Origin of the sequence: Pusillimonas caeni (assembly GCF_003545815.1) — a bacterium.
GTDB lineage: Bacteria > Pseudomonadota > Gammaproteobacteria > Burkholderiales > Burkholderiaceae_B > Pusillimonas > Pusillimonas caeni.
Genome location: NZ_PDUW01000003.1, coordinates 56449 through 171791, shown reverse-complemented (window position 1 = coordinate 171791; position 115343 = coordinate 56449). Strand labels below are relative to the sequence as shown.

108 protein-coding genes, 1 tRNA gene and 1 other RNA gene (2 of these 110 only partly in view) are annotated in these 115343 nt (G+C 58.7%); 51 read left to right on the top strand and 59 right to left on the bottom strand.

Features of this window, described 5'->3' with window-relative positions; genetic code table 11:
- The 5 genes from CSC67_RS07975 to CSC67_RS07955 all read right to left on the bottom strand — a co-directional run.
- Positions 1-973 carry the 5' portion of an FAD-dependent monooxygenase gene (locus CSC67_RS07975; protein WP_167752802.1) on the bottom strand. It extends 227 nt beyond the left edge of the window, so 973 of the gene's 1200 nt are visible here — the first part of the coding sequence; the start codon lies at positions 971-973; its stop codon lies off the left edge, out of view.
- A gap of 290 nt (positions 974-1263) precedes the next feature.
- Positions 1264-2034 (bottom strand): ABC transporter permease, encoded by a 771-nt coding sequence (locus CSC67_RS07970; RefSeq protein ID WP_118993990.1) that lies wholly within the window; start codon positions 2032-2034, stop codon positions 1264-1266.
- Positions 2035-2820, bottom strand: coding sequence for an ABC transporter ATP-binding protein (locus tag CSC67_RS07965; protein WP_118993989.1), 786 nt, complete (start codon positions 2818-2820; stop codon positions 2035-2037). It abuts the gene before it with no gap.
- Positions 2821-2842: 22 nt separating this feature from the next.
- Complete coding sequence (locus CSC67_RS07960; protein WP_118993988.1) at positions 2843-3850, bottom strand: ABC transporter substrate-binding protein; 1008 nt, start codon at positions 3848-3850, stop codon at positions 2843-2845.
- 182 nt (positions 3851-4032) lie between these two features.
- Positions 4033-5775 (bottom strand): amidohydrolase, encoded by a 1743-nt coding sequence (locus tag CSC67_RS07955; RefSeq protein ID WP_245220171.1) that lies wholly within the window; start codon positions 5773-5775, stop codon positions 4033-4035.
- Between the two features lie 347 nt (positions 5776-6122).
- Between CSC67_RS07955 and CSC67_RS07950 the strand changes: the two genes are divergently transcribed.
- From CSC67_RS07950 to CSC67_RS07790, 32 genes are all read left to right on the top strand, one after another.
- Positions 6123-6551: a hypothetical protein gene (locus CSC67_RS07950; RefSeq protein WP_245220170.1), complete on the top strand. Its 429-nt coding sequence runs from the start codon at positions 6123-6125 to the stop codon at positions 6549-6551.
- Positions 6552-6772: 221 nt separating this feature from the next.
- Positions 6773-7618, top strand: a complete 846-nt coding sequence (locus CSC67_RS07945) for a toxin co-regulated pilus biosynthesis Q family protein (RefSeq protein WP_209304296.1) — start codon at positions 6773-6775, stop codon at positions 7616-7618.
- Positions 7619-7623: 5 nt separating this feature from the next.
- Entirely contained in the window at positions 7624-9411 is a 1788-nt protein-coding gene (gene pilN / locus CSC67_RS07940; protein WP_118993986.1) for a PilN family type IVB pilus formation outer membrane protein, read from the top strand.
- Between the two features lies 1 nt (position 9412).
- Complete coding sequence (pilM, locus tag CSC67_RS21750) at positions 9413-9850, top strand: type IV pilus biogenesis protein PilM (RefSeq protein ID WP_118993985.1); 438 nt, start codon at positions 9413-9415, stop codon at positions 9848-9850.
- 112 nt (positions 9851-9962) lie between these two features.
- On the top strand, positions 9963-11228 hold the full coding sequence (pilO2, locus tag CSC67_RS07930) for a type 4b pilus protein PilO2 (RefSeq protein WP_167752801.1): 1266 nt from the start codon (positions 9963-9965) through the stop codon (positions 11226-11228).
- Positions 11209-11745, top strand: coding sequence for a hypothetical protein (locus CSC67_RS07925; RefSeq protein WP_135227446.1), 537 nt, complete (start codon positions 11209-11211; stop codon positions 11743-11745). The genes pilO2 and CSC67_RS07925 overlap by 20 nt, the downstream gene beginning before the upstream one ends.
- A 6-nt stretch (positions 11746-11751) precedes the next feature.
- Positions 11752-13404, top strand: coding sequence for a GspE/PulE family protein (locus CSC67_RS07920; protein ID WP_118993982.1), 1653 nt, complete (start codon positions 11752-11754; stop codon positions 13402-13404).
- A gap of 5 nt (positions 13405-13409) precedes the next feature.
- A complete protein-coding gene (locus CSC67_RS07915) occupies positions 13410-14522 on the top strand; it encodes a type II secretion system F family protein (protein ID WP_118993981.1) in 1113 nt (370 codons plus the stop codon).
- Positions 14523-14530: 8 nt separating this feature from the next.
- A complete protein-coding gene (locus CSC67_RS07910; protein WP_118993980.1) occupies positions 14531-15049 on the top strand; it encodes a type 4 pilus major pilin in 519 nt (172 codons plus the stop codon).
- A complete protein-coding gene (locus CSC67_RS07905) occupies positions 15049-16029 on the top strand; it encodes an ATPase, T2SS/T4P/T4SS family (protein ID WP_118993979.1) in 981 nt (326 codons plus the stop codon). The genes CSC67_RS07910 and CSC67_RS07905 overlap by 1 nt, the downstream gene beginning before the upstream one ends.
- Positions 16030-16051: 22 nt before the next feature.
- Entirely contained in the window at positions 16052-17542 is a 1491-nt protein-coding gene (gene pilV / locus CSC67_RS21745; RefSeq protein ID WP_118993978.1) for a shufflon system plasmid conjugative transfer pilus tip adhesin PilV, read from the top strand.
- A gap of 126 nt (positions 17543-17668) precedes the next feature.
- The gene (locus CSC67_RS21740) at positions 17669-18298 is read left to right on the top strand and encodes a TrbM/KikA/MpfK family conjugal transfer protein (RefSeq protein ID WP_118993977.1); all 630 of its coding nucleotides are present in this window, start codon (positions 17669-17671) and stop codon (positions 18296-18298) included.
- Positions 18299-18309: 11 nt separating this feature from the next.
- Positions 18310-19008 carry a lytic transglycosylase domain-containing protein gene (locus CSC67_RS07890; RefSeq protein WP_209304295.1) on the top strand — a complete coding sequence of 233 codons (699 nt, stop codon included), beginning with the start codon at positions 18310-18312 and terminating at the stop codon, positions 19006-19008.
- A 113-nt stretch (positions 19009-19121) separates the two neighbouring features.
- Positions 19122-19460, top strand: coding sequence for a hypothetical protein (locus CSC67_RS07885; protein ID WP_118993976.1), 339 nt, complete (start codon positions 19122-19124; stop codon positions 19458-19460).
- Positions 19457-19837 carry a VirB3 family type IV secretion system protein gene (locus CSC67_RS07880; RefSeq protein ID WP_118993975.1) on the top strand — a complete coding sequence of 127 codons (381 nt, stop codon included), beginning with the start codon at positions 19457-19459 and terminating at the stop codon, positions 19835-19837. The genes CSC67_RS07885 and CSC67_RS07880 overlap by 4 nt, the downstream gene beginning before the upstream one ends.
- A gap of 5 nt (positions 19838-19842) precedes the next feature.
- Positions 19843-22263: a VirB4 family type IV secretion/conjugal transfer ATPase gene (locus tag CSC67_RS07875; protein WP_118993974.1), complete on the top strand. Its 2421-nt coding sequence runs from the start codon at positions 19843-19845 to the stop codon at positions 22261-22263.
- A 15-nt stretch (positions 22264-22278) separates the two neighbouring features.
- Positions 22279-22992 (top strand): P-type DNA transfer protein VirB5, encoded by a 714-nt coding sequence (gene virB5 / locus CSC67_RS07870; protein WP_118993973.1) that lies wholly within the window; start codon positions 22279-22281, stop codon positions 22990-22992.
- Between the two features lie 512 nt (positions 22993-23504).
- Entirely contained in the window at positions 23505-24356 is an 852-nt protein-coding gene (locus CSC67_RS07860; protein WP_167752800.1) for a TrbL/VirB6 family protein, read from the top strand.
- Positions 24357-24483: 127 nt separating this feature from the next.
- Positions 24484-24807: a hypothetical protein gene (locus CSC67_RS07855; protein WP_118993970.1), complete on the top strand. Its 324-nt coding sequence runs from the start codon at positions 24484-24486 to the stop codon at positions 24805-24807.
- A gap of 385 nt (positions 24808-25192) precedes the next feature.
- Complete coding sequence (locus tag CSC67_RS07850; protein ID WP_118993969.1) at positions 25193-25879, top strand: VirB8 family type IV secretion system protein; 687 nt, start codon at positions 25193-25195, stop codon at positions 25877-25879.
- Positions 25876-26133 (top strand): hypothetical protein, encoded by a 258-nt coding sequence (locus CSC67_RS07845; RefSeq protein WP_118993968.1) that lies wholly within the window; start codon positions 25876-25878, stop codon positions 26131-26133. Before CSC67_RS07850 ends, CSC67_RS07845 begins: the two co-directional genes overlap by 4 nt.
- A 5-nt stretch (positions 26134-26138) precedes the next feature.
- Positions 26139-26717, top strand: a complete 579-nt coding sequence (locus tag CSC67_RS07840) for a hypothetical protein (RefSeq protein WP_245220169.1) — start codon at positions 26139-26141, stop codon at positions 26715-26717.
- Positions 26714-27523: a TrbG/VirB9 family P-type conjugative transfer protein gene (locus CSC67_RS07835; protein ID WP_118993967.1), complete on the top strand. Its 810-nt coding sequence runs from the start codon at positions 26714-26716 to the stop codon at positions 27521-27523. Before CSC67_RS07840 ends, CSC67_RS07835 begins: the two co-directional genes overlap by 4 nt.
- Positions 27523-28713, top strand: a complete 1191-nt coding sequence (gene virB10 / locus CSC67_RS07830) for a type IV secretion system protein VirB10 (protein WP_118993966.1) — start codon at positions 27523-27525, stop codon at positions 28711-28713. The genes CSC67_RS07835 and virB10 overlap by 1 nt, the downstream gene beginning before the upstream one ends.
- A gap of 189 nt (positions 28714-28902) precedes the next feature.
- Positions 28903-29988, top strand: a complete 1086-nt coding sequence (gene virB11 / locus CSC67_RS07825; protein WP_245220168.1) for a P-type DNA transfer ATPase VirB11 — start codon at positions 28903-28905, stop codon at positions 29986-29988.
- Between the two features lie 17 nt (positions 29989-30005).
- Positions 30006-30269, top strand: coding sequence for a hypothetical protein (locus tag CSC67_RS07820; protein ID WP_118993965.1), 264 nt, complete (start codon positions 30006-30008; stop codon positions 30267-30269).
- A gap of 234 nt (positions 30270-30503) precedes the next feature.
- The gene (locus CSC67_RS07815) at positions 30504-31484 is read left to right on the top strand and encodes a replication initiator protein A (RefSeq protein ID WP_209304294.1); all 981 of its coding nucleotides are present in this window, start codon (positions 30504-30506) and stop codon (positions 31482-31484) included.
- A gap of 1136 nt (positions 31485-32620) precedes the next feature.
- The gene (gene stbB / locus CSC67_RS07810) at positions 32621-33328 is read left to right on the top strand and encodes a StbB family protein (protein ID WP_118993963.1); all 708 of its coding nucleotides are present in this window, start codon (positions 32621-32623) and stop codon (positions 33326-33328) included.
- 7 nt (positions 33329-33335) lie between these two features.
- The gene (locus CSC67_RS07805; RefSeq protein ID WP_135227445.1) at positions 33336-33734 is read left to right on the top strand and encodes a hypothetical protein; all 399 of its coding nucleotides are present in this window, start codon (positions 33336-33338) and stop codon (positions 33732-33734) included.
- Between the two features lie 57 nt (positions 33735-33791).
- The gene (locus CSC67_RS07800) at positions 33792-35477 is read left to right on the top strand and encodes a type IV secretion system DNA-binding domain-containing protein (RefSeq protein ID WP_118993961.1); all 1686 of its coding nucleotides are present in this window, start codon (positions 33792-33794) and stop codon (positions 35475-35477) included.
- Positions 35446-38433, top strand: coding sequence for a MobF family relaxase (mobF, locus tag CSC67_RS07795; RefSeq protein WP_118993960.1), 2988 nt, complete (start codon positions 35446-35448; stop codon positions 38431-38433). The genes CSC67_RS07800 and mobF overlap by 32 nt, the downstream gene beginning before the upstream one ends.
- Complete coding sequence (locus CSC67_RS07790; RefSeq protein WP_118993959.1) at positions 38433-38726, top strand: hypothetical protein; 294 nt, start codon at positions 38433-38435, stop codon at positions 38724-38726. The genes mobF and CSC67_RS07790 overlap by 1 nt, the downstream gene beginning before the upstream one ends.
- Positions 38727-38870: 144 nt before the next feature.
- Here CSC67_RS07790 and CSC67_RS07785 read toward each other — a convergent pair whose 3' ends face one another.
- The 11 genes from CSC67_RS07785 to CSC67_RS07745 form a co-directional block, all read right to left on the bottom strand.
- Complete coding sequence (locus CSC67_RS07785; protein ID WP_118993958.1) at positions 38871-39299, bottom strand: hypothetical protein; 429 nt, start codon at positions 39297-39299, stop codon at positions 38871-38873.
- A 713-nt stretch (positions 39300-40012) separates the two neighbouring features.
- Positions 40013-40648: a DNA methyltransferase gene (locus CSC67_RS07780; RefSeq protein ID WP_118993957.1), complete on the bottom strand. Its 636-nt coding sequence runs from the start codon at positions 40646-40648 to the stop codon at positions 40013-40015.
- Between the two features lie 343 nt (positions 40649-40991).
- Positions 40992-41417, bottom strand: a complete 426-nt coding sequence (locus CSC67_RS07775; RefSeq protein ID WP_118993956.1) for a type II toxin-antitoxin system VapC family toxin — start codon at positions 41415-41417, stop codon at positions 40992-40994.
- Positions 41414-41671: a FitA-like ribbon-helix-helix domain-containing protein gene (locus CSC67_RS07770; RefSeq protein ID WP_118993955.1), complete on the bottom strand. Its 258-nt coding sequence runs from the start codon at positions 41669-41671 to the stop codon at positions 41414-41416. Before CSC67_RS07770 ends, CSC67_RS07775 begins: the two co-directional genes overlap by 4 nt.
- An 88-nt stretch (positions 41672-41759) precedes the next feature.
- Positions 41760-42032: a stable inheritance protein KleA gene (gene kleA, locus CSC67_RS07765; RefSeq protein ID WP_118993954.1), complete on the bottom strand. Its 273-nt coding sequence runs from the start codon at positions 42030-42032 to the stop codon at positions 41760-41762.
- Between the two features lie 53 nt (positions 42033-42085).
- A complete protein-coding gene (locus CSC67_RS07760) occupies positions 42086-44026 on the bottom strand; it encodes a ParB/RepB/Spo0J family partition protein (RefSeq protein WP_118993953.1) in 1941 nt (646 codons plus the stop codon).
- A 16-nt stretch (positions 44027-44042) separates the two neighbouring features.
- A complete protein-coding gene (locus tag CSC67_RS21335; protein ID WP_167752799.1) occupies positions 44043-44198 on the bottom strand; it encodes a hypothetical protein in 156 nt (51 codons plus the stop codon).
- Positions 44199-44271: 73 nt separating this feature from the next.
- Complete coding sequence (locus tag CSC67_RS07755; RefSeq protein ID WP_135227444.1) at positions 44272-44631, bottom strand: hypothetical protein; 360 nt, start codon at positions 44629-44631, stop codon at positions 44272-44274.
- Positions 44632-44699: 68 nt separating this feature from the next.
- Entirely contained in the window at positions 44700-45164 is a 465-nt protein-coding gene (gene ssb, locus CSC67_RS07750; protein WP_118993951.1) for a single-stranded DNA-binding protein, read from the bottom strand.
- Between the two features lie 82 nt (positions 45165-45246).
- Positions 45247-45408: a hypothetical protein gene (locus tag CSC67_RS21330; protein WP_167752798.1), complete on the bottom strand. Its 162-nt coding sequence runs from the start codon at positions 45406-45408 to the stop codon at positions 45247-45249.
- A 27-nt stretch (positions 45409-45435) separates the two neighbouring features.
- Positions 45436-45621, bottom strand: a complete 186-nt coding sequence (locus CSC67_RS07745) for a hypothetical protein (RefSeq protein ID WP_118993950.1) — start codon at positions 45619-45621, stop codon at positions 45436-45438.
- A 442-nt stretch (positions 45622-46063) separates the two neighbouring features.
- Here CSC67_RS07745 and CSC67_RS07740 point away from each other — a divergent pair, with 442 nt between their 5' ends.
- Both CSC67_RS07740 and chrA read left to right on the top strand, forming a co-directional pair.
- Positions 46064-46492, top strand: a complete 429-nt coding sequence (locus CSC67_RS07740; RefSeq protein ID WP_245220167.1) for a PadR family transcriptional regulator — start codon at positions 46064-46066, stop codon at positions 46490-46492.
- Entirely contained in the window at positions 46489-47718 is a 1230-nt protein-coding gene (chrA, locus tag CSC67_RS07735) for a chromate efflux transporter (RefSeq protein ID WP_118993949.1), read from the top strand. The genes CSC67_RS07740 and chrA overlap by 4 nt, the downstream gene beginning before the upstream one ends.
- Positions 47719-47760: 42 nt before the next feature.
- On the opposite strand, the gene CSC67_RS07730 is transcribed toward chrA, so the two are convergent.
- Complete coding sequence (locus CSC67_RS07730) at positions 47761-48720, bottom strand: IS110 family transposase (protein ID WP_118993948.1); 960 nt, start codon at positions 48718-48720, stop codon at positions 47761-47763.
- Positions 48721-49137: 417 nt separating this feature from the next.
- Between CSC67_RS07730 and CSC67_RS21215 the strand changes: the two genes are divergently transcribed.
- The 3 genes from CSC67_RS21215 to CSC67_RS21210 all read left to right on the top strand — a co-directional run bounded on the left by CSC67_RS21215 (position 49138) and on the right by CSC67_RS21210 (position 50645).
- Positions 49138-49404 (top strand): hypothetical protein, encoded by a 267-nt coding sequence (locus CSC67_RS21215; RefSeq protein ID WP_135227443.1) that lies wholly within the window; start codon positions 49138-49140, stop codon positions 49402-49404.
- Between the two features lie 24 nt (positions 49405-49428).
- A complete protein-coding gene (locus tag CSC67_RS07725) occupies positions 49429-50022 on the top strand; it encodes a hypothetical protein (protein ID WP_118993947.1) in 594 nt (197 codons plus the stop codon).
- Positions 50023-50312: 290 nt separating this feature from the next.
- The gene (locus CSC67_RS21210; RefSeq protein ID WP_135227442.1) at positions 50313-50645 is read left to right on the top strand and encodes a hypothetical protein; all 333 of its coding nucleotides are present in this window, start codon (positions 50313-50315) and stop codon (positions 50643-50645) included.
- 91 nt (positions 50646-50736) lie between these two features.
- Here CSC67_RS21210 and CSC67_RS07715 read toward each other — a convergent pair whose 3' ends face one another.
- From CSC67_RS07715 to CSC67_RS07695, 5 genes are all read right to left on the bottom strand, one after another.
- A complete protein-coding gene (locus tag CSC67_RS07715) occupies positions 50737-51570 on the bottom strand; it encodes an N-6 DNA methylase (RefSeq protein ID WP_118993945.1) in 834 nt (277 codons plus the stop codon).
- Positions 51571-51876: 306 nt separating this feature from the next.
- Positions 51877-52293 (bottom strand): antirestriction protein, encoded by a 417-nt coding sequence (locus CSC67_RS07710; protein ID WP_118993944.1) that lies wholly within the window; start codon positions 52291-52293, stop codon positions 51877-51879.
- A gap of 267 nt (positions 52294-52560) precedes the next feature.
- Positions 52561-53082, bottom strand: coding sequence for a JAB domain-containing protein (locus CSC67_RS07705; RefSeq protein WP_118993943.1), 522 nt, complete (start codon positions 53080-53082; stop codon positions 52561-52563).
- A 793-nt stretch (positions 53083-53875) separates the two neighbouring features.
- Positions 53876-55270, bottom strand: coding sequence for an ATP-binding protein (locus CSC67_RS07700; RefSeq protein WP_118993942.1), 1395 nt, complete (start codon positions 55268-55270; stop codon positions 53876-53878).
- Complete coding sequence (locus CSC67_RS07695; protein ID WP_118993941.1) at positions 55267-55923, bottom strand: response regulator transcription factor; 657 nt, start codon at positions 55921-55923, stop codon at positions 55267-55269. Before CSC67_RS07695 ends, CSC67_RS07700 begins: the two co-directional genes overlap by 4 nt.
- Positions 55924-56178: 255 nt before the next feature.
- On the opposite strand from CSC67_RS07695, the gene CSC67_RS07690 reads away from it, so the two are divergent.
- A complete protein-coding gene (locus tag CSC67_RS07690) occupies positions 56179-57189 on the top strand; it encodes a glycosyltransferase family 2 protein (RefSeq protein ID WP_118993940.1) in 1011 nt (336 codons plus the stop codon).
- A gap of 105 nt (positions 57190-57294) precedes the next feature.
- On the opposite strand, the gene CSC67_RS07685 is transcribed toward CSC67_RS07690, so the two are convergent.
- The 16 genes from CSC67_RS07685 to CSC67_RS07615 all read right to left on the bottom strand — a co-directional run bounded on the left by CSC67_RS07685 (position 57295) and on the right by CSC67_RS07615 (position 74694).
- Entirely contained in the window at positions 57295-58008 is a 714-nt protein-coding gene (locus CSC67_RS07685) for a transmembrane anchor protein (RefSeq protein ID WP_118993939.1), read from the bottom strand.
- Between the two features lie 11 nt (positions 58009-58019).
- A complete protein-coding gene (locus tag CSC67_RS07680; RefSeq protein ID WP_209304293.1) occupies positions 58020-58751 on the bottom strand; it encodes a HupE/UreJ family protein in 732 nt (243 codons plus the stop codon).
- A gap of 539 nt (positions 58752-59290) precedes the next feature.
- Positions 59291-60601 carry an MFS transporter gene (locus CSC67_RS07675; RefSeq protein ID WP_118993938.1) on the bottom strand — a complete coding sequence of 437 codons (1311 nt, stop codon included), beginning with the start codon at positions 60599-60601 and terminating at the stop codon, positions 59291-59293.
- A gap of 267 nt (positions 60602-60868) precedes the next feature.
- Positions 60869-61138, bottom strand: a complete 270-nt coding sequence (locus CSC67_RS07670) for a metal-sensing transcriptional repressor (RefSeq protein ID WP_118993937.1) — start codon at positions 61136-61138, stop codon at positions 60869-60871.
- 160 nt (positions 61139-61298) lie between these two features.
- A complete protein-coding gene (locus CSC67_RS07665; protein WP_118993936.1) occupies positions 61299-62432 on the bottom strand; it encodes a glycosyltransferase in 1134 nt (377 codons plus the stop codon).
- 960 nt (positions 62433-63392) lie between these two features.
- Positions 63393-66533 (bottom strand): efflux RND transporter permease subunit, encoded by a 3141-nt coding sequence (locus tag CSC67_RS07660; RefSeq protein WP_118993935.1) that lies wholly within the window; start codon positions 66531-66533, stop codon positions 63393-63395.
- 10 nt (positions 66534-66543) lie between these two features.
- Positions 66544-67776: an efflux RND transporter periplasmic adaptor subunit gene (locus CSC67_RS07655; RefSeq protein WP_118993934.1), complete on the bottom strand. Its 1233-nt coding sequence runs from the start codon at positions 67774-67776 to the stop codon at positions 66544-66546.
- On the bottom strand, positions 67773-69020 hold the full coding sequence (locus CSC67_RS07650) for a TolC family protein (protein WP_118994335.1): 1248 nt from the start codon (positions 69018-69020) through the stop codon (positions 67773-67775). The genes CSC67_RS07655 and CSC67_RS07650 overlap by 4 nt, the downstream gene beginning before the upstream one ends.
- Before the next feature lie 138 nt (positions 69021-69158).
- Positions 69159-70154, bottom strand: coding sequence for a M56 family metallopeptidase (locus CSC67_RS07645; protein WP_118993933.1), 996 nt, complete (start codon positions 70152-70154; stop codon positions 69159-69161).
- Positions 70154-70552 (bottom strand): BlaI/MecI/CopY family transcriptional regulator, encoded by a 399-nt coding sequence (locus tag CSC67_RS07640; protein WP_118993932.1) that lies wholly within the window; start codon positions 70550-70552, stop codon positions 70154-70156. The genes CSC67_RS07645 and CSC67_RS07640 overlap by 1 nt, the downstream gene beginning before the upstream one ends.
- Positions 70553-70675: 123 nt before the next feature.
- Positions 70676-70843, bottom strand: a complete 168-nt coding sequence (locus tag CSC67_RS21325) for a hypothetical protein (protein ID WP_167752797.1) — start codon at positions 70841-70843, stop codon at positions 70676-70678.
- 184 nt (positions 70844-71027) lie between these two features.
- A complete protein-coding gene (locus CSC67_RS07635; RefSeq protein ID WP_118993931.1) occupies positions 71028-71765 on the bottom strand; it encodes a hypothetical protein in 738 nt (245 codons plus the stop codon).
- Between the two features lie 19 nt (positions 71766-71784).
- The gene (locus CSC67_RS07630; protein WP_118993930.1) at positions 71785-72243 is read right to left on the bottom strand and encodes a prepilin peptidase; all 459 of its coding nucleotides are present in this window, start codon (positions 72241-72243) and stop codon (positions 71785-71787) included.
- A gap of 453 nt (positions 72244-72696) precedes the next feature.
- The gene (locus CSC67_RS07625) at positions 72697-73611 is read right to left on the bottom strand and encodes a ParB/RepB/Spo0J family partition protein (protein ID WP_118993929.1); all 915 of its coding nucleotides are present in this window, start codon (positions 73609-73611) and stop codon (positions 72697-72699) included.
- Positions 73608-74372, bottom strand: coding sequence for a ParA family protein (locus CSC67_RS07620; RefSeq protein ID WP_118994334.1), 765 nt, complete (start codon positions 74370-74372; stop codon positions 73608-73610). Before CSC67_RS07620 ends, CSC67_RS07625 begins: the two co-directional genes overlap by 4 nt.
- 19 nt (positions 74373-74391) lie before the next feature.
- Positions 74392-74694 carry a transcriptional regulator gene (locus tag CSC67_RS07615; protein WP_118993928.1) on the bottom strand — a complete coding sequence of 101 codons (303 nt, stop codon included), beginning with the start codon at positions 74692-74694 and terminating at the stop codon, positions 74392-74394.
- A 49-nt stretch (positions 74695-74743) separates the two neighbouring features.
- Here CSC67_RS07615 and CSC67_RS07610 point away from each other — a divergent pair, with 49 nt between their 5' ends.
- The 10 genes from CSC67_RS07610 to CSC67_RS07570 all read left to right on the top strand — a co-directional run bounded on the left by CSC67_RS07610 (position 74744) and on the right by CSC67_RS07570 (position 83664).
- Positions 74744-75214: a hypothetical protein gene (locus CSC67_RS07610; protein WP_118993927.1), complete on the top strand. Its 471-nt coding sequence runs from the start codon at positions 74744-74746 to the stop codon at positions 75212-75214.
- A 678-nt stretch (positions 75215-75892) separates the two neighbouring features.
- A complete protein-coding gene (locus CSC67_RS21320; RefSeq protein ID WP_167752796.1) occupies positions 75893-76033 on the top strand; it encodes a hypothetical protein in 141 nt (46 codons plus the stop codon).
- Between the two features lie 62 nt (positions 76034-76095).
- On the top strand, positions 76096-76350 hold the full coding sequence (locus tag CSC67_RS07605) for a hypothetical protein (RefSeq protein WP_209304292.1): 255 nt from the start codon (positions 76096-76098) through the stop codon (positions 76348-76350).
- A gap of 60 nt (positions 76351-76410) precedes the next feature.
- Positions 76411-76635 carry an antitoxin VbhA family protein gene (locus tag CSC67_RS07600; protein WP_118993926.1) on the top strand — a complete coding sequence of 75 codons (225 nt, stop codon included), beginning with the start codon at positions 76411-76413 and terminating at the stop codon, positions 76633-76635.
- A gap of 31 nt (positions 76636-76666) precedes the next feature.
- Positions 76667-77572 carry a Fic/DOC family protein gene (locus CSC67_RS07595; protein WP_118993925.1) on the top strand — a complete coding sequence of 302 codons (906 nt, stop codon included), beginning with the start codon at positions 76667-76669 and terminating at the stop codon, positions 77570-77572.
- Positions 77573-77843: 271 nt separating this feature from the next.
- A complete protein-coding gene (locus CSC67_RS07590; protein ID WP_118993924.1) occupies positions 77844-78758 on the top strand; it encodes a KfrB domain-containing protein in 915 nt (304 codons plus the stop codon).
- A 562-nt stretch (positions 78759-79320) separates the two neighbouring features.
- Complete coding sequence (gene flhD / locus CSC67_RS07585; RefSeq protein WP_118994333.1) at positions 79321-79686, top strand: flagellar transcriptional regulator FlhD; 366 nt, start codon at positions 79321-79323, stop codon at positions 79684-79686.
- A gap of 14 nt (positions 79687-79700) precedes the next feature.
- Positions 79701-80231, top strand: coding sequence for a hypothetical protein (locus CSC67_RS07580; protein ID WP_135227441.1), 531 nt, complete (start codon positions 79701-79703; stop codon positions 80229-80231).
- A gap of 226 nt (positions 80232-80457) precedes the next feature.
- The gene (locus CSC67_RS07575) at positions 80458-81723 is read left to right on the top strand and encodes a DUF1173 family protein (RefSeq protein ID WP_118993922.1); all 1266 of its coding nucleotides are present in this window, start codon (positions 80458-80460) and stop codon (positions 81721-81723) included.
- Between the two features lie 732 nt (positions 81724-82455).
- Positions 82456-83664, top strand: a complete 1209-nt coding sequence (locus CSC67_RS07570) for a tyrosine-type recombinase/integrase (RefSeq protein ID WP_118993921.1) — start codon at positions 82456-82458, stop codon at positions 83662-83664.
- 4 nt (positions 83665-83668) lie between these two features.
- Here CSC67_RS07570 and CSC67_RS07565 read toward each other — a convergent pair.
- The 6 genes from CSC67_RS07565 to ppk1 form a co-directional block, all read right to left on the bottom strand.
- Positions 83669-83745 (bottom strand) — tRNA-Pro (locus CSC67_RS07565).
- A 64-nt stretch (positions 83746-83809) separates the two neighbouring features.
- Positions 83810-84586, bottom strand: coding sequence for a phosphate ABC transporter ATP-binding protein PstB (gene pstB / locus CSC67_RS07560; protein ID WP_118993920.1), 777 nt, complete (start codon positions 84584-84586; stop codon positions 83810-83812).
- A gap of 42 nt (positions 84587-84628) precedes the next feature.
- Entirely contained in the window at positions 84629-85489 is an 861-nt protein-coding gene (gene pstA, locus CSC67_RS07555; protein WP_118993919.1) for a phosphate ABC transporter permease PstA, read from the bottom strand.
- Positions 85490-85496: 7 nt separating this feature from the next.
- On the bottom strand, positions 85497-86435 hold the full coding sequence (gene pstC / locus CSC67_RS07550; RefSeq protein ID WP_118993918.1) for a phosphate ABC transporter permease subunit PstC: 939 nt from the start codon (positions 86433-86435) through the stop codon (positions 85497-85499).
- A 159-nt stretch (positions 86436-86594) separates the two neighbouring features.
- Positions 86595-87638: a phosphate ABC transporter substrate-binding protein PstS gene (gene pstS / locus CSC67_RS07545; protein WP_118993917.1), complete on the bottom strand. Its 1044-nt coding sequence runs from the start codon at positions 87636-87638 to the stop codon at positions 86595-86597.
- Between the two features lie 121 nt (positions 87639-87759).
- The gene (gene ppk1, locus CSC67_RS07540) at positions 87760-89826 is read right to left on the bottom strand and encodes a polyphosphate kinase 1 (RefSeq protein WP_118993916.1); all 2067 of its coding nucleotides are present in this window, start codon (positions 89824-89826) and stop codon (positions 87760-87762) included.
- Between the two features lie 163 nt (positions 89827-89989).
- Between ppk1 and CSC67_RS07535 the strand changes: the two genes are divergently transcribed.
- A complete protein-coding gene (locus tag CSC67_RS07535; protein WP_118993915.1) occupies positions 89990-91471 on the top strand; it encodes a Ppx/GppA phosphatase family protein in 1482 nt (493 codons plus the stop codon).
- A 115-nt stretch (positions 91472-91586) separates the two neighbouring features.
- On the opposite strand, the gene CSC67_RS07530 is transcribed toward CSC67_RS07535, so the two are convergent.
- From CSC67_RS07530 to CSC67_RS07510, 5 genes are all read right to left on the bottom strand, one after another.
- The gene (locus CSC67_RS07530; protein ID WP_118993914.1) at positions 91587-92369 is read right to left on the bottom strand and encodes a GNAT family N-acetyltransferase; all 783 of its coding nucleotides are present in this window, start codon (positions 92367-92369) and stop codon (positions 91587-91589) included.
- Positions 92370-92434: 65 nt separating this feature from the next.
- Positions 92435-93784 carry a phosphoglucosamine mutase gene (gene glmM / locus CSC67_RS07525; protein ID WP_118993913.1) on the bottom strand — a complete coding sequence of 450 codons (1350 nt, stop codon included), beginning with the start codon at positions 93782-93784 and terminating at the stop codon, positions 92435-92437.
- Positions 93781-94620, bottom strand: coding sequence for a dihydropteroate synthase (gene folP, locus CSC67_RS07520; protein ID WP_118993912.1), 840 nt, complete (start codon positions 94618-94620; stop codon positions 93781-93783). Before folP ends, glmM begins: the two co-directional genes overlap by 4 nt.
- A gap of 23 nt (positions 94621-94643) precedes the next feature.
- Complete coding sequence (ftsH, locus tag CSC67_RS07515) at positions 94644-96539, bottom strand: ATP-dependent zinc metalloprotease FtsH (RefSeq protein ID WP_118993911.1); 1896 nt, start codon at positions 96537-96539, stop codon at positions 94644-94646.
- A gap of 74 nt (positions 96540-96613) precedes the next feature.
- The gene (locus CSC67_RS07510; RefSeq protein WP_118993910.1) at positions 96614-97288 is read right to left on the bottom strand and encodes an RlmE family RNA methyltransferase; all 675 of its coding nucleotides are present in this window, start codon (positions 97286-97288) and stop codon (positions 96614-96616) included.
- A gap of 17 nt (positions 97289-97305) precedes the next feature.
- Here CSC67_RS07510 and CSC67_RS07505 point away from each other — a divergent pair, with 17 nt between their 5' ends.
- Positions 97306-97854: a YhbY family RNA-binding protein gene (locus tag CSC67_RS07505; protein ID WP_118993909.1), complete on the top strand. Its 549-nt coding sequence runs from the start codon at positions 97306-97308 to the stop codon at positions 97852-97854.
- A gap of 206 nt (positions 97855-98060) precedes the next feature.
- Here CSC67_RS07505 and greA read toward each other — a convergent pair whose 3' ends face one another.
- The 4 genes from greA to carA form a co-directional block, all read right to left on the bottom strand.
- Positions 98061-98537: a transcription elongation factor GreA gene (gene greA, locus CSC67_RS07500; RefSeq protein WP_118993908.1), complete on the bottom strand. Its 477-nt coding sequence runs from the start codon at positions 98535-98537 to the stop codon at positions 98061-98063.
- Positions 98538-98790: 253 nt separating this feature from the next.
- The gene (locus CSC67_RS07495; protein WP_118993907.1) at positions 98791-100110 is read right to left on the bottom strand and encodes a solute carrier family 23 protein; all 1320 of its coding nucleotides are present in this window, start codon (positions 100108-100110) and stop codon (positions 98791-98793) included.
- Positions 100111-100343: 233 nt separating this feature from the next.
- Positions 100344-103580 carry a carbamoyl-phosphate synthase large subunit gene (gene carB, locus CSC67_RS07490; RefSeq protein WP_118993906.1) on the bottom strand — a complete coding sequence of 1079 codons (3237 nt, stop codon included), beginning with the start codon at positions 103578-103580 and terminating at the stop codon, positions 100344-100346.
- 9 nt (positions 103581-103589) lie between these two features.
- On the bottom strand, positions 103590-104744 hold the full coding sequence (carA, locus tag CSC67_RS07485; RefSeq protein WP_167752795.1) for a glutamine-hydrolyzing carbamoyl-phosphate synthase small subunit: 1155 nt from the start codon (positions 104742-104744) through the stop codon (positions 103590-103592).
- Positions 104745-104892: 148 nt separating this feature from the next.
- Here carA and tal point away from each other — a divergent pair, with 148 nt between their 5' ends.
- On the top strand, positions 104893-105870 hold the full coding sequence (tal, locus tag CSC67_RS07480) for a transaldolase (protein WP_118993904.1): 978 nt from the start codon (positions 104893-104895) through the stop codon (positions 105868-105870).
- A gap of 81 nt (positions 105871-105951) precedes the next feature.
- Here the strand turns inward: tal and recR are convergent, their stop codons facing one another.
- From recR to CSC67_RS07450, 6 genes are all read right to left on the bottom strand, one after another.
- Positions 105952-106560 carry a recombination mediator RecR gene (recR, locus tag CSC67_RS07475; protein ID WP_118993903.1) on the bottom strand — a complete coding sequence of 203 codons (609 nt, stop codon included), beginning with the start codon at positions 106558-106560 and terminating at the stop codon, positions 105952-105954.
- A gap of 3 nt (positions 106561-106563) precedes the next feature.
- Entirely contained in the window at positions 106564-106890 is a 327-nt protein-coding gene (locus CSC67_RS07470) for a YbaB/EbfC family nucleoid-associated protein (RefSeq protein WP_118993902.1), read from the bottom strand.
- A gap of 43 nt (positions 106891-106933) precedes the next feature.
- On the bottom strand, positions 106934-109180 hold the full coding sequence (locus tag CSC67_RS07465) for a DNA polymerase III subunit gamma/tau (RefSeq protein ID WP_118993901.1): 2247 nt from the start codon (positions 109178-109180) through the stop codon (positions 106934-106936).
- Between the two features lie 97 nt (positions 109181-109277).
- An RNA gene (gene ffs, locus CSC67_RS07460) (signal recognition particle sRNA small type) lies at positions 109278-109375 on the bottom strand.
- A gap of 32 nt (positions 109376-109407) precedes the next feature.
- Positions 109408-112713 (bottom strand): UvrD-helicase domain-containing protein, encoded by a 3306-nt coding sequence (locus CSC67_RS07455; RefSeq protein WP_118993900.1) that lies wholly within the window; start codon positions 112711-112713, stop codon positions 109408-109410.
- Positions 112703-115343: the 3' portion of a PD-(D/E)XK nuclease family protein gene (locus CSC67_RS07450; RefSeq protein WP_118993899.1), read on the bottom strand. Its footprint extends 17 nt past the window's final position; the window shows 2641 of its 2658 coding nt (coding positions 18-2658); its start codon lies off the right edge, out of view — the gene reads right to left on this strand; its stop codon occupies positions 112703-112705. The genes CSC67_RS07455 and CSC67_RS07450 overlap by 11 nt, the downstream gene beginning before the upstream one ends.

Genomic DNA, 115343 nt, shown 5'->3' with positions numbered 1-115343 from the left:
ATTGGCCCGGCAGGCCGTCCAGGGCCTTGGCCAGCACGTAGGCGTCCTCGATGGCCATGGCCGCGCCCTGCGACAGGAAAGGCAGCATCGGATGCGCGGCGTCGCCCATGAGCGTGATGCGGCCCTTGGTCCAGGTCTGCATCGGATCGCGGTCGAACAGGCCCCAGCGGTAGACTTCGGTCACGCGTTCGAACAGCTGCTGAATATAGCTGTGCCAGCCCGGGAAGTCGCCGAGCAGGGCTTCGCGGGAGCTAAGGGTGTTCCAGGATTCTTCCACCCATTTTTCGGTCTCGTGCACCGCCACGATGTTGACCGCCTTGCCGCCGTTGACATAGTAGGTGACGACATGGCTTTTGGGCCCAAGCCAGAAGGCCGCCTCCGGCGGCACGAAGTCGGGGCGCTCGTCGAACGGCACGACGGCGCGATAGCACATGTGTCCGGTGAATTGCGGGTCGTCCGCGCCGAACAGATCATGGCGCACGACCGAGCGCACGCCGTCGGCGCCCACAATGAGATCGCCCTCGAAGCGCGAACCGTCGGCGAAGTGCGCCACGGCGCCCTGCTCGTTCTGTTCGACGCCCGTGCATTGCGCCCCGAACGTCACTTTCGTATCGCCGATCATGCCCGCCAGCAATTCGTGCAGGTCGGCGCGATGCACGTGATAAAAATTGGCGCCATACAGGCGCGGGCAGTCCGCCTTCAGCGGAATGCGGAATTTTTCCTCGGCGGTGTCCCAGTCGCGGCCCACCAGGGCCTCGGGCAGGAAGCCGACTTTGTCCAACTCGCTTTCGCCTCCCAGCGCCTTGATGACCTTGACGGCATTGGGTGTCATTTGTATGCCCGCGCCCACTTCGCCGAATTCGGCCGCGCGTTCGAACAGATGCGCCTGGATGCCGCGCTGGTTCAGCGCGGCGGCCAATGCCACTCCCCCGATGCCGCCGCCGATAATGCCGATTTTCAATGATTTCGCCATGAATGTTCCCCTGTATTCGTCCTGTACTCGCGGCTCGTTTTCCATAGCCAGTGACTGTATTATATATTAATTAATCAATTATATAATAATAGAAAGAGAAAAATTTCCAGCCTGCTTCGATCCATTTCCACTCCTTCTTTGCCGGACCGGCAGGTCTGGCGAATCCAGAGCACGCAGTCGAGAAACCGCAGGGATCTCCGGGCGCCGCCCTGCACCTTCCCAGAGGCGGCAAGGCGCTGGGCGGCGCTTTCAGCGGCCAAGCGGCTATGAATATCGAGCGGCTGCGCAGGTCAGCGATTCTGGCCCCGGAAGGCCCAGCCCGTAAAGCGCTTCTCGACCAGGGCGGTGGCGGCATACAAGACAATGCCCAGGAAAGCGAGCACCAGCAGGCCGGCAAAGACGATCTGCACCTGAAAGGCCGCCTGAGCGTCCAGCATGAGCTTGCCGATGCCCTTGTTCGCGCCCACCGTCTCTGACACCACCGCCCCGACGAAGGCCAGGGTGATGGCCACCTTCAGGGAGCCGAAAAAGTAAGGCAGCGAACCCGGTATGCTGACCTTGCGCATGATGTCGAGCTTGGATGCGCCCAAGGCGCGCAAAACATCTTCGAGCTCGGGACTGGTGGTGGCCAGGCCCGTCGCCACGTTGACCACGATGGGGAAGAAAGAGATGAGAAAGGCCGTGATGATGGCGGGGATTTCGCCCAGGCCGAACCACAGGATGAGAATGGGCACCACGGCGACCTTGGGAACGGAGTTGAAGCCGACCAGCACCGGATACAAGGCCGTATAGAGGCTTCTGTGCCAGCCGACCGCAATGCCCAGCAGCAGCCCGCCCACCGTGGCCATCAGAAAGCCGACCAATGTCGTCCACAGCGTGACCCACGAGTTGTCGATGATGGGCGCGCGATACTGCCACAGGGCTGCGAAGATGTCCGAGGGCGCGGGCAGAATGGTCAAGGGTATGGAAAAAGCCCTGCAGACGATTTCCCACAAGACAAAGAGCACGACGGTGAAGAGCAGCGGAGGAATGATGTTGACGAACAGATCGGCTCGACGCATTTAGTGTTTTCCTCCGATCATGGATCGCAGTTCGTAGACGATGTCCTGGAATTCCTGGCTGTAGGTCACCTCGAGTTCACGCGGGCGCGGCAGATCGACCGGACACTTCTTGACCACCCTGCCCGGCCGATTGGACATGACGTAGACCGTGTCGGCCAGAAAGACCGCCTCGCGCAGATCGTGGGTGACCAGCATTACCGTGACCTGGCGCTCTTGCTGTATGTCGCGCAGCGCGCACCAGAGCTCTTCGCGGGTGAAGGCGTCGAGCGCCCCGAAGGGCTCGTCCAGCATCAGGATTTCGGGCTCGTGGATGAGCGCCCGGCAGATCGACGCGCGCTGCTGCATGCCGCCCGAAAGCTCCCAGGGAAATTTTTCGGTAAAGCCGGTCAGCCCGACCGAATTCAGCAGCCGCACCGCCTTCTCTTTATATTGCGCGCGCTGGGACGAGATGTTTTTTCGATAGGGCTGGACGATTTCCAGAGGCAGCAGGATGTTGTCGACGCAATTGCGCCAGGGCAGCAGATTGCTGGCCTGAAAAGCCATGCCCACCGATTTGAGCGGCCCCTTCACCGGCTTGCCTTCGACCGTAAGGCTGCCGGAAAGCGGCGGGTGCAGGCCCGATATGAGCTTCATCAGCGAGCTTTTGCCGCAGCCCGAGGGACCTACGACGGCGATGAACTCGCCCTTGCGGATGGACAGCGTCACATCCTCGATGGCGCGCACGGCGGTGTCGCCGTCGCCGTACGCCATCGAAATGTTTTCGAGCTCGACCAAGGCTTCGGCCATGCGCCCCCCTTCGATAATGGATTCAGTCGACCAGGCGTTCTTCGCGCGCGGGCAGGAATTCGGCCGTGAATATGTCGCCCGCCTTGGGCTTGTTGGTGTAGTCGAAGGTCAGGCCGATCTGCTCTATGGATTTTTCCAGACGCTGCATGTCGACATCGCCCAGGCCGTTTTTCTTGACGTCGTCGGTGACGAAATTGCGCTCGAGCGACATTTTCAGGCGCTGCAGTTCGACGTCGCGATTGGCGATGGCATTGCGCTTCATGAGGGAGTCGATGGCCGACTCGGGGTCCTTGATGGTGTCTTGTATGCCCTTGATGGTGGCGCGCACGAAGCCCTTGACCGCCTCGGGATGGTTCTGCATGAATTCCGGGTTGGCAAGTATGGCGTTGCCGTACAGGTCGACACCGTAATCGCGCAGCAGCAGGACGACGATGTCTTCGTCCTTGACGCCGTTGGCCTTGAGGTTCATGAAGGACGAGAACCAGAAACCGGTGATGGCGTCCACCCTGCCCTGCGCCAGCATGGGCTCGCGCACGGGGAAACCGATGTTCTCGATGCGCACCTTGGAGGCGTCGATGCCGTTGGCGTCGACAAAAATGGGCCATTGGGCGTAAGCGCCATCGGGAGCAGGCGCGCCCAGAACCTTGCCTTCGAGATCCTTCGGTTTGGTAATGCCCTTGTCCTTCAGGGTGACGATGGAGAATGCGGGGGTGTCGTAGACCATCATCACCGCCCGTACCGGCGGGTTCTTGGGGTTGTCGCGATACTTGATGAGCGAGTTGATGTCGGCGAAGCCCATCTGGTAGGTGGCCGTGGCCACGCGGTTGATGGGCTCGACCGAGCTTGCGCCCGCGTCGATGGTGACGTCCAGCCCTTCGTCCTTGTAATAGCCCTTGTCGATGGCGACGAAATAAGGCGCCGCGGGCCCCTCGAAACGCCAGTCGAGCGCAAACCTGATTGCGGTGTCGGCCAAGGCGCTGCTGGAACAACATACGATCAATGCAGAAAGCAGAAGGCGGTGAATGCGCATGGGCTGTCTCCGTGGGGGGTTGTCTGGGCGGGATAGCCTGCGAACACCCCCGCCCTGCTTTTTTCTGTGCTTTGCTTCTTGTGCAACGAACCTTCGGATGAGCTCAATAGTATTTAAAACTTGGAAGCAAAGCTTCTAGGTAGTTACCCCAATTCACGTGTGTGCGCCCTAATGCATGCCCGCTAGGGCGCATATACCTCTGAACCGGCAAAGAAAGTGGACAGCACCCGGGTATCGGCGATTTCGTCCGCTTCGATAGAGAACACGTCGCGATCCAAAATGATGAAGTCAGCGCTCTTGCCGATTTCAAGCGTACCGGTCACGGCCTCCAGCCCCGCTGCCCTTGCGGCATTACGCGTGTATGCATAAAACAATTGTTCGCGCGGCATGCGTTCCGCTTCGTTGAGCACGCCCAGGGGTCCCGCACGGCTGATGGCTTGATGAATCGCCTCCCAGGGATTGGGAGGCGAGATGGGCCAATCGCTTGCCCCCGCGATCTCGGCCCCCGCCTGCAGCAGCGAGCGCGCCGGATATTGATATCGGTAGGCGTCCGGATCGATATAGGGCTGTATCAGGTCCACCGTGTAATGATCGGCCGTGGCCCACAGCAATTGCATCACCGCCGCCACGTTCAACTCTTTGAAGCGCTTGAAGTCGGCCGGGTTGGCCACGTGAATATGCGTGATCGAATGGGGCACCCGACTCTGTCTGTCGCTTCGGGCCTTGGCGATGCCGTTCAAGGACTCTCTGACGGCCCGATCTCCGATAGCATGGATGTGCACTATCCACCCGCGCTCGTCCGCCGCGCTGACCAGATCACCGAAAGAGCGCGGATCGATCAGCAGATGCCCGGCGTCTTCCTTACCGTGATAGGCATGGAGCATGGCCGCGCTCTGGGCAGGATACTCCAGTACCCCATCGGCGAAGATCTTGATGCCCGGAAAGCTCAGGTTGGCCACACCGGCAAACTGCTTTTGCACCGCCGCCAAAGCATCCAGGTCTTGAGGCGTCCCTTTCGGAGGCGCCACCAGCAGCGCGGCGACGTGCGCGGTCAGTTCGCCCCGCTCGGCCAAGGCTTTATAGGCTGGCAGCACGCCCACTTTGTCGCTTTCGGCCGCGATGGCAAACAGCCCCTCGCCCGGCGCGGCATTGGCCGCCGGATCCATCCAGGCGGTAATGCCCAGGCTGTTCAAATGCCTGACGGCCTGCACGGCGGCGGTCTCCAGCACTTCGCCGGGCAGCTTGGGCATCGCCCGGCTCACCCGGTCCCAGCCTGCATCGATGACCAGGCCGTTGGGCATGCCGTCCACGCCCACACCTATCGTATGCTTCTGGTCGGATGCCAGGCTTTCGACATAATGCGCATCGATGCCTGCGCGCCGGCGCATCGGTTGATTAATCCAGGCCGTGTGGAAATCGCTGCCCAAGAATACAATGGGACGCTGCGTCCACCGGCCGGAATTGAAGACGCGATTCAATTCGGCAATCTGCGACCAGTAGCTGGAATGCATGCCCTGCACGAATATGATGTCTCCCTGTAGGGCATCGCCCTGGTCGAGCAGTTCGACCACGTAGAATTCAAGCTCTTTGACAGGCAGTTCTTCATCTTCCAAAGAGGTGGATATCAATTGGAGGCCGCCGAACACCACATGGGCATGCGCATCAACCAAGCCCGGCATCACTCTTTTGCCCGCAAGGTCTATCCGCATGGTGCGCTCGCCCCCCATGGCTTCCATCTGTTCATTTCCACCCACCGCCAGGATCTTGCCGTCCTTGATGGCCAGGGCGGAAACCTGCGGTTCATCGGCGTTGGCGGTGAATACCTTGCCGTTCAATAGGATCAGGTCGGCGGAGGCGTAGGCTCCGGCCTGCATAAAAAGGGCGGAAGATACCGCGAAAAGCAATTTGGAAATATGGCTGGCCAAGACGAGCTCCTCCTGAAACGACAAGTAATTTTTATTGAATTCAGCCGTAGTGTCGCGGCACGTCCCCGTGCCGAGATCAGGTCACGAGCCGGGCAAGGCCCGTGATCCAGATAACCCCAAAACAAAAGCGGCTTTGCAGTGTAAACCCGCAAAGCCGCTTGAATATTGGTCGGGGCGACATGATTCGAACATGCGACCCTCTGGTCCCAAACCAGACAGGCAAATACAGGTGATTGATTTTTAATACTTTTTTGCACTGACTCACTACCCTTTTAGTACTGTTCTGCACTGTTATGTTGGGACCATCCACCGCAAACTCCCCGCAGTAATTGTTCGGCCTAGCAGATTTGCCAAGTACATTTCCACAAGAAATGATCAATATAAGCGAACTGCTCTCCGATCCGCTGCGCCATTACTCCGTGATCGTAATGCGAACATTGTTGAACGAACGGCTATCCATTCGGGTGTCCGAAGTTGAGCGACAGGAATATGTCCGCGCAGCCGCAGCGTTGGGCGTGTCGCCATCAGAGTACTTACGTCTTCGACTGGCTAGCACCAGTGATGAGTACGTCGCCGACCAAATAGCTCAACTGAGATTGACGCTTTTGGACAACCTGTCGCCGGCTGGCCCAGATGCGGGACTTTTACCGATCCTGCTGGAGATTTTGCTTTTATTAAGGCAAGCCTGCAGCCCTGGGCAACTGCGTAGTGCTCAGACGGAACTGCAACGGCTGGGCCACTCCCCTTGGAGTGCCGCTGCCAACGATTCCCCATAGCCGTCTCAGGCCTATCGTCGAAATAGCCCGCTATGACGGCGGCGCCTCGGAGTAAGTTCATGCGTTTCCACATAGCGGCCCCCGCACTAGCGGCGGCCTGTCTTATCGCGGGCTGCGGTTTCACGCCAAAGCAGCCCCCAAAACCCGATGAGGGGCACCGAGTCCCCGTGAATCGGGCGCCGCCTTTTCCTCATGCCTGGCCACGGCAAGATTCGATCCGGATGCCTCTATCCGAACTGGATAATCACCCTACACAACTCGTTGAGGATACCGTAGCGGCCCCCATTGCTGTGGAGGAGGAGAAAACCACCTCCAGAGTCTTGGCAAGAAAACAGCCCACGAATTCGGATAGATCAACGGTACAAACAGGGAACGAGCAGGCGGCCACCTTCTTCTGGCCGATCACGCTGCCATATCAGATGGGTACGTCGATAGCCATAACCTCCGACAAATACCGATGGCATTTCCATTGGCCTCCCATCGATGAGGCGGATGCAATTCAGCACAAAATCACCTCTGCCGATGAAGCATTCGCGGTTTTGCCTGGTAGTGAAGAAGCACTGACCTTCGCCGTCCCCGATTCTTTCGTGCAAATGGGAGACGAATTTGATGTGACAGCGCCCCTACTGTCCGCTGCTGACATGATGGCGCCATCACAATCGGAACCGAAGGCATCGAACGAACCGTCGCCGGTGGCACCAAATGATACTCCGAGCCCTAACTCAACACTCGGTACCCTGCAGCCGGCTCAAGGGCCCGGTCGAGAGTCGACGGTTGAAGTCGCGTTGCACTCCGAGGAAATGACTGAGGCCACACTCAGAACGTGGGCGGCGACCAAAGGTAGCGCGCTCAGCGATTTACTGCGTGAGTGGGCAGCGCGTGAAGATTGGACGATTCGATGGGATGCCAAACTTGACTTCGTAATCGAGGCGCCATTCTCCATAGAGGCCAGCGACTTCCTTGCGGCGGCCGAACGAATTCTGACCGCCTATCGCCGAGCAGGTTACGAATTCTATGCAGTTGCCTATTCCAACAAGGTGCTGCTGATCAAAAATACAAAGGATTGAACTTCATGAGAATTAACCCGACATGGCTGAGTGTCAGGCTGCCTAGTCACCTCGCATTGCTCTGCCTCACGCTACTTACCGGCTGCGCAGCCTATGAGCGAATCGACCAAGCCCCCGAAGTAGCAGAGGAAGCATTTCGAATCGCTGTCGATCAAGCTCAGGCGCAACGTGAAGGCCGCAGCCCCATCCAAGTAGCGAATGAGCCTTGGATATCAACCAAGAAGATCGAGACGGTCAAACCGAAGAGCATCAAGCTTCCAAGTTCGCACGATTGCAGCATCAAACTTATTGCTGATACGCCCCTCGCCTTGTCGGACTTCGCTCAGATTATTACAGCTGATTGCCGACTCCCTGTGACCATCAGTCAGGACGCCTGGGCGGCGATGGCGGGAGGCGCGGTGAATGCACCCCAAGTGGCAGGCGGTACGCCTGCCATGGTGCCAGCTATTCCGACTGTGCCTCCTCAACCGAGCGTGCCGCCGTCTGCCCGCAATTTCGCGTACTCCACCAGCGGCGAAAAAAAGATTCAGCCCATTCGCTGGCTTGGCAAGCCGCTGTCCGGCCTGCTGGACGTGGTGACGTCTCAACTTGGCTTGTCATGGTCCTATAGATCTGGCGCCGTTGTCATCCACTATTTGGATACCCGCACATATCCGATCGCTTTGTCCTCCGAGCTGGATTACCAAAGCAACGTAACCAGCGGAGCCACTCTTTCGACCGGTTCATCGGGCGGCTCCGGTTCAGGGTCTAGCGCGAATGAGACAACCAGCGAGTCGGCGCAGAAGACGGTACTCAGTATCAAATCTCGATTCGCCAATGACGTACAACGGGCAGTGGAGGCGATGCTCACGCCAGGAATCGGCCAAATGGCTTTGTCCACATCAATTGGCACACTCACCGTAACCGACACACCAGACGTGCTAGACCGGATCGGACAATACATAGAAGAGATCAACTCACGCATGAGCCGTCAGGCAATGCTGTATGTGACGGTCGCATCAGTTGTTCTGACGAACTCCGACAGCCTGGGTATCAACTGGAATCTAGTGTGGCAGTCGGTATCGGGCAATTACGGTATTGGTTTCATGAACGCCATTCCTTCAGTGGAAGGCGCAGCCAGTGCTGGATTTGGGATTCTTGATACAGCCACGGGCCGCGCCGGCCAGTTCGCAGGCACCCAAGCTATTCTCAATGCGCTATCCAAGCAAGGTTCAGTGTCGATCATGCGCCAGCGCGGCGTCATTACTCAGCACCTACAACCGACGCCGATTCACTTGACCAATGAACGTCAATACGTATGTGGCCGTAGCCAAACGAATACGGCTCAAGTCGGCGCCACCGAGGCGAGCGAAATGTGCAGCGTCATGACCGGCTTCGCAATGGATATCCTTCCATACATTCATGAACAGGAACTCACTTTGCAGTTCGCCTTGAACATGAGTCCGCCGGCGTTAATCGAACAGGTGCCGGGCGACGAAGATCGGCCAGTGTTCGCGGCGTCCGTAGACAGGCAGGTGTTCCTGCAGCGAGTAGGCATGCGCAGCGGCCAATCGCTGGTCATTAGCGACTTCCAGGAAGCCAGCGAAACGGCAGCCAAGCAGGGCGTCGGCGATGTTTCTGCCTGGATACCGACTGGTTCCGGAATGCGCGCGAAGGAGCGGCGGGTCATAGTGATCATTATTTCCCCACAGATCATGAGGAGAAGCGGTGATCACGGAATGGTGCGTACCGAAGGCTTCAAACAGTTCCTGGCCCGCCTTCTGGAGGGCCAAGGCGATCTCGAGGTAGCGTGATATGCCGTTGATGTTGTTGGTTTTGACGTTCTCTGTATTGCTCGTCGAGCCGGCCTTTGACACAAGCCGCCAAATCCGGCATGACATCACGGTGTCGAGCGCTAGGGCAATGGGCAGCGACATGTTAGCAGTGCGTAACGCGCTGGCAGCCTATTTGAAGGCCACGCCTGGGGCGAGCGGACAAATTGCCTTGGCGAGTTTGGGATTGCCATCCTGGCTAAAACCCGATCGCAGAATACGCGCCCTGGCTCAGTCCGGCCGTGGGTACGTCTATTTCGTACCCGATCAACCCTTGGCAGACCTGTCCACGTTATTGGGACGAGGCGTGCCAGCCTTGGCAGGAATCGCACGAAATGGCAGGCTAGTTTCGCCAGGGTCCACATCTACCATGACGCTTCCGGCGTCCATTCCAGATCAGGCAGTCGTTCTGATCGTCTAGGCTTGGTCCATCAAGGGCCATAAGGACAGGTCCACCGATGGCTACAACCGTCTTAATATTCAAAACCGTTAAAGGGGTAACCCCTATCAAAGTAGGGCGCCGGCGCACGTTCGTGAGCGGCTTAGACTGGCAGGTTCTTCCGAGCGGCCACAACTACAAAGATGAAGCCCGCAAGATAGCCCGTAACGAACTTGAGCGCACTGGCGTGGCGCTGGATGTCGTGCATTTGCGCCGACATGAAAACGTGGTGCAGGCAGCTTTCATCCGTCGAGGTGGCCGCGCCCGAAAGGGTACCGTCTCCCTGGCGGCCGTCGCGGCGGACATGTTGGGCGCCAACTTTGTCGCCGCATTCGAGTTACCCGACGGCCGGTATGCCTTAACGTCTTGCGTCGACGAGGTTATCGTGCCGGGCATGGATCGTGTCTGCGAGCCTCAAGAGGCCATTGACAAGATTCAGGAATTGTCGAATTCACGATCATCGCAGGGCGAACTTCAGGTGTATGCGCCGGACACTCTGTGGCCTGGCGGTGAGCCGATCGACCTGGAAGACCTGCTAGCCGGTGTTAAACGGCGCCATCGGCTTAGGCAGCGACCCACTTTCTCCCAATCTAGCGTCAGGACTTGGGCCGTATGGGCGGTGCTTGCGGCGCTAGTGATATCCGCGTGGCTGCTGTGGGATAGGCATCAGCGAAAACTTGCCAGCGAGCTGGCCGCAAAACAGGCTAAGGAGCTTGAGCATTTACGTCAGCAGTCCGGACAGAATTTGCACGACCTTTCGCTCCTACGCCCCTGGACGAGTCAGCCGAGTTTGGAGACCTTCTCCCAGGTATGTACTCGATCCATAAGCAAAGTGCCCGTCACATTGGACGGTTGGGTCCTACTTAATGCACAGTGCAGCGCCTACTCCACGAGCGCAACTTACGCACGAACAGAGGGACGAACTGTCTTGGGCTTCGCCAGCACGGCTCGTGCGTGGCGAGAGGCCCTAAATGTTCAGTTCTCCAGCGACGGCGACCTAGGAACCATTGAATGGCCGGTGGTCATGTCTCCAGGCGGTGATGAAGGCCTTGACCAGATGGACAACCGTACCCGCCATTTTATGAGCTGGTGGCAATCGCAACTGGTGCCATTCGAGGTGACCTCGACCAATTCGGCATTCGCGCCAGGGTATCAACCACCTCCTGTTTCCTCTGGACAACAGGAACTGCGACCAGACTGGAAAACGGCGCGATGGACGATCGATGGCGTGCCAAGAAACCCCACACAACTACTGGAAGGAATCAATCCTGACGGCCTGCGCTTACAAGAAATTGAGCTCGACTTCGACGCTCAAGGGCAACTCAAATGGAGTCTAAAAGGTGAAATATACGGTCAATAGAGGGCTACACCTCTTGATGCTGGCCTGCGCAGTCGGACTGACGATGCAGGCACATGCCGATGATGGAACAGACATCGATGTCCCGATTCAAGGCCCCCTCACGGTCGGGCACCTGGATGCCATCATGCAAGAAGAAATTTTGTACAAGGCCCAGGTCGCCAGAGCTAAGCAGCACGCAGAGCTGGCTAAGTTCGAAAGCGCGTCTTCGAAGACGCGCGCAATCGACTCCTTTGCGCTGCCGAATGTCGCTTGGCGCCGTGCTACTGCCAGCGGCTGGCTTGCGAAGTTTGTCTTTCAAGATGGCACGTCAATGATTGCTGGACGAGGTGAACCGTTGCCAGGAGGGTTAGAAGTCGCCCATATCACGGAGGGAGGCATACAACTCAAGCACAACGGGCGCTTGATAGACCTCTCCCCTACAACTCCCTCTGCAAGGCCAAAGGAATTGCCGGTGCCCGACTCCGCCGTTACATCCCACCCCGACGTCCTTACGGCGGGCCACTCAGCTCCAATGTGAGATGACATGAGCGCACTGCCTCAAGATCCACAAATCCAATCAAGACACGAGCCGTCAATAACTGACCTACCCTCACAACCCTCTGTTGTACCCATAGAGCTTTCCGAGCCGGCCGCGGTTGAAGCAAGAACGAGGATAGTCACAGGCATCAAAGGGCATGATTTCGAAGGATCGCCCGCGGTCCAGTCAAAAGCTGCCCTGACCGAAGATGGCATCCTCTTCCTGGCTGAAGGTGCGCGGGCCGATGTCCTCGTTCGCAGCTACATCGCAGCATTGGATCGACGCGCCGAGCTGTCCGAGGGAAGGATCATTCCTTATAAGGAGATACGCTCCGTCCCCTACACTGAAATTCAGCGACTCTACACAGAATCGGCCGAAGTTGGGTCCGTCTCGCTTAGCGCCGGCAGCCGGACCAATGAAGAGTCTCAAGCTGTAGCGATGATCGTAGAGGCGGTGAAGGAGCGTGCGAGCGATATCTTCATTGAAGTCTACGAAGAGTCGGCAGAGGTTCAGTACCGAATTGTTGGCGACATTGAAAGACGGTTTTCGATAAAGCCGGAACGCGCTAAACAATTGATCCGCACGGTCTATGACTCGATGTGCGAAGCGACTTCGGACCCCGCGTACGACTACAACCGAGATCAGGGCGGTCGGATCGCACGTAAGCACATCGAGGGCCTGGGATTACACCGGATTCGTGTCTCAACTGGACCAACCGATGAAGAGCGGCCTTTCATGACGATGCGCCTTCATTACGACTTTGGAGAGCCTCGATCACTGGTGAACTTAGGATATAGAGCCGAGCACGAAGCCCAGTTTCTTGAATTCACGAACTTCTCCTATGGCATTGCGCTCATATCCGGCCCCACGGGCTCAGGAAAATCAACTTCTTTAGCCAATTTCATTGGCTATCTACAGGAGCGAGACAACTGTGCACGGAAGGTCATTACGCTCGAAGACCCTCCGGAAATCCGCATTCCTGGGACGGTGCAAAAGGCAGTGCTCCGCAAAGGTCTGGATCGCAAAGCAGAAGGTGAAGCATGGATTGCAGGGTTTGACACGCTAATGCGTTGGAACCCTGACTGGATAGTTGCCGGAGAACTTAGATTGCGCGAAACCATGGACGCAGCACTCAAGTCAGCGCTGACGAACCATTTGACGTGGGGAATGCTCCATGCCAGCACGGCCACGTTAGTACCCACTCGTCTTCAAGAGGCGGGCATCGAGATGGGTTACCTGAGCGATCCTGAGATCTTTCGGCTCTTTGCCAACCAGAGCCTCGTTCCGCAGGTATGTCCGCATTGCTCGATTCCATATCCGAAGGGTCGAAGCTCACTCTCTAACGGCTTACGCGAACGGATCGAGACACACTGCACGCCGGACACAGTGCGCCTGCGCGGGCCTGGCTGCGATCATTGTTATCGTGGCGCGCTCAGAGAGCGCACCATTTGCGCAGAAGTCCTGACCACCGATCGGGCACTACTTACTGAGTACCGAAATCATGGTGAGGGCTCTATGCGCCGTCTTTGGGTACGAGAACGTGGCGGGCTGACGAAGGCGACACACATGATCGAAAAGATCAACGCAGGACAGATCTCGCCAACAGATGCTGAGCGCATGGTTCTGCCTCTAAACGCAGACTCGCACCTTCTGGAGTAATCATTATGGACAGTACGATTCGCCTGTTCAAATGGCGCACCAAAAGAAGCTCTTTCAAACGGCATCACCGAATGGATTTTTACCGAGCGATGTACCTCTATCATCGCGCCGGTGCCCGTAAGCTCGACGCACTGCAGAAGCTGTATGACACATATCAAGGTTACCAGTCGATATGGCATCGACTGGGCAACCGGATCTATGCGCTGCTTGGCGGAAAGTCAAAGCCCTTTCAGCCGGTTATAGCCGCGGTAGCGCAGAGCGGGATGCAAGGGCGGAACTTGTCATTGGCAGACGCGCTACACGAATGGCTTCCGCCGGCCGAACGCGCCATTCTGCTAGCGGGAGAAACTTCCGGAAAACCGGATGAAGCTTTCATGATGCTGGGCCGATTCACTCGCCAGCAAAGTGGGATGTGGACAAAGGCCATGATGGCTTCTGCTTACCCTGTATTCATGACGTTCGTCGTTTTTGGGATGCTTCATTTCATCGGCAGTTCGTTCCTACCTGGCATGGACATCTGGACCCTATCCCAGTTCTCGACGCGTACTCAGATTCTTGTCTGGTTGGCTATGGCGGTGGCGAACTATTGGTATCTCGGCGCTGCAATGCTGGTAATCGCGGTCTTGACGATCCTTTATTCGCTAAGCCAATGGAAAGGAACGTGGAGGATCAAGGCCGATCGATACCCACCTTGGTCCTTATACAGACGAATCCATGGCGCCCTCTTTCTCTATACGTTCGCAGTGCTTCAAAGAAGTGGTGTGCCTATTCAGACTGCGCTCAGTACTCTGGCAAGGAACGCTAACCCGTGGCTACGGACTCGGATATCAGCAGCGATGCTGGGGATTCGCCAAGGGTACGGACTGGGCCGATCCCTTCGCAATGCCGGACACAACTTCCCCGATTGGGAGGCGCTACCTGTCATTGAGAGCATCGACTCGCTTTCTGGCGCGCCGGAAGCGCTAATCGAGTACTCCCAGAACTGGCTGGACGACACTGCCACGCAGATTGACAAGTATGCCAAACGGGCGACTGGAATAGGTCTTATCTGGGTAGCTCTTTGGGTGCTCTGGCTTGCTCTGAGCATCATCGAACTAATTTTCAATTCAATCAAATAGGTAAAAGCATGAACCAACTTCAGTCTATTGAACGTAAGCTTCTTTGCCACTTTCTCGGACCCACCCGTGGCGGCAAGCAGCGTGAACGGGGAATGTCCGTTTCCTCTGTGATGTTCGGACTTATCATCGTTGCCGCGATCTCGCTCGCGCTCTGGGGATATTTCAAGTACATGAAATCGGGGACTTCCGTTCAGATCGAAACCAACAATCTAATGATGATTGCTTCCGCCTCCAAATCTCTCAAGTCAGGAGGCTCCTATGCCAGTGTCAACAATGCCGCTTTGCAAAGGATGCAAGCGTTCGGATCTATGACTGGTGCAGATCCCGGCGGCACTGTGCGCAACGGTTGGAACGGCACCGTCGTTGTGACGGGAACGGCAAGTGAGCTGCAGATCGCTTACAACGGCGTCCCGACCTCGGCATGCGACCGATTTGTTACGGCGGCGATGGCGACCGGAGAGTTCGCCGAACCGGTACCTTCCTGCAGTAACGCAGGTGCCAGTGACCTAAGTTTCGTGGCCTACTAATGAACATGGGGCGTCTTTCACAACGGGAGTTCGTAGACATTGTGTTGGGGCCCGACTTCTGCGACATCAAGGTTGAAGGGCCGGAACAGACTTGCCTCTATGACGTGGAAACAGACTGTCCGGCCGATGTGCAGAGGCTGCGTGCCATGTGTCGCGACGCCTCGGCCGCTGATGCCGAGTTCACGCTCGTTCACGAAGGGATGCGCTTCCGGGTCACCGCCATGCAACAAGACGTTGGACCCGTCTGGTTTTTGTCGCGTATCGATGCCCAGGTACGCCCCATACAGAAGCTTCCCGTGCCAGGTCAGTTCGTGGCCTTCTGCCTGCGCCCAAAGCTGCATGGGTTGATCCTTATCACAGGCGGCTTTGGCACAGGCAAGACCACGACTGCATCAAGCCTCTTTGCTCATCGGGTCTCGGAACGAGGAGGTACAGGGGTCGCCATGGAAGATCCGACGGCGGAAGTCCAGATGGCCGGCCGCGCCGGGTCGGGCCGCATTGTTTCGATCCCGATCTCGCGCAGACTCGGTGGGTATCAGGCAGCACTGCAACTTGTACGTCGATCACGGGCGGATCTCATCCTCGTAGGTGAGATTCGAAATGCAGACACAGCAGTTGAAGCCCTTGATGTCGCCAATACCGATATGCCCGTCTTGGTCACCATGCACGCTTCGTCAGTCCCCGAAGCACTCGACAAATATCACTCTTACCTCCGTGCGCGAGGGGCAAGCGGCACAGAAGCTAGCTCCAGGCTAGCGATGTCAATCGCTGGCATCGTCCACCTTACCAAAACTTACGTGACCGACTCCAGCGACCGCCATATCCCCCGCTTTAGCTCGGACTGCTTGGTTTTGGATCGAGACGATCAATCCTGTCTGGGCGCCATAGGGAAGATCCGCGAAGGCAACTTCGCTGCCCTTCAGGATGATATTCAGATGCAGAAGGCAAGGTACTGGCGTTCGACCCTTTCGTCGAGGTAGCCCACTTTAAGCGGTGCAGAACATGCGACTATCAACTAGATTGACGGAAATATTCTTTTCTGCCGACAAATCGCGCCGGTGCGAATCTGGATTTGGCTTGCCGTCCATGCTGGCGGCCCTGGCCATTATCGTCCTACTTCACCAGGGGCTCGGGCCGGCGCTAAGGCAATACCGGGCAACTCCTCAGGTCAATGAGACCGCTTCGCACATGGATAAGGTTGCATTGGCCGCCGCCCAGTATGTGAAGGACAATTATGCAACGCTCACCTCGTCATTACCCCTTAATGGCGCAGCTACGTCCATACCCTTGTCGACGTTGATCAGCACAGGATACTTGAGCCCTCAGCTCACACAACGGAATCCTTACGGTCAGTCCTATTCGGTACGCGTGCGTTACGTGCGTCAAGGCTCTGGCGCTAATGTACGCAACGTCCTGGAACCTATGGTGGTCACGGAAGGAGGGCGGGCGATCGACGACGGTGAACTGCTTCGAATCGCCGGAAGGATTCCATCAGGCGGTTCAATTCGTTCAAGCTCGCCGAGCGTGGCCATTGGGAACGCCGGTGGCTGGGAAGCTCCGCTCGCCGGTTTTGGAGGATCTCCCGGAGCCGGGCATCTCGCCGTCGGTCTCTTCTACAGCGAAGCAGGCACGGTAGACGATTATTTACATCGAGGCGCTGTAGCCGGACGCCCTGAAGTCAATCGGATGGCAACCGCGATTGATATGAATAACAACGCTGTGAATAACGCTTCTGTAGTTCAAACAGGTGAAACACGCCTAACCCGAGTAGTAAGCCAGGGCACTGCCTGTTCTCCGGCCGGAACCGTAGCCCGCGATAGCGCAGGGAATCCTATGTCTTGCCAAGGTGGCGTCTGGACCCAAAGCGCAGCGATGTTTTGGGTAGCGGGGCAAGGCCAAAGGATGCAGTTCACAGGCGCGAACGGGCAGGCCATGTGGCTACAGAATATCAATGGCAAATTCCGCTGGGTTAATAATGGATTCTCCTCCGAAGTAGCCAGCATAGATCAAACGGGAACCTTCCGTGCTTCAGGCAGCATAGTGGCAAACGGCAATATCAGCACGTCAAGCAGCGTTAGCGCGTCGGGCCACATTACTGCCTCAGGCAATATGAGCGCGGGCGGAACAATCACTGCCACCGGCAATATGACCGGGAACCGCCTGACGGCCAGAGAGCACCTGCAATTGAACGGCGTTGTCACCGAGGGTGCAGCCTGTAGTCCCAACGGGCTTGTTGCACGCACAAGTGTTGGACTCTTAGTCTCTTGTCAATCAGGCCGGTGGTCAAAACCAGGGGGTAGCTCCAGGCTGGTTGATATGGCCTCCTGCCCCGCACGCTCCGCCCCTTACAAGAGCTGCCCCGCTTCCCCTTCAGGAACGGTCTGTGAAGTCAGGGAACAATTGTATGGATACAACCTCGTTTGTATCGGGGCAACTTGGGTTGCAGTCGACACTATTACCCGCTGCCCACCTTCCGACTACTGTCGATGGTAGCTCTCATCGAACGCTGAGGAGAGCTCAAGCACTCTACAGGTGTAACGCGATACCGCTCAACTATCGTTAAATCCGACCGAGCTTTCCGTTCAAGCGCGTCCTGCTTCTCTTTCCAAGGAATCAAACATGTTGATTCATTCACGCGGACGATCGCTGTGGGCGATCGGCCTAATTCTGGCTGCTCTTAGCAGTACAGCGCCAACTACAGCTCAAGCACAAGAGGCGGACTCCACTCTGTTCACTGGAACCGTACGACTCGCATGCGAAGCCCTTCTTTGCCTGTCCTCGAGCGCTGGCCCCGCCACGGCGGCCTGCAATCCTGCACTGTCTTACTACTATGGAATAAGCGAAAGATATCTTTCTGACACCATCGCTGCACGCTTTGATTTCTTACGTCAATGCCCTACCGCCTCGCAGACGCCTCAAATGGCTTCATTGGCCGATGCGATATCAAAGGGCGCAGGAAGGTGCGATGCCGCATCTTTGAATCGAGTACTGGGCAATTGGTACACGGATGGATATGGACGGGGCTGGGTGCGTACGAGCAACAAGAAGCCCTCGTACTGCGGGGCATACGTACAACATGAGTACACGGATCTCGTTGACACGGCCCCCGTCTACTTAGGCACATATGAGGACGGTGGTTACTGGGTAACGCCAGAGGACTACGAAGCAGAGCGAGTGAAGTACGAAGCCGAGCTTGAACGGCGACAGCTTGAGGCCGAGCGATATGGATACAACCACTCCAGCTGGTAGGTGAGCGGACCATGATTGACTTCATTGAACTAGCCAAAGTATGTGCCCCCGAGGTACACACCACGACCATGGTGGCGATCGTACGCCATGAGTCCGCCTTTAACCCCCTGGCTATCGGTGTGAACGAAAAGCCCCATCGCAGCATCAAGTCAAAGACGCGGGAAGAAGCGGTTCAAACCGTCAAAAAGCTGCTCGAGCAGGGTAAAAACTTTGATGCCGGCTACGGACAGATCAACAGTGCCAACTGGGAGTGGCTTGGAATTACGCCCGAGAACGTCTTTGACCCTTGTACCAACTTGCAGGCCGCACAAAGAGTGCTTGTCAACTGTTACAACGGCGCCAGCAAGAAGCTCGCGGCAGAGAAAGCCCTCTATGCCGCGCTCAGTTGCTACAACACCGGCAACTACCAGAATGGCTTCACCAACGGCTATGTGGACAAGGTAGTGGCGGGAGTCGGCTCAGCCCCGAAAGTTACTGTTCCGGCGCTTGCCAAGCCCAGCCGGGGACATAGAGGCAAGGTCACGGAACAATCTGACGACACTCCACGCAAACTGGACAACGCGGAAGAGCCCACACCGGCCCAAAGCTCACAAAGCGCCTTTAACCGCACCCAGCGTAGTGCCTTCAAGGCGCAAGGCGTAGGTCAGTTCACTGACCCCTTTCAGGCGCGCGCGCAGGTCGGTTCCATCGTCTATCGCGGCCGTCCTTAGCACCACGCAATCCTGTCGGGCGAACTCTCTCACCTGGCCCTTTTTCTTCCTTTTATCTAAATCTCGTCGGTACCGGTTGCGATCGGTGGCCGGCGTTCGCCTATGAGGTTCTCATGCTCAAACAGTTCGACTCTCCTCCGAGAGCATACCGTCATCACTTGAAAGTCCTTCACATTTGTGCCGTGTTGCTGTGCGCGTGTGCGCTGCTTATGACACCCGCAGTTGGCCTGGCTCAGTCCTTGGGCGGCCTCGAGCAGGGAACAAGCGTACTCGAGCGGTTCAGGGAATGGCTTTGGCTGATCATCCCAATTCTCTGCACAATCGCTGGGCTCGTCATGGGAGCCTTCTACTCAGCCGATGTAATCCGAAAAGACACGCTGATTCAGTGGGGCGGCGGCGTCTTCTTTGCCGGCGTGTTGGTGGGTGCGATCATTAAGCTCTTCTTCACATGAAAAGGGCCGCCACTCCACAAGGCCAGCCGACTCCGCCGGCCAAAGAACGGACGATTGACCCAAACCATGTGCCCCTTTTCAAGGGTGCCACTCGTGTAGCCACGGTCAAAGGCGGAGTCCCTGTCAGGGCTTTCATCTTCATGGTTGTGGGTGTCGGATGGTTGGCCATGTTCAATTTCTATTGGCTTGGCCTGGTCGCCGTCCTGTACCCCATTATGGCCATCATCAGCCGCAACGATGACCGTGCATTCTGGGTTCTAGAGCTTTGGGTTCGCACGAAGCTATTCGCACGCAACAAGCACTACTGGAACGCCATCTCTTTCACGCCAACGCCCTATCAGCGGCGCCGGGCGTGGTGTCGTAATGAGGACTCATAAATCGCATGAACCATCCAGCTGAACTGCGGCGGCCCGTCTGGGAGCCCAGCGTGTCCAAGCATATTCCCTACTCCCAACATGTAACGCCGACGATTATTAGTACGAAAGCCCTGGAATACTTATCCGCCTGGCGCATCGGCGGCCGTACTTTCGAGGGGATATCCGAATCTGAACTGGCCCGCTGGAGGGATGAGCTCAACAACCTTCTTCGCGGCCTGCCCAGTGGCTTTGGTATCTACAGTCACCTGGTTCGGCGTCGTGCTCGGGAGTATCCCGAGAGCCAGTATCCAGATTGGTTCTCGGCACAACACGACAAGGCTTACCGCCAAGTATTTCAAGGTGAGCCGCCCATGGTCAATGAGCTCTATCTCACGGCCAGCGTGCGGATGATGGTTGACTCATCCATGAAGCTCTTCAGTCGCATGGAAAGGCGTACCCGGGACGACGTTCTGATGTGGCAGCGCCACGCCATTGACCAGTTGAACGATATCAACCGGAAACTCGCAACGACCCTGCGCCGTTATGATGCCGAGCTATTGTCCATTGTCGAACGCAAAGGAACGCGATTCTCCGAAGCCGCCGAGTTTCTGGCCTTCCTCGTCAACGGCTCGGTGTCGCCTGTTCCGGTTTTGCCTGCTCGACTGTGTGACTATCTGCCGCGCAGCCGGCCCTTCTTTGCAACGCACGGCCCGCAGGGTGAGTTGCGGGGCACGACGCAATCACGCCGATTTGCGACGGTCGAGATACGCGAGTACACCAATGAGCTCGCTCCGGGTCATTTGAATTCCCTGCTTACATTGCCGTTCGAGTTCATTCTGACCCACTCGTTCTCTGCGATGTCTCGGGCCGATGGTCGCGCTGCCCTCGCCAAACAACGCAAATGGCTCGTGGACGCCGCGGACGACTCCCGAAGTCAGATCGCAGAACTTGACGTTGCGTTGGACCAACTCGCTGCGGGCAAGTTTGTCATGGGCGAGCATCACTGCACGATGATGGTCTTTGGCGATGACGGTGATCAAACAATGCGGCATTGCGCAGATGCCATCGGCGTTTTAAGTGACGCCGGCATCATTGGCCAAGTTGTCGATCGGGCATCAATTGCCGCGTGGCGCGCGCAGCTTCCCTGCAACTGGCACTGGCGACCCAGGCCGGCCGCAATCACGTCTGAGTGCTTTCTTAGTTTCTCGGGATTTCACAACTACCTGTTTGGCAAGCCCGCCGGCAACCCATGGGGGCCAGCGGTCACCATGCTCAAGACAAATAGTGGAACGCCCTACTTCATGAACTTCCACAGTTCATTGGACGAAGTAGACGAAACAGGCAAGCGCCGGCTTGGTAACACGATGATCGTCGGCGCCTCGGGTACGGGTAAGACAGTACTGCTCGGACACTGCCTTACCCAGGCCCGCAAGTTGGGCTATACCGGTGCGGTCTTTGACAAAGACCGCGGATTGCAAGTCACCGTTGAAGCCATGGACGGCAAATATTTTGTGTTGGAGCTTGGCGTACCGACCGGCTGGAACTATCTGCAATTGGAGCCGAACGAGCGCAATCTTGCGTTCATGCGGCGCCAAACGACTCAATTGGCGCGTGAAGGCGACACAGAGACGTCCTTGCGCGACCAACGCACCATCGCCCAAGCCATCGATCAGCTGACGCAGTTCGTCGATCGGGCCGATCGCCGGCTTTCTGCGCTGCTCGGATTTCTTCCCAACGTCCCCGGCCAGGATGGTGACTTGAGCCTACGTGAACGCCTACAGCGCTGGTGTCAGGGCCATGAAAATGGGTGGTTGTTTGACAATCCGACCGATGAGCTGGACCTTACCAGGCACGACTTGTTCGGGTTTGATCTGACCGAGTTCCTCGAGGAAGGTCCTGTTCGCGATGCTGCGCTCACGTACCTGATCTACCGTACAGAAGGCATGATTGACGGTAGGCGATTCGCCTATGTGTTCGATGAAGTCCAGCACCCGCTCAAAGTCCCATACTTTCAGGATCTTGCTCAAAACAAGTCTCGTACCATTCGTAAGCAGAACGGCATTTTCATCTTCGCAACCCAAGAGCCCGAAGCCATTCTTGCAAATCCTGTGGGCAAATCCCTGGTGCAGCAGTCAGCGACCACGATCTACCTGCCTAATCCGAAGGCCAGCAAGGACGAATACGTCGAGGGGTTCAAGCTATCACCAGCTGAATTCGAACTGATCAGGGGCCTTGGCGAATTCAGCCGAAAGTTTGTGATTAAGCAAGGTCATAGTCTCGTGACCGCCTCCCTGGACCTGTCCACGTGTCCCGACTCGCTGCTCGTGTTCTCTGGCTCAGAGGACGTCTCGGCGCTTGCCGAGGCCGCCCGCAAGGAGGTTGGCCCCAATCCTCAAGATTGGGTTCCTGTCTATTGTCAAAAAGTCGCCCAGCTAGGCAAATCCTAGCCAAAGGAGCATCCCATGACCATCACCCTTCAGTCGCCTCGCCGATTGGCGGCCGCTACCCTGCTGGCGCTCGCCTGGCCAGCTTATGGACAGATTCCAGTGAACGACGGTGCGAGCATCGCCGCCCGAGCCGCACAGCACGCCGAGTCACTGGCGAAGTATCTTGAGCAGATCGCAACACTCAAGGCTCAGCTGGAGAGCGCCCACCGCCAGTACGAGGCCATCACCGGGGCTCGTAATCTGGGCGACATCTTGAACAACCCCGCCATCCGCAATTCGATTCCGGCCGATGTGCGCGGTGTGCTCAGGCGCGGGGAAAGTTCTGTGGGGTCCATTCAGCATTCGGTTGATCGCATCCGGAACGAAGAACGGCTCACCGGAAACTACGCGGCCGACAGCCAGGCGCTCTCGCGGCGTGTTGAGGATCTGGGCCTACGAAGCCAAGCTCTGCTCGAGCAGGCGCAAGAAGGCATTGGGACCCGGATGCAGCAGCTGGATCAGCTGCAGCAGCAGATCAATTTGGCCACCGACCCCAAGGCAATCTCCGATCTTCAGGCCAGGCTGCAGGTGGAGCAAGCGAACATCCAGGCAGATCAAATCCGGGCCGATTTGCTCTCGCGCCAACTTGAGTCTGAGAAAGCCCTTATCGAGCAGCAATCCGCCAAGCTGGCTCGCCAAAGCTCGCTGAGTGTCGATGCAATTCGCGCTCCATTACCTCACATTCCATAAACCATGAATGACATGAAGACCATGAAAGACAAGGAAAGAATCTTTCGGTCCTACTTTACTGGCGAAGGATCGGGCCAACGATGCTGGAAGTTTGTACGTGGGACCGCCCTATCGGGATTTGCCTTGACGATCGTGCTAGCCGGAGTAGCCGCTTGTAGCTTGGTCCTACTGTTTGCCTTCTTTAGCGGCTTCGAGGGTATTAGTGCTGTTCCAGCCTCAGATCTGAAGAATTTGATGCTGGCAATCTCGCAGGAGCTTCATTGGTTGCCAATTGGCGCCTACAGCATGGCCATCTCATTGAACCTTAATCGAATAGTGATGCGACACCGCACGAGCCGGTCATGGCAATAACGCTTCATTGCGAAAAAGGCATCAAGTAGTTGTCGACCAAGGCCGCTGCCCGAATAGATCGGCTGCCAAAGCCGCCAGCAATAGCCTTAGGCGCCAGAGGCCTGGCGTAAGCTCTCATCAGGATCATTCATATGGAATCGCCGTCCGTAAGGCTAACCAGCTTGGGGGCTATCGTCCAATGGTTAGACCAGATGGTCAATACTATGTTATTGAACAGTGTCGCCACCAACTTGGAACGGATCACCGCGGCGATCTGGCTACCCCTTGAGTTGGGCGTCACGATTGGCTTACTCTTCTATGGGTATCTCATCGCCACCCAACAGATCCCTACGCCATTTGGTCAGGCGCTCGGGAATATAGTCAAGGTTCTAATCGTCGTCGGATTAATCGAGAGCGGCGGGTTTTACCAGACTCAGATCATGGGCGCCATGCTGTCGCTACCGGATGGGTTGATGCAGGTCATCATGGGCGGTCCGGGCGATGCTCGAGACATCCTGTCTGAGTTTCACAATTCCGGCCTGGAGACGGCCACTCGACTTGAAGAACGTGCGCCCAGCTTCTGGACAGAAATGGGGCGTACCGTCTTGTTCTCGCTCGTATCTCTGGCCATCGTCCTAATGTATACCCTCGTGACCGTCATCGGGCTTCTCCTAATGACCGTCGCTAAAGTGGGTATGGCCCTCATCGTGACGGTAGGACCGTTCTTCATTGCCGCTGCACTGTGGGAGCCGACCAAGGAATTCTTCAGATACTGGTTGCAGCAGGCGTTGTACTTTGCCTTCTACGGCATGCTATTCACTTCCGTGTTCAGCATCGTCATGGGTATGCTGAGCCACATCCAGGCAATACTGGTCTACATGGTTGGTGCAGATGAAGTTAATATCCTTCAGATTCTGGCGGTAATATTCCTAGTGTCCTCGGTAGCGATATTCCTGCTTAAGATGCCGTCCGTAATTGTGGGCAAAGTCACGGGCGGATTCTCCGTAGATATGCCCTTTATTGGCAAGATTTGAACCATTGATTGCGCCTCCGGCAACGCTGCAAGAAGTACTGTACAAACGCACAGAGTTTCTGATACATTTGGTATGAAGCCACATAGGCTAGGTAGTATCGAATTCACATTTTCGGAAAGGAGTTGCTATGGACAATTCCCCTTTCAAGCCTTTCTGGCCGGCCGAGAAAGTAGGCGTGGGTGACAATCCCAAACTGCTGGACCTTGGCAAGCCCGACGCGGAAGCCGCCCAGCTGGCCGAGAAGCTGCAGAACGCCCAGATGAGCTTCCTGTTCAGCCGTGTGGCCCTCTTTATCGGCAATTGGATCGTGCGCCCCTTTATCTGGTGGCCACTGAAGCTGCTCGGGCTCAGCTGGCTCAAGATGATGGCCGTGAGCACAGATTCTAAAAAGAAGTATGACGTCAATGAAGAACGGCGCAGGCAAGCCAAGCTTGGTGGTTACGATATCTGATCGCACTGTCCGCCTATCGCCTGATCGACTTCGACTACTCGGATCTCCCATCAAGCCTTACGCCGATAGTTTAGCTGCTAAACAATAGCCTTCCGAATATCTTTCGGTAGAGCTCCAATCTGTTCTAACGCTCTCCAGTGCCCCAGATGGCATGTCGTCAGAGCGCCTCACTAGGTCCAAGTCCAAGCACGATGTAGGACCGTTACCGCAATCTCGGTTTGGTGTCGCCTGCGTCCATCGCTGATCATAATTGATTTGGCGACGCCGATCTGGCTCACGCGGTGAGCGCCCCTCATTACCTCCTCCTTTCCACTGCAAGCTCGCTGACCGCATCGGCTATCGCCAGCATGCGGTGGCCGCTTGCGTCCTCCGCTCAGGATGTGCAATGTCTTCAGACGATCCAAAACTCTCCCTTGAGGATGAACTAGCGCGTGCGCAAGGTGTCGAGCGCGACCTGCTTTCCCAAATCTTACTATCACGGCGTCGCGCATGGCAGGTGGCCGCAGCGTCCGTATTTACAACAATTTGCGCCACAGTAGCTGTGGCCGCCATTACACCGTTGAAGGAACCTCCCGAGCTCTATGTCGTTCGAGTCAACGACGCTACTGGCGAAATCAAATACGTATCCCGGCTAGCCGATGCGAAGGAAAATTACGGTGATCGCCTCACCCGGACGTTCATCAATGAGTTCGTCCTAGCCTGCGAGAGCTACGACTGGTACACGATCCAGAACACGCATGATCGCTGTGCCCTCTACAGTGCCCCGTCAGTACAGAAGGAGTATGGCAAAAAATTCCAAGGAGAACAGGCGCTTCAGAAAACCTACGCCCAGCACACCCGGGTACGCGTCGACGTGCGGTCAATCACGCTAGGTCCCAAGCAAAGCGCAAACGTCCGGTTCTCCCGCAGGACAGAGAACAACATGGGCCAAGTGACCAAGGAAGAGAATCTCATTGCCACCCTCGCCTACGACTATGTGAACGCCGATCTGACCGAGGATGCGGGTCGCATCAATCCCATCGGATTTCAAGTGCTCAGCTACGACACCGACGTAGAGGTGGCATTTCGATGACGGCCGCGACTCTGTTCGAATGGTCCGGCGCATTGCTCGGCCTATGCGGCGCGGCTTTGCTGGTCGCCCACCACCGTTACTCAGGCTGGGGGTTCCTGGCCTTTTTGACGTCCAACCTGTGCTGGATCGCCTACGCGCTGTTTACTCAAACGTTTGGCCTGCTGGTCATGCAGCTGGGTTTCATGCTCACCAGCGTCGTCGGCCTATTTCGTTGGGTGCTACTCCCGCCGGTTTCATATTCGAAGAAGAGGTAAAGAACATGACAGCTTCCAAGGACCAAGAATTGATTGCTCGTCTCGAACAGGCGCACAAGCTCTCCAATGAGCAACGTGTGGCGTTGCTCAAGGACCTTGAGCGGTATGCGGCTCGGGATCTCTATGGCGCGGCGCGCCTGTGCAAAGACCATCTGAGCAAAGATGCCAATTTGCGCTTGCCTTCGGCCATTCAGGCCGCCCCGGCACTGGCCAAACATTTCGAAGTAAGGATGGATCGTGAACGCCGGCCCGTTGATTTGCACTATGAGCAGGACAAGCAGCTACGCCAGCCCGAGCCGCATCGCCAGTATGTGGGCCCAGTTGTGGGTATCACGCCCAACTGCGTCATGCAGTTGGATAAAGAAACGGGCGATTTCATCGTGCATAAGCGGGCAAGCTTGGTTTGCGCCTTCGAAGTTACCGACCGAGACAAGGATCTGGCCGTCCGCTATCCGCAAGCGTCCATCGGCGGTGTAGGTCTTGTCACGCGGATGGAGTCGGAACTTCCGGCAGGCATGGAACACGCCAAATCGTACAGTCTGGACACCGGGAAGGCAGAACGGGCCATGGAGATGGGGCGATGAGAAAGCCTCAATGGCGCAAGGCGTTCTGGGCGTTCGTTCTGGCGGGGGCCAGTGTCAATGCCATGGCACTGGATAACCCTAAGCCTTCTTCCAAGGACTGGCGTATCAGAACGACTCAGTATGATCCAAGCGACGTGATCGCGATACCTACCGTAACCGGCATTGCGACCCATATTGAGCTCTCTGACGACGAACAGTTTGTATGGAGCGGGTTTGGTGATCCGGACGCATACCATTTCGAGCAGACAGGAAAGCATCTCATCATCAAGCCAGCCGCGCCACAGGCCAATACGAATTTGATCGTCATTACTGACAAGCGCAGCTACTCATTCCTGTTGCAGCATCAACCGGCCGGCGCTGGAAAAGACGTCGTTCGGCTTACCCTGGGATATCCGGACATTGACACTACTCGAGCGGCTCAGTTGAATGAGTCGCGTCAGCTTGAGCAGGCGCTGGCACATCCCGGTTTAGCAATCAACTGGACCGGTTACACGATGAGCGGAGACCATTCCCTGGCACCACTAAACGCCTGGGACGATGGGGCACAGACGTGGCTGAGGTTTGCCCCGGGCCAAGATCTGCCGGCCGTCTATTTCGTGGATGCTGATGGTAACGAAGTGATCGTTAACCGTCACATGGAAGATGCCCAAACCATGGTCCTCCACCGCGTGGCCGCCAAATGGCATGTTCGCCTCGGGGACCAAGTGCTCGCGATCTACAACGAGAACCCCAGTCAGACGCGTGGCTTGCCGACGGGCACAGTATCCCCGCAGGTCAAGCGGGTGCTACGCAAGGAGTCGCAGTGATGAAATGGTTTAGGAAGCGGCGCGGCGTTGTCGATGCGGTGTCAGAGATCGAGGCCAGTCAAGATGAATTAAGCGATGCTCACGGGCGTCCGTCGCTGGACGGCGCCGCCAGGCCCATGGCTCCCGGGGCCAAAGGCTTTCTAACGGTTCTGGCATTGATCGGCATAGCGCTTATCACTGTCCTAGTTCTCAGGGTCACAAGCAGCAAGGACGAATCCAATGACAGGCCCGTTGGCAGGCTCACACCGCGTATCGAGAATGTTTTGCCTGAGCTGAACTTGCGCCGCCCTGTCCCGGAACCGACCTCGACCCCCGATCCTACAGAGCCGGAGCCGCCGCCTGTTGAACCGAAGGTGCCGCCGGTCCTGGCCCGACCCAGCCTACCTGGTGAAACCCAATCATTACTGGGCATAGATCCTATCGAGGACCGGCGATTGAAGGCTGGTTTCAGGCGGTCCGATTCGGAGCGGCCCCCAAGCAGCTCGTCGGGCGCATCTGCACAGCAGCCGGAAGCTTCCGACAGCGGCCCGATGGCCGACCGCCTACGTCCCATGCGGTTGAGTGCAGCCGCGGCCGGTTTGCTCCGTAACCGGGACCTTTTGCTCACGCAAGGGGCCATGATTGATTGTGTCCAGCAAACTCGCTTCGTCTCGGCGCAGGCCGGGATGATCACGTGCTATGCCACACGCGACGTGCGCTCAGCCACCGGCCGAGTGGTACTGATCGATGCCGGAACGAAGTTCACTGGGTACCAACAAAGCGTCTTGGCGCATGGCCAGCCGCGCATCGGGGTGGTGTGGTCTCGTCTGGAGACGCCCGATGGCGTCGTGGTGCACCTGGATTCGCCTGCCACAGGGCCATTGGGTGAAGCCGGCTTGGATGGGGAGATTGATTCGCACTTTGCCGAGCGCTTCAGCGCAGCCATCATGATTAGCTTGATCGACGACCTTGGCAGCTACTTGAGCAATCGAAGCAGCGGCCAAGGCCAAGATAGCATCCGCTTAGATCGATCCAGCGATGCGGCTCGAGACGCTGTCGGTACGGTATTGGACAACACGATCAACATTCCTCCCACTTTGTATCGGAATCAAGGCGGCCGTGTCGGCATCTTCGTAGCCCGAGATCTGGACTTTAGCTCCGTTTACGACTTGCAAGTGGTTCAAGCCTCAACCGTGATGATCTCTCGGTGATGCCGGCGGACCTGCCCTGGGTTATTCACAGTTTATGTGCATAACCCGGGGGATAAGCCCGAATTCGACAATTCAAAATTAAGCGGGCCGTCCTGCGCCAGCCCTCGACCGATGATTGCGCACCTTGCGATCACATGCCAGGTATGTACGCTTGCCTATGACTAGACGTCTCTCATTGCGTGAATAGAAATGCCTAAACAAGCTCTACACATTGCGGCCCCGATCACCATGCCTGGTTCGAACGGCGCAAACGCCTCAACAGATGGCGCAGCCCGCCATGCTCCAACGACCAATCCCAACGAGGTGGCGCTTCGTTCTATGCTCAGGCCACTGGAGCCCTACCTGGCCGACGAAAGCGTTCGAGAAATCACTATTCCTCGGCCGCAACACGCATTCCTTCGAAAAGGTGGCGCCTGGCATGAAGTGTCCATGCCGCAGTTGCATTACGCCTACTTGAAAGGCCTTGCTGCCGCGATGGCTTCTTATAACGAGGGAATGGACTTCACTTCCATAATGTCGCTCAAGCTGCTAAACGGTGAGCGGGCGCAAGTTATGCTGCCGCCGGCGGTCCTCGAGGGCACGATATCGATCAATATTCGGAAACATTCAAGCGTCGTGATGTCGCTCGAGGAGCTGGCCCAGAGCGGCGCCTTCCAATCCTGGCGCAATACGAATGATCAAGCCGAATTGGCCCCCCTGGACGCAGAGCTGATCGAGCTCTTCAAGGCGGGCTCCATCACGCAGTTTCTCAGGCGGGCGGTGCAACTGCGCAAGAACATCATCATCGGTGGGAAGACCGGCTCGGGGAAGACCACATTCGCTCGCAGCCTGATCGAGCTCGTACCCACCCATGAACGGCTCATTACCATCGAGGACGTCCACGAGCTGTACTTACCGAGACACCCGAACCGTGTGCATTTGATCTACGGAACAGGCATAGGTCAGCCCAGCGCCTTGGAGTGTGTGGCCGCGTGCATGCGTAGTTCGCCCGACAGAATCTTTCTATCTGAGCTGCGCGGGCCTGAGGCGTGGGACTACTTGTCGGCATTGAACACGGGGCATCCCGGTTCAATCACCACGACGCACGCCAACTCGGCAAGAGACACTTTTGAACGGGTGGCAATGCTCATCAAGCAATCGGCAGCGGGCCAACAGATGGATATCGAGACATTGCGCGGATACTTGCGCGCTACTTTGGATATTGCCCTGTACTACTCCGATTTCAAGCTAGTTGAAGTGTACTTTGATCCTCAGCGCGCCGCGGTGACGATGTAATGAGGCCTGGAACGCAAATGAACAAGACAAAACGTCAATTGAACTTGAGGAATGAGGACGTGGGGCAGGCGTACATGGCGATGCTCGACGTGCTCGAAGCTGGGCGGCGTCGAGGACTGACCGACAACGAAATCATCCACCAGATTGATCTGGCTAATCCGTGGGGCGGTGGACAAGTATGGCGCTGTCGCGCATGGGAAGTTGCCAAGCGCGAGTTCTGCAAAGACCATGGTCTTGGATTCGACGGCTGTACCCACTCTAAGCAACTCGGGCCCTCTTAGCCCGCCTCTTACTCCCAACACTTTCTCATGTGGCATGCCGGCACCTTGCTGGGATGCCATTTTCATATGCCCCGACCGCTCGCCTGCGCTGGCTCCAGGCGGGCCGATCGTGTCCGTTCCAAAGAGGCTATATACCTTATGCGCAACGCCCCGACCCCCTTGGAGAAGATTCAATCAACAGCCTTAGCCGCCCACCGAAGGGCCATCGAGGCACAAGCACTACCCGGGGAGACCATGCAGCAGGCTCAGATGCGGTATTTGCGCGAGTCTGACGAGTCCGACGTCGATATCCCAAAGGGCAAGGCCTCTGCCAGCGCACTTCGCAAGATGCCCCGAGGCGACGCACAAGCAGATCTATTCGTGCCCTCGATGTGGGATGTGGCAACTAAAGACAGCCGATCGTTGATGGATGTGGCAGTTTTCAGGCTCTCCAAACGAGACAAGCGCGCCGGCGAGACGATCCGCTATGACCTGGTCGATGGTTATGTCGAAGTCAAAGCAGGGCCAGACGGCATGGCATCCGTTTGGGACTATGATATTGTGCTAATGGCAATCTCGTGCCTTACCGAAGCTATGAACCGCCATCGTGAGGGTCTGTGTGAGAAACCCGGCAGGACAGTACGGCCGGCCGTCGTCGACATACTCAAATTCTGCCGGCGATCGGATGGCGGCCGACAGTACGAAGAGATTGAAAATGCTCTGGACCGCCTCAAGAATACGACGTTGAAGATCGTGCGCACTCGCAAAGGGCGCGGCGGGCGCACGATGCGAGAAGTAGAGGGAGAGGGCCTGCTGAGCAACTATCGAGTGTCCTCCTATGCGCAAAATGGCACCGTGGCCAGCGTTGAGATCGAGGTTCCCAATTGGATCTATCGCGAGGTCGTCGAATCCAAGCATCCTGAGATTCTGACGGTCCACCCAAACTACTTCTTGATCGAGCCAGGCTTGGGCCGATTCCTGTACCGCCTAGCCCGGCGGGTCGCCGGCCGCGGCCGTGCCAGATGGTCGTTCAAGCTGATCTACAAACGCAGCGGCAGTCTCGGCTCCTTCAAAGAGTTCAGCCGAATGCTTCGCCGTTTGATTTCGGCCAACGATCTACCCGAATACACCCTAGCCGAGGACGAAGGCAAGTCCGGACCGATGCTCATCATCACAAATCGAGATGCGCTCCCAGGGGAGTTATCAGAAGCTATAGACAATGAGGCCGACGCGTAAAGAACCCGCATAGCCTTACATCATCTACGCTCTGCGACTCTTTTAGCGGAGCGGTGGGTATTAGACGGTGGCACAAGTACACGTCGGGACGGTGGGTAAAAGACGGTCCATCCTCGTGTTCATATCGAATGAACGACGCTGCGGTGTGTATTCGACGGTCCGATACATTCACGAGAGGGTCCTAGATCCTCGGTGGGTATTCGACGGAAAGCGGCTCCTGCTTGAACAGACGCCTCCATGCAAATTTGGGCGGCTATTAGACGGCAATGTGCTCAGTCGGCAGGACTCTGTATTTGCGCAGAGAGGCCGATTCGGGTGTGTGATAGACGGTCCGGCCTCTTCTTATGTGGATAAATCTTCATTTTCTTGATATCAGCCGTCGATTACCCACCGCTTTCCGTCGAATACCCACCGAAACTCGTCTATTACCCACCGAAACCCGTCTATTACCCACCAAATCCCGTCTATTACCCACTACCCCCTCTTCCAACCCATTGATTTGAAGAGCTTTTTTCGCCTTTTTTCTGCCTAAATCTTTTTAAATCTTTTGAATCTTATTTAAAACCCGAAAGTGCCTGTGCATAACTGTCGCCCAGCCTCAAAGCATTGGGCTTTTTTTTGCGCCCTGCGGGCGCCCCTACCCTCCGGTCGCTTCGCTCCCTTCGCCCCGTCGCCTGCGGCGACGGCCTGTTCAAGGAAGAGTCCCCCTTCCCGTAGCCTGCGGCTCCGGTTGGGGGGATTGGTAGCCCCCCTGAGTACGGCTGTTTGCCTAGGCGGCTACGCCGACCGCCTATGACGGACGTCCACCAAAGAACGGGTCAGTAGCGGGCCCAGGACGTGCAGCCTTTCGAATTCTTTAGCGCCCGACACGTACCAACCCGCCTATGCCCCCCGCGGATCGCCTGGCGGCGTGTCTGGCCTGGACCAGCATGCAGCACCCGTCCCGGCGCCATCGGCGCCGACCTTGCTCTCGCTCCACGCGGGGGATCATGAACGGCTGGCGAGTCGCTCCTCGCCCATAGCGCAAACGCGATCATCCGCTTCGCTGCTGCGCCATGCGAAGCCACCGTCTTTTACACACTCACTCTCGGCTCGTCGCAAGTATGCCGTGCGAGCCCACCTGTTTTGGAGTTTCCATGAAAGTTGCACTCGTGAACTTTTCCGGCTCGGTCGGCAAAACCGTGTCCACCAGCCACTTGCTTGCCCCGCGCATCCCTGGCGCTGAAATCATCGCGGTCGAATCGACCAACGAGAGCGCTGCTGACCTGGGCCTGGACGTGGACCAGGTGCGGGGCGAACATTTCGGCAAGATATTCCGCAAACTTCTCGTCGTACCGGCGGCCATCATCGACGTGGGCGCCTCGAACATCGAAGACTTCCTGGGCGAGCTCGTCAAGTATGACCAAGCCCAATCAGAGATCGACTACTACGTTCTGCCCGTCATCAGCTCTGGTAAAGCACAGCGAGAAACCATCAAAACGATCCAAGCCCTTAGCGCTGCAGGCGTTGACCGCAACCGCATTCGCGTGCTGTTCAATCGTGTAGACGTGCGCGCTGTGGATGAGTTCGAAGCGATATTCGCCTACGAGCGCGTGTCTGGCTCGTTTCTGGCCAACCCGCAGGCCCAGATCCTGGAGACTGAACTTTTCGACTTGTTGGCCAATCGGCGCACCACCATCGAAGCAGTACTGGCGGATGCCACCGATTACCGCCAGCAATTACGGGAAACGGACTTGGACGATGAAGAGAGTATCGAACGAATCACCGACATGATCGCGCTGCGCAGTCTGGCCAAGCCTGTACAACGTCAACTGGACGACGCGTTCAGCGCTCTTTTCGCCTAGGTGTCGTATGCAAGATCGGGAAATGCTTCAGCCTTCAGCGCAGCCTCGATCCAAGCTCGAGTTCCTGTACCGCGAACTGCTCATCGACATCGAGCGGCTACAGCAAGCAAACGATGGCTTGGTGAATGACTTGAAGGCGGCGTCCATTACGTTGTCGTCTATGCCTGCCGTTCTACAGAAAGTAGCCGCGACGGCGGCTAATCAGGCCTGCAGCCAATCGGCACAGCAGCTGCAGGCTTCATGCGCAGCGCTGGCCAGCTCAGAGCAGGACCTTCGTCGTGCAGGTAAGACATTGCTCAACGCCAGCACTCGAAACGCCTGGTTCGTCGGCGCCGTTGCAGGTGCTTGTGGACTGCTGGGTGCGCTGGTGGGGGGCCTGGTCTGCCTCGTAGTCCTGACTTCCTGATCGCGGGGCGCACCCTGCGCGCCTTGTGTTGTTTATTCAAAGTAGAGAGTACTGCCCATGGCACCACATATTCGCAGGCGAATCACTAAGCTCGCCCTTCTCGTCTTTCCGGCTTGCTTCTGGCTCATAACTGCCTTGGTACTGAGTGGAATTGCACCCAGGTCTGCTACTTGGCTACATGTCGCCCATTGGATGCGGGCCACCCCTTTTCATCTGGAACTCACCCTTGCCCCAGTCGCCGGCCTCTTCATTGCATTGGCATTAGGCATATCGTTGAAGAAGTTTTCACGAACAAAGGGATTCGATGGAGCGGGCTACAAGAAATATATTCGAGGCACGCAGGTAGTCCCCTTCAAGACACTCGTCCGGCGTTGCCGAGAAAAGGGAATGCAGCAAGTGGACGTCGCAGGCGTCCCGATGCCGTCGGCGCTCGAGAATCTGCATCTTCTTCTCAATGGCGCGACAGGTTCGGGCAAATCCGTACTTCTTCGGGCACTCCTTTTCTCAGTACTGAAACGGCGGGATCGCGCAGTCGTCGTAGACCCAAATGGAGATCTGTTTAGCAAATTCGGGCGTCGTCAGGACATCCTGCTCAATCCCTATGACGCCCGTACGCAAGAATGGATGTTCTTCAATGAAGTACGTGCCGATTATGACTGGAAGCGCCTGTCCTTCTCAGTCGTTCCACTGGGCCCAGATGCCAATGCCGAAGAATGGAATAGCTTCGGCCGCCTATTGCTGCGTGCCGTATCGCGAAAGCTACATATGGCCAACATCTGGGATATCAAACAGGTGATCTACTGGTGCTGCGAAGCGCCCTTCAAAGACCTACAGATTTTCCTCAAAGACACTGAGGCCGAGGCGCTCTTCTCGGGCGCCTCTGAATCGACTCGAGCATTCGATAGCGCACGGTTCGTCTTGTCCAACAAGCTCTCAGAGCACCGCTCCATGCCGGCCGGCCAGTTCAGTATCCGAGATTGGATGGAGAACGGTAAAGGGAGCCTATACATTACTTGGCGCGAAGACATGAAGACCGCCATGAAACCCCTCTTATCGGCTTGGGTTGACGTTTTCTGCTCGGCCGTGCTGTCCATGCCAGAGAATCCCCGCGCCAGGTGGTGGCTCTTTATCGATGAGCTTGCATCACTCGAGAAGCTCGCCTCATTAGAGGATGTGCTGACTAAAGGCAGAAAACATGGTGTTCGGGTCGTGGCCGGTCTGCAATCAGTGTCCCAGCTAGCAAGCATCTATGGCAAAGAGATGGCGCAGACATTGAGGGCGAGCTTTAGGAACTTGGTGGTCCTTGGAGGTTCAAAAACTGATCCTGAAACCGCAAAGGAGATGTCCACAGCACTGGGTGAACACGAAGTACTTCGTCCAAAGTATGTGGATTCACGGAACCCTGGCCGCGACACGGGCACCACAGAGCAAATGGAGACTATTAAGGAGGCGGTTGTCACGCCATCGCAAATTCAGGCACTTCCTGAACTGACCGGCTATGTGGCCTTCGCGGAGGATCGACCAATCACAAAGTTCAAACTCATACCTGTCTCGTTTGCTTCGAAGAACGCAGCGTTTGTGGAGCGGGCCGGCTTGAACTTCTCAGCAGCGTCCACCAGCAGTTGGCCGGGCGGACAAACGCAAGCCCCGCCATGCGATATCAGCCCAGAGGGGCCTACTTCGGGCGAGCCGACCACCTTACGGAGTATGAATGATCTCCCTTCAGACCCTACACAGGGGTAACGCCAACAAGGCCGGCCACTACTACGCCGACCAAAAAGATGATTACTACGGCAAAGAAGGCGGTGCAGCGCAATGGCAGGGCCGAGGTGCCGAGCAAATAGGGTTAACCGGCGAAGTCACGCAAGCACAATTCGTGGCCGCGATGCGTGGCGATTTCGGTCCTGAGGTGGGCATTTCTCGGTCTGTACGCAAGGATGCCAAGGCGCGTGCGGGCGTTGATGTCACATTCTCCGCGCCCAAGTCCGTGAGCATGCAAGCCCTCATCGGCAAGGACGCCACGATTCTGAAAGCACATGACCATGCCGTGACCAAAGCGCTCGAGTACTTGGAAAAGGAATTGATACGAGGACGGCAAAAGGAGGATGGCCAATCCACCTCAGAGCAGACAGCCAAAGCGATCATCGCCAAATTTAGACATGAGACCGCCAGACCGACCGAATATGACGAAGCGGACCCTCAGCTCCACACGCATTCGATCCTCATGAACGCGACGCAGCGCGCCGATGGGACATGGGTATCGATCAGTAATGAGCAGATCTTTCGTTCAAAAATGCTGCTGGATATGATCTATAAATGCGAGATGGCCACGTACCTAGAGAACGCCGGCTACGCCATTCGCTATGAAAAGGACAACTTCGAACTGGCACACATCAGCCGCGAGCAGATAGAGCACTTCTCAAAACGCGGCATGACGGTTCAGTCAGAACTGGCCAAGATCGGCAAGACCCGCGGCTCGGCCAGCCGTGAGCTCAAACAAGCGATTACGCTCGCAACGCGCAACGAGAAACGTCCCGCGATTACACGCGATGCGCTGCAACGGCATTGGGCTCAAGAGTCCAAGGATATGGGTATCGACTTTACCCGCGCCAAGCAGGGAGCTGAAAAGGAGCTTAGGCCTTTCCGACTACCTGAATCGGGCCTCCCCCCGACGAGCAGAGGCAGGCCGGCTCCAAGGCCAAGCAACGAAAAAGAAGCGCCGGACGCTGGGCATCCGGTTCAGGCCTTACGTGCGGGTATTGCGGACCAATGTGTGAAATGGGCCATTCGACATATCTCCGAACGCGAATCGACCATGACCGAGGCCAAGCTCATTGGCACGGCGATGAACCACGCCATGGGCACGGGCGCCACCTACTGGGACGTCAAGCGGGCAATTCAGCACGCGGTCCAAGACGGGCACCTGGTGCAAGGCGCACCGCTCTATCAGTCTAGCGTTGGCGATCAAAGTGCAGCTGTACTTTCTCGCCAGACCTGGGTCGAGCGCATGGTACGCGAGGGAGTAACGCCGGAGCAGGCACGTCAAGATGTACGGCGCGCGATCGCCACGGGCGGGCTGGCGCTCACTGATGTGCATTACACCACCCAATATGCACGCGAGCTCGAGAAACGAATCCTGCAGATCGAGAGGGAGGGCCGGGGCAAAGTTTCTCCACTCTTTGACAAAGCAGCCGCAATCAATGCCTTTGCCGATTCCGGTCTGAAGACCGGCCAGTTGGCAGCGGCCGAACTCATTCTCACGTCGACAAATCGAATCGTTGGCGTACAGGGGCTCGCAGGTGTGGGCAAATCTTTCATGCTCAAGCATGTAAAGGCCCAAATAGAGTCAAAGGGCTATACCGTCAAGTCAGTTGCCCCGTACGGTTCCCAAGTCAAGGAACTACGTCGACTTGGAGTAGAGGCCATTACTGTGGCCTCCATGCTTACGCAAAAGCAGAACCGGTTTGAGATGGATGAAAGGACAGTTCTTGTCATAGACGAAGCAGCGGTGGTTCCCACCCGCCAGATGGAACAGATTCTCAAGAAGGCAGAGAAGGCTGGCGCTCGGGTCGTCATGATGGGGGACAAGGAACAGACCAAGGCGATCGAGGCGGGCCGGCCCATGCACCAATTGCAGGATGCCGGCATGCAAACCGCGTTGATGGGCGATATCGTTCGTCAAACAAATCTGGAGTTGCGGAAAGGGGTCGAGCTGGCCGCTTGGGGTCGATCCTCTGAAGCACTACATGTGATTCAGGACAAGCTAGGGGCGGTGGCAGAAGTCTCGGACAGCCAACAACGCTATGAACAGGTTGCCGAGGCCTTCTCAAGCCTGTCTTTGGCGTCGCAACGTGAAACCTTGATTGTTACAGGCACAAACGAATCCCGCCGAGTAATCAATGAGTACGTTCACCGACAACGTGGCCTCGAAGGCAAGGGACTGGAGTTCACTTTGCTCACCCGCGTGGACACCACTCAAGCTCAACGCCGATCGGCCAGATACTTCCAAGTGGGCCAAATCATACAGCCGGAACGCGGCTATAAGAATGGGCTGCGGCACGACGGGCAGTACACCATCGTCAACGTCGACAGCCAGCGTAATCGAATCGCGGTGGTGGACCTCCAGACAGGCGAGAAAGTGACGTTCAATCCTTCACGCACCACCAGGATATCCGTTTATGAGCGTCTGCAAACCGAGCTGTCTGCCGGCGACATGGTGCGGATCACACGCAACGATGCGAGCTTGGATCTGGCCAATGGCGAACGTTATGAGGTCTTGGCGGTCACGGCCGGCACGGTCAAGCTGGGTCGCGTCGATGCAGATGGCCAGGTAAAGCGAGAAGTACTGCTGACGGGCGGTGACAAAGCCAGGCCGTTCCACATGGACTTGGCCTATGCGACGACTGCTCATAGTGCCCAAGGTCTATCTGAACAAGGCGTCATCTTGAATATGGAATCTTTCTCCCGAACTACGAAATCCGATGTCTTCTACGTCGGCATCTCTCGAGCCCGTGAGTCCATCCGGATCTTTACTGACGATATGACGAAATTGCCTTTCGCCGTGTCCAGGCGAGAGGAAAAGTCTGCCGCGCTTGATATCGGACTCGCACAGAGTTCCCATCATCTCCGTCTCCGCAAAGAGATAGCCAGCGAAAGGCCCTCTCTTAATGGGACAAACGATTATGCCATGAGAATGTAATGACTACCGACTTCGAAGACTTCAAGCGAGCGCTAGAATACCTCGCTTTAATTGAACCAGACCCTGACACGTGCGAAGACTATGACCTGGCCGTGGCCCCATACATTGAGAGAATAGAAGAAGCACATGCTGTTATCCGTGCATATGGCCAATATCTGGCGCCTAGCGGATTAGGGCTTATGCAATTTCAGCTGTACGAGGTGCTTTTCGCGCAAACGGACGCTGGAGCGGCATCGATAATGAAGACCGCGGTGAACACCCTCTGGGATGGCGTTGGAGAATGGAATAAATAAGGCCGCACTACAATGGCACAGGGACGCTTCGGCGTCCCTTTTTTTTGCCCGGAGCCGCCTCCATGATGCCATTGATGAGGAATAAAAGGCCTATGCATTTTGTTCGGTGTCTATGGTATTTCGTTCCGATCGCAGTTTTCTTTATCAACTGCTTTTCTTGCGAGCCGACCTTACGATTTCGCCAAGGTCCACGTGTCCGTTACGTATTTCCGCCAGGCCCGCTTTGGTCAACGGCTTTGCCGGCAGGTTTGCCCCCGGTAATACGCCAGGTTCACTTCGCGAATAGACGCCCTGCTCGTCAGGGACGCGCGAACCCGCATCCGCCAGCGTCGACTGATCGGATTGGCGGTTCTGCTTCAATCTCCATCGATGCAGAGACTGGCGCAAGGTGTCGGCCTTGATCTCGAACTTACGTTCAGCTAATAGTTTGGCCAGCACCGTGCAGCCAACTTTGTGTGCGGTCAGCAAATCTATCACGGGCATGATGGCCTCGAGCTGGGCGCGCCGGCCAAAAACCTCCCACTCGGCCAGTGAATTTTCAAGCCTTTCGAGCAACAATTTGGGGTGGTCCATAGGGATCGTCCATTCTTGTACGGTATTGGAACAAAACTATATACATATGCCTTATTTCTGTCCAATTTCGCGGACCAATTATCGTATTTGTACGAATAGATCTTTTTATGTGCGAATGAACAAAGAATCTGTCATGACGAGTCTTGCCATTTGGCGCCCAGTGCCTATTCAGCCCATTGTCATCCATGTAGACATAGTCTTTATGCGGGCCAGCTCGCATGTTGTCCGACACGCTGTCGCACATGTCTGAGAAAACCTGTCAGTAAAACAATGATTTACGGCACCCGTAGGGTGCGTATTGTGTGGCTCACTTAAGGGGCGGAATCCGATAGGATTCAGGTCCGTAGTGGGCCTGCCCTTAAGGGGCCGGTAGGCCGCTTAAGGGGCGACGTCGACCACTGGGGACCCACCAGGCGAATGCCTGGTGGGGAGGGCTGTGCATGCGATGGCAATAGCTAACGAGCCAGGCCGCGAGCGGTGTCAGCAAGGCTGACCACCCCAGTCGCAATAGCATGCAGATGGTCATCGGGCAATCGGTCAAGTAACGCCGTTGCACGCATCTTCAGGGAAATCAATGCAGCTCCAGGCCAATCGGGATACTGCAGGACGAAGCCCAACCTTGAAGCATCATGCCCTATGTAACCACGTAGATAATTTGCAAGTTCTCCACTTAAATCGTGTGTGCTGGAGTCTGAGGGATGGGTCTGCATAGCCTATGCCCTCCCCTGGGCTGCCAATCGGTCAAGACCGGCCGCATGGTAGCCCGCATCAAGTTCGATACCAATGTAGCGTCTCCCCGCCTTATGAGCGGCTACGCAAGTTGAACCGGACCCAGCGAAGGGGTCGAGCACGATCGCTCCGGGTTCGCTGAATGCCTCCACCAGTGGCGCAAGGCTTTCGACCGGCTTTTGGGTGGGGTGTAACTTGTTGCCGGTGTATTTCCATGGCAATAGATCGGGCAGCGGGTTAACCGGCAGCGCTGGCTTTCCCTTTGCCAACAGATAGGCAGACTCATGCCGATATTGAACGTACTTTGCGCTGGACTGATAGGTCTTGGCAAAGACAAGATGGCCCACGACGCGAAAGCCTGCCTCCTTCCAGGCCTTGAAAAACTGATCGACCCTATTCCATCCATAGAATGAGACGCAGAATGCGTCACGGCGCAAGACCCGGTACGTTTCCTTGAACGCTGGTGCGAGCCAGTCGGCTTCGCGGTCGTTGGCGATGCTGCGCCCGGTTCGATCCTGGTAGTTCACCAAGTACGGAGGGTCTGTCAGCACAAAGTCAATGCATTGGTCTGGGAAAGTAGGAAGTATGGCGCGACAGTCGCCCAAGTAGTAACGCCCCATGGCAGCTCCTTGAGAAGGTGCAGCAATGGCGGCCGATCCGCATTGCACTGCACGGGGCAGGCAGGCGCGGACGAAGGCAGCGCGGTCAAGGGACGTGGAATAAATAGGGAGCGGGCACCGCGACTGGTTTATGCCGCGAAAGCCCTTGAAGCACTGATCCGGATCGGCTACAAGCTTTCGAGCCGAGCGGGTTCAGTGCGGCCGCGCTGCAAGAGGCGGCGACAGTATGCGCCGTGCAGTGCAATGTCTAGATTTGCGGAGCACTCACCCGGTTTTTTTTCTGACGAGCCAGAGTTCCGGTCGACGACAACAATGAGCGTCATTGAATGGACCCCTCTGATATTTAGAGCGATGCCTCCCAAGGATTAATGACTTCAACCCCTGCGGCTTCAAATGGGCTTGTGTCGCGGGTCGCCACGATCAACCTATGCGTAGCAGCGGTGGCGGCTATGTAGCCGTCTGCATTGCCGATGGCTTTACCCTCTGCTCTCGCCCTCGCCATCAGCTCTGCATAGGTTTTAGACGTGTCCAGATCGAAGGCCAGTACGCGGCCCTCAAAGATCGGCAAAACCACTTGCTCCATGCGGTCCTGAAAAACTGTCCGGCGCTTGCCCTTGGGCATCGCGGCAAGGCCGAAGCGCAGTTCGGCCACGGTGATCGCGGACAGATAAAGGGTTTCGATGGCCTGGGCGTCCATCCAGGCCATTACGTTCGGATCCGGCTCGGCCTTCCACAACTCGGAAATGACGTTAGTATCGAGAACGATCATTCAAACCTCATCGGCTCGGCGGGCGTTTTGTCGCGCTGTTGGTTAATGCGTTCGGCCTCGGCATTGGTCAGCCCGCCCGCCTCGCGGGCGATGGACGCCAGCAGAGAGCCGAGTTTGACGCGCTTTGGGGGTCGAGCCACGTTTTCAAGAATGTCGCGAATCTCCGCCTCGGTGCTGCGGCCATGTTGTGCCGCCCGCACGCGAAGTGCGCGATGCACCTCAGCGGGTAAATTTCTAACGGTGACGTTCGCCATGAAAGCATCCTTTTAAGAAAGACATCGTTGATATCATTATAATTTATCTGATATCAACTTGCAATAACATGGTTAGGGACATGGCAACCTACTCTCGTTGCTCCGTGGCGGCGGGTCGTTCCGATGTTTCTGACCTTTGGCCTCGGAGAATGCCTACCATTTCCTTGTCAGTCCACAGCTTTCCCACCCGAGCCTTGAGTGCATTTTGTGCCTGCAACGCTTGGTCCTCGATTAGGTCGGCACGTCGGCGCAAGTCTTCGGCACTGGACAAGAGGCTCAGTACCCCGTCTCGCCGTCGCAGAACACGCACGCCCACTTCGGGCAGCTTATCAATGGCCAGCAAGAATTCCATGTCGATCATGATGTCTCCTTGAGTCGTGGTAGGCCGGGTCGTCCGACCCGGCCTGCAGGTGCTTAGTTTTCAGCCGATGGAGTGATAACCTGCAGCGGCCCGGGCAACCATCCTTTGCCCGCCAGCAGCTGCTCGGCGTGCGATACGGCCTCGCCCTTCTTGAGCTTCGCGAGCGGGGCAGCAGCTTCATCGCCAAGCGCCTGGGCCACGACCGTGGTGATTTGGCCCTTCGAGACGTGGCCCAGATAACTATCGGCAGTGGGCTCCCACCACTGGTGAACGTCGACGCCGATAACAACCGCCAATTGGTCCAGGGTGGTTGCCCTGACCGATTCGGTGTGTCGCACACCCTGCACGCTGGTTCCTAAGATGAAAGCCAATAGCTCGAGCAGCGATGCGGTGTCTTGCTCCAGCGCCCATTGCAAAACGCCCTCGCTCAATTCACCGTCCTCGTCGATGGGCAACTGGTCGAGCCAGTGTTGACGGTACTTAGCCATTTCGGTCCCGGCCTTGCTCTGTGCAAAATCCGGCGCGTGGGCATCGATCGCTTCCGTCTTCAGATTGACGCCCAGGCCGTAGTCCCCCACCGAAAAGTAGCCGGTCCCGAACGAAGACCGAGCCAGCTGCGCGACCAGCACCGCCAGAGCAATGTCGGGCCGGCCTGCCAGTTCCACCCCGACGATGCCAACTTTATTGGCCGACAACTGCCTGACTAACCTTTCCGAGTGAGTGGGCCGCGTCATTGGTGCAGGCAGGGAGGTGCGCATGCCCGGCTCCTCACCGTCCTCGCCCTCACCGGACGATTGCGCTGCTTCTTGGGCGGCTTTACGGTCCTCGGGCCGGATCAAGCCATAGGTGATGTCGAGTGTTCCATCGTGGGAGACATAAACGCCGACGCCAGATATTTGTTTGGCTTCATCGGGCCACGCTTTTGCAGCCTCATGAATTTGAGCGCGCTGCGCGGCCAAGCTGTCGTGCTCTTCCTCCAGCTTGAGCCATTCGTCTTCGTCGCCTTCATCATCGACCAGGGCATCCATCTGGGCGCTGAGCGCGTCGATCCGCGCAGTCAGCTCCTTGACTTGTTTTGCGTGGGCCTTCGTGAGCTTCCCCTCCTTCGCGTAAACACGTCCAAATTTGTTGCTGTAACCGGCCCAGGGTGCGTCCTGCTGCGACAGTGCCCCTTGCATCCAGGCCCAGCCCTCGCCGACTCGGTCCATCTCCGCTTGTAGCTTCGCCTCGGCCAGCGATTGCAGGATGTCGAAGTGCTGCAGATAGATGCCCTGCAGATCGTTCTCTCCGGCAAACAGGTCGCGGTAGGTTTGGCCTCCGGCAGCCGCGTATGCGTCCAGGCCAACAAAACGGGCCAACGGATGATTCGCAGTTGCCGCCTGATTCGTGAGCTGCTTGCGTACGACGGATGGCTGCGTATTCTTTCGATCCCAGGCATTCATCTGGTTCCAGATTTCCATCTGCCGCGCCTGATCGTCCGTGATCGTAAAGGCCATCAATAGCTGCAGTGATAGCTCATTGTTCCGATAGGCTTGCAGCAACTCGGGCGCAACATTGGCAAGCTTCATGCGACCTTTGACGATATTGGGCGTCACGCGAAAACGCGCTGCCACATCTTCGACAGATTCGCCCTGCGCAATGAGTTCCGCAAAAGCTTCGAACTCGTCCGCAGGATGCAGGGGCTCTCGATAGACGTTCTCCGCGATGGAATTGCCGAGACCCTTCTTGGCTGGAACCTCCAGCACCGGTACAAGATGGTCCTTCGGCCAGCGTCCATCGGCCACGATGCGTTGCATGGCGCGATAGCGACGGCCCCCTGCCACGGCTTCAAAATGACCCCGCTTCTTTGATTTGACGACAACCAAGTTCTGCAGCAGGCCCTCTGCATGAATCTCTTCGGCCAACTCGACAATGCCCACTTCGCTGACCGTTTTACGGGACTGGTATTCCTTGGACAGGGTGATCTTGCTGAGGGGAATGTATGTGATGGTCATGGTTGTTCCTCCTTGATTAGTGGCGGGTGGGCGAAGCGGGGGTTTCAAGCTGGCGCAGCAGATTCGACAAGGTGCCAAGCTGGCGCATCGTCATAGCTGGTAGCCGAATTGGCCGGTGTTCGAGATGGGCTCGCAGCACGGTGACAGCGAGTTTGGTAAGATCGGGTTGCATCGCTAATACTCCTTCACAGTTGGTAGTGATGTTCGCCCCTTGTCGGTTGCCGCCGACGAGGGGCTTCTTAATTTCAGTGGATATAGGCAAGGTTGCGGCGCACTGCCTGGGCCGCACCGTTTTGCGCGCTCGAGGCGTAGAACTGGACGGCGCGCAGTGCCATCTGCGCCACGTATTCGTCGTCATCGATCAAGCGGGCAACGAACTCGTGATAGGTGCGAGCGCTGCGAGCGCGGTTCAATGCCAGTTCGGCCGCAACAGGTGCGACCACCGGCCGCAGACCATAGGATTTGAGCTTGCGTCCCGAGGCATTCATGATTCGGTCGAAATACTGGACCACTGCATCGGCGACGAAGCGTTCTTCGCGCCCTGCGACGGCAATTCGCAGCAAGGTACGCACGACGGTTCCGGGTTGTGTAGCTGCGTTCTTCATGATATTGGCCTCGTTTCGTTTGCTCGGAGTGAGCCTCGACCGTGTTGGCCGAGGCTAGGTTTTATCGATCAAAAGGGAATGTTGTTGTCGTCGAGGTCAGCGGGTGCGGGCTGCTGCTTACCTTTTGCGCGTGGGGTCTTACCTTTGGGTCCTGCTGGCTTATCTGAAGCGCCTGCAGCCGCCTCGCTGTTCTGACGATCACCGCCCAGCATTTGCATCTGATCGGCCACGACCTCGGTGCTGTAGCGGTCTTCGCCGGAGTTCTTGTCTTGCCACTTGCGCGTCTTCATGCGTCCTTCCACGTAGACCGAGCGGCCCTTGCGCAGGTACTCGCCGGCGATTTCAGCCAAGCGGTTGTAGAAGACGACGCGATGCCATTCGGTTTCTTCGCGGCGCTCGCCGGTGCTCTTGTCTTTCCATTGCGAGGTAGTGGCAATGGAGACGTTGCAGATGGCGGCCCCATCGGGGCTGTAGCGCACTTCCGGCTCGCGTCCCAGGTTGCCGACGAGAATGACTTTGTTGACCGATGCCATGAGAACTCCTTGTGGTTGTTGAGAAAAGATTCAGCGACAGCCGCTGCCGATGCCCCGCGCCGCGAGGCATGAGCCGGGGTTGTCAGTCAGGACGCGGGCCCGGATAGTCGGGCAGGCTGTAAATACCCCGCGTCTTCCATGCCTCTTCGGCGCGGACCTTATCGGCGTCAGACGTGCCGAAAACCCAATGGCCGTGCCAGTTGAACCAGTAGTCGAAGATCGCCCAGGCGCGTGCAGTAGTCATGTTCATTTGCTCAGTTATCGCCCTGGGTTAGTACCCGAGCCAGTCCAGCACTTCCTTACCGGTATAGGCAGGCTTGTCGCCTACTTCGCTCAAGAAGTCGTCCACATTCAAGGCATGGCGCTCAACTTCTGCAATTGCCCGCTCCCGCGACAACGTCGCATCGCACGCGTCCTCGTAGTTATCAAAGCCATGGGCCGGGATTTGGTCATTCATGTTTTTCTCCTTTAAACAAACGCTTCAAAAAATGGGCTTTTCCTGCTGACCTGGACTGAAGATTCCGAGCCCCCTTCGTGGGTTTTCGGAATCGACAACAGCAGTTGCCTGCTTCGGTGTTGCCGCCCGTCCTGTTAGTTCGTCGCCCTTGCCGTGCTGGGTCACGTAGGGACAAGCGGAAAGGGACCGTGGAATAAATAGGGAGCGCAGCGACCGGTTTATGCCGCGAAAGCCCTTGGAGCGCCGGACCGCAGTGATACAGTCGGCGTTTTGGGGCGACGGGCTGACAGGACGGGAATCAGAGGCGCCCGGCATTGGCATGTCGATCCGGCCGCGCGGCGAGCGCCCCTACCCGCGCCCTGGCGTGGGTCAAACTGGGCCAACGGCCCATTGCAAACGACAGTGCGCAGCGCCGGCAGGCGCGAAGGCGTGAGCAACTGTCTTGAAAGTCAAATTTCTCACAGAGCCCGGTCAGCCCCGCCTGCTTCTCAAGGTGGCTTTGCTTGACGAAACTATCGAATTTCGTTATCGTTTTTCGATAATGAAAAAACAACCGATACCGCGAACGATGGAGCACCACGACCTGCTGTCGGGGTTGATCCGTTTGCATGTACTGCACCACGCGGCCGAGCAGGAGATCTATGGGCAGTGGATGATCGATGAGCTGGCTCATCACGGCTACCGCCTCTCCCCAGGAACGCTGTACCCGATGCTGCACAAGATGAAGCGAGACGGCTACCTCGTCTCCCACCAGGAACGTGAGGGACGAACCGTGCGCAAGCTCTACACGATCACCCCCAAAGGCAGGGAAGGCCTAGCGTTGGCCAAGGACCGCATCCGGGAGTTCGCCGGGGAGGCAATGCACAAATGACAGATCCAACCGGTACCGTGCAACAAGAATCCACTGCAGCACACGGCTCGCCCGTGGAGGTTTTCGGCGCCTTTCTCAAGCTGGGACTGACCTCCTTCGGCGGGCCGATCGCGCACCTGGGCTACTTCCGCTCGGAGTTCGTCGAGCGCCGCCGCTGGCTGGACGACCGCAGCTATTCCGATTTGGTCGCCCTGTGCCAATTCCTACCCGGCCCGGCTAGCAGCCAGGTGGGTATGGCGCTGGGCTTGGAGCGGGCGGGTTGGTTGGGGCTGCTGGCGGCCTGGGCAGGGTTCACCTTGCCGTCAGCAATCGTGCTGATCCTGTTCGCCTTGGGTATCGACAACTACCAGGGGCTGGCCCAATCCGGCTGGGTGCACGGGCTCAAGATCGTGGCCGTAGCCGTCGTGGCGCAAGCCGTCTGGGGGATGGCCAAGTCGCTGTGCCCGGATCGCCCGCGTGCTGCCCTGGCTATTCTGGCGGCGCTGCTGACCATGGTCCTGCCTTCGGCCACGGGGCAGGTTGCCGCCATCGTGGCGGCGGGCTTGCTGGGCTGGTGGGGGTTGAAAGTCGAGCAACCGCGCGGCGGCCAGGCCCACAGCTACCCAGTCTCGCGCAAGCTGGGCGTTGCCGCGCTGCTGTTGTTTGCCGTACCGCTCGCCGGGCTGCCGCTGTGGGCGGCGGCCACCGGCTCGTCTACGCTGGCCCTGGTGGAAGGGGTTTATCGCTCTGGCGCGCTGGTCTTCGGCGGCGGCCACGTCGTGCTGCCTCTGCTGCAGGCAACAGTCGTGCCCAGCGGCGCCGTGAGCAATGCCGACTTCCTGGCTGGCTATGGCGCGGCGCAGGCCGTGCCGGGGCCGCTGTTCACTTTCGCGGCCTATCTCGGCGCGGTGGCCAATGGGCCGCTGCACGGATGGGTTGGCGGGCTGGCGCTGCTGGGCACGATTTTCCTGCCCGCCTTCCTCATGCTCGTTGGCGCGCTGCCGTTCTGGGAAGGGCTGCGCCACCGCGCAGGCATCCAGACGACCATGGCCGGTATCAACGCCGGCGTGGTCGGCATTCTGGTGTCAGCCTTGTACGACCCGGTGTGGACAAGCGCCATCCACAACAAGGCTGACTTTGGACTGGCGCTGCTCTCGTTCGGACTGCTGACCGTAGGGCGGGTGCCGCCAGCGCTCGTGGTGCTGCTGGCCGGGCTGGCGGGCTGGGTCATGGTGATGGGTATCTGAAGCCGATCGGCTGACCATGCACAGTAGCACCACCCACTATTTTCAGGCCTGTGCCGACTGGTCACTCCATGGTCGTCCGCTTTTCACCATAGCATTCATGATGACCAGCAGCTTACGCATGCAAGCCACGATGGCCACTTTCTTTGACTTACCAGCCGCCAGCAGGTGCTCATAACAACGCCGTATCACGGCGTTGTGGCGCATGGCGACAATAGCAGCCATGTACAACGCGCTCCTGACCGTGGCCCGCCCGCCACAAATGATGCGTTTACCGCGAGCCTGGCCAGAGTCCCGATTCATCGGTGCGACACCCACCAGTGCGCAGATCTGCTTGGCCTTGAGATGGCCAAGCTCCGGTAGCTCGGAAATCAGCGTAGCCGCCGTTGCCGGGCCGACTCCCTTGACACTCTTGAGCAATGCAGTCAGATCAGACTGGTATTGAACCAGATGCTCCGCAATCCTTCGATCCAACATCTCAAGCTGTTTTGCCAGCACATCCATCAGTTCCGCAATATCCTGCACGACCTCCGCATGTGCCATGTGTTTGCGCTGACGCTCGCTTACCAGCAAGCGCACCAGTTGCCGACGTCGAAGTACCAATGCGTGCAGCTGCTGTTGTGCTTGGTCGGGCATTGGTTTGATGAAACGATCTCGATCAGGGCGCTGATTTAGCACCTGTGCCAGTTCAGCCAGCATCCTGGCATCCACACTGTCAGTTTTAGCCAATCGCCCCATGGCCTTGGCGAAGTCCCGGGCCTGCCGCGGGTTGATGACGACGACAGCGAACCCCGCAGCCTGGAGAGCGCAAGCACAGGCCAATTGATACTGGCCGGTCGCTTCCATCACGATCAGCGAGACCTGATAGTTCTTCAATGCTGTAATCAGCGCTTGATGTCCAGCATCATCGTTACTGAACACGGTCGTGGACTGCTGCTCATGTCCAATGGCTACGTCCATAGTTCTCTTTGAAATGTCGATACCGACTGCAACTTGATTGGCCATGATTTCTGTGTCCCTTCCTTGCAAATGCGAACGACGTTCACGCAACTGTTCGGGCTTTCAGAAATCGGACGCAAGCATGCGCCCAGGACTCACGCACGGGCTCAAGAGGCACCGAGGGATGACGAGCTACATGCTAACGGCCAACCCTGAACCCTGACAGGTCCAGGCGTGACGGCACCGCCGAACACGCACCTCAAAGATACAAGGGATCAAAGCCCGTAGGGGCGAGACTGCGCAGCAGGCTCGATGCGAAGCACGCGAGCCCGGCCCGAAGGGACACGCAGGAACCAGCGAAGTCACAACAGACCCAGCCACATCAACACTGATGCCTGCGGCTCTTGCAAGTGCAATTGGACTACCGATCGTGTTAAGCTAGTTGCGTTGACGAAACTAATTCATTGGCCGTCATCACATCACATGACACAGATCAAAAAAACGCTCTCATCCTCTAAAGCAAAGCATTATTCGAATGCTGCTGCTCGGGTGTTGTCTCTTCAGAATGAGCCATCATCACGCAAGGGCGTGCCCAATCAGGTTCGCCGCCTGACGGACTCCGACGTCTCCAAAGTTCTCATTCAGTTGAAGCACAGCGCACGGGACAACCCTGAACAAGCCCGTGAATTACTCAGACGCGCGGGAATTCTCACTTTGAAGGGCAAGCTGGTTAGGAAATACGGCGGCTAAGCGCCCAACTTCATCGCGCGGCACATGTACACCACATATAAGAAGCAGCCCAGCTTCGTCCTGGGCTTTCATGGTTGCGACAAGACCTGGGGCGAAAAGATATTGGCCGGCAAGGCCAAGCTCAATAGCAGCGCCAATGACTATGATTGGCTCGGTACCGGCATCTATTTCTGGGAGAGCAACCCTACGCGTGCCTTGAAGTTCGCCCAAGAGGCAGCCAAGCGCCCGGAACTCACACAAGGCAAGATAAGAAAGCCCTTTGTGCTGGGTGCGATTATCGATTTGGGCCTATGCTGCAATCTTCACGATCAAAGTGCCTTGGATGAATTGAAGGCAGCCTACACGTCGATGAAAGACATGTCTGAGATTGCCGGCACGCCCATGCCGCAGAATAAGGTCGGCCCAGACAAATTGATGCGCCATCTTGACTGCGCGGTGATCAATTACATGCACACGCTACGCGAAGTAGCGGAGTTGCCGCCTTACGATTCTGTGCGCGCCGCTTTCCATGAGGGCGGCGACCTCTACCCGGAGTCAGGGTTCACAAAGAACTCGCATGTACAAATCGCCTTGCGAAGTGAAAAGCAGATCCTCGGCTATTTTCGGCTGAGACCCTGAATGATCGATCGGGCCATACACGGACCAAGAGCTGAGCCGTCTCTGTTTAGCCGCTAAACAAAGGCTACTGCCGAGACGACCCCAGATCTGACGGCGCCATCGATTTTTTGCTAAAAATACTGCATATATTTGCAGTATCAGTAGCATGAAACCGCCTGCGCTAGCCCGAGATGAGTTGATCGGCATCCGAGAAAGGAACCAAAAAAAGCGGGACTGGGACGTCTGGTGGCTGCTCCATGACGTGAGCCGGCTCCGCGGCTTATTGGCGCGCATCTTCCATTATTTTCAGCTTGGCCGACGTTAAATATCAATATGCCCATGACATACGCTTTAATCTCATAGAGCACCTGAAAGATGAACCATGCGTACAAGAAAACAAACAGTTGCATGAGGAATTGCGCGAGGAAATGCGCAAAGTAAGGCGTGGCCAGGTAATCAGTAGCAAGAAGGTCTCTCATGACGAATCGAACGGCATCCTGACCAAAGTGCCAGGCTACGAAGAAGCAGTGAGCCAGCTTCCGCCGCCCGCGATTGCAGAGGAACGCCCCTGTATCGTCGAGGTCCAAGCGAATAAAACGGGACATACAGGCTGGCGGGATAGAGAGCAACGGGCGTTTCTATAGCAAAATACTGCACATTAAAACAGTATCTTATATCCGACCCAGAGGGACCTGGTATTGCGCTGCCCGGCAGTCGCCCGGCAGCGCCCACCCTTTAGAACAGGGTCATCTGTCCGGCGCCTGCGAGAATACTCGGTGCGTGCGGCAAATGCTCTGCAGCCGCCTTCGGCGCCTCGATCAGGGACTGTGCCGGCCTGACGGCACGCTTGACTTCGAGCCGTCTGCCCCACCTGCCCAGAATATGCGCCGGTGTGTACCAGGTGGACCACGTCTCATTGCTCAAGGCATTGCCATGGAGAACGATGGCCGGAATGTGTAGCAGAGAAAGCTGTACAAAGCACATGTGCACGCATCGCGTATCGATGTCTATGGCCGTGGCGTGCAAGTATTGCTGATAGTTCAGGCCCTCTTCATGCAATGCCTGAGCGGCCGCTACGATCATGCCGCCCGCTCCTGCGGCCGGCTCCTTGAGTTGCACCAGACCATTGGCTTGGATGAAGTCTTTCGCACCCGTCATATTGATGCCCGCCATCAAACGGGACACTTCATACGGGGTGAAAAACTGCCCGCTGTCCGAGTTGCCCAAGTCCAGCATCATATAGAGTGCGCCCAGCACGTCTGCGAACGCCACGTCTCCGGCCGTGCTGAAGCATTCTTCAAACGCCATCACAAGGTGCGAAAGGGCGTGCGCAAGCGCATCAACGTCTTCACGTTCGTATTGGCCGACGATCTGCAGGTAGCGAGCCTCTCGCTCATCTCGTTGGGTCAGGTCGAGTCGGGCCAAGGCGATGGCCGACATTTCAATCCAGTCTGCAAAGACTTTGCTCATGCCGCGCTTGTGCGCGATGCCTTTTAAGAGTTTGACAATCTGGATCTGGTGCGAACCCGCGGTTGTGTTGAAGCGACGTGTTTGTGCCTTCGTGGCCATGTGGATCTCCGGTTAGCAGGGGCGGAATTGCCCTGCTTCCGGTTCCGCATGCAGCAGCGCAGGACTCAAGGGGCGAAGCCGGCCGGGGGCCGCAAGCGCCGGCCCCGCCGGTGCGCTGCCCTTGAATCCGAGAACTGCATGACACAATGACCGGACAGCAAGACCGCCCACAGTGGTGGGCTGGAGATCCTGCTGGCCAGCACTTCGGCCGTGATCAGCTGCGCTTCTTAGCAGGGGCGATCTGGACCATGCCATCGGCGAAACAAAAAAATGGGCCCGTCACATCGAACGGGCCCCTGTGTCGACTTAGTCGATTAAGCGGTAGATAGACTTCCACTCAGGATGAGTCGCAGCGAAATCACGCAGCAGATGATAGCGCTCAACCATACCTTCGTCGCGGTACTCCTCAACCAGTTGGCATAGCCCGAATAGCGTGGCAACGATGCCAGCCGCCTGTCCGCTAACGAGCTCGTCGGACCAGTTCTGAGCCCACGCCAGGTGCATTTTTTCGTCACGCTGCGGCGCCATGAACATCGCGCCATTGGAGGCCTCAAAATACTGCCAATAGCCACCGTTATACGCTTGGCATAGTTGGCGCATCCACCCAAATACGACATGCTCGCCCAGAAGGAAGGCTTGTCCTGTAAAGAGCTTGGGAAGAAAGTCCATGCGGGCCGGACCCGTTACCTCGGTGACCACGATCGGATTTGTAGCAACTGTCATGTTAATGCTCCGTGTTTGCAGGGCGGAATTGCCCTGCGTCCGGAACAGACATGCAGCAGCGCAGGACTCAAGGGGCGCAGCCGGCTGGCGGCCGCAAGCGCCGGCACCGCCGGTGCGCTGCCCTTGAATCCGAGAACTGCATGACACAATGACCGGACAGCAAGACCGCCCACAGAGGTGGGCTGGAGATACTGTTGGCCAGAACACGGCCCGTTTTCAATGGCGCCTCAAATAGGCTGCCAGACCGGCAGCCCAGAACGGTGTGCGCTATAGGAGACCACGCTCGGCGAAGGACAGGCTTTTGCCACCCGCGACAAGGATGTGGTCTATTAGTCGAACGTCGACCAGCGCCAACGTGTGCTTCAGCGCTATCGTCAGCTGTCGGTCGGCCTGGCTGGGTTCCAACGATCCGCTGGGGTGATTGTGAGCGATGACGCATGCGGACGCGTTCGTGGCCAGAGCGATTTTGGCAACCTCTCGCGGGTAGACTGAAGCTTGATTATGTGTGCCGCGAAAGGGCTCCTGATATTCGATGAGCTCATGGCGATTGTTAAGCAGTATCAATCCGAAAACTTCGTGCTCCAGGCCAAGATGCAATTTGTGCTCTAGGAATTCGCGCACCAACCGCGGCTGATCCAAGAGAGGCCCTTTAGGGATGGAGTCTGCAAGCCGGCGCGCCTCGGCCAGCACCAGGTCGACACTGGCGAGTTCCAGGCCCGCAGCGCCTTGGACAAGCAAGGTTCCAACGGGCCAGCTGCTGAATGAACGTTCGAATAGCGAGTACTGCATCGGTCTCTCCTGAAGCGACGGGCGGGATTGCCCGCTGCCACCAAAGACACGGCGCAGCGCAGGGCTCAAGGGTCGAAGACGGCGCCAGCCGCAAGCGTCACGCGCCGCCCTTGAACCCGAGAACGGCGTGGCACACTCGCCAAATCAGCGATCCCGCCACCCGCCCTCCTAGTAGAGGTTGCTCCTAAAAGAACTGGCTTAGCCAGCCGTAAAACTAATATCCGGGCAACCCAGAACCGTTAAAGACTCATGAGCATAAGAGGAATCCATGTACACAGACCTGCGTTACAAAAGGGCCACACATCACAACCTCTTTCCACTGGATTGGCCTTGGGCAATGCCCAGAGCGCCAGCAAGCTCGTGTTCTTTACCTCACCAACCGACGAAACGCTGAGTGGGGTCGCAACACAGACGGCCCCCGTTTCACAAGTATACGAAGATCCCAACTGGGTTCACGATATGCAGGCAGTCCAGCAGATCGCCGTTAGAACTTCCCAGATTGGCCTTTTTCCGAGCTTTGTGACAACGTCGGTGATCAATAGCACCCAGGGACATCCTCCTGATGTCCTTCTTCATATATCCTGACGCCCGATCCAATGCTGATGGACAGCGTCTTCTAGGTTAATGGACTTTTGGACGGTGGGCCCCACTGCTTCACGCGGGTCAAGCCCATCTCGTAGAAATGGCATAGCTCGCTCTCTCGTCTCGCGAGCCTCACTCCTGTTCATTAAAGAAACGTCGCCGAGTTAGGTTGCGGGAGCCCTGCCGATTCGCCAAAAAATCAAGAAAAGAGTCAATACCGGGGGAAACGCACAATTATTCCAATGCCGCGTTCAGATAAGCCCTCTGTAAACTCAAGCGTCGCCCCGTGAGACAACACGATTCTTTGCACTATTGCCAAACCGAGACCGCTGCCCTCCTGCCAGGTGCCGGGCATGCGATAGAAACGGTCAAATACGCGTTGGCGTTCTGTCAGGGGGATACCCGGCCCGTCATCGAAAACGCCCAAATCAATATATTCGGATTGAGCAGAGCCAGTGATACGGACTTGGACATGTTGCCCTGTAGAGTTATATCGAATCGCATTGTCGACAAGATTATCCAGAATCGAGATGAAGCCAGCCCGGTTCACCGACCAAAATAGCGTATCGGGCGCTTCAAGAGACAGACTAATACTTCGTTTACGGGCGATAGACGAAAGCGAAGCCAATCGCTCTCTTGCCAGATTAGCGATATCAACTGTTTCTCGTGATACCAAGGCCGATTCTGCATCGACATGGGCGATGGCAAGCAATTGAGTTAGCAGATGAGAAACGCGTTCGATATTTTGCTGCAGCCTATGTGCCTCCTGCCGTTGATTCACCTTCTCTTGCGCTGATATCAACAAATGCGCCTGAGTGGTGATGGCGGCAAGAGGGGTACGCAACTCATGGGCCGCATCGGCCAAGAAGCGCCGCTCGGCGTTAAGAAGCGTGTCTTCACGCTTCAGAAGCCCATTTAGCTCCTCTACTATCGGCGCTGTTTCGGCATACAACCCCGTAAGGCGGACAGATGAAAAATCTCCTGCTTGGCGTTTTGCAATTTGCGTGGCCAGCGCCTTGAGTGGGCGAAAACCGTAATACGCCGTACCTATCATAACGACAGCACTCCAGGCAAGAATCAACATTTGCGAAAGCCCGATGTCCGTCAGCATGGGCAAACTGGTGGCCACGCGGCGGTCACTCCGCTCAGCGATATGCACCCTTACCGCTAAATTGCTACTGACGGCAGCTACGGTTCTCCAGGAACGGCCGGCCCATCTCCTCTCCATAAAAACCCCCTCCTCCCCCGCCATGGGATGATCAGGGGCTCCCCCGGTTTCATATAGCAACAGGCCTGATTTGTCCCAAACCTGGTATAGGGGCGCATAGCTTTTGGCTGCCCCATGCGTTACGAGCTCTTGGCTATCGATGAACAACTTCTCAGCCACCTTGACGCGTCGCACAAGCTCTTGGGAGTTGTGCGGCGTTACGCTGGCGGCCTCAGCCAGCGTATTTGCGAAGTAGAACATTCTGCGATCAAGGTCGCCTTTTTCAAATTCAAACCAGTGAAAAAGAAGCCAGAAAAATACCAGCAAGCACGCCGCCGCCATTGCGACGGCCTGCGACAATATCAGGCGCCGTAGAAGCGATGGATATTTCATGCTCATGCATTCTCTAGCACATAGCCCACGCCACGCACGGTGCCTATGAGATGGCTGCCAATTTTGCTTCGCAGGTTGTAGATGTGGACATCGATGGCGTTGCTGTCGGCGCCCTCAAGCAGCGAGGCGGAACGCTCTATCTGAGCGCGAGTAAGCACCTTGCCCGCATCCAACGCAAGCGCCAGCAAAATGTCATACTCACGCGCTGTAAGCTTGATCTCCACGCCGTCAACAGCCACCTTTCTTCGCGCCGTATCGATGGAAAGCGGACCGACCTGCCACGAAGCGGTCAGCTGCTTGCATTGCCTGCGCAAGAGAGCGCGAATCCGGGAAAGCAATTCCTCGATAGCGAATGGTTTAGGCACATAGTCGTCAGCGCCGCCATCCAGGCCTGCCACACGATCATTGATCGAATCTCGCGCCGTCAGCATAATCACGGGCGTTGCATCGCCGCGGGCACGCACCCACCCCAGCAGGTCAAGGCCCGACTCACCTGGCAGCATGATATCCAATAACAAGAGATCAAAGGAGTAGCTGGCGAGGAACTTCTTCGCATCGCTCGCGTGGCGCAGCCACACCACGTTATAGCCTGCGCTGCGCAGGACCCGCTGGAGTGAGGTGCCAATGGGAATATCGTCTTCGATAAGGAGAAGCTTCATCGCTCGTCAAGATATAAATTATTTACCAGCAGTACGCGGACTCCATCGAACGGTAGTTACTGTAGCACCGTCAGCCAAAACCGAAAGAGACGCTTTCCTCCTCCATTGCGGCTCTTAACCATTTCTTCATTTTGACCTTTGTACACTGTAACAACATATATAGGTGCGGCCAGCAGTTCTTCGAAGAACTGAGTGTGATCCTTGGCTCATCAGACGAGTCGGAATAACAATCCCAGGTTTCTGTAGGCTGTCCGTATGTCGAAAAACCGCTCTTCCTGCACGCCTTTGCCTGAATTCTGCACGCTTAGCATTGTCATCCCGGTGTATAACGAACGGGACGTACTGCCCCTATTCTATCGCCGACTGGCTCGTGCTCTTGCCGATCTGCCCAGCGAGAACGAAGTGCTGTTTGTCGACGACGGCAGCACGGATGACACGCCACAAATTCTCGAGGCGCTCCGTCAAGGCGATTCAAGGGTGGGCGTGGCGCGGTTAACGCGCAACTTCGGCAAGGAACGCGCGATAAGCGCCGGCCTGGAGTTGGCGCGCGGCGATGCTGTCGTAATCATTGACGCAGATCTGCAAGATCCTCCCGAACAAATTGTTCATATGTTTCAAGCATGGCAAGCGGGCGCAGAAGTCGTGAACATGCGTCGACGGCAACGCGACGGAGAAACCTTATTAAAGAAGGCTACATCGCATGCCTTCTATAGGGTGATCAACCGTATCAGCGACGTGCCTATTGCGCACGATGTTGGCGATTTTCGTCTTCTGAGCCGAAGAGCAGTCACGGCACTTAACTCATTGCCCGAGCGCTGTCGCTTCATGAAAGGCATGTTTGCCTGGATCGGTTTTGAGCAAGTGACCCTTGATTACGACCGTCATGCGCGCCACGCCGGCAGGACCAAGTGGCAGTACTGGGGGTTGTGGAACTATGCGCTGGACGGAATCACCTCATTCTCTACCGCCCCGCTGAAGCTGGCTATGTACACGGGCTTAATTAGTGCAATAAGTGCATTCCTGTATGCTTTTTATTTTCTGCTGAAAGCGATCATCGTGGGTGATCCGGTGCAAGGATTCCCCACGCTCATCATTACGATGCTGTTGTTAGGCGGACTTCAACTCATAGCCGCAGGGGTTATGGGCGAGTATATTGGCCGTCTCTATGTTGAGGTCAAACAACGTCCACAGTATGTGCTCAGTTATTATCACCAAGCTTCAATAAATGCAAATTCGACAAAATCGCTAAACCACCAGATAACCTGACGTCCGCGGCACATCGCATTCCGCCACTTTCGAAACCTGCTAGCGGCCCTCCAAATCATATCTGATGGTTTGGGGGGCCGCAGTTTTTCACTCAATGCACAGGGTCTAGATCATACGTTTCAGTTCAGCGTAGTCGCCACTTGTGCGCAGTGTCACGGTGACGTCCTTCTGGGTCCGGTTTCGCCAAAACCAGCCATGGTTGCCGTCGAACGCCGCTTCGAGCGTTCCCTCGTCATCGGCCACTCCGCGGCCCTTTTCGTACGATATGGACTGGCCACCGCCATCGCCATGGGTATCGTAATTGACTACCGCACCGTTGGCCGTCCACGAAAAGCTGGCCTTAGCTCCAGCAAGCATACTCAGTTTGACTTCGGCCCCCTGTCCTGGTTTCAAAGTAATACTTATTTCATCATTCCGCGCGTCCTGAGCAGCTGCCGATGAAGTTGAAGCACTCGTCGGGGCAGCGGCCACCTGTTCGGCATTGGAAACGGATGCCTCAGACGGCCGAACAAGTGTACCGGCCTCGTCAGCCCCGCCAGCCGCGATATTGTCCACTTGCTGTGCAATCTGGGGCTGGGAAATGGTTGCTTTATCGGCAGCCGCATCAGCAGCAGCCTCGGCGGCAAGCTGCGTCTTAATTTCTCCCATCTGGGTGAACCCCAGTACGCGCCCAATGCCGGTGGGGTCGAAAGCATACTCAGACGGCAGAACAACGGTCAAAAGAATGAGCACGGCGGAAGCCGCAGCAATAATGGTGGATCGCCTCAGTTGCCGGGAGGTCGGCAATTCGGCACGTGTAGGTAGGTCTGCGTTATACATAGCGAATCCTTTTACGAAACAAAGTAACCAGTAATTTGATAGCCCATCAGGACAAAGCCCGCGCTCATCATGACGACATTAGCTGTGTAGGCATGGCGCCAAAAACTTTCTGTGCGCCGCCAATAGCTCATCGCAATAAGAATCACCCCAAGCGCCATCAACTGTCCGATTTCAACGCCGACGTTGAAAGCAAGAAGGTTTGGAACCAGGCCATCGGGCGATATTTCGTACTCGATGATTTTGGTCGACAGGCCAAACCCATGGAAGAAACCGAAGATCAGCGTGGCCGCCTTGGTGTTGGGTTGAAAACCCAACCAGCGCTGATAGGCACCCATGTTATCGAGTGCCTTGTAGACGACTGATAGACCGATGATGGCATCGATGATGAAGCTATTTATTCCAATGTTGAAATAAACTCCAAGCAACATCGTCGTCGAATGGCCAACAGCAAAGAGACTCACATAAAGGCCAATATGCTTCATCCGATACAAGAAGAAGATCACACCAAGTAAAAACAGAATGTGATCGTATCCCGTCACCATGTGTTTGGCGCCAAGATAGATGAAGGGCAGTAAATTGACTCCAGTGATTTCCTGGATGTAGCCCTTGTCCCCTTCGGCCACCGCATGTGCGAAGGCCGTACTGGTAAACAGCAGAAGGGTTACTAGAACAAGGCAAAACGAGGCCACTTGCCGCCTGGAATCAGGCGAGCTCAAGCGACCCCAACGAAAGGGTCTAAACATGAATGCTCCAAAATCTCAACAATAGGGAGGGGCTACTGTATCAGCCCCTTTTCTTAGGATGAATGAGCGATTTTCGGAGGCCGATCGATGCGGAAGTTGCGAGCCTGCGGAGCGGGAGGATAAGGTGCAGGACGCCATACCCGGGATAGCGATCCGAGTGACTGCGAAATTTCCGGCGGAAGGTTCTGTACTTCGTGGGTGTGGTCGAAGGAGTTATGCCCATGCAGATGACCTGCTTGCCTTTCTTCTTCGAGGCCGAGCGCATGGGTATGCCCGTGATCGGATGCAGTCAAGGGCAAATCGACATGTCGTTGCATTTCTGCGAGTGCCAACGCGAAAGGGTCATGCGAACTCGATATCGCTCTGGCTGAAATCGCCATGAGACTCAGTATTACGACAACCAGGGTAATGACACGAACCGATGTTCGGCTAAGCCAGTATTGCATGAAATCTATCGCATATGCTTAGTGAGAAGAGCGCAAGCGTTTCATATGTCGCGCGCATACAGTCGGCATGTTTGGGTTGCCGAGCCGACGCTCTTATAATCGCGGCCATCTGTGATGCAGGTCGTCGACGATCAGAAGATGATAGTGTCTGTCGCGGCTGGCATACTCGCGCATGTGTGGATGCTCAGGTGGCAGATCTGGGTGATCGTGGGCAACGTCGGATGGGTCGCCGGCCGGCCATAGCCTCAATGCCAATATTACGCCGGCAAGACCGATCAACGACATGACAATAAAGGTCGACTGCAACCCAAAGGCAGCGCCGAAGCGTCCCGCCAAAGGGTAGCAGATGAGCCAGCAGGCATGCGACAGTGCAAACTGCGCGGCAAATATCGCGGGTCTATCCTCTGCATGAGCTGAGCGGCGAAGCAGACGGCCCGAAGGCGTTTGTGCCGCGCTATAGCCAATACCAATCACGAGCCAAAGCGGCAGCAATAGAGCATAAGACGGAATCAATGCCCCAATGGCAGTACCTATAACCAATACCGCCGCGCCAGTGACCATAATCGGCCGGTCCGCGAGTTTGCTGAGTAAGCCGGGCAGCGCAAACGCGGCGATCATCGAGCCGCCTCCGAATGCCGCCAGCGCCCAGGCAACTTCCGCTTCGCCTAAGCCAAAGCGTGCCTTCACGATGACCACTGTATTGACGATCACCATTGCGCCCGCTGCCGATACAGCAAGGCTGATCGCCAACAGGCCTCGAAGCCGTGGCGTGGCGAGGTAAATGCGAACGCCCCGTGTGGTGCGTTCCCAGATGCTTCGGCCTGGCCCAGGCAAAGTCGCAGGTAGCGTGACGCTGACCACCAGCGCAGCGGAAACAAGGAAGCCAAAAACCGTGCCGACAAACAGGTTGTGAAAGCTGATGACGGTTAAAAGCGCCGCCGCCAGCATCGGGGAAATCAGGCTTTCAAGGTCATAAGCCAATCGGGACAGAGACAGCGCATTGGTATATTCCTCTTCATCAGGCAGGATGTCGGGGATCGTCGCCTGGAAGGTCGGCGTAAATGCCGCGGAAGCCGCTTGCAACACGAAGATCAGTAGATAGATCTGCCACACTTCGGTAACGAAAGGCAGGCAGATGGCTACTGCCGCCCGAATCAGGTCAAGGGCAACTAGCAGTGATCGACGGGGCAAGCGCTCGGCGAATGCCTGAGCAATCGGGGCGATTCCGACGTAGGCCATCATCTTGATGGCCAGCGCTGTACCAAGAACCGCCCCGGCATCCGCCCCTGCCAGTTCGTACGCCAGCAAGCCAAGCGCGACGGTCATCAAGCCGGTTCCCACAAGCGCTATCACCTGCGCAGCGAACAAATGGCGATAGGTGCGATTTTTCAGGACGGCAAGCATCGAATCACTCTAAATCTAAAGAATTGGGCGGGGCTCCGCTTTCGCCCAGACAAACATACTCCGAGCCGATTCACGTACAAATAATATCCTCCCTGGGGGGATATCGCAAATGATTTGAAATGGCGTGCCAGCAACTATCTCAAGGCGCGAACCTCCATGATTAAGAGGAGATAAATCGCCTTTTTTCAGTAGTGTGTGAGACGAACGACTGGAAGGCTTCTGATGGAACTCTCGGGAACGGTAGTTCGGCCACTTCGCAATGACGTTTTATAAGTACCGGGTGATTTCCTTGAACTCCGCCATGGCTTCACGCTGATCGCGTGCCAACGGGCCAACGACTTCGTCCAAGCAGTGATCCAGATGATCCTGGATCAGTGTCTTCTTGGCTTTCTGAACGGCTTTCTCTACGGCCTGGAGTTGTTGCGCGAGCTCTAGGCAAGGACGACCATCCTCGATCATCTGTATGACGCTATTGAGATGCCCCGCCGCGCGGCGCAGGCGCTTGATGATCGCGGGATAAGTCTGATGTGTATGCATGTCGAAAATTTTTGTCTCTACTGGCGGACGCCTCTAAGGGGGACGCATATCAGCATAAACAGCGGCGCTATTGGACAATAGTCGATATCGAGACAACAGTTTAGGGAACCAGGCTGTAGTAAGCAAGTTTTGGCGCAGGCACGCAAAAGGCATGATGATCCTAAAGAGTAAATGGCGTCGTAGCGGTTGTAGCCGTATATGCCCTTTCTGTTTCTTCTACAAATTTCTCCACTCCGAAATGCTGGCTGGCTTTTTCCCTTGCCTCTTTGCCCATTGCCCTTAAGTCGAATTCTTGGTCTGTAATTCCAGCCAGAATTTTTGAGACCACTTCGGGGGAGCGAATGGGCACTATCCAGCCATCTTTCCTATCACTTATGTTCTCAGGCAACCCAGAGTAGTCGGTAACAATGACGGGCTTCCCGCAAGCCATCATTTCTCTGCACGCAAAAGAAATGGTTTCTACCCGGGAAGAGAGCACATAACCTATATCTATGGCCTGGTTAAAGCACCGGACGTCATCGAGCATCCCAACATAGGTGAAATTTTCTGTCATGGACAAGCTTTCAATTTCTCGCAACTGCTCGTCCTTTATGGGGGCTCCTGCGACGGCTACATGAAACATATTTCGTTTCATTGGATCGAGTTTGGCGACGGCCCGAATCATATCCATCCAATTTTTATAATCGCTTGTGCCGGCATTGCTGCCAACGACAAATTTATGTGCAAATGCATCTCCGAAAATTCTTTTCCTGCATTCTTTTATCTCAGCCTCGGAAGCGGGGGTAAAGTAGCTTGTATCAACACCATTGGGTATGGTGTATAGAGGTATCTCTTTATATTGGCTGTCTTTGAGCATGTGCTTTACATGTGTGCAAACCGCAATTATCGCGTCAGTACCCAGCCTTGCCCTTAGCAAAGAGCCAATGAATTTAATAGGCACGTCATTGTGTTTTGTAAAGATTATTTTTGGCCTATTTTTCAGGAATTTACTTGCCGCCAGGGCAACCTTATGGTCAGTAGACCCGTTCACGTGAACAACATCAATTTGCTCTTGTTTTAGTATGGCCCGCAGCTTTTTTGCATATCGGGGAATTCGGTGAATGCTGGAACGAAAAGGCATTGCAAACACTCGTGTGCCCGCAATTTCTTGAGCAATTCTGTATAAGGCGCTTTCAGCTGGAGTAGCAACATATAGAGCATGCCTTCCATTTAAGTTTTTCAGCAACGTACTGATGTACGTAACATGGCCATTAATATCGGGACTATTGTGGAAATTTGTATAAAGAATCTTCATTGTCTTCGCGCCTCGACCCAGAGCCCTTGTTGGGCGCCGGTATCAAATCGACAATGACAGGGTGAGACATAACAAGAATGAGCGCCTTCCCCGCCATAGAAATGCAGTGTCTTGAAGCGCGGCGCGAACAACTCCGGAACTCTGCTTCAAAAGCAGGAACGGAACACGTACATCCAGTTGACGCATATGGGAAGCAACACCGCGTCACCATCACGCGTGGATATAGCCAGGCGTATGGATGCTGCCGATTGTTCGCTGGGAATCTAAGGACAGCCACGCAATAAGCACTGCTGCTTAATGGACTAAGCTAGAAAAGTCGTGCGCGGAGGCCGCAATAATGGCGCGATGGCTACTGTGCGAACGCGAGTATCGAAAGCCACAGGGATTGGGGAATGTGATGGCGAATAAAGCACTGTCGTATCAGACGTTATGGCGGTGGAATGATGATCCATTATCTCGTGCAACAGCTCATGCTGGGCGTCCGGTAGCTGATCTCCGGAATGGGCGTTGCCAACGATGTTCGATTGCACAACTGTCAGTTCAGTATTTCCGGCGTGCTCTGCTTCATGTGTGACCCAAGCGGCTTGCCAAGCACCGGTCAGTGCCCCCACTAGCATCGCTGCAAGCAACCATAACGAAACGGCAGTTCTCAGAGACATCGGCGAAGCGAAAAGGGAAGCATGTGTATGAGGCACGGCAATCGCATTGTCGATGCCTACAAAGTGCCCTGTCCTGTCGGACGGGATGAGGTTTTTACGCACAGGCTTGAATCGTGCAAGCCGACTGCCGAGGTCTTTGACAATACAAGCAGTACTGTGGCCGCCCCACATCTGGAGATGAGATACAAGCCTGACACTCCTTTAAAAGGCTTCTCGTTCATGGATTTCATGCCTGCGCAGGGCGGGCTCCGGCTGCTGCTTGTACTGACAGAACCGGAGCCAGAGCGAACCTACGCCTCGGTTATGCTGCCCCTGCCTCTTCGCGTTCAGAGTTTCGATGAAAGAGACGATACAGCGCCGGCAGCACCAATAGCGTAAGCAGCGTCGACGAGATGATTCCGCCGATGACCACAGTGGCTAGAGGCCGCTGTACTTCTGCGCCTGTGCCGACGTTCAGAGCCATAGGTATGAAGCCAAGACTCGCGACCAAGGCGGTCATCAAGACCGGGCGCAATCGCGTCATAGCTCCGTTGACGACGGCATCTTGCAGTGGCAGGCCATCGTGGAGCAGTTTGCGGATGAAGCTGACCATTACCAGTCCATTGAGCACCGCCACGCCGGACAGCGCGATGAAACCCACGCCAGCCGAGATCGAAAGCGGAATATCACGCAACCACAAGGCGGCGACTCCCCCTGTCAGGGCTAGGGGCACGCCGCTGAAAATGATCGCTGCATCCCGGCCCGAACCGAACGCCATGAACAGCAGGCAGAAGATCAGAATCAGTACCACGGGCACCACTACTGACAGGCGCTGCCCCGCTGAGATGAGTTGCTCGAAGGTACCGCCATATTCGACCCAATAGCCCTCGGGAAGTTCAATTTGCCGGTCTACCTGTTCGCGTATTTCATCCACAAAAGAACCCAGGTCACGTCCCCGTACATTGCTGGTAATCACTACCCGACGCTTGCCGTTCTCTCGGCTGATCTGGTTGGGTCCAGGCGACACCTCGATGGACGCGAGTTGGCCTAGCGACACGTAGGCCGCCTGACCCATGCCGGCGGCAATGCCGGCCGGCACCGGAATCGGCAACGACGCCAACGCTTTGGGGTCTTGGCGCTGCGATTCGGGCAGCCGCACTACGATGTCGAAGCGGCGGTCGCCTTCAAATATCTGTCCGGCGACCGCGCCGCCTAAAGCGATCGACACCGTCTGCTGAAGATCGCCGATCGCGATTCCATAACGGGCCAAGGCCTCGAGGTTCGGTTTTATCGTCATGAGCGGCAGACCCGTAACCTGCTCGACCGACACGTCTGCTGCGCCGGGGATGCTCTTGGTCAGATCTGCAATCTGCGCTCCGACCGCGGCCAGTTGCTCCATATCGTCGCCAAAAACCTTCACCGCCACCTCAGCTCGAACGCCGGCCAGCAATTCGTTCATGCGCATCTGCACTGGCTGCAGGAACTCGTACTTGCTGCCAGGAATAACGCTGACCGCCTCTTCCATTTCTGCGAGCAGATCCACTTTGGGCTTGCGCGGATCGGGCCAGTCGGCACGGTCCTTTAGCATGATGAAGGTATCAGCCACCGAAGGCGGCATAGGATCGGTGGCAACCTCGGCCGTGCCGATTTTAGAAAACACCTCTGCCACCTCTGGAAATGCTTTGAGCCGATCTTCGAGTTGACGCTGCATGCCGATCGCCTGAGTAACGTTCGTACCAGGGATGCGCAGGGCATGCAGGGCAATATCGCCCTCGTCCAGATCTGGAATGAATTCAGTGCCCAGGCGTGTCGCAAGCAAGGCCGAAAGGGCCACCAGCACTACCGCCACTGCGACCACAATGAAGCGCAGCCGGATTGCCTGCTTGAGCAACGGGGCATAAACGCGGCTAATACCGCGCATTACTCTGGTTTCCTTCTCGGCCACCTTTCCTGTGATGATCATGGCAATTGCTGCAGGCACGAAGGTCAGCGACAAAGCCATGGCTGCGGTCAGTGCTATTACCACGGTCAGTGCCATCGGGTGGAACATCTTCCCCTCCACGCCCGACAGCGCGAAGATCGGAAGATAAACAATCGTGATAATGAGCATTCCGAATAGTGCGGGCTTGATAACTTCCGCACCGGCTTTGGCCGCCAGGTCGAAACGCTCATCGCGGGTCAGCAGCCGGCCGAGCTCGCGCTGTCGTTCGCTGAAGCGGCGCAGGCTGTTCTCTACGATGATCACGGCGCCATCGACGATCAGGCCGAAATCCAATGCGCCCAAACTCATCAGGTTGGCGGAGACCTTGTTCTGCACCATGCCCGTGATGGTCAGCAGCATGGTAAGAGGTATCACGGCGGCGGTGATCAGTGCGGCTCGGATATTTCCCAGCAGCAGGAACAGCACTGCTATGACCAACAGCGCCCCTTCCACAAGGTTTTTTTGTACGGTGGCGATGCTGCGCTCGACCAGATCAGTCCGATCGTAGACCGCCTGCGCGCGCACGCCTTCCGGTAGCGTGGCATCGATCTCCTGCAATCGCTGCGCTGCACGCTGAGCAACGTCGCGGCTATTCTCGCCGATCAACATGAATACCGTACCCAGTACGACTTCTTCGCCATCCTTGGTCGCAGCGCCTGTCCGCAGGCTACTTCCCTCGATTACGTCGGCAACGTCGCCGACGCGTAGCGGCAGGCCTTCATGAGTCGCCACCACAATCTGGCGCAGCCCTTCAAGATCGGCCACCTGACCTGGAACCCGAATCAGATATTGTTCGCCAAAACGCTCGATATAGCCCGCACCGACGTTGGCGTTGTTGCGCTCGACGGCACTGAGCAGGTCGCTCATAGTGAGTCCGTAAGCTAACAGCTTGGCCGGGTCAGGCGTAATGTGAAACTGGCGTTCGTAACCACCAATGGTGTTGATCTCGGTCACGCCAGGCAGATTTCGAAGCTGCGGCCGCACCACCCAGTCTTGCAGGGTGCGTAACTCGGTCGGCGTCCATTTGTCCTCATAGCCCGGCTCGGGCTCCAGCGTATACATGAAGATTTCGCCCAGGCCGGTCGCCACCGGACCGAGCGTCGGATTCAAACCGGCCGGAATCTGCGAAGTCGCTTGCTGCAAGCGTTCAGCGACTTGCTGCCGGGCGAAGTAGATGTCGGTTCCGTCTTCGAACACCACGGTCACTTGCGAAAGTCCGTAGCGCGAAACCGAACGCGTGTAGTCCAGCCTGGCGAGCCCGGCGAGCGCGGTCTCGATAGGAAAGGTCACGCGCTGCTCAGCTTCCAATGGCGAATAGCCGGGCGCCTCGGTATTGATCTGTACCTGGACGTTGGTGATGTCCGGTACCGCATCGATCGGCAGACGATTGTAGTTCCAGATACCCAGCGCCGACAGAGCCAGTACTGAGATAAGGACGAACCAGCGGTGCGCGATGGACGCGCGAATGATACGCTCAAGCATGTTCGCGTCCTTAGTGATCGTGGCTTGCGCCGGATTTTTCTATGTCCTGGCGAATTAGGAAACTCTGCTCAGTCACATAGCGCGTGCCGGGTTTGATTCCACCCAATACTTCGGCGCGCTCGCCGTCACGGTCGCCGAGTTCAAGCATGCGAACTTCGTAGGTCTCGCCGACCTGTGCGAAAACCACGGTAAAGTCCCGAAAACGCTGCAAGCCAGATTCTTTCACCGCCAGCGGCACTTCACGCAAGCCTACCGTTACCTCGGCCGCGACGGTCGTGCCGGGGCGCCAGCGGCCTTCCGGATTTGGAATGCTGGCACGAGCAATGACACTCTGGCCGGCGCCAGCCACCGGCAACAGACTCTCGATCGTCGCTTCGGCTTTGCCCGTGCCTGTGGCCGAGCGAATGAGCACTGACTGCCCTGTCTTCAGGATGTCAGCGTCGGTACCGATGGCACGCAGATCAACCCATACCTTCGACAGGTCGGCCAACTCGAACAGAACACCTGCGTCGGCCACGTCGCCGACGTTGGTGTTGCGAGCCAGTACCACGCTATCAAACGGTGCAACAATGGAGTAAGAACGCAGGCTTTCGTTACTTTCGACTATCGCCAGCGTCTGGCCACGCTGGACTCGTTCGCCCTGCTGTACACTCACGGACCGCACGATGCCGGGGAAACGGGCCCTGACAGCCGCATGGCGGTTGGCATCCAACTCGATGGCGCCCATCAGGTTCACCACATTGCGGATGACGGCCGGCCCCACCGGCTCGACCTTGATGCCGGCATCTTCTGCAATAGCGGCCGGGATGGTGACACGCCCTTCGTATGATTCGTATGACCAGGTAGACGTACTGTTCCCATGCTGAACACTCACTTTGACATCGAACGAATGCGGCTCGGTCACTTCCCCACTGCCTACCAGATAGTCGTTCTCGGACGCGAATGTGAATTGGTTCACTTCCCCGTCCAGGCGGGTAAGCTCAACCGTAGCGACAACCTCGTCAGGCGCGATCGGGTTACCATCACGATAGGCATACAACCGATAGTGCGGAGGCGAATTAGTCTCATAGATGGTGACCTCCAGCGCGAAGCTGCCATCACGCAGCAACCGGCCATTGTGCGGACCGCGCTCGTAGTCTTCATTCGCTTGCACACCAACTGCGTCATCGACACGATTTTCGGCCGGGCTGCAAGCGGCCAACATCAGCAGGCCGAGAAGAAATAGGGAAAACAAGCGTCTCATGGGGTCAGGTCCTCAACGGTGGCGGTGAGGCGCTCGACCTCAACCAGCAAAAGGTGATAGCGGCCGGCTGCTTTGCCCGCGCGCTCGCGCAAGTCAAACAATGTCCTCTGCGCTTGTGCAAGTGAAATGAAAGGGAAACGACCAGCCTCGAAACCGCGGCGAGTGGCGGCCAGCGCACCTTCAGCTTCGGGGATCATGTTCTTGCGCAGGGACTCGACTTCTGTGCGCGTCTGCATCAGTTCTTGGTAGCGCTCGAATAAATCCTGATGACGCTCCAAACGGTCGGCATTGCGGCGCGCCCAATTTGCAGCGAGCTTCGCGTTGGCTTCGGCAACCGCATATCCCGAGCGCGTGCCACTGCCAAGGGGGATCGAGACCGACAGCATCAGAGCATGGTCACGGTATGCCTCCAGGCGGCGCACCCCAAGGTTGACTTCAATATCGGGTTTGGCACTGGCCCGGGCAACGCGGCCGCGTGCGGCAAGCGTCTCGGTTTGCAATCGTGCGGCCTGCAGTTCGGGGGTCATGGACAGACGGGCTGCCAGTGTCTCGAACGGTTCTACTGGCGGCAAAGAATACAGATCGCCCGCGACAGTGTCGAAGTCGGGCGCCGATGCACCCCAACTCGCGGCCAACGCCATTCTGGCACTGGCAAGTTCCTGCATCGCATTCTTGCGATCCAGTTCTGCTTCGGCCAGAGCAATTTCAGCAGCCTGGAGGTCCGATTTCGGGCTACGGGCCGACGCCACTCTAGCCGCGACCTCTTGGCGCGTTTGGCCGGCCAGCCGAATGCGTTCCTCGGCGTATTTTAGTTCCTGCTGCTTGGCCAACACTTTGATAAAGCGCGTCGAGGTGAGACTTGTCAAATCAATCCGTACCGTATCGGTCCGGTGCCTTTGCTCTTTGATTTCGGCCCTGCCGAGCGCCTCACGAGCTTCGCGCTTGCCGCCGAGCTCAATGACCCGGCCGATGCTCAAGGTCGTTTCCGCAGCACTCATGCCGCGCAGGCTGCCTGTACCGGCGAAATTTGTTACTTCGCCGCCTACGACATAGGGCGTTGGCAAGCTCTCGCGATCCGCACGGGCTCGAACAGCTTGAAGCTCGGCCGTTTGTACCGCGATGGCAGGATTAGCGGACAGTGCACGCGTGACCGCCTCTTCCAGCCGCAGGGAATTCGTATCTTGGGCGACAGCCGTGCCGCATAGGCCGGCGAAGCCCCACACCACTAAATGAAATACTTTCATGAAAATCCTCGCCCCAATACAATGGGTGAACAAACAAATTCGTCCGCCGACAGTGCTTCCACGCTTGGTGGAAACATCAAAAAAACCGATTTGCAGTCGGTTTTTTCGCTGTAAGAACCCGCGAATACCGACATACGCCTACTTGGTTAACAAAGCAATGAGTGATTCGGTCAACGCGTGCAGCCAGCCAGTTGAAAGGCTACAAAACGCCAATACTCCAAATCCAAGGGATACCCCTAAGTGAGACACCGACTTGCGTTCGGGCGAAAGCAATGCCTCGACGCGCTCGGCAAGAAAGTCAGAGTAGAAAGCCATCGACAATGAGCCGCGTTCACGAGCATGGTTTCGAAATATCTTCTCTACGGCGACAATGGTTTCGGCCACGGTAATCGGGCAGCCCACCGCATCGGCCGCAGCAAAGTCACAGCGTTGCTCTAGGGCAAGTTCTAGATCACGCAATAATCGGCGGCGAGTGCTTGGTAACTGAATGCTGGACAGTATCACTGAAATCAAGCGGTACAAGACGTCTCGATGAGCAATATGGGCCTGTTCGTGTGCCAGTACGACGCGTAGCTGCGTTGGGTTGAGCGCCTGTGTCAATGAGGACGAAATCAGGATGCTGCCATGTCTAAAGCCGTATGCCAGCGCCACGGGCTGATCAGCATCAAGCACATGCAGTTTGTCTGGGTATCCGGGTTTCCAGCTCAAATGCAACATCGCGGCAAGGGTACGGCGTGCACGCCAAAGGCCCAACACCGCCCGCGACGCCAACCAAGTGCCATACCCAGCCACCAATGCCAGCACTCCCCACAGCCACAGGCTTTGCCCGTTCTCACTGGGATGCCATACGCATAAGTGCCACAAAGAGCTCGCGTGCCGACTGCATACCGCAGCTAATTGATCCGAGCCGCCAAGCACCGATGGCAACGCTATGGTCAGGGTCGCATAGGCAATCCCGGCCAATGCAGGTGTTATCAGCATCCACCAGACTATTCGAGCTCGCTGAACGGGTGTTCTACCCCTGCGCAACCAGCGCAAAGGACGCTCAAAGACGGCATTCAAGAGGGCGAGCGTAAATGCCAGGACGAATCCCGACAGCAATGCAAATTGAAGTATCGGCCACTGACTCGCCATCACGATTCGTCCAATTCGGTGCGGCGCCGTGCAATCATTTCCTCGAGTCGCGTAAGCTGGTCATCATCCGCGCGTGCAGCCAGATCGGCGAAAGCCGATATCAGCACATCCGACTGGGGACCCGCCACTCGACGCACTGTGGACTCAACCAACTGGCCAATCAATTCTTGGCGGGTAAGCTTGGCCGAATACTCATATGCATGGCTAACCTTCTCGCGATGCAGAATCTGCTTGCGAAACAGACGCTCCAGCGCAGACTGCACTGTATTGAGCGTAATCGCGCGTGATCGTCCTACACGCGAATAAACCGTTTTGGCGTCGGATGTACCAAAACGCCAGATATCTTCAAGCGCGGCAATCTCTAGGTCGCCCAACGGCGGCACATCAGCGTTAGTCAACTTGCTGGATTCCAAATGAATTACTGAGGCGTTAAAGTACCACTACAAAAACCGATCGTCAATCGGTTTATTAGGGGTTAGATTTCAATTTTGCCAAGGATAGCCCCTGAGACAAACAGCTTGTCACTGCGCTAACACTTCCAAGAGGGGGCCCTTTGGGATGGAGTCTGCAAGCCGGCGCGCCTCGGCCAGCACCAGGTCGGCACTGGCGAGCTCCAGGCCGGCGGCGCTTTGGACAAGCAAGGTTCCAACGGGCCAGTTGTATGAACGTTCGAATAGCGAGTACTGCATCTGTCTCTCCTGAAGCAACGGGCGGGATTGCCCGCTGCCGCCAGAGATACGGCGCAGCGCAGGATTCCAGGGGCCGAAGCCGGCGACGCCGCAAGCGCGGGCAACGCCGGCGCGCAGCCCTTGAATCCGAGAACGGTGTGGCACACTGACTCGAACAGCGAGCCCGTCCAACTCAACCAAGAGATCATGCGGAGTGTGTACTGGTCCGCTTGTCGGCTTCAGTTAAATCGAAGGCGACAAAGTCCGGCCGAGAATCTGATGAGCGCCACACCACAATGCCAGGTACGATCGCTCTATGATTTTCCCCGCTTCGGATGGGCCACCCGAAGATCCGGCGTCCAAATACCGTGTCACTTCGATGAAGAGTGCGGAAAATCTCTTGGTACGTCCAGACAGGCCTCAGCTGAACCGCCTCAATGCGCTCTTGCAGTCGACCAGGCTGGCGGTCTTCGAAGTTCAAGGCGCTTGCGCTGATGATAACGGCACCACAACGCTGCTCCAGTTCGTCCAGCATCCGTTCGAACGCCGAAAACGACAGCGCATTGATTGTCCGCCTACAGTCGCTCTCTTCGAAAAGCCGAAGGGGCTGGGAAGGATTTGCCATGGATATGCAGGGCATAAGCCGATGCAGAACGACCAATATCCATCGACCAAGAGCTTTCCCGATCATCCGCACTTCTCGTCCACATATATGGCTGGACCATACCTCAGGAGCCTCCTGGATGTATCGGATCACGACCCCCTTATATCGATGTAGAGGTCGGTAAAGTCGACTACGCATCCAGACCGCGACAATGAGGCACAAGCACATGATGATCAGCAGAGAAGGTACGGGCCGATGCATACCCGCCAGCATCAGCCCGATGGCCACCATCCCGCTTATCATTCCAAGCACGATGAATCTGTTCAACCAGTTAATCATGGACCTATCCTTGCTGCGTTTAGCGGCTAAACACGAATGCCAAAGCGGTGATACCTGCGACTGATATACACGGGCCGAAAGGCATCGGCCCAGGTGCGCGGCCGGCCGCACGATGGGCTGCAACCATGCCGCATCCGGCAATGCACGCCCCGATGATGATCCAAGGCAGCATGGCGATACCAAACCAAGCGCCGAGCGCGGCGATCAGCTTGAAGTCACCATAGCCCATGCCATCAATTCCCTTGATGCGTCGATAGGTTAGATTTGCGGACCAAAGAATTAGATATCCGAATACGGCGCCCAACACTGCCTCTCGTAACGGCGTGAGCATCCCATCCAAATTGACGATCAGACCCAACCAGCCCAATGGCAGCGTCAACGAATCAGGCAGGAGCCCGGTTCGAATATCCACCCAGGACAACAGTATCAATGCGGTAACCAGCAAGATGCTGGCTAATGTAAGCCAGGGTATTCCCATCGTTCATCCTTAGTCACAATGTTCGGTTCTGCGTAACCTACGTTCCAATCTACGTGGCCGTGACTGAAGCCAACACTCTTTCAGGACTACTCTTCGCACTTTCTCGAGCTTATACGCCAGCCATAAATTGAAGAGCCCCGTTGTGGCCCCTAGGAAAAAGAGAATTATCCCGATACCGGGACTCGAGGACATCCCTGCCGCTATGGTTATGAGGAACGACACACTAGAACCGAGTGTCGCTCCGCCCAGGGCGGCGTGCAATATGACCCTATTCAATGCCCCACTCCTTATACAGTGGCTTCTGTCCGTTCATCATGACGTTCCTCTCTCTTGTTGTAACTTTGATCGTTTTGCCCTGTCTGCACTCTTAGCAGCTTCGGATTGTGTGGTCAGTCCCCATTCCATTGAGACTTTCTCTCTGGGCGACAACGGAAGGTTTCGCATGCAGAATGCTCATTCCACGAGTTCACCCATACCCAGCCGCTTGAGCAAATCATTGAAGTGATCCCAGTTATGCGCGTCGATCATCAGCTGTACATGACCGCCGCGGCGACCGGGTACGATTTGCACTGATGTAGCCAAACGATCAGACAGGGCCAACTCCATACGTCGCATGTCGCCGCTTCGCTCTTTAGCCTTAGGTGTCGCCTTCTTGGCCGGTTTACGAAGGGCTTTGGCATCGGCACGCGTCACAGGTTTAGCCGCTAAATCCTCTTGCGCAGCCAACAATCGCTCAACAATTTCAGGGTTCTCTTTATGAGCACGCGCCAGCTCATTTGCAACCGTCAAATCCTGAACGTGGCCGGCGTCGAATGCTTCAGCCACAGGATCGGGCAAGTTCAGTAGCGCCACGTGTTGCGAAATGAAGGCTTTGGAGCGATGAAGTTTTGCTGCGATCTCGGCCTGGCTCATCCCTTCGGCCAATCGCGCCCCGATATACTTTGCCAACTCACGAGCAGTCAGACGTTCGTGGTCCAGGTTCTCTTTAACTTGATCAAAGCTAGTAAAGTTCTCGTCAATAAAACCGGGCACCTGGTCCTTTCCGGCTCCCTTGGCCGCCCGAAAACGTCGATGCCCATAATTGATGATGTAGGAGCCAGGTCGATCCGGGTCGGACCTCAAAGACAGTGGAGACTTAATGCCTCGATCCTTCACGCTTTCAGTCAACTCCTCCATCGACAATTGGCCGAAGCCTGGATTGTCTTCCGAGCGCACATTATTGGGATCTTCGCGAATCTTGGCCACATCAAACATCTGCGGCTGACCAGCGCTACCGACCGGCGCATCCAGCATGGAGGCCAGATCTCCCAGACCGGCCAAGTCCAGGCCGGCGGAATGTTTAGCAGCTAAATTTTTCGGATTGGTCATTGTGCAACTCCCATCTTGGTAACGACATAACTGCCCAACGCACGCATCTCGGCGCCGGCGGCGCGTGCCGACGTCTTGCGCAACGTCCACACCGGCACACCTTGAGCTAATGCTTCTGCCACGCTCGAGCGCAGCCCAATGACGAACGGCACCAGTAACGCCTCATGGGCATGCTGAACCTGTGCGAGATGGCCGACCTGGCGCGGATTTCGTCGATCGACGCGGCTGGGCAGGATGCCCAGGAACGATAGCTTTGGATTGCGGCTACGCGCATTCAAGATCGTGCGCATCATGAACTTGATACCCTCGATGGAATAGTCCTCCATCTCGACAGGCGAGATCACGGCGTCGGCCGCATGCAAAGCCGCCGCCAGTGCAATGCCCAGGCCCGGTGCCGTGTCGATGACGCACAGATCGTAGCCCGGGCTTAACGCCTCAAGGTTTGCCACGAACCGCGACAGTGCGGCCTCCAGGGACAAGTAAACGAGGTTTGCCAGCAGCGCATCGGCGCTGATGAGCTCCAACGCCCCACCGCCTTGCCCGGCCGGTTTAGCAGCTAAACTGGCCGGGGGCCCCTCGCTAAACAACTCGCTGGAGGCGATTCCAATGGCTGAATCGGCCAATGTCTTAGACAAGTTGCCCGTATCCAAATCGACAATCAGCACCCGCAAGCCCGCATCCCGGGCGAAAAAAGCAATGTGTGCAGCGCAAGCCGTCTTGCCGACGCCGCCTTTTCCTTGTGCAACTACGAGTGTTTTCAAGGCCTCTCCCCTCATGTAGTTAGCCGTTAGACCTGTCGTCGTCTGGAGCTTCCAGATCTGGCCAAATCGTCTTCCAGTCTTTAGAACGCAGCATCTGGCGAGTGACAATGCGACGAGTTAGTTGTTCAATTCGAACGCAATAGGTGATAGATACAGGCTTACGACCCCAGTACCATTGGTTGACCGTGGTTTCTGTGACGCCAAGAAGGCTGGCGAGTGCGGCCTGTCCTTTCTGCTGGCGCAAACCCTGCTTTCCATCCGGGTCTGACAGAATCTTGGCGATAGTGCAGGCCAATACAATGGGGTAAAAAGCGACTCTCATTTCGCAATTTTAAACCATTGATTTAATTTCTGGGCGAAAAAATGAACAATTGCTTCAAGATCAGCTTTGGTGGTTAGATTGCGCGGTGCTATACGGCAAAGACCTCGCACTCGCTATCGAGCGCGCAATCGAAATAAAAATCGACAAGGGTAAGATCAAGTCGAGGACGGATGTCGCCCACGAGTTTGGTGTTTCGCCTCAAGCAATTCGCGGCTGGGTACGCACGGGATCAATTGGCAAGGAAAGGCTGCCGAAACTGTGGGAATATTTTTCCGACGTAGTAGGCCCTGAGCATTGGGGATTTTCTCCAGAGGTTATTACTTTCCTTGCCAAAACGCTGCCCAGCGAAGTTTCATCGCTCTCATCAAATAGTTGGCCATTTCGAATCACCCGATTCGAAGATGTACTGCGTCTTAATCAAGAACAAATCAATCAGTTGGATCTGATCATGTCGGCGTATTTGTTGGGGGTTCAAAGTAATGCCCGAAAAAGTGATGACCCCGACACGCAAGTCGCATAAGCCTCATCTTCGCCTGGTACACCATAACAAGAACCCAAAACGATCGGAGCGACGAGCTCGCGTTTGCGTCATAAGATCCTTTTTGACAAAGCACATGTAACGAAACAAGGCGTTTATTGCTTAATCCTACCAACATTTTAAAACATTAGTTCATCGATGCTTGCTATTTTTAAATCATTGGTTTAAACTTGCGATTAAGCAATTCAGATTGCTTGACGCTCTTTAATCTAACGAAGCGATAAAGACCGCACCCGCCGTTGCACGGCCCAAGGTGCGGCAGCCCATTCATTGCCTCCCGGCTGGAAGTAAAAGGGAGGAAATCCAGAAGGCCGCTGAGGCCGTGTTGACCGCAATGTTCCCTGGGGATAGGGGAAGTAGTCTTGCTGTCATGCTGGGGAGCCAGGCATACCTGGCCGCCTGCATGCCCGTGAGGGCACCTAATTTGCCCGCGGTGGCGTCGTAACCGCGGTGCTGGCAGCGGGGAAGTACCGCACCTTTAACACTGTCTGGTGGCCGGCATCGCCGGGACCAGCATCAGCACGGTGTTATGGGGATCAAAGCACCCTGCCCCCGTCGCGGTATCTCGGCGGGCAGGTTTAAAGGCCTCGGATGAGGCCGCTTTGGCAAGCATCCGTGTTGGGTGCTTACTGAAGCGAGGATGACATGGAGCAATTCCGGATGGAATCACAACTTCAGGGCATTATGGACCACTACGGCTGCGACCAAGAGGACGCGATCAAGTACCTGGATTTGCGCGAAGAAGGATATAGCCAATACCAAGCTGCTGTGATGGCTGGCATCCGCGACCCAGATTATTAATCGCCACGGCCGGGGTCCGGCCCCAGCCTCAAATACCCGGGGCACTTTTTCAGGGCAAGAACATGAGCGAACTTACAGCACAGGCGGTATTTGACAAGGCGTTTGAGCCTGGTCGTTCCCCGCGCAGCGAGGCGTACAAGCTAGGCGTCCTGAATTGCCTGCGAGCACGAATTGACGGTGCGCAATACCCCCCTTGCCCGTACAACCTTGGCACTGTCGAGGCTGACGCGTATTTCGCCGGCTTCGATGCAGGGCGTGAGCTGGCGCCGATCCGACGCGACGTCGGAGCCGTCGCTCCGGACTACAACATACGGTGACTGTCTTACCGTTTATAATTGAACCATCACGCAATTGTGATTCTCATCCGGAGATTGCATATGCAAAAGGCACCTTCCACCCTCAACGCAACAGAGATTGTGGAAAACGCAATTGCAAACCAGCGCTTGGAAGGTCTGCAGCTGGACGCCACCACTGTTAAAGACTTACACCAAGTCAGCCAGAGAAAACTGGCTGTGCCTGAAGCAATCGCGCACATAAAAGAACGTCTTGCCGGCGGCGACTTCCGCTCTTTGGAAGTACACACGGCCTTCGAGAAGGGCTGACCAGCACCTCTAACAACCCGGTTATCACGTCATGAATAAGTATTCGGAACACCCGAGTGATCCGTACTTTGACGCGACACACGGGATATTGCGTAATCGACTGAACATCACGGATGCTGCCGAGCTAGAGCGCGTCGAAGCTGCGCTCGTCGCAGTTCGATCTGTCGAGCTCGCCCTCGATCCGGTCAAGGGTTGCTTTGACTTAAAGCACCTCCAGCAAATTCATCATCGCTTGTTCAGCGACGTCTATGACTGGGCCGGACAAATTCGAACAGTCGATGTGTCTAAAGGCAGTACTCGATTCGCGCACCACGCTCATATTGAGTCCTATGCGCCACAGATCACTGAGCTACTGGCTCGTGAAAGGCATCTACAAGGACTCTCTCCTGCAGATTTTAGCGAACGAGCGGGCCATTATCTGGGCGAACTTAATGTCCTACATCCATTTCGGGAAGGAAACGGCCGAAGTCTACGAGAGTTTATCAATCAGCTCTCACATCAAGCTGGTTATCACATCAGTTGGCAAGGCATAGACAAAGAAGCCAATATCCAGGCAAGCATTGCAGCCTTCCAGGGTGACTCCTCCCAGCTTGCCAGACTGATTAGTGCCAACCTGGTGGATTACGACAGACAACGAGCAATCGATCTAGCACGAGACGATGTCGGTGCGGACTCAAGGATTGTGGCCGCACAAGAAAACCAGGCCTACACAGGGCGCATTCTCGGTCTCACTGATCGGTACGTGATCCAAGCATTGCCGTCTCCATCAAAGGATGTCGTCTTGCACGAGCGTCGCACACTTTCAGCATCTGCGTCGCTATTGCCTGGCCAAGTCGTCCGCGTTGCCTACCCCCACGGCAGAGTTGGTTTGGTGACCGAGCCAGCTCAAAACGACTTGAATATTCAGCGAACTATGGATCGTGGCTTCGAGCGCTAAGGCAGCCCAATGCACTACGCCATCATGTTGCTATAGCTTCGCGGCGAAAGTTTAGCGGCTAAACACTAGGAATCAAAAATGGTTTAAGCACTGGCATGCCGCATAGGCGATCAGCATATTGAACGAAGCGGGAGCCATCAACGGTTGGGGCCGCTTCGTTGCCCGCTACCGCGGCTGGTGTCGCTGAGCCACACCAAGAAGTCTAGGCCGACGACGATGATGCTATCGCGGGTCGGTTTAGTTGCAGAACGTCTCGGACACGGAGAAACTCATGGGCATCAAAGATCTGGCTGCGACTATTTCCAAGTTTTGGCTCCGGCCAAGCCGAGACACTAGCCACTTGGAGCAATCCTCACCGTCAACGGTTAGTTCCCTAAGTTCGCAACAGTCGCTGGACAAGAATGAGCCACTTGGAAGGGAGATTGCTCCATTCGGTGGACCGGAAGACCACTTTGAGCGGCTTGTTGCTAACTGGAGCGGCACGTCAGTGCGAGACTTAGTAGATAGCAATTACCAATTGATTTGCGACCTTTACCCAAAAGAGCTCATGTCTGAACGGCTTCAACTTACTGTACCTGATGAATATCGAGGAGAGGTCTACGCAGCAAAAAGCGAGCACCCCAACGCGGTGATAGCCATGTCGAATTCTCTGGCTTCAATAACACGCGGCGCCTCTATCATAGCTATAGACGAATCAGGCGAAGCGCTTGTCAATCTATACACCTGCTTCGATTACGAAGATGCGGAAGACATGAACTACAAGTTCATGCCGAGAGAGGAAGCTTTTGAGCTCATCGACAATTATCGCTTAAGCCATGCGATTTCTGGTTTCGAACAAAGACTGTTGCCGGCCGACTTCGACTACGCGTCTTTATCAAGACCGCTTGAACATGTCGATCTAGCTCAATATCTAGATGGGGAATTTGAAAAGCTTCAGAGTGTGCCAGGACAAACGTACCGAGGCGTTATTGTAGAAGCGTCGAATGGTACTCTGGTTCAGGATATCGGTGCTGCATATCGAGTCGCCCATGACGATGCACGCCTGGTGGGCCTTGGGCCGGATTCATTGGTCGGAAGAGAAGTCGAAATCAGATATTCCCACGGTCAAATAGGTATAGTGCAAGAGGTTCATGAAAGCCTAGGGCATCACATGAAGGGCCCCGACCGCAACGAGTACGGACTATGACACCCGTCGCCACAGAGTCAACAAAGCCGGTTTGGTATCGAGCGTCTGATATAACAGGATAGGTGCGATGTATCTCATTACACATGTCTAAGATTGTGGAAGGTCATGAAGCCGGAACCAACCTTCGGCTTGAATGGGAACACCAACAAGGTCAAAGTAGCGAGTTTGATCAATATTTCGGACGGCATCATAGGTCTGAACCTATTGTGGCAGGCCGTTCGCTTTTGCCAAAGCGAGATCGGAGCTCCCGTGGTTGGCCAACTTATGGCCGTCACACACGCGATATTGAGTTCGCACCAAGTTCCAGACACAGCAGTGTCCGATACAGAGCATCTTTATTAGGCTCTTCAAGATCTCGCTCTTCGCATTCGGCGTCGGCATATGGGTGGGCGTTGGAGCGATTGTTTCGCTGCTTACCGCACTTATTGCACGCATATTTGAAGTTGGCTTTCAGCAAACATCAACTAATTCAAGCGCTAGCCGAGGCACCCAGTTGTGTGAACAAGATCAAATACCGTGACAGGTCAAAGGCTCCTGTCCACTGCCAAGAGCAAGGACCATGATGAACCAAATAGATCCGGATGTAGAAGACATCCGTGAACTCAACCTCTCATACCTGATACTCGCTCAACGAATGCTACGTACCAACTTCGCAAGGGGCATGTATAGGCTGGGGCTGGAGGAAGACGCGGCGACCATCCTCGCAGGTTTCTCGCTGCCGCAAGTTATGAAGCTTGCCAGCACTCAGGTTCTGCTTTGCAGTTTCAGGCTTAACGACTTTCAGTTGCTATCAGCGCTGGATCACAGCGGCTTGGATGGCTCACTACTTTCCACGCATGCGTCGGTAATCCTTTCTAACTTGACGTCCACGATCGAAGCACCTCCTTCCTTGCATAGCGATATGCATCTCCGATGCCGAACAGTTTAGGGATTAAACGCCACATGAAAAAATATTCTCTTAAAGATGTAATCTTCGTCGCAGCCGTCGCGAGCAGCTTGTTTGGGTCCTCGCTAGCGTGTGCAGCCGTGTCAATGCCCCAGGAAGTTGGCGGACACCCGGGCCAGGTAACCCAGCAGTACACGATTCATACGCAATTGCTCAAGGAAGGCGTGTCAATACACCAAGCACAGATGCTAGCGCTGGCCGGAGTCGCGAGCCCTTACGAAAAACGCGAGCATATTCATTTTTCCACGGCGCCCTTGACCACAGGCTTCGGCTTTTCCATCACTTGCAGTCCTGATTCCTCTACGGACTCCGACAAGATCGCCTGCACGGTTAACGGAGACGTAGCTGAAGCCACTCAGTTCCATGAGCAATCCGCGAAATCGCTGACCGAAGAGAATGGCGTAACGTTCAATCCGCCCAGCGTTACGAGCCACTACTGGAGTTGGCCCATACTGGTGAGCAACGGGGAAGAATTCGTGCTCAAAGCGAACCCGTACGAATTCAGAATGACGGTGCGAAAGAGCTAAGTAGAACAGGATTATGTTGCTGCATTCCTTGCGCCGTTCCCCATCCTGACTCCAGAACACGTACTGGCTGAGATCTGCCAGGTAAGCCAGGGCGCGGAAGTCAATGCCAAGCAGTTCTCGATCCCGGGTGACTGTGAGTCTTCAAATACAGTCAAAGCTCGATACCCAAAAAGGGTAGCGGTTAACCGAACCTACACCCCAATCATTATTCTCCAGGGTCTAGCCAATGAAGGACTTCAAAACCTACACGGTCGAGATAGAATTGGGCGACCAGGTGAAGCAGTACAGCCCTCAATTTCAGCAAGAAGAGCAGTACGCCTTCTCGTGGAAGCGAGTCCTGACTATGGCCCATGGAAAGGGGATAGTGCGCTGTCTCTGTCCTGGCACAGGCGAGCGACGTCTCTCAATTCACTGCCGCCAGAACACAGATAGCTTTCACCTGGCCCGCTTTCCTGACACGGGCCCCGAGCACAGCGAGAACTGCGCTTACTTCGGTGCTGATCCGAACGCCTCAGGTCTGGGCAGCTACAAGCGCGGAGTAGTCGAAGAGTTAGATGACGGCAATACCAAGATCAAATTGAAGGTCGGGTTGCAACAGCGGCTCACTAAAGCCCCTGAGGGAGCTGAAGCGGCAACGCCCAAATTGCCAGTGGCAGCGACACGAGCGAGTTCTAGCCAATCGAGTATGACTTTGCTGGGCCTCTTGCATTATTTATGGACCGAGGCTGCTCTTAATACCTGGTCGCCAGCAATGAAGGGCAAGCGTAACTTGGGTGTAGTGCATTATCACCTGATGACCGTGGCGATGAAAGTATATGCAGGACGGATCAAACTGGCCCAGAACCTCCTCATCGGAACTTCCAATGATAGCGGGCAGCAGGCCAAGCTGAACCATGCCAAGGCTCTTGCCGCTCATCAGGAAAGACGCCGGCTCATTGTCGTGGCGCCCTTGACCACTCACCGAGAAGGACTGGACGGAGCGTCCACCTTGCCCATAGCGGGCTTTCATGGCATACCGTATTTGACCATGTCCGACGAGCTTTGGGACACCACAAGACGGCGCTATGCGCGTGAGATTGGCGCGTGGGCCGGTAAAGACCCTGTGATAGCGATCATTCAGACTTCCCCGCCCAAGGCTAGCAGTGCCCTGCAGGCGGAGGTCATGGATCTCGGGCTCATGTGGATGACTCGCGACTGGATTCCTGTCGATTCGGGCTTCGAAGTAATCGTAGCTGACGAGCTTGTTGCACAAGGCAGGCGATTCGAGAAGCCGTTGCGCTTTGATAGCCAAGACGCCGTCTTTCCGGACTTCTGGCTGAAAGATCGCGGTGCCCCACTTCCAATGGAAGTATGGGGCATGTCGACACCTGAATACCAAACACGAAAACGGAATAAGGTCGCTCATTACAACAGCACCTATGGCCCGGGCAACTGGTGGTCCTGGAATGGAGTTTCTGGAGATCCGTTGCCCGAGCTGCCCACTCATCTCTGAATTGATCCATGGAGTATTAGATGAATGTAAGTCTCGGAGAAAGGTTGCGCGAGGTAGCGCAGAATTGGGGCCTGCTCGATTTTGCTGAGGGCCCTATTGCTCTGACTATTGCCATGTTTGTTTTGCCGTGTTTCTTCATCTGTCTCGCTTGGCTGTGCCACGAGCTGTTCTCAGCCGGCCAAGCCAAACCGTATAGCACGCAAGAGCGAAAAAATAGCGCATTACGAGACCACCCGCTAGTTCGTGATTCTCTGCCAACAAAAGGTGTCCGCGACTCGCTGGCAAACGAGTGATAAAAAAGATGCCTCCGCGCCACTGAATCTGGGCTTGGCAAGCCGCGGATAGGGCCCAACGACGGTCACTCGCCACCTGACGCCGGAGACGTAACCGGCACCATCTGCCGTCCTAGCGTCCTGAATGGAGTCCTTTATGTCCGTACTACCTACCGAACTTTGCGTGGGTGGATTCAACCCGCACGTTACCTGGAGTTTGGTTCCCCTGGCCTCGGGAGACCGGGGGCTACATGATTAAACGTTGTTTCAACACTGAGGAAACCAGAGCGTACCTTGGTGTCCGCCGTCACTTCTTCGACAAACACATAGCGCCCGAGTTAAAAGGGCTAGGCATAAGAGCGGGAACGGCCATCGTCTATGAACGCAAGGACATCGACAGAGTGTGGAATCGTTATAAACTATCAGCCGGTAGTGAGCGTGCCAGTAAAGGAACACAAAAATGGGACGTTCAAAAACGAGCGGGATCTACCCGTCCACGCGCTACCCGGGAGAATACGAGGTCGACGCGCTGTATCGAGGCCAACGAATTCGAAAATGTGGTTTCAGCTCTAAAAAAGAGGCAGAAGACTTCCTCATAGAGGAGAAGCAACAAATTCAAGCCCAAACAACCAAAGGGCAGCGCCCTAAAGTCTTGTTAGTCAAAGCCGCGGCTCGCTACATCAAGGAGCAGGCAGCCGCTAACAAGTCCTCATGGGTGAACGATGCTTCGATGCTGAAACCACTTCTGGAAAGCCATAGCTCTTTAACACTTGATGAAATCTGCGATGAAGCTTTAAAGGATTTTGTCGATGCGCGCCGTGCCGAAGGTCTGAAAGGCCGTACCATCAATGCCACCTTAGAACTTGTGCGCACAATCTGCATTCGCGCCTCCACGACATGGAAGTTCAAGAACAAGGTTACCTGGCTAGATAGGCCGCCACAGATCACGTTCGTCGATGAATCCGATAGCAGGCCACCACGGCCACTTGGCTGGGCTGAGCAGGACGATAAATTGATGCCGAAATTGAAGCCGCACATAAAGAAGGCGGTTTTATTCAAGCTCAACTCAGGGGTTCGAGAGAAAGTAGTTTGCAATCTGCGCTGGAAGTGGGAAGTCCGCATAGAAATCAGACCGGAGCTCACGATATCCGCGTTCGTAATCCCACGTAGGTACGTTAAAGGACGAAAGTATGAGCGAGTGGTTTTTTGTAATTCTGTCGCTCAGCAAGTAGTCGACGAACAGCGCGGGTTACATCCAACTCGTGTATTCTGCTGGCCCAAGCCAATAGGCGACGGTCAAGTCGAATATGAGCCATTCGAGCATATCAATAACACAAGCTGGCAAAATTCTGTCGCAGAAGCCGGCTTAGGCGATTTGCGAGTCCATGACTTGCGCCACACCGTCGGCATGCGTTTGCGCGCTGCGGGGGTCCCAAAACGCACTCAGGACACAATCCTGTGGCATGTCTCCGGCGATATGGGAGATCACTATGCCATCGCTCAAATTCGCGAAGTGTACGATGCCCTGGAGTTGATCACACGTCCACAAGACAGTTTTGAATCAATTGACCTGCACGCACTCATCAGACAAACCAGAATGGAGGCATTCACCGCAGATTTACCGCAGCAAGACTTAGCGCCTTGCAAAAAAACCCGCAAAGCCGCTTGAATATTGGTCGGGGCGACATGATTCGAACATGCGACCCTCTGGTCCCAAACCAGATGCGCTACCAGACTGCGCTACGCCCCGATAAAGACGGCCATTCTAGCATGAATGGCAAGCCGTTCCGGCGCGGCCGCAAGCCTCGCGGCGATCAGCCGAAACGGCCGGTGATGTAGTCTTCGGTCTCCTTGCGCGCCGGCTTGACGAAGATGCTGTCGGTCTCGCCGAACTCCATGAGCTCGCCCAGGTACATATAGGCGGTGTAGTCGGAGCAGCGGGCCGCCTGCTGCATGTTGTGCGTCACGATGACCACGGTGTAGTCGGTCTTGAGTTCGGTGATGAGCTCTTCGATCTTGGCGGTGGAAATCGGGTCCAGGGCCGAGCAGGGCTCGTCCAGCAGCAGCACTTCGGGCTTGATGGCCACGCCCCGCGCAATGCACAGGCGCTGCTGCTGCCCGCCCGACAGGCCGTTGCCGCTCTGGCCGAGCTTGTCCTTGACCTCGTTCCACAGCGCCGCCTTGGTCAGGGCCCACTCGACGCGCTCGTCCATCTCGCCCTTGCTGAGCCTTTCGAACAGGCGCACGCCGAAGGCGATGTTGTCGTAGATGCTCATGGGGAAAGGCGTGGGTTTCTGGAACACCATGCCCACCTTGGCCCGGATGAGGGAGATGTCCATCTTGGACGTCAGCAGGTTCTCGCCGTCCAGGTTGATCTCGCCCTCGGCGCGCTGGCCGGGGTACAGCTCGTACATGCGGTTGAAGGTGCGCAGCAGCGTCGATTTGCCGCAACCCGAGGGGCCGATGAAAGCCGTGACCTTGTTCTCGCGGATGGACATGTTGACGTTGTGGATGGCCTGGTACTTGCCATAGTAGAAGTTCAGGTTCTTGACTTCAAGCTTGACGCGTTCATTGGTCTGAGCGGTGTTCATGGTCGGTTCCCGGGCGGGCGAAAGACGCCCGCCGCTGTTTATTTACTTGCGAAAGAGAGAGCGGGCGGCGATGTTGATGCCGAGCACGAGCAGCGTGATCAGTACGGCGCCTGCCCAGGCCAGATGGTTCCAGTCCTCGAACGGGCTGGCCGCGTACTGGAAGATCACGACAGGAAGGTTGGCGATCGGCGCGCTCATGTTCCAGGACATGAACTGGTTGTTCAGCGCTGTGAACAGCAGGGGCGCCGTCTCGCCCGATATGCGCGCGACGGCAAGCAGGATGCCGGTGATGATGCCCGACATCGCAGCCCGATAGCAGATCATGGTGATGATGCGCCACTGCGGGCAGCCCAGGGCCGCGGCGGCCTCGCGCAGGCTGTTGGGCACCAGGGAAAGCATGTTGTCCGTGGCGCGCACGACGACCGGGATGACCAGGATGGCCAGCGCGAACGAGCCCGCCCAGCCGGAATAGTGTCCCACCTGGGCCACGTACACGGCGTAGATGAACAGGCCGATCACGATCGAGGGCGCCGACAGCAGCACGTCGTTCAGGAAGCGCGTGGCGGGCGCAAGCCAGCCGCGCCGGCCGTACTCGGCCAGGAAGGTTCCGGCCAGGATGCCGATGGGCGTGCCGATGAGGGTGCCCACGGCCGCCATCATCACGCTGCCCACGATGGCGTTCATGAGGCCGCCCATCTGCCCCGGGGGGGGTGTGGCCTCGGTGAGCAGGGAGAACGAAAGCGCCCCGCCCCCCTTGATGATCAGGGTCAGGATGATCCAGAAAAGCCAGAACAGGCCGAACACGAGCGCGGCGAACGACAGCCCCAGCATGAGCCGGTTGGTGCGCTGGCGCTTTTTGTAGACCTTGTTGTCGAGAGAGACGATGGAGTCGGATGTGAACATGATGCGCCTACCGCGAGGTTCCTTCGTTTTTGGCCAGGCGCTGCAACAGCACCTTGGAGAAAGCCAGCACGACTGTCGTGATCAGGAAGAGGATCAGGCCCAGCTCGAGCAGCGCCGATTTTTGCATGCCGCCCGCCTCGTTGAACTCGTTCGCCAGCGCCGAGGCAATGGAATTGGAGGGCGAGAAGATGGAGGTCGGCAGGTTGAACGCGTTGCCGATGACGAAGGTGACCGCCATGGTCTCGCCCAGGGCGCGCCCCAGCCCCAGCATGATGCCCCCGATCACGCCGTGCTTGGTGTAGGGCAGCACGACTTTCCAGATGACTTCCCACGTGGTGCCGCCGAGCCCGTACGCAGATTCCTTGAGCATGGGCGGCACGAGCTCGAACACATCGCGCATTACCGCGGTGATGAAAGGTATCACCATGATCGACAGGATGAGACCGGCGGTGAACACGCCTATGCCGAAAGGCGGGCCGGAAAACACCTGGCTCAGCACGGGTATGCCCGAAAAAGCCTGGATCAGGTAGGGCTGTATGTACTGCTGGAATATGGGCACGAACACGAACAGGCCCCACATCCCGTAAATAATGGAGGGAATGGCCGCCAGCATCTCGATGGCGGTTCCCAGCGGGCGCCGCAGCCATATCGGCGATAGTTCGGTCAGGAACATCGCGATGCCGAAAGACACCGGCACGGCGATGAACAGCGCAATGAAGGACGACAGCACGGTACCCACGATGGGCACCAGGGCACCGTAATTGTGCGTTACCGGGTTCCAGTCGTTGGTCCAGAGGAATGAAATCCCGAATTCGGAAATGGACTCGCGGCTGCCATAGATCAGCGAGATCATGATGGCGGCAAGCAGAATGAACACCAGAAAGGCGAACGTTCGCGTCATATTCTTGAATATGACGTCCATCAGGGCATTTTGGTTTTTCTTCATGACTGCTCGTGCTTGCGGTTCGCGGCGGCCTGGATTGGATTCACGCGATTACCTCGTCGGAAGGGCTGAATACGCAATTTTTACACAACAAAGACGATGCCATGGGACACGGCATCGTCTTTGCAGGGGCCGACCAGGGCCAGACCCCGATTGTAACGATTACTTCCAGACCGCAGAACCGTCGGCGCCCTTGATGTCGGAGGCCCAGGCGGCGCGGATTTGATCGGTGACCGAATCAGGCATCGGCACGTAGTCGAGCTCGGCCGCCATCTCGCCGCCATTCTTGAAGGCCCAGTCGAAGAAAGAGAGGACTTCCTTGCCGTTGGCGGGTTTGGCCTGCTCTTTGTGCACCAGGATGAAAGAAGCCGCCGTCACGGGCCAGGACTCGGCGCCCGGCTCGTTGGTCAGCACCACGCCCATGCCGGGAGCGCTGTTCCAGTCGGCGTTGGCGGCCGCAGCGGCGAACGCTTCTTGAGTGGGCTGGACGAACTTGCCGTCCTGGTTCTTGAGCTGGGACCAGGAAAGCTGGTTCTGCTTGGCGTAGGCGTATTCGACGTAGCCGATGGAGTTCTTCAGCTGGCGCACGTAGGCGGCGACGCCCTCGTTGCCCTTGCCGCCCTGGCCGGTGGGCCACTTGACGGCCTTGCCTTCGCCGACCGTTTCCTTCCAGGCGGGCGACACCTTGGACAGGTAGTTGGTCCAGCCGAAGGTCGTGCCCGAGCCGTCGGAGCGGTGGACCACGACGATGTCGGCGCTGGGCAGCTTCAGGTCGGGGTTCATTTCCTTGATGGCCGGATCGTCCCACTTCTTGATCTTGGCCAGGAAGATGTCGGCCACGACGGGGCCGGACAGCTTCAGCTCGCCGGGCTTGACGCCGTCGATATTGACCACGGGCACCGTGCCGCCCACGATGGCCGGGAACTGGAACAGATTGTTCTTTTCGAGGTCGGCGGCCTTCATGGGGTCGTCAGAGGCGCCGAAATCGACCGTCTTGGCGATGATCTGCTGCTGGCCGCCGCCCGAGCCGATCGACTGGTAGTTGATGCGGTTGCCGGTTTCCTGCTGGTACTGGGCAGCCCACTTCGCGTAGATGGGATAGGGGAACGACGCGCCGGCGCCGGTGATGTCGACCGCCTGGGCGGCCAGGGAAGCGGCACCGAAGGCGATACCGACCGCGGCTTGCAATATTACGCGTTTGAACATCGAACAATCCTCTTGATTTTCAGGTCAATAAACAGGCGGTTACCTGCACGGACTGAATGTTAAACAGTGAATATGACAGGTTAATGACATGCCGGCGGCCGGCCCGCAAGCGCTGTTCCCGCTATTGCATGAGCTGCTTCTGGATGTTGAAGGGCTTGCCCCGGCCGCGCACCTTGACGTAGCCGCCGTCGGGCAAGGCGCGCCAGGCCAGTTGATTATCCCGTAAGGCGAACATGAAGGCTTCTTTTATTACACGTTTTTTCAACGCGGGATCATTGACGGGGGAGCCCAGTTCGACGCGCCTGAAGAAATTGCGGTCCATCCAGTCGGCCGATGAAAGGTAGACGAGCTCTTCTCCGCCAGCGTAGAAATAGAAAACACGCGAATGCTCGAGGAACCTGCCCACGATGGAGCGCAGGCGTATGTTCGACGACAGCCCCGGCACGCCCGCCCTGAGGGCGCAGGCTCCCCGGACGATCAGGTCGATGCGCACGCCCGCCTGGCTCGCCTTGTAGAGCTCTTCGATGATGGTGGGTTCGAGCAGGGAGTTCATCTTGGCCATGACACGGGCCTTTTTGCCCGCCGCCGCGGCTTCCGCTTCGCGGCGTATGAGAGCGACCATGGTGTCATGCAGAGTGAACGGCGACTGCAGCAGGGCCTTCAGCGCAGGTTTCTCGCCCAGGCCGGTCAAGAGCGAAAACACCTTGTCCATGTCCGCGCATATGGTCTGGTCCGACGTAAGCAGGCCGAAATCGGTATAGAGCCGGGCCGTGCGCGAATGGTAGTTGCCCGTGCCCAGGTGGCCGTAGCGCCGGATGCGGCCGTTTTCGCGGCGCAGGACCAGCGCCATCTTGGCGTGGGTCTTGTGCCCCACCACCCCGTAGCTGACGTGAGCGCCGACTTCTTCGAGCTTGGCCGCCCAGCCGATATTGGTCTGTTCGTCGAAGCGCGCCATCAGCTCGACGATGACGGTGACCTCTTTGCCCGCCCTGGCCGCCGACAGCAGCAGGCTCATCAGCTCGGAGTCTTCGCCGGTGCGGTAGATGGTCTGCTTGATGGCCACCACGGCGGGGTCCCTGGCGGCGGCCGCCAGAAAGGCCAGCACGGGCTCGAAGGACTGGTAGGGATGATGCAGCAGATGGTCGCGTTCGGCGATGGCCTCGAACAGCGCCTCGGGGTCGTCCGCCACCATGTCGAACGGGGCCGGCACGCGCGGCCGGTACTCCGGAAACAGCAGGTCGGGGCGGTCGATGGCGTTGCACAGCTGCATCAGCCGCGAAAGATTGACCGGCCCGTCGACGCGATACGTGTCCTGGGGCTGCAGGGCGAATTCCTGCTGCAGGTAGCGCTCGAGGTGCTCGGGCATTTCGTGGTCGATCTCGAGCCTGACCGCGGCCCCGAAATTGCGCTGCGACAGCTCGCCCTGCAAGGCCAAGCGCAGATTGGTGATTTCTTCTTCGTCGACGAAGAGGTCGCTGTTGCGGGTGACCCGCCATTGGTAGCAGCCCTTGACCTCGAGCCCGCGAAACAACTCGCCCACGAACTCGCTGATGAGAGAGGTGAGCATGATGTAGCCGTGTTCGACGCCGGAGATGTCGGACGGCACCTGCATGACCCGCGGCAGGGCCCGGGGCGCCTGCACGATGGCGATGGACGCCCTGCGTCCGAACGCATCGATGCCGGACAGGGCGACGATGAAATTGAGGCTTTTGTTGTATACGCGCGGAAACGGGTGGGCGGGGTCCAGCCCTATGGGCGTGAGCATGGGCATGACGTCGCGCATGAACGTGGCTTTGGCCCAGGCGCGCTGGGCTTCGTCCCACTCGTCCGGATCCAGTATGACGATGCCTTCCAGCGCCATCAGCGGCAGCACCTCTCGGTTCAGCAGATGATGCTGGCGCTCGATGAGCGCGTGCGTGGCCTCTTGCACCTGTTCGAACGCCTCGGCCGGCGTATAGCCGTCCTCGCCGGTGATGTTGGCGTGCTGCGCCAGCTGCTCTTTAAGGCTGGAAATCCGTATTTCGAAGAACTCGTCCAGATTGGAGCTGACGATGCACAGGTAGCGCAGGCGCTCGAGCAGCGGCGTGTCGGGGTACTCTGCCATGGCCAGTACCCTTTCATTGAACTTGAGCAGGGACAGCTCGCGATTGAGCAACTTGGGCGTGGCGGACGAGTACTCGGAAGACATGCGGAATTTACCTGTTATTGGATACCCGGGCGTTTTACTGCAGTTTTTTTACACTATCATGACAGCGGGCCCGAACGGCCGCAAGCAGCGAGAAACGCCTGCCCGGCGCGAACACGATGATTTCGTCTTTATAATCTCGTGAACCGGTCTCAACATAGCCATCATGGATTATCTTCTCGCCGCCGTCGACCTCGGCTCGAACAGCTTTCGGCTCTCCATCGGACGCGTCGAACAGAACAACGGCAAAGCCCAGATCTACGCCGTCGACAGGCTGAAAGAGTCGGTCCAGCTGGCCGCCGGGCTGGATGCGCACCAGAACCTCAACGCCGCGGCGGTCGAACGCGCCCTGGCGGTGCTCAAGCGCTATGGCGAGCGCCTCGAAGGCTTCCATCCCAATCGCGTGCGCGCCGTGGCCACCAACACCTTTCGCGTCGCACGCAACGTCGCGGAAATTCTGCCGCGCGCCGAGGCGGCGCTGGGTTTTCCCATCGAAGTCATCTCGGGCGCCGAAGAAGCCCGCCTCATTTATTCGGGCGTGGCCAACGAACTGGCGCCCTCGTCCGACAAGCGGCTGGTCATCGACATCGGCGGCGGCTCCACCGAAGTCATTCTGGGCCAAAGCTTCGACCCCTTGCACCTGGCTTCGCTCGGCATGGGCTGCGTCAGCTTCAGCCGGCGCTACTTTCCCGACGGCCGGGTCACGGCCCAACGCATGGAGCAGGCGCAGATCGCGGCGCGCGGCGAGCTTCAGGGCATCGCGCGCCGATACCGCAAAACCGGCTGGAAGCAGGCCTACGGTTCGTCGGGCACCGCCAAAGGTTTGCTTGCCATCCTGGCCGAAGGCGGCATGTCCCGCAAGGGCATCACCCTGGAAGGCATGGAAAAGCTGCAGACCAAGCTCATCAAGGACGGCAAGGTCGTCATGCAGAACCTGCCCGGCATCAAGGCCGCTCGGGCGCCCGTGCTTCCGGGCGGGCTGGCCATTATGATGGCGGCCTTTCAAGAGCTGAAGATCGACGTCATGCTGCCCGGAGAAGGTGCGCTGCGGGTGGGCGTGCTGTACGATCTGCTGGGCCGCGACTCCGAGCACGACAAGCGCGACGAAACCGTGACGCTGTATCAGAAACGCTATCACGTGGACACCAAGCAGGCAGAGCGCGTGCGCGCCATCGCCCTGCAGCTGTTCGGGCAGCTGGGCGCCGCCGGCGACGACGAGGTCGCCCAGGCGCTGGGCTGGGCGGCCAGCCTGCACGAGGTGGGGCTGTCCATCACCCAGGCCAACTACCATCGGCACAGCGCCTATATTCTTCAGCACGCCGACATGCCGGGCTTTTCGAACGACGATCAGGCGGTGCTGGCATGGCTTGCCAACAATCTGCAGGGCAAGCTCAACAAGAAAGGCGGCTACCCGGCCACGCCGCTGCAATGGCAGGCGCTGCTATGCCTGCGTCTGGCGACCCTGCTGTGCCGCCGTCGCGAAGACCTCGACTCGCTGCCGCTGTCGCTCGAGATCAAAGACAGCACCATCAAGACCAAGGTGCTGAAGTCGTGGCTGGCCACCCATGCCTTGTCGGAGTACTCGCTGCAACGCGAAGCCTGCGAATGGAACAAGACAGACTTCAATTTCAAGCTGATCGAGCACTGACCCGGGTGCGTGAAAGCCCCGCAACCTTTCGCGACACGGCGGAAGCGCCGTGCGAAGCCCGCTCCTCGGGCCGACCGGTCAGCGGGGATGGCCCGCCCTTTTAGCACTGCAGTCGCTAATCGAGCCCGAAGTGCTTGCGATAGCGGGGTTCCACCCGGGCGATGTCGAGCAGCACGGGGAAGTCGGCGGTGTTGAAATCGGGGTCCCAGGCGGGTTCGCCGCAAATGGAGGCGCCCAGCGCGAGATAGCCCTTGATGAGCGGCGGCACACGAGCGGGAAGCTCGCTGTTGAGACGCTCGACCGGATAGCGGTGGCGCGGCGTGACGTGGGGCACTTCGGGGTGGGCGGCCATGCTCTTCTTGGCGGCGCGCCAGACCTCGGCGGCCGTGACGCCGTCGTCGCGCAGGCTGACGCTGGCGCAGCCCAGAACATATTGATAGCCGCCCTGCTGCATGAGGGCCGCGATGCCCGACCACAGCAGCATGATGACCGACCCCTTGCGGTAGTCGGCATGGATGCACGAACGGCCCACTTCGGCCAGCGACGAGCGTATGCCGTCGAGCGCGGAGATGTCGAACTCGGATTCAGAATAATAGCCGCCCGCCTTGATGGCGTTGGCGGGAGTGAGCAGGCGGTAGGTGCCCACCACGCGGCCGCTACCTGCCTCGGTGACCATGAAGTGCTCGCACCAGGGGTCGAAGCGGTCGGAGTCGAGCCCGTCGACCGCGTCGGGAAACACGGCGTTCATTTCTTTGGTGAAGACATCGTAACGCAGGCGTTGAATGGCCTCGAGCTCTTCGTTGGTGCGCGCCAAACCGAGCACCAGGCCCCCGGTCGAATGCTCTGACCAGGTGGCTCCGACTTCTGGTTCGTCGTTGACTCGCGCAAGCTCTAGCATAGATATCACTCCACAGACATTGTGCCATTATGGCAGCGGAATGTTTCAGGTATTTGATGTCTACGTTAACGCTTTGTTAAGTCGACTGCAACCAATTCCCGTACGCCGTCTTGCGCGAGCTGCATGTCTTCCGCCTCGACCATGAGACGCAGCTTGGGCTCGGTGCCCGACGCGCGTATCAACACACGGCCGCGACCGTTGAGTTCGCGTTCGACGCGCGCTTTCGCCTCGCTCAGGCCGGGATGGGTTTCCCATTGGGTTCCGGGCTGCAGAGGCACGTTGACCATTTCCTGCGGGTACATCTTCAGGTCGCCCACCGCCTCGGCGAGGCTTTCGCCGCTGCGGCGCACCGCGGTCAGCACCTGCAGCGCGGCGATGATGCCGTCGCCGGTGGTGTGGCAGTCGAGGCACAGCAAGTGTCCCGAGCTTTCGCCGCCATACAGCCAGCCCTTTTGCAGCATGCTTTCGAGCACGTAGCGATCGCCCACCTTGGCGCGATCGAAGCCTATGCCCATGGCCTTCATGCGCTTCTCGAAGCCGAAGTTGGTCATCAGCGTGCCCACTACGCCCGCCACTTCGCCCTGTGTCAAGCGATCGCGCACGATGGCGTACAAGAGTTCGTCGCCGTTGTAGAGACGCCCGACCTGGTCCACCATCTGCAGGCGGTCGGCGTCGCCGTCGAGCGCAATGCCGATGTGGGCGCCGCGCTTCTGGACCTCTGCGGCCATGGCTTCGGGATGGAGCGCGCCCACGCCCTCGTTGATGTTGAAACCGTCGGGCTGGCAGCCGATGGGAAATACTTCGGCGCCCAGTTCGCGGAAGACGTGGGGCGCGATCTGATAGGCAGCGCCATGCGCGGCATCGACCACGATCTTCATGCCCGACAGGTCGAGTTCGTTGGGGAAGGTGCTTTTGCAGAATTCGATGTAGCGGCCCGAGGCATCGTCGATGCGCCGCGCCCGGCCCAGCGCTTCGGAGCCGACGCAGCCCAGCGGCTGGTCGATGGCCGCCTCGATCTGCTCTTCGACCTCGTCGGGCAGCTTCATGCCCTGGGCCGAGAAGAACTTGATGCCGTTGTCCTGATAGGGATTGTGCGAGGCGCTGATGACCACGCCTGCCGCCAGGCGCAGCGCGCGGGTGAGATAAGCCACCGCGGGCGTGGGCACGGGCCCCGCCAGCAGCACGTCCACACCGGCGGCCGACAGGCCCGCCTCGAGCGCCGATTCGAGCATATAGCCCGATATGCGCGTGTCCTTGCCTATGACCACCGTGGGCCGGCCGCGTATGGGGTTGTGCTGCCGGGCCAGCACCTGGCCGGCGGCATAGCCTAGGCGCAGGGCGAACTCAGGGTTGATGGTGGCACCACCGACTTCGCCTCGCACGCCGTCGGTGCCGAAATACTTGCGCTGACTCATCCGGAAACTCCGTTTTCTACTGTTTGCCAAACCTTGATGGCATCGACCGTTTGCGCCACATCATGCACGCGCACCATGGCGGCGCCGCGGGCAATGCCCGCGAGCGCCCCGGCAATGCTGCCCCCGAGGCGCTGCTCGGGCTCGCGGCCGGTGACGTGCCCTATCATCGATTTACGTGACAAGGCCACCAGCCAGGGATAATCGTCGAAGAAAAGGTCCTGCAGGCGGCGCAGGAGTTCGTAATTGTGTTCGGCGGTCTTGCCGAAGCCGAAGCCGGGATCGAGCACGACGCGCATGGGGTGCATGCCCAGCGTCCTTATGGCCTCGACGCGCTCGCGCAGGAATTCGCGCACCTCGCCCACCACGTCGTCGTAGCGGGGCGCCTGTTGCATGGTGCGCGGCTCGCCCTGCATGTGCATGATGCAAAGGCCGCAATACGACGAGGCGACGGCCTCGAGGGCGCCGGGCTGGCGAAACCCGTAGATGTCGTTGATCATGTCGGCGCCGGCGTCCAGGACGCCCCGCATCACTTCGGGCTTGAAGGTGTCGACCGAGAGCGCGGCGCCGCAGTCGCGCAGCCCTTCCAGCACCGGCAGCAGGCGGTCGATTTCTTCTTGCAGGCCCACGGGCGCCGCACCCGGGCGCGTCGATTCGGCGCCGATATCGATGATGTCGGCGCCTTCGGAGGCGAGTTTGAGGCCATGCGCGATGGCGGCGTCGGTCTCGAAGTGGCGCGATCCGTCGGAAAACGAATCGGGGGTGACGTTGAGGATTCCCATGACCAACGGGCGCTCGAGTGGGAACTCGAAGCGCCCGCAAAGCAGCTTGGCACTCATGGATGTATCACGGCAACCCGTTTCTACACAGGCGTGGCGGCGGTGCTGCCGCTGCCTCCGCCCACCGCCGGCGCGCCCGCGGGCGGCGTGGGCGAGTCGGGCGTGTCGAAGTTCTTGGGCGGACGCGGAGCGCGTCCTTCCATGATGTCGTCGATCTGGTCGGAGTCGATGGTTTCCCACTCGAGCAGCGCGGCCGCCATGGCTTCCATCTTGTCGCGATTGCCTTCGATGATGTTGCGCGCCACGGTGTACTGCTCGTCGATGATCTTGCGGATCTCCTGGTCGACCTTCTGCATTGTGGACTCGGACACGTGCGTGGTTTTGGTGACGCTGCGCCCGAGGAAGACCTCGCCTTCGTTCTCGGCGTAGACCACCGGACCGAGGGAGTCGGTCATGCCGTAGCGGGTGACGATATCGCGCGCGATGGCGGTGGCCCGCTCGAAGTCGTTGGAGGCGCCGGTGGTCATCTGGTTCATGAAGACCTCTTCGGCGATACGGCCGCCGAACAGCACCGCGATCATGTTGAGCAGGCGCTCTTTGTCCATGCTGTAGCGGTCGCCTTCGGGCAACTGCATGGTGACGCCCAGCGCCCTGCCGCGCGGAATGATGGTGACCTTGTGCACCGGGTCGGTCTTGGGCAGGCTGCGCGCCACCAGCGCATGGCCCGATTCGTGATAGGCCGTGTTGCGGCGCTCTTCTTCGGGCATGACCAGGGTGCGGCGCTCGGCACCCATGATGATTTTGTCCTTGGCCTTTTCGAAGTCGCTCATGTCGACCGTGCGGCCGTTGCGGCGCGCCGCGAACAGCGCGGCCTCGTTGACCAGGTTGGCCAGGTCGGCGCCCGAAAAGCCGGGCGTGCCGCGCGCGAGGATGAGCGGGTCGACGTTGGGCGCCAGGGGCACTTTACGCATGTGCACTTTGAGGATCTGCTCGCGGCCGCGGATATCGGGCAGCGAGACGACCACCTGGCGGTCGAAGCGGCCGGGACGCAGCAGGGCCGGGTCGAGCACGTCGGGGCGGTTGGTGGCCGCGATGACGAGTACGCCCTGCCCGGTTTCGAAACCGTCCATCTCGACCAGCAGCTGGTTCAGGGTCTGTTCGCGCTCATCGTTGCCGCCGCCCAGTCCGGCGCCGCGCTGGCGTCCGACCGCGTCGATTTCATCGATGAAGATGATGCAGGGAGCCTGCTTCTTGGCGTTTTCGAACATGTCGCGTACGCGGGCCGCGCCCACGCCGACGAACATCTCGACGAAATCGGAGCCCGAGATGCTGAAGAAAGGCACTTTGGCCTCGCCGGCGATGGCCTTGGCCAGCAGGGTCTTGCCGGTGCCCGGAGGGCCGACCAGCAGCACGCCGCGCGGGATGCGTCCGCCCAGGCGCTGGAACTTGGTGGGGTCGCGCAGGAAGTCGACCAGTTCGGTGACGTCTTCTTTGGCTTCGTCGCAGCCGGCCACGTCGGAGAAAGTGATGTTGTTGGTGTTTTCGTCCATCATGCGGGCGCGCGACTTGCCAAAGCTGAAGGCGCCGCCCTTGCCGCCACCCTGCATCTGGCGCATGAAGAAGATCCACACGCCGATGAGCAGCAGCATCGGGAACCACGAAATGAACAGGCTGGTGAGGAAGGAAGGCTCTTCGCGCGCCTTGCCCGAGACTTCGACGCCGGCCTTGACGAGTTCGGGAACCATCCAGAGGTCGCCGGGAGAGGTCAGGCTGTAGGGCCGGCCGGAATCGGGCGTGACATACAGGGTGTCGCCCTGGATGTCCACCTTGTTGATTTTGCCTGCCTGAGCGTCAGACATGAACTGGGTGTACGTTACCGTTTCGGTGGATGCGACACGGCCGTCGAACTGCTTGAACACAGTAAAGAGCACCAGCGCGATCACCATCCATATGGCAACCTTGGAAAACGAGTTGTTCAAAGCCAACCTCCTACGTAACCTCGACCTGACTCACCGCCCCGCGTCAATGGCAGCCGATCAGGCAATTGAATGATTCATTCTAACCCGACAGAACGAACATCGCTTTGATTTTCCCGGGTTTTGACCCCCCGGGCGACCAAAAATGTTTCAGACGATTTATCGCGCGAAGCCTTGGGTTTGCGCTCGACGACACGCCGGAAATTCTGTTTGAAAGATTCGACTATCTGGGAAAAGCCGCTGCCGTGAAACGCCTTCACGATGAGCGCCCCGTCGGGCTGCAGATGCTGCAGGGCAAAGTCGAGCGCCAATTCACATACGTGCTGGATGCGGGCCGAGTCGGCCGACCCCACACCTGACAAGTTGGGGGCCATGTCCGAAATCACAAGATCGACCCGGGAATCCCCAACAATTTGTTTCAACTGCTCGAGCACGGCATCTTCGCGAAAGTCGCCCTGAATGAATTCGACCCCGGCGACGGGCTCCATCGGCAGCATGTCCAGCGCAATGATGCGCCCCTGCACCGCGCCTCCGGGCCCGGCCAGGCGCTCACGCGCCACCTGCGACCAGCTTCCGGGGGCCGAGCCGAGGTCGACGACGACGTCGCCCTTGTTCATCAGCTTTTCCGTTTCGAGGATCTCGAGCAGCTTGAAGGCGGCCCGGGCCCGGTAACCCTTCTGTTGCGCCAATTTCACATACGGATCGTTGATGTGTTGCTGAATCCAGTTTTTTGAGAATTTTTTCTTGGCCATTCCCGTACAATTCCACTATGCCCAAACTCGACATTACATCCCAAGAGCGCAGCGCTCTGCGCGCCGCCGCCCACCCGCTGCATCCCGTCGTCATGATCGGCGACAAGGGCCTGACTCCGGCCGTTCTCAAAGAAATCGACCTCAACCTCAAAGCCCATCAGCTCATCAAGATAAGGGTCAATGGCCAAGAGCGCGCCGAACGCGACGCCACCCTGGAAACCATTTGCGACGCCCTGTCGTGCGCCGCCGTGCATCACCTGGGCAAGACCTTGATCGTCTACCGGCCCGACGCCGAAAAAGCCCAGGCCGAAGCGCAGGCCCGCAACGCCACGCGCGCTCAGCGCAAACCCTCCGAGCCCTATGTATCCAAAAAACAGGCGGCCTCGGGCGCCAAGCCGGCTCGCAAGAGCCCCCGCAAACCGGCTTCCGAAACAGCTTCGGGCGCTCGGCGTGCGGCGCAAGCCCCCGCTGCGGCCCACGGCATCCCGCGCCGCGCCGCGGGCAGCGCCCTGACCCTGCGCGCCGGCGTGCGCCGCGGCAAAGCCGCGGATACCCGCAAGCGATAAGCCTGCACCTATGCCGCCATGGCGGCATAGGTTGCAAGCGCGGCCTTAAAACAATAAAGCCCTACACGCATTCGTGTGGGCTTTTTTTTGCCCCGGGCCGTTGTGCCCGCCGGGCCTTGGCATGAATGCCAGAACATACCGACCGCGGCCGGCTATTTTACACGTCCGAAAGCCTGGCTTTGCGAACGCGGCCGCGCTGCCGGCGGTCAAATATAGCTGATGCCGACGATTTCGTACTCGCGTATGCCGGCCGGCGCCTTGACTTCGACCACGTCGCCTTCGGATTTTCCGATGAGCGCACGGGCCACGGGACTGGAGACGGAAATGCGGTTGGCGCGGATGTCGGCCTCGGCATCGCCCACGATCTGGTAGCTAAGGCGCTCGCCCGATTCGAGGTCTTCGATTTCGACGGTAGCCCCGAACACGGCCGTGCCGTCGACGTCCAGCGCGGTGGGATCGATGATTTGGGCATTGGAAAGCGTGCCTTCGAGTTCCTGTATGCGGCCTTCGACGAAGGCCTGGCGTTCGCGCGCGGCCTCGTATTCGGCGTTTTCGGACAGGTCGCCCTGAGCCCGCGCCTCGGCGATGGCATTGATGACGTCGGGGCGCTCGACGGTTTTCAAGCGATGCAGTTCTTGTTGCAAGCGTTCAGCGCCGCTTGCTGTCAATGGTATGGCAGCCATGGTGTTCCTGAATGAAAGTAAAAAGACGCTCCGCAACGAGGGAGCGCCTCTGGTAAAGAGCGCCGGCGACAGAACGTTACCGGCAATCAGTAAGAAGGATGTTGGTTTCTTGAGCTGACTCTTTAACTATGAAAACAACGAGTTTTTATGATTTAAAGCAAAACCCCGGCTCTCCTGAACCGGGGGTGCATGAGTTATTGTCGGCAAAGTCGGCGTAAATTGCAAGCCCCCTTTGCCGGCCATTATTCCGGGCTCAGGGGCGCGCGCGGCGCGCGCTCAGGAGGGCATGCAGAATGATGGCGCCGAAGGTGGCGGTGCCGATGCCGTCCAGCTTGAAGGCGCCGAACTGGATGGAGAAATTGCCGGCTCCCAGCACCAGGGTGACGGCCGCGACGATGAGATTACGGTTGTCGCTGAAATCGACCTGGTTCACCACCCAGATGCGCGCGCCCGCCACGGCGATGAGGCCGAACACTACGACCGACATGCCGCCCAGCACCGGACCGGGAATCAGCTGGATCAGCGCCCCGAACTTGGGCGAGAATCCCAGCAGGATGGCGATGCAGGCCGCCACCACGAAGACCAGCGAGGAATAGATGCGCGTAACCGTCATGACGCCGATGTTCTCGGCATAGGTGGTGACCCCCGTGCCGCCCACCGCACCCGACACCATGGTGGCCACGCCGTCGCCGACGAAGGCGCGGCCCAGGTAGACGTCCAGATTGCGGCCCGTCATGGCGCTGACTGCCTTGATGTGGCCCAGGTTCTCGGCCACGAGGATGATGGCCACCGGGGCGATGACACTGATGGCATGGACATTGAACACGGGGCTGGCGAAGTGCGGCAGGCCGAGCCAGGGAGCGGCCGCCACGCCGCTGAAGTCCAGCGGCTTGCCCAGTCCCAGGCCGTTGGTCAGCGCGGCGTAGAGGACGCAGGACAGCAGCAGGCCCACCAGTATCAGCAGGCGCTGGGTGGTGCCGCGGGCATAGACGCCGATGCCGCCCACGCACAGCACGGTCAGCAGCGCCATGAGCGCTTCGAAGGTGCTGCCGCCCATGGCCCCCTTGGCGGCGATGGGCGCCAGGTTCAGGCCGATGACGGCGACGATGGCGCCGGTCACCACGGGCGGCATGAGCCGGTCTATCCACTGGGCGCCGTCGCCCGAGCGCGCGTTCATCCACCACACCACCAGGCCGATCAGCGTGTACACCAGGCCGCAGATGATGATGGCGCCCAGGGCAAGGCCGATGTTGGCATTGGGGCCGGCCCCGGCATAGCCGGTGACCGCGATGACGCCGCCGATGAAGGCGAAGCTGGACCCCAGGTAGCTGGGCACCCGCCCCCCGACGAAGAGAAAGAAGATCAGGGTGCCGATGCCCGACATCAATATGGCGACATTGGGGTCGAAGCCCATCAGCAGCGGCGCCAGGATGGTGGAGCCGAACATGGCGACGACGTGCTGGGCGCCCATGGCCAGGCTTTGCGGCGCCGACAAGTATTCGTCGGGCTGCACCACCATGTTGTCGGCCTTGCTCAGTACCGGCTTCCAGCGGGGGAAATAGGATTGCGACATTGACGATGCCTTATTGATTATTGATTGAGGGTCCAGCGCTGGGGCAAGAGTGTACGCGCAGGCCCGTCCGGTGCGCAAGGGCGATGTCCGGACAAAAAATGGCCCCCCACGCCACGCAGGCTGCGCCTGCTTGCTGCCCCCCAAAGGGGCTTTTTTGCCTTTGGACGGCCCGGCGGCAAAAAAAACGGCGGCAGCGCCGCCGTTCCCTTAACGAAGATACTCGCCCGCGCTGCTCAATGCAGCGTGGCGTGCAGCTCCTGCAGAGGGTAGACCTTCAGGCCGCCGCCATGGCGCAGATACTGCAGGCCTTCGACAGCCGCCCTCGCCCCCGAGATGGTGGTGAAGAAGGTCAGCCGCGACTGCAGGGCGTTGGTGCGGATCAGGCGCGAATCGGCGATGGCGTTGCGGCGCTCTTCGACCGTATTGATGACCAGGGAGATTTCCCGGTTCTTGATCATGTCGACGATATGAGGCCGGCTTTCGGTCACCTTGTTGACCACCTGAACCGCCAGGCCGGCGGCCTCGATGGCCGCCGCCGTGCCGCGCGTGGCGACCACGGTGAAGCCCAGGGCGATGAGCCCGCGGGCCACTTCGACGGCGCGCGGCTTGTCCTGGTCGCGCACGCTGATGAAGGCCACGCCCGACTCGGGCAGCGCGACGCCCGCGGCAAGCTGGGACTTGACGAAGGCTTCGCCGAAGCTTTCGCCCACACCCATGACTTCGCCCGTGGATTTCATTTCGGGGCCCAGAATGGTGTCGACCCCCGGGAATTTCACAAAGGGGAAGACCGCTTCCTTGACCGAGAAGTAGTGAGGCACGACCTGCTTGACGACGCCCTGGGATTCGAGCGTGCTGCCCGCCATGACCCGGGCGGCGATCTTGGCCAGCTGAAGGCCGGTCGCCTTGGACACGAAGGGTACGGTGCGCGAAGCGCGGGGGTTGACTTCCAGCACGTAGACGTCGCCGTTCTGGATGGCGAACTGCACGTTCATCAGGCCCTTGACGTTCAGCGCCCGGGCCATCAGCGTGGTCTGGCGCTCGATCTCGGCAATGGTGTCGTCCGACAGCGAATACGGCGGCAGGCTGCATGCCGAGTCGCCGGAGTGCACGCCCGCCTGTTCGATGTGTTCCATGACGCCGCCGATGAAGACGATTTCGCCGTCGGCGATGCAATCGACGTCGACTTCGGTGGCGTTATTCAGGAAGTGATCCAGCAGCACGGGCGAATCGTTGCTGACCTTGACCGCCTCGCGCATATAGCGTTCGAGATCCTGGGGCTCGTGCACGATCTCCATGGCGCGGCCGCCCAGCACATAGCTGGGCCGCACGACGAGCGGGTAGCCGATTTCGGCGGCATGCGCCATGGCCTCGCCCTCGGTGCGCGCGGTGCGGTTGGGCGGCTGGCGCAGACCCAGCTTGTTGAGCAGCTTCTGGAAGCGCTCGCGGTCTTCGGCCACGTCGATGGACTCGGGGCTGGTGCCGATGATGGGCACGCCATTGGCCTCGAGCGCGCGCGCCAGCTTGAGCGGAGTCTGTCCGCCGTATTGCACGATCATGCCGGCCGGGTTTTCTTTGTGCACGATCTCGAGCACGTCCTCGAGCGTGAGCGGTTCGAAATAGAGGCGGTCGGACGTGTCGTAGTCGGTGGACACCGTCTCGGGGTTGCAGTTGATCATGATGGTTTCGAAACCATCTTCGCGCAGGGCCAGCGCGGCATGCACGCAGCAGTAGTCGAATTCGATGCCCTGCCCGATGCGGTTCGGCCCCCCGCCCAGCACGACGATTTTCTTGCGGTCGGTGGGCGCGGCCTCGCACTCGTCCTCGTAGGTGGAGTACATGTAGGCCGTCTTGGTGGGGAATTCGGCGGCGCAGGTGTCGACGCGCTTGTAGACAGGGCGCACGCCCAGCGCATGGCGCAGCTTGCGGAATTCGGATTCGGAGGTGTCCAGCAGGAAGGCCAGGCGGCGGTCGGAGAAGCCGCGGCGCTTGAGCTGCCACACGGTGTCGCGGTCGAGGTCGGCCAGCGTTTTCTGCTCGAGGGCCAGCTCGATGTCGACGATTTCTTTGATCTGCGCCAGGAACCAGGGGTCGATGTGGGTGAGGCTGTGCACCTCTTCGAGGCTGAAGCCCTGCGCAAAAGCATCGCCCACGTACCAGATGCGCTCGGGACCGGGTTCGCCCAGCTCGACCTGCAGCTTCTCGCGGTCGGTGGTTTTCTGGTTGAGGCCGTCCACGCCCACCTCGAGCCCGCGCAGGGCTTTCTGGAAGGATTCCTGGAAGCTGCGGCCGATGGCCATGACCTCGCCCACCGACTTCATCTGGGTGGTCAGGCGCGAATCTGCCTGGGGGAATTTCTCGAAGGCGAAGCGCGGCACCTTGGTGACGACATAGTCGATGGTGGGCTCGAAGGACGCCGGCGTGGCCCCCCCGGTGATCTCGTTCTTGAGCTCATCGAGCGTATAGCCCACCGCCAGGCGCGCCGCCACCTTGGCAATGGGAAAGCCGGTGGCCTTGGAGGCCAGGGCCGACGAACGCGACACACGCGGGTTCATCTCGATGACGATCATGCGGCCGTTGTCCGGGTTGACCGCGAACTGCACGTTCGAGCCGCCGGTGTCGACGCCGATCTCGCGCAGCACCGCGATCGAGGCGTTGCGCATGATTTGATATTCTTTGTCGGTAAGCGTCTGGGCCGGCGCGACGGTGATGGAGTCGCCCGTATGCACGCCCATGGGGTCCAGGTTCTCGATCGAGCAGACGATGATGCAGTTGTCGACGCAGTCGCGCACGACCTCCATCTCGAATTCTTTCCAGCCCAGCAAAGACTCTTCGATCAGCAGTTCGTTGGTGGGCGAGGCCTCGAGCCCGCGGCGGCAGATCACCTCGAACTCTTCCTGGTTGTAGGCAATGCCGCCCCCCGTGCCGCCCAGCGTGAAGCTGGGGCGGATCACCACCGGAAAGCCGGCCGAGCGGGTTTCTTCGGCGATGCGCTTCTGCACCGCCCAGGCTTCGTCCATGGAGTGCGCCACGCCCGACTTGGCCGACTCCAGGCCGATTTCGGTCATGGCCTGCTTGAACTTCTGGCGGTCTTCGGCCTTGTCGATGGCGGTGGCGTTGGCGCCGATCATTTCGACCCCGTGCTTTTCGAGCACGCCGTGGCGCGCCAGGTCGAGCGCGCAGTTGAGCGCGGTTTGCCCGCCCATGGTCGGCAGCAGGGCATCGGGCTTTTCGCGCTCGATGATTTTTTCTACGGCCTGCCAGGTGATGGGCTCGATATAGGTGACGTCGGCCGTTTCCGGGTCGGTCATGATGGTGGCCGGATTGCTGTTGACCAGAACGGTACGGTAGCCCTCGGCCTTGAGGGCCTTGCACGCCTGCGCGCCGGAATAATCGAATTCGCAGGCCTGTCCGATGACGATGGGCCCCGCGCCGATGATGAGTATGCTTTTTATGTCTGTACGCTTTGGCATGGTGCTGAATTACTTTTTCTGGGCCATGAGGCTGATGAATTTGTCGAAGAGCACGACGATGTCGTGCGGGCCCGGGCTGGCCTCGGGGTGGCCCTGAAAGCAGAAGGCAGGCGCGTCGGTCAGCTCGAAGCCCTGCAGGGTGCCGTCGAACAGCGACACGTGCGTGACGCGGGCATTGCCCGGCAGCGACTCGCCATCGACGTTGAAGCCGTGGTTCTGGCTGGTGATGAACACCCGGCCGGTGTCGAGCTCGTGCACCGGGTGATTGGCGCCGTGATGGCCGGTCTTCATCTTGACGGTCTTGCCGCCCACGGCCAGGCCGATGATCTGCTGGCCCAGGCAGATGCCGAACAGGGGAATCTTGCGCTCGATGGCCGCCCGCGCGGTTTCGATGGCGTAGTCGCAGGGCTCGGGGTCGCCCGGCCCGTTCGACAGGAAGATGCCGTCGGGATGGAGCGCCAGCACCTCGTCGACCGGCGTCTGCGCCGGCACCACGGTGATGCGGCAGCCGCGGTCGGCGAGCAGGCGCAATATATTCGACTTGATGCCGAAATCGTAGGCCACCACGTGGTGTTCGCCGGAACCGATTTGCGCAAAGCCCGAGCCCAGCTTCCAGGTGCCCTCGCTCCAGGACTCTATGCTCTTGATGGACACGGTGCGGGCCAGGTCCTGCCCGGCCATGCCGGGAAAGCCGCGCGCCAGTTCGACCGCCTTCTGCTCGTCTTCGCCGACGAGGATGCAGGCGCCCTGGGCGCCGCTGTCGCGCAGAATGCGCGTAAGCTTGCGGGTGTCGACGCCCGAAATGGCCACGATGCCCTGCTGCTTCAGGTAGGCGGGCAGCGACATGGTGGCGCGAAAACTCGATACGCGCAGCGAACAGTCGCGCACGACGAGCCCCGCGGCATGGACGCGCGTGGATTCGACGTCTTCGGCATTGATGCCGGTATTGCCGATGTGCGGATAAGTAAGCGTGACGATCTGGCCGCTATAGCTGGGATCGGTGAGGATCTCTTGATAGCCCGTCATGGAAGTGTTGAAGACGACCTCGGCGACGGTATGTCCATCTGCGCCGATGGAGACGCCCTTGAAGATGGTACCGTCCGCCAAGGCCAGAATTGCGGGAGGAGTCGAATCAGACCCCTCGGGTAGTAGTGACGGTAGCAACGCTAAACCCCGGTTATAAAGTCAGTAAGTAAACCCTCCAATTATACTTGAGTTGCGGGCGACCCTCAGCGCCGCTTCGCGCTTTGCACCTATACTATAGGGGTGCCCGACCAGGGATGATGCCCAACGCTGAAAGAAGACCCCATCCATGTCCAATCAACTCGAAGCCCTGCGCCAATACACCACCGTCGTCGCCGACACCGGCGATTTCGAGGCGATGCAGGTGCATCGCCCCACCGACGCCACGACCAACCCTTCGCTGATCCTCAAGGCGGTACAGAAGGACGCCTACCGGCCCCTGCTGGAGCGCACGGTCACCGACCACCCCGGCGCGCCGCTGCAAGAGCTGGTCGACCGGCTGCTGGTGGCCTTCGGCCGCGAAATTCTCAAGATCGTGCCCGGCCGCGTCTCCACCGAAGTCGACGCGCGGCTCTCCTTCGATACCAAGGCCACAGTCATCCGCGCGCGGCAAATCATCGAGCTGTACAGGCTGGCCGGCATCCCGCGCGAACGCGTCCTGATCAAGATCGCCTCTACCTGGGAAGGCATCCAGGCGGCCAAGGCTCTGCAGGCCGAAGGCATCGCCTGCAACCTCACCCTGCTGTTTTCACTGGCCCAGGCCGTTGCCTGCGCCCAGGCCAAGGTGCGCCTCATCTCGCCTTTCGTCGGCCGCATCTACGACTGGCACAAAAAGGCCGCCGGCGGGCAATGGGACGAAGCCGCCAACGCGGGCGCCTCCGACCCCGGCGTGCAGTCGGTGCGCAGCATCTACCGCTATTACAAGGCTCACGGCATTCCCACCGAAATCATGGGCGCCAGCTTCCGCAACATCGGCCAGATCCGCGCGCTGGCCGGCTGCGACCTGCTTACCATCAGTCCCGAACTGCTGGGCGAACTGGCAGCCGGCACCGAACCGCTCGCCCGCCAGCTCGACCCGAGCACCGCGGTGCAAAACCCGCCCGAGCGCATCGTGATGGACGAAGTGCTGTTCCGCACCACGCTCAATATGGACGCCATGGCCAGCGATAAACTGGGCGAAGGCATCCGCATCTTCTCGGCGGACGCGGCCAAGCTCGACGCCCTCATCGAGCAGGTGCGGGTGGGGGCTTCGGCTGATACGGTGTAAAGACAGGGCTCAGAGCAGCGAGCGGCGCCCAAAAATACGGGCCCGCCCTACGCCGGCTCAGGAACTCAATTTCTGGAAAACTCAAGAACTGCGCCGCTCCATCAGCGCCCAGGCGATGGTGCCCGCGTCCACGTATTCCAGCTCGCTGCCCGCGGGCACGCCCCGCGCCAGGCGCGATACCGCCAAACCCTGCGAGCGCAATGATTCAGCCAGATAGTGGGCCGTGGTCTCGCCCTCGGCGGTGAAGTTGGTGGCCAGGATCACCTCGCGCACCTCGCCGTCGCAGGCCCGCTTGATCAGCCGGTCGAACTGCAATTCGGCCGGCCCCACTCCCTCGAGCGGCGCCAGCCGCCCCATCAACACATAGTACAGCCCCTTGTATCCGTGGCTGGACTCGATCATGTTCTGGTCCGCCGGCGTCTCGACCACGCACAGCAGGGAAGCGTCACGCTTGGGGTTGGCGCAGACCGGGCATATCGCCTCGTCCGAAAAGCCATTGCAGCGCTCGCAATGGCGCAGATCACGCACCGCGTCGCCCAAGGCCGCGGCCAGGCGCTCGGCCCCTGCCACATCGTGCTGAAGCATGTGGTAGGCCATGCGGCGCGCCGAACGCACACCGACGCCCGGCAGGCGGCGCAAGGCCTCGATGAGCGCCTTCAGCGGCTCGGGTTCGGGCAGCGTGGAGGACATCGATCAGAAAGGCAGCTTCATTCCCGGAGGCAGGGGCATTCCGGCCGTCACCGACGACATCTTTTCCTGCGCCGTCGCTTCGGCCTTGCGCAGCGCATCGTTGACCGCGGCCGCGAGGAGGTCTTCCAGCATGTCCTTGTCTTCTTCGAGCAGGGTGGGATCGATGGCCACGCGCTTGACGTCGTTGCGGCAGGTCATGGTGACCTTGACCAGCCCGCCGCCCGAAGCGCCCTCGACGAGGATGTCGGCCAGCGCCTCTTGCGCCTTCTTCATGTTTTCCTGCATCTGCTGCGCCTGGCGCATCAGTCCGGCAATCTGTCCTTTCATCATGAGCGTATTTCCTGTGTAGAGTAATGAATCGCGCCGGCCGGCGCTATGCGGCCCTGTTGTCGTACATGGCCCGCACCGAGCCTGGAATGAGCTGGGCGCCGAATTCGTCGATGAGGGCCCGCACGAAGGGATCTTCCTGCACGGCCTGTTCGGCCTGTTTCTGTCGCGCCGCCCTTTCGGCCTGCGCCACGGCGTGTGCGGTTTCCTCGCCCGTGGCGCCGAATTCCACGTCCAACTGCACGACCGTGCCGAAATGCTCGGACAGCACGGTGCGCAGGCGCTGCCTGCCCGCCGTCGCCGCCAGGGTGCGCACGGCGACGCGCAGCCGGATCTGGTCGTCTTGCACGCCGAGCCATTCGCTCTGGCGCGCCAGTTCGGCCGCCAGGCCGGTGACCGGCAGTTTCGCCGCCAGGGCGGGCCATGCCTTGGCCGTCATCTGCGCGAGGCGCGGCGAACGGATCCTGGGGCGCTCGGCCTCGAAAAGGGGCGTGTCGGGCACCCATTGCACAGCGGCGTCATGGCTCGCCCCCGAATCGTCGTCAGCAGGCATGAAAGAACTGTCGGCGCCGCCGGCGAGAAACTCGTCCGCCGCATCGTCGGCCATGCCGTAGGGTTCGAATTGCGCAGCTTCGGCATCGGGCGGAATGTCTTCCCAGGCGGGGACATCGTCCGGCGGCGACGGCGCCGCGGCCTCGGCGGCGCGCGCCGGCTGGACTGTTTCGGCCGTCGCCCGGTCCCGCGCCGCACCCATCGGCGCGCTCGCTGGAGACGCTGTCTCGGCCGGAGCCTGGATATCCGGCGGCGAAGCGTCCTGTATCGAACCCTGTGGCGCTGCAGGACTTGCCGCCGGCGCCCGCGGCTCGGGTTCGGCGGGGACATGGGCAGGCTGCTGTCCGTCCTGCAGAGCGGGTCCGCCACGCGCGCTATCAGCAGGAGCCGGAGTCGGCGCGCCACCCGATAGGGGCGCGGGCGAAGGAGCGATAACCGGAGCCTGCGCAGCGCCCGTGACGGACGCGGATCCCGTGACGGATTCAGAAGGTGCAGCTTCAGGAGACGAGGCGGATGCTGACGCGGAGCCGACAGGCGCACTGGCGGGCGCGCTGGCGGACACCGCCTCGCCGGCAGATTTTGCGCCAAGCGGCGTCGCGCCGGCGGAGTGGCCGCCGGAGGGCGCGCGCCCCGAGCCGCCGGGGTCGTCGGACTGCGCCTTGGGCGCAAGCGCCAGCATGCGCAGGCAGGCCATGACGAAGCCCGCGTATTCGTCGGGCGCCAAGGCCAGTTCGTTGCGGCTGTGCACGGCCACCGAATAGAACAGCTGGACGAGATCCGGGTGCATCGCGCCGGCCAGCTCGACAATGGCGTCGGCCATGGGCTCGGCCGGATCGAGCGCGCCGGGAATGCGCTGCTGGATGGCCACGCGGGACAGCAATATCGCCAGATCGGCCAGGGCGCCCGAATAGGACAGCCCCCGGGTGGCGAGCTCGTCGGCTACCCGCAGCACCTCGGCCCCGCTGCCGGCCGCCAGGGCGTGCAGCAGCCGCGCGAGATAGCGTTGATCGATGGTGCCCAGCATGCCCTGCATGGCCTCGACAGTGAGGTCTCCCGCGCTATAGGCGATGGCCTGGTCGGTCAGGGACAGGGCGTCGCGCATCGAACCCGACGCCGCCTGGGCGAGCAGCCGCAGCGCCGGCGCCTGAAACGGGATGCCCTCCTGCGCCAGCACCTCTTGCAGATGCGACACGATGGACTCGGCCGTCATTTGCTTGAGATTGAACTGCAGGCAGCGCGACAGGACGGTGACGGGAATTTTTTGCGGGTCGGTGGTGGCCAGGATGAACTTGACGTGCGCCGGAGGCTCTTCGAGCGTCTTGAGCATGGCGTTGAACGCATGCCCCGTCAGCATGTGGACTTCGTCGATCATGTAGACCTTGAAGCGGCCCGAGCTGGGCGCGTACACGGCCTGTTCGAGCAACTGGGTCATTTCGTCCACGCCGCGGTTGGACGCCGCATCGAGCTCGAGGTAGTCGACGAAGCGCCCCGCGTCGATCTCGACGCAGGCGCGGCACTTGCCGCAAGGCGTGGCCGTGATGCCGTCCTCGCAGTTGAGCGACTTGGCGAGAATGCGCGAGAGCGTTGTCTTTCCCACCCCGCGGGTGCCCGTGAAGAGCCAGGCATGATGCAGGCGCTGGGTCGCCAGGGCATGGGTCAGCGCGCGGACCACGTGGTCCTGCCCAACCAGGGTATCGAAGGAACGCGGCCGCCATTTGCGCGCCAGCACCAGATATGTCATGCAGGAAGACCCGTATCAGAAGGCGATCGGAAGGCAAAAGAAAAGTGTACCGGATTCGACACGGCTTGAGGCACTGGCGGACGGCCGCCGGAAACAGGGCGGCGAGCCTGGCTTCGGCACTGATCCTGAGCGACTATGGCTGCTTCGTTCCCGACCTGACCAGGTTTGCCGCCGGACCATGCGAAGGGGCCCGCCAAGTAGGAGTTTAACAGGAGTTGCACCGGCCTTCAGTACTCCAGCCAGATATCGGCCCTGGGAAAGTACAGGGCGGCGCGGGCGGGCCGTCCATCCAGCGCGGCGACCTGCTCGCAATAGCGCTGCAGCTGCGCTCCGTGGCGCTGGTGCATGCGCGCCGCGAACGCTTCCGCGCTCTCGCCCTCCCAGGGCATGCCGGTCTTGTAGTCCACCACCAGCCAGCCTTGTTCATCGGAAATGGCCAGATCGATGACCGAGACCCGGCCCGAGACATCCAGCAGCGACCATTCACGATGGGCCCGCGCCGCGCGCAGCAGCCACTGTCCGCGCTCGCTGGACAGCGTGGCGCACAGCGCCTCGCTCACCACGGCCGCCGCCTCGTCCAGGGACGACGCCGGCAGTCCGGCCCGGCCCAGCTGCTTGCGCAACACCGGCAGGCTCTGCCGTACGCGTTCGGCCGGCCACCCATCGGGGCCTTCGCGCCCCAGGCGCTCGAGCCAGGCGTGGGCCACCGTACCGATCGCCGCCTCGTGCGCCGTGTCCGGCATCCATTGCCAGGCCGACGCCTGCCCTGCCGCCTTCGCCGGTTCGGGCATGGGCAGGCTTTCGATCTGCATGCGCAGCAAAGGACGCGCCGGCGGCCGTACCGCCGAAGCCTGCCCGTCGGCGAGCAGCTCGGCCATTTCAGGGGGCTGCGGCTGAGGCAGATAGGGCCAGAGACGCCCGAGCAGGCTGGCCGGCGAAGGCTCTTTGACGCTGCCGTCGTCGTCGAGCGCGATCTCGCCGACGAGGTGCAGCGCCTGGCAGGCTCGCGTCACCGCGACATACAGCAGGCGGTCCGCCTCGTAGGCGGCCCGCTGTTTCTCGCGCTCGGCCAGATAGGTCGACACCGAATCGGCCGTGTCCGAGGCCCGATGCTTGATCGGCCCGAGCAGCAGCCGGCCCTCGCTGTGCTCCAGGCGAAGCAGCGGCTGGGTGTCGGCGCGGGGGCGGCGGTGCATGCCCATCAGGATGACCGTTTCGAACTGCAGCCCCTTGGACTTGTGTATGGTCATCACCTCGACCGACCGGCCCGCGCCCTCGGGCGCGGCATACAGCTGCTCGAGCCGCGCCTCGAGCTCGGCCGGATCCAGGCCGCCATAGGGCGCCAGTCTTTCGATCAGGCGGAACAGGCTTTCCACGTCGGCCCGGTCGCCCGCGCCCGGGTAGACAAGCGGCCCGCCCAGGCGTTCCCAGCAGTGCTGCAGCCAGGCGGTGAACGGAATGCCTCCGGATGCGTTGCCCTCGTCCAACAGCACAGCGCAAGCATGGCGCAGGCGCCAGGCCTCCTCCGGTTCCACCGGCGCGGCGGATTCGTTGCGCCGCCACCTGCCCAGCAATTCGCGCGCGGTGGTGTGATGGTCCGTGCCGAAAAGCCCGTGCAAGGAGTGCAAGGTAACGCCGCACAAGGGCGAGCGCAACACCGAAAGCCAGGCCAGGCGGTCGGCCGGATGGGCCAAGGCCCTGGCCAGCTGCACCGCATCGCTGACCGCCTGCCGGGACTTCAGGGGCGATAGCTCGACGGCGCGACACGGGATGCCTTCGGCCGTGAGGCGGCGCACCACTTCTTCGAGGTGGCCGCGTGCGCGTACCAGGATGGCGACGGGGTGCTCGCTGTCGGCATGCCGCCGCAGGGCATCGCGCGCCAGGTCGACGGCAATGGCCTCGGCCGTCCGGGTCGCCGACGCGGCGTCGATGGAAGCATGCGTCCAAACCGGATGCAGCTCGACGCCGACCTCGTCCAGCGCCTCGTTGTACGCCATGGAAGGCGTATAGGGAATCGCGCCCATGCCCGGATCGGCCTGCCGCGGGAACAGCGGTTCGAACATGCGATTGACCCAATGCACGATATTGGCCTGGGAACGGAAATTGTCCGTGAGTTGCAGCGCGTTGAGGGGGATCTCGCCCAGGCCTTCATCGCGCGCATTCAGAAACAGGCCGACCTCGGCCTTGCGAAAGCGGTAGATGGACTGCATGGGGTCGCCCACCAGAAAGAGGCTGCGGCCGTCTCCCGGCTCCCACCCCGCCGTCAGCAAGGTCAGCAGGCGGATCTGCGATTGGCTGGTGTCCTGGAATTCGTCGACGAGAAGGTGGCGTATGGACGCGTCGAGCTTCAGCAGAAGTTCGGAAGGACGCTCGGCGCTGCCCAGGGCGTGCAAGGCGCTCTGGGAGACCTCGATGAAGTCGACTTCGGACTGCTCGGCGAAACGCAGTTTCAATTGGGCCGTGGCCAGCCACAGCACCTGGACGAGGTCGCCGAGCATGGCGAGCTGCCCGGGCTCGTAGCCACCCGCCGGGGCGCTGCGGATTCTGGCCAGGCAGCTTATCCATGGCTCGTCGGGATCGCAGGCCGACAGCCATTGCACGAAGCTCTCTTTGTGCGGAGTCCTGGCCTCGAAACCCATGCGCTTGTCCACGGTGCGCCGCAGGGTGTTGGTCTGGGTGAGCAGCACGCCGGCCAGGGCCTGCCAGCGGGCCAGTTCGGCGAAGGAAGGCGTAAGCGCGGCGCCATCCCAGTCGAGCAGCGCGTCGAACGCGCATGGCTTGCCGGCGGACTGCAAGGCGGCGATGGCGGCCGAGACAGGCTGGGCCAGGGCGTGCGACCAGCCGGGAGGCATGCACTGCGCCAACTGGCGCAAGTCGGCCTCGACGGCCTGGCTCAGATTGTGCAGCAAGCGGCCCGCATCGCTGCTTTCGCCCAGTACCGGCAGCCATTGATCGCGGCTGGCCAGCATGCCGGCAATCAGTTCCTGCGCCGCGCGGATGTCGACGTCCAGATGGGCGATCAGCCTGGCCACGGCCTCTTCGTCATCGGCCATGGCCAGGGTGGCCTTGGCGGCTTCGCGATAGTGCTCCTGTGCATGCTCGGTAACCCCCGGCAGGCCGCCCAGCGTGCTGAGCCAGGGCGTGGCGCGCACCAGCCAGGAGCTGAACGAGTCGATGGTGCGTATGCTGAGCCGCGCCGGGTAGGCCAGCAGATTCCATTGCTTTGCCTCGTTGCGTGCCATGGCCTGGCGCGCCAGATGCCAGCTGTGCTTCTTGTGCGGCTCGTCGGGTTCGGGCCCCTGGCCCGCCCTCAGCTTGGCCAGCACGCGGGCGTGCATCTCGGAAGCGGCCTTGCGCGTAAAAGTGATGGCCAGGATTTCCTCCGGCCGGTCGACCGTCGCCAGCAAGGCCAGTATGCGGTCGGTGAGCAGTTCGGTCTTGCCCGAACCGGCCGGGGCCTGGATCAGGAAGGACTGCGTGGGGTCGAGCGCCGCCTGCCGGACGGCGGCGTCGGACGGCGGCCTAAACGACATGACCGGCCTCCTCGTTCAGGCGCAGGAAGGGCAGCACCTCGCAATAAGCCAGGTCGTCCGCCCGCAAGATGATGTTAGTCGCCAGGCCCTGGGCGTATTCGTCCGCCAGCCGCTCGATCACCGTCCGCCATTGGGCCATGAGGCCGTCCCAGGAAAGATGCTGGAAATCCGCCCATTCGCTCAGGGCGGCCGGCCCCCCGAAGCCGCAATCGCCGTCCGCAAGGCCCCTGATTTCTATTCCTCGCGCGTGCAGCCGGGCCAGCAGCAGGGCCGACACCGACGCGCTGCCCTCGGCGAGCACCGCCGCGTAGAAAGGCAGTTGCAGGCCTACCGGCCGTTCGCGCATCCAGTCCGATTTCGGGTCGACCTTGCCGCCCCCTGTCTTGTAGTCGATGACGGCCAGCCTGCCATCGGGCAGTTCGTCGATGCGGTCCAGGCGCAAGCGAAGCTGCAGCGGCCCGCGCGCCCACAGGAAGGCCTCCTCGACCGACCTCACGGTGAAAGGCCCGCGCTCGAGTTCGAGCGCGAACCAGTCATGCAAGAGAGCTTTGGCACGCGCTTGCTCGAGTTCGCGCATGACCCGGCCATAATCCGCCAGGCACTCGCGGGCGGCCTGATCAAGCGCCGTATCGATGACTTGAGACAGGCGGCCGTCCAGCTGCTGGTCGCGCAGGCTGTCGCTGTCGGTCAGGGACTTGCATGCGAGTTCCATGCATCTGTGCAGGAAGAGGCCGCGCGCATTCTGGTCGGCCAGGTCGGCATAGTCGCCCATCAGGCCGGCGCCGAGCCGGTAGCGGGCGAAGGCCCACAAGGGATTGCGGGCCTGGGTGTCGATGACGGCAATGCCGCCCTTGGTGGGCGCGCCGGGCGGCAGGGGCGGGCCTTGATCGTCGACGATGCGTTCCATGGGCGCCGGCTGGACGGCCGGCCGCCGCAAAGCATGCTCTTCGGCGTCGATGGACATAATGAAGGGACTGGCGCGCAGCTCTCGCTCGCCCTCCTGCCGCGCGTGGCTGACCCAGACGCTTGGCGCGGTGCGCAGCAGCGCGTCGAACATTGTCTGAGCCCAGTGCAGTTCGCGCTCGGGCGTGGCGCGCGGCGCGTCGGCACGGCGCAGAGCCGACAGCGGCAGCAAGGGGTTGGGCCGAGGCATGGAAGGCAGGACCTCGTCGGTCAGGCCGAGTATCCACACGCCGTCCCAGCGGCCGCCCTCGGCCTCCAGAAAACCCTGGACGTCCAGTCGCGCCGACGGATCGCGCTGAGGCTGGAAAGGCGTCTGCGTTGCCAGCGAAGAAAGCGCCGCCACAGCGGCGCCGACGTCGATGCGGCCCAGGACGATGGTTTGCCGGGCGAGGCGCTCGAGCAGCCGCTCGAGCGCCTCGACTGTTTGATAGGCATGGCTGTCCAGCGCCGCGGGGCCCGGAAAACCGAGTATCTGCAGCCATTGCCTGAAGCGCCCGACCCAGGTGTCGATGGGCGCCTTGCCCGCGTTGGCGAGCACATGCTCGAAACAGGCCGCCCAGGCATCGGCCAGCACCGGCGCCCGCGGAGCCAGGCGCCGCGCGAATTCGCCCACGGCCAGGCTGACGACGGCGTCGGCGCGCAGCGACGCATCGACGCGCGCGCGCGCGTCGGTTTCTTCCGCATCGGCAACGCAGCGCCCCGCCAACAGCGCCGCGCCCGCCACGGCGGGCTGGCATCGACCATGCCGCGCCATGTCGGCCAACAGGCGCAGCCAGGCGAGCGCCGCGCGGACCAGCGGCCATTGCGCCAGCGGCCGCGCCACGGCGACGTTGTAGCTGAATGCCGGCTCGCCTCCTTCGCCCCGCAGCGCTTCGCGCAGCACACGATGGGCCAGCGCGACGTCGCTCTCGAGTTGCGCGGCAACGATGGCATAGCACCCATGGGGGTCGCTGCGCAGCCTGTCGCCGGCCCACTGGGCCGCCAGGCGCCACTCGGCATCCGGGTCGGGCGCCTGGACGCGCCGGACCGACTCGGCCCTGACGGCATCCAGGTCCAGCCGGTAAAGGACGACGCCTCGAGCTTGGAGCGCATCGAGCAGCCGCTGCAAAAGGGGCGAAAGCTCGGAGAAGCCCGCCAGCACCAGGCGTGTGTAACGGTATTCCAGCATGCCGGCTTCGACCGCGTCGCATACGCGCTCGAAACCCAGCACGCCGTCCTCGGCATCCAGCGACTGCAGCCGGCGGCGATATTCGTCGCGCCACAAAAGAAAGCGCTGATGATCGAGGGTTTCTTCGCCGGGCTGCACAGACAGCCGCCATTCGGACATCATGCGGTCGGCCTCGATCGCCAGCGCCGCCGCCTGGCCGGCATCCAGCAGCACATGTTCGGCTTCCATGTCGGTGACGACACGTTGCCATAAGCTGCGCGCGCCGAAAGCGTCGACCACATGAGAGGCCAGCCCCGCCTCGGGCACGAAGGACAGGGTGTCGCCCGCCTGCTGCAGCCACGCCCGCAGAGGAACGATGTCGGGCAGCGCCATGACGCGCCGCTGCTGGTCGAGCCCCTTGGACAGGCTCGCCAATATGCGGCGGGCGTACCGGTTGTTGACGGTGAGGACGAGCGTATCGGGGCTTTCGGGCTCGGCCAGCCGAGCCAGCGTCAGGGAA

Excerpts from the sequence above, each read along its gene's own strand:
- CSC67_RS07970 (WP_118993990.1), bottom strand. The coding sequence starts at position 2,034 with ATGCGTCGAGCCGATCTGTTCGTCAACATCATTCCTCCGCTGCTCTTC.
- CSC67_RS07965 (WP_118993989.1), bottom strand. The coding sequence starts at position 2,820 with ATGGCCGAAGCCTTGGTCGAGCTCGAAAACATTTCGATGGCGTACGGC.
- CSC67_RS07960 (WP_118993988.1), bottom strand. The coding sequence starts at position 3,850 with ATGCGCATTCACCGCCTTCTGCTTTCTGCATTGATCGTATGTTGTTCC.
- CSC67_RS07945 (WP_209304296.1), top strand. The coding sequence starts at position 6,773 with ATGCCTCTATCCGAACTGGATAATCACCCTACACAACTCGTTGAGGAT.
- pilN (WP_118993986.1), top strand. The coding sequence starts at position 7,624 with ATGAGAATTAACCCGACATGGCTGAGTGTCAGGCTGCCTAGTCACCTC.
- pilM (WP_118993985.1), top strand. The coding sequence starts at position 9,413 with ATGCCGTTGATGTTGTTGGTTTTGACGTTCTCTGTATTGCTCGTCGAG.
- CSC67_RS07920 (WP_118993982.1), top strand. The coding sequence starts at position 11,752 with ATGAGCGCACTGCCTCAAGATCCACAAATCCAATCAAGACACGAGCCG.
- CSC67_RS07915 (WP_118993981.1), top strand. The coding sequence starts at position 13,410 with ATGGACAGTACGATTCGCCTGTTCAAATGGCGCACCAAAAGAAGCTCT.
- CSC67_RS07910 (WP_118993980.1), top strand. The coding sequence starts at position 14,531 with ATGAACCAACTTCAGTCTATTGAACGTAAGCTTCTTTGCCACTTTCTC.
- CSC67_RS07905 (WP_118993979.1), top strand. The coding sequence starts at position 15,049 with ATGAACATGGGGCGTCTTTCACAACGGGAGTTCGTAGACATTGTGTTG.
- pilV (WP_118993978.1), top strand. The coding sequence starts at position 16,052 with ATGCGACTATCAACTAGATTGACGGAAATATTCTTTTCTGCCGACAAA.
- CSC67_RS21740 (WP_118993977.1), top strand. The coding sequence starts at position 17,669 with ATGTTGATTCATTCACGCGGACGATCGCTGTGGGCGATCGGCCTAATT.
- CSC67_RS07890 (WP_209304295.1), top strand. The coding sequence starts at position 18,310 with ATGATTGACTTCATTGAACTAGCCAAAGTATGTGCCCCCGAGGTACAC.
- CSC67_RS07885 (WP_118993976.1), top strand. The coding sequence starts at position 19,122 with ATGCTCAAACAGTTCGACTCTCCTCCGAGAGCATACCGTCATCACTTG.
- CSC67_RS07880 (WP_118993975.1), top strand. The coding sequence starts at position 19,457 with ATGAAAAGGGCCGCCACTCCACAAGGCCAGCCGACTCCGCCGGCCAAA.
- CSC67_RS07875 (WP_118993974.1), top strand. The coding sequence starts at position 19,843 with ATGAACCATCCAGCTGAACTGCGGCGGCCCGTCTGGGAGCCCAGCGTG.
- virB5 (WP_118993973.1), top strand. The coding sequence starts at position 22,279 with ATGACCATCACCCTTCAGTCGCCTCGCCGATTGGCGGCCGCTACCCTG.
- CSC67_RS07855 (WP_118993970.1), top strand. The coding sequence starts at position 24,484 with ATGGACAATTCCCCTTTCAAGCCTTTCTGGCCGGCCGAGAAAGTAGGC.
- CSC67_RS07850 (WP_118993969.1), top strand. The coding sequence starts at position 25,193 with ATGTCTTCAGACGATCCAAAACTCTCCCTTGAGGATGAACTAGCGCGT.
- CSC67_RS07845 (WP_118993968.1), top strand. The coding sequence starts at position 25,876 with ATGACGGCCGCGACTCTGTTCGAATGGTCCGGCGCATTGCTCGGCCTA.
- CSC67_RS07840 (WP_245220169.1), top strand. The coding sequence starts at position 26,139 with ATGACAGCTTCCAAGGACCAAGAATTGATTGCTCGTCTCGAACAGGCG.
- CSC67_RS07835 (WP_118993967.1), top strand. The coding sequence starts at position 26,714 with ATGAGAAAGCCTCAATGGCGCAAGGCGTTCTGGGCGTTCGTTCTGGCG.
- virB10 (WP_118993966.1), top strand. The coding sequence starts at position 27,523 with ATGAAATGGTTTAGGAAGCGGCGCGGCGTTGTCGATGCGGTGTCAGAG.
- virB11 (WP_245220168.1), top strand. The coding sequence starts at position 28,903 with ATGCCTAAACAAGCTCTACACATTGCGGCCCCGATCACCATGCCTGGT.
- CSC67_RS07820 (WP_118993965.1), top strand. The coding sequence starts at position 30,006 with ATGAACAAGACAAAACGTCAATTGAACTTGAGGAATGAGGACGTGGGG.
- CSC67_RS07815 (WP_209304294.1), top strand. The coding sequence starts at position 30,504 with ATGCAGCAGGCTCAGATGCGGTATTTGCGCGAGTCTGACGAGTCCGAC.
- stbB (WP_118993963.1), top strand. The coding sequence starts at position 32,621 with ATGAAAGTTGCACTCGTGAACTTTTCCGGCTCGGTCGGCAAAACCGTG.
- CSC67_RS07805 (WP_135227445.1), top strand. The coding sequence starts at position 33,336 with ATGCAAGATCGGGAAATGCTTCAGCCTTCAGCGCAGCCTCGATCCAAG.
- CSC67_RS07800 (WP_118993961.1), top strand. The coding sequence starts at position 33,792 with ATGGCACCACATATTCGCAGGCGAATCACTAAGCTCGCCCTTCTCGTC.
- mobF (WP_118993960.1), top strand. The coding sequence starts at position 35,446 with ATGATCTCCCTTCAGACCCTACACAGGGGTAACGCCAACAAGGCCGGC.
- CSC67_RS07790 (WP_118993959.1), top strand. The coding sequence starts at position 38,433 with ATGACTACCGACTTCGAAGACTTCAAGCGAGCGCTAGAATACCTCGCT.
- CSC67_RS07785 (WP_118993958.1), bottom strand. The coding sequence starts at position 39,299 with ATGGACCACCCCAAATTGTTGCTCGAAAGGCTTGAAAATTCACTGGCC.
- CSC67_RS07780 (WP_118993957.1), bottom strand. The coding sequence starts at position 40,648 with ATGGGGCGTTACTACTTGGGCGACTGTCGCGCCATACTTCCTACTTTC.
- CSC67_RS07775 (WP_118993956.1), bottom strand. The coding sequence starts at position 41,417 with ATGATCGTTCTCGATACTAACGTCATTTCCGAGTTGTGGAAGGCCGAG.
- CSC67_RS07770 (WP_118993955.1), bottom strand. The coding sequence starts at position 41,671 with ATGGCGAACGTCACCGTTAGAAATTTACCCGCTGAGGTGCATCGCGCA.
- kleA (WP_118993954.1), bottom strand. The coding sequence starts at position 42,032 with ATGATCGACATGGAATTCTTGCTGGCCATTGATAAGCTGCCCGAAGTG.
- CSC67_RS07760 (WP_118993953.1), bottom strand. The coding sequence starts at position 44,026 with ATGACCATCACATACATTCCCCTCAGCAAGATCACCCTGTCCAAGGAA.
- CSC67_RS21335 (WP_167752799.1), bottom strand. The coding sequence starts at position 44,198 with ATGCAACCCGATCTTACCAAACTCGCTGTCACCGTGCTGCGAGCCCAT.
- CSC67_RS07755 (WP_135227444.1), bottom strand. The coding sequence starts at position 44,631 with ATGAAGAACGCAGCTACACAACCCGGAACCGTCGTGCGTACCTTGCTG.
- ssb (WP_118993951.1), bottom strand. The coding sequence starts at position 45,164 with ATGGCATCGGTCAACAAAGTCATTCTCGTCGGCAACCTGGGACGCGAG.
- CSC67_RS21330 (WP_167752798.1), bottom strand. The coding sequence starts at position 45,408 with ATGACTACTGCACGCGCCTGGGCGATCTTCGACTACTGGTTCAACTGG.
- CSC67_RS07745 (WP_118993950.1), bottom strand. The coding sequence starts at position 45,621 with ATGAATGACCAAATCCCGGCCCATGGCTTTGATAACTACGAGGACGCG.
- chrA (WP_118993949.1), top strand. The coding sequence starts at position 46,489 with ATGACAGATCCAACCGGTACCGTGCAACAAGAATCCACTGCAGCACAC.
- CSC67_RS07730 (WP_118993948.1), bottom strand. The coding sequence starts at position 48,720 with ATGGCCAATCAAGTTGCAGTCGGTATCGACATTTCAAAGAGAACTATG.
- CSC67_RS21215 (WP_135227443.1), top strand. The coding sequence starts at position 49,138 with ATGACACAGATCAAAAAAACGCTCTCATCCTCTAAAGCAAAGCATTAT.
- CSC67_RS07725 (WP_118993947.1), top strand. The coding sequence starts at position 49,429 with ATGTACACCACATATAAGAAGCAGCCCAGCTTCGTCCTGGGCTTTCAT.
- CSC67_RS07715 (WP_118993945.1), bottom strand. The coding sequence starts at position 51,570 with ATGGCCACGAAGGCACAAACACGTCGCTTCAACACAACCGCGGGTTCG.
- CSC67_RS07710 (WP_118993944.1), bottom strand. The coding sequence starts at position 52,293 with ATGACAGTTGCTACAAATCCGATCGTGGTCACCGAGGTAACGGGTCCG.
- CSC67_RS07705 (WP_118993943.1), bottom strand. The coding sequence starts at position 53,082 with ATGCAGTACTCGCTATTCGAACGTTCATTCAGCAGCTGGCCCGTTGGA.
- CSC67_RS07700 (WP_118993942.1), bottom strand. The coding sequence starts at position 55,270 with ATGAGCATGAAATATCCATCGCTTCTACGGCGCCTGATATTGTCGCAG.
- CSC67_RS07695 (WP_118993941.1), bottom strand. The coding sequence starts at position 55,923 with ATGAAGCTTCTCCTTATCGAAGACGATATTCCCATTGGCACCTCACTC.
- CSC67_RS07690 (WP_118993940.1), top strand. The coding sequence starts at position 56,179 with ATGTCGAAAAACCGCTCTTCCTGCACGCCTTTGCCTGAATTCTGCACG.
- CSC67_RS07685 (WP_118993939.1), bottom strand. The coding sequence starts at position 58,008 with ATGTATAACGCAGACCTACCTACACGTGCCGAATTGCCGACCTCCCGG.
- CSC67_RS07680 (WP_209304293.1), bottom strand. The coding sequence starts at position 58,751 with ATGTTTAGACCCTTTCGTTGGGGTCGCTTGAGCTCGCCTGATTCCAGG.
- CSC67_RS07675 (WP_118993938.1), bottom strand. The coding sequence starts at position 60,601 with ATGCTTGCCGTCCTGAAAAATCGCACCTATCGCCATTTGTTCGCTGCG.
- CSC67_RS07670 (WP_118993937.1), bottom strand. The coding sequence starts at position 61,138 with ATGCATACACATCAGACTTATCCCGCGATCATCAAGCGCCTGCGCCGC.
- CSC67_RS07665 (WP_118993936.1), bottom strand. The coding sequence starts at position 62,432 with ATGAAGATTCTTTATACAAATTTCCACAATAGTCCCGATATTAATGGC.
- CSC67_RS07660 (WP_118993935.1), bottom strand. The coding sequence starts at position 66,533 with ATGCTTGAGCGTATCATTCGCGCGTCCATCGCGCACCGCTGGTTCGTC.
- CSC67_RS07655 (WP_118993934.1), bottom strand. The coding sequence starts at position 67,776 with ATGAGACGCTTGTTTTCCCTATTTCTTCTCGGCCTGCTGATGTTGGCC.
- CSC67_RS07650 (WP_118994335.1), bottom strand. The coding sequence starts at position 69,020 with ATGAAAGTATTTCATTTAGTGGTGTGGGGCTTCGCCGGCCTATGCGGC.
- CSC67_RS07645 (WP_118993933.1), bottom strand. The coding sequence starts at position 70,154 with ATGGCGAGTCAGTGGCCGATACTTCAATTTGCATTGCTGTCGGGATTC.
- CSC67_RS21325 (WP_167752797.1), bottom strand. The coding sequence starts at position 70,843 with ATGCAGTACTCGCTATTCGAACGTTCATACAACTGGCCCGTTGGAACC.
- CSC67_RS07635 (WP_118993931.1), bottom strand. The coding sequence starts at position 71,765 with ATGATTAACTGGTTGAACAGATTCATCGTGCTTGGAATGATAAGCGGG.
- CSC67_RS07630 (WP_118993930.1), bottom strand. The coding sequence starts at position 72,243 with ATGGGAATACCCTGGCTTACATTAGCCAGCATCTTGCTGGTTACCGCA.
- CSC67_RS07625 (WP_118993929.1), bottom strand. The coding sequence starts at position 73,611 with ATGACCAATCCGAAAAATTTAGCTGCTAAACATTCCGCCGGCCTGGAC.
- CSC67_RS07615 (WP_118993928.1), bottom strand. The coding sequence starts at position 74,694 with ATGAGAGTCGCTTTTTACCCCATTGTATTGGCCTGCACTATCGCCAAG.
- CSC67_RS21320 (WP_167752796.1), top strand. The coding sequence starts at position 75,893 with ATGGAATCACAACTTCAGGGCATTATGGACCACTACGGCTGCGACCAA.
- CSC67_RS07605 (WP_209304292.1), top strand. The coding sequence starts at position 76,096 with ATGAGCGAACTTACAGCACAGGCGGTATTTGACAAGGCGTTTGAGCCT.
- CSC67_RS07600 (WP_118993926.1), top strand. The coding sequence starts at position 76,411 with ATGCAAAAGGCACCTTCCACCCTCAACGCAACAGAGATTGTGGAAAAC.
- CSC67_RS07595 (WP_118993925.1), top strand. The coding sequence starts at position 76,667 with ATGAATAAGTATTCGGAACACCCGAGTGATCCGTACTTTGACGCGACA.
- CSC67_RS07590 (WP_118993924.1), top strand. The coding sequence starts at position 77,844 with ATGGGCATCAAAGATCTGGCTGCGACTATTTCCAAGTTTTGGCTCCGG.
- flhD (WP_118994333.1), top strand. The coding sequence starts at position 79,321 with ATGAACCAAATAGATCCGGATGTAGAAGACATCCGTGAACTCAACCTC.
- CSC67_RS07580 (WP_135227441.1), top strand. The coding sequence starts at position 79,701 with ATGAAAAAATATTCTCTTAAAGATGTAATCTTCGTCGCAGCCGTCGCG.
- CSC67_RS07575 (WP_118993922.1), top strand. The coding sequence starts at position 80,458 with ATGAAGGACTTCAAAACCTACACGGTCGAGATAGAATTGGGCGACCAG.
- CSC67_RS07570 (WP_118993921.1), top strand. The coding sequence starts at position 82,456 with ATGGGACGTTCAAAAACGAGCGGGATCTACCCGTCCACGCGCTACCCG.
- pstB (WP_118993920.1), bottom strand. The coding sequence starts at position 84,586 with ATGAACACCGCTCAGACCAATGAACGCGTCAAGCTTGAAGTCAAGAAC.
- pstA (WP_118993919.1), bottom strand. The coding sequence starts at position 85,489 with ATGTTCACATCCGACTCCATCGTCTCTCTCGACAACAAGGTCTACAAA.
- pstC (WP_118993918.1), bottom strand. The coding sequence starts at position 86,435 with ATGAAGAAAAACCAAAATGCCCTGATGGACGTCATATTCAAGAATATG.
- pstS (WP_118993917.1), bottom strand. The coding sequence starts at position 87,638 with ATGTTCAAACGCGTAATATTGCAAGCCGCGGTCGGTATCGCCTTCGGT.
- ppk1 (WP_118993916.1), bottom strand. The coding sequence starts at position 89,826 with ATGTCTTCCGAGTACTCGTCCGCCACGCCCAAGTTGCTCAATCGCGAG.
- CSC67_RS07535 (WP_118993915.1), top strand. The coding sequence starts at position 89,990 with ATGGATTATCTTCTCGCCGCCGTCGACCTCGGCTCGAACAGCTTTCGG.
- CSC67_RS07530 (WP_118993914.1), bottom strand. The coding sequence starts at position 92,369 with ATGCTAGAGCTTGCGCGAGTCAACGACGAACCAGAAGTCGGAGCCACC.
- glmM (WP_118993913.1), bottom strand. The coding sequence starts at position 93,784 with ATGAGTCAGCGCAAGTATTTCGGCACCGACGGCGTGCGAGGCGAAGTC.
- folP (WP_118993912.1), bottom strand. The coding sequence starts at position 94,620 with ATGAGTGCCAAGCTGCTTTGCGGGCGCTTCGAGTTCCCACTCGAGCGC.
- CSC67_RS07510 (WP_118993910.1), bottom strand. The coding sequence starts at position 97,288 with ATGGCCAAGAAAAAATTCTCAAAAAACTGGATTCAGCAACACATCAAC.
- CSC67_RS07505 (WP_118993909.1), top strand. The coding sequence starts at position 97,306 with ATGCCCAAACTCGACATTACATCCCAAGAGCGCAGCGCTCTGCGCGCC.
- greA (WP_118993908.1), bottom strand. The coding sequence starts at position 98,537 with ATGGCTGCCATACCATTGACAGCAAGCGGCGCTGAACGCTTGCAACAA.
- CSC67_RS07495 (WP_118993907.1), bottom strand. The coding sequence starts at position 100,110 with ATGTCGCAATCCTATTTCCCCCGCTGGAAGCCGGTACTGAGCAAGGCC.
- carB (WP_118993906.1), bottom strand. The coding sequence starts at position 103,580 with ATGCCAAAGCGTACAGACATAAAAAGCATACTCATCATCGGCGCGGGG.
- tal (WP_118993904.1), top strand. The coding sequence starts at position 104,893 with ATGTCCAATCAACTCGAAGCCCTGCGCCAATACACCACCGTCGTCGCC.
- recR (WP_118993903.1), bottom strand. The coding sequence starts at position 106,560 with ATGTCCTCCACGCTGCCCGAACCCGAGCCGCTGAAGGCGCTCATCGAG.
- CSC67_RS07470 (WP_118993902.1), bottom strand. The coding sequence starts at position 106,890 with ATGATGAAAGGACAGATTGCCGGACTGATGCGCCAGGCGCAGCAGATG.
- CSC67_RS07465 (WP_118993901.1), bottom strand. The coding sequence starts at position 109,180 with ATGACATATCTGGTGCTGGCGCGCAAATGGCGGCCGCGTTCCTTCGAT.
- CSC67_RS07455 (WP_118993900.1), bottom strand. The coding sequence starts at position 112,713 with ATGTCGTTTAGGCCGCCGTCCGACGCCGCCGTCCGGCAGGCGGCGCTC.